The organism is Pseudomonas sp. SED1 (assembly GCF_034044025.1).
Taxonomy (GTDB): Bacteria; Pseudomonadota; Gammaproteobacteria; order Pseudomonadales; family Pseudomonadaceae; genus Aquipseudomonas.
In genome coordinates, this window is the sequence record NZ_JAXCIS010000102.1 from 1 (window position 1) to 115,333 (window position 115,333).

Annotated in this window: 92 protein-coding genes, 2 tRNA genes, 1 other RNA gene and 2 pseudogenes; 40 read left to right on the plus strand and 57 right to left on the minus strand. The window is 59.1% G+C overall.

All coding sequences use genetic code 11. The features are described 5' to 3' along the window. Positions 1-326: 326 nt before the first annotated feature. From msrQ to mrcB, 9 genes are all read right to left on the minus strand, one after another. Positions 327-947: a protein-methionine-sulfoxide reductase heme-binding subunit MsrQ gene (gene msrQ / locus SNL23_RS13250; protein ID WP_076013726.1), complete on the minus strand. Its 621-nt coding sequence runs from the start codon at positions 945-947 to the stop codon at positions 327-329. Then, positions 947-1,960, minus strand: a complete 1,014-nt coding sequence (gene msrP, locus SNL23_RS13255; RefSeq protein ID WP_167665383.1) for a protein-methionine-sulfoxide reductase catalytic subunit MsrP — start codon at positions 1,958-1,960, stop codon at positions 947-949. Before msrP ends, msrQ begins: the two co-directional genes overlap by 1 nt. Before the next feature lie 63 nt (positions 1,961-2,023). Continuing rightward, entirely contained in the window at positions 2,024-2,881 is an 858-nt protein-coding gene (gene pssA, locus SNL23_RS13260; protein ID WP_003212123.1) for a CDP-diacylglycerol--serine O-phosphatidyltransferase, read from the minus strand. 144 nt (positions 2,882-3,025) lie between these two features. Beyond that, a complete protein-coding gene (ilvC, locus tag SNL23_RS13265; RefSeq protein WP_007948647.1) occupies positions 3,026-4,042 on the minus strand; it encodes a ketol-acid reductoisomerase in 1,017 nt (338 codons plus the stop codon). Positions 4,043-4,088: 46 nt separating this feature from the next. Further along, a complete protein-coding gene (gene ilvN / locus SNL23_RS13270; RefSeq protein WP_003176102.1) occupies positions 4,089-4,580 on the minus strand; it encodes an acetolactate synthase small subunit in 492 nt (163 codons plus the stop codon). Positions 4,581-4,582: 2 nt separating this feature from the next. Beyond that, complete coding sequence (locus SNL23_RS13275; RefSeq protein WP_003212127.1) at positions 4,583-6,307, minus strand: acetolactate synthase 3 large subunit; 1,725 nt, start codon at positions 6,305-6,307, stop codon at positions 4,583-4,585. Between the two features lie 431 nt (positions 6,308-6,738). Then, the gene (locus tag SNL23_RS13280) at positions 6,739-7,068 is read right to left on the minus strand and encodes a YqcC family protein (RefSeq protein ID WP_318302440.1); all 330 of its coding nucleotides are present in this window, start codon (positions 7,066-7,068) and stop codon (positions 6,739-6,741) included. Then, positions 7,068-7,802, minus strand: a complete 735-nt coding sequence (locus tag SNL23_RS13285; RefSeq protein ID WP_167665382.1) for a tetratricopeptide repeat protein — start codon at positions 7,800-7,802, stop codon at positions 7,068-7,070. The genes SNL23_RS13280 and SNL23_RS13285 overlap by 1 nt, the downstream gene beginning before the upstream one ends. A gap of 16 nt (positions 7,803-7,818) precedes the next feature. Continuing rightward, a complete protein-coding gene (gene mrcB, locus SNL23_RS13290) occupies positions 7,819-10,143 on the minus strand; it encodes a penicillin-binding protein 1B (RefSeq protein WP_076013729.1) in 2,325 nt (774 codons plus the stop codon). 118 nt (positions 10,144-10,261) lie between these two features. On the opposite strand from mrcB, the gene SNL23_RS13295 reads away from it, so the two are divergent. From SNL23_RS13295 to SNL23_RS13305, 3 genes are all read left to right on the plus strand, one after another. Next, positions 10,262-11,818, plus strand: coding sequence for a bifunctional aminoglycoside phosphotransferase/ATP-binding protein (locus SNL23_RS13295; RefSeq protein ID WP_318302441.1), 1,557 nt, complete (start codon positions 10,262-10,264; stop codon positions 11,816-11,818). 94 nt (positions 11,819-11,912) lie between these two features. After that, positions 11,913-12,257, plus strand: coding sequence for a pentapeptide repeat-containing protein (locus SNL23_RS13300; RefSeq protein WP_076013731.1), 345 nt, complete (start codon positions 11,913-11,915; stop codon positions 12,255-12,257). 200 nt (positions 12,258-12,457) lie between these two features. Next, positions 12,458-12,730, plus strand: coding sequence for a TfoX/Sxy family protein (locus tag SNL23_RS13305; protein WP_010174414.1), 273 nt, complete (start codon positions 12,458-12,460; stop codon positions 12,728-12,730). Between the two features lie 248 nt (positions 12,731-12,978). On the opposite strand, the gene SNL23_RS13310 is transcribed toward SNL23_RS13305, so the two are convergent. From SNL23_RS13310 to SNL23_RS13320, 3 genes are read right to left on the minus strand one after another with little or no spacing between them, the layout of a single operon-like run. Beyond that, positions 12,979-13,746, minus strand: coding sequence for a heme ABC transporter ATP-binding protein (locus SNL23_RS13310; protein WP_318302442.1), 768 nt, complete (start codon positions 13,744-13,746; stop codon positions 12,979-12,981). Further along, the gene (locus SNL23_RS13315) at positions 13,746-14,783 is read right to left on the minus strand and encodes a FecCD family ABC transporter permease (protein ID WP_318302443.1); all 1,038 of its coding nucleotides are present in this window, start codon (positions 14,781-14,783) and stop codon (positions 13,746-13,748) included. Before SNL23_RS13315 ends, SNL23_RS13310 begins: the two co-directional genes overlap by 1 nt. Continuing rightward, complete coding sequence (locus tag SNL23_RS13320) at positions 14,780-15,658, minus strand: heme/hemin ABC transporter substrate-binding protein (RefSeq protein WP_318302444.1); 879 nt, start codon at positions 15,656-15,658, stop codon at positions 14,780-14,782. Before SNL23_RS13320 ends, SNL23_RS13315 begins: the two co-directional genes overlap by 4 nt. Positions 15,659-15,864: 206 nt before the next feature. Here SNL23_RS13320 and SNL23_RS13325 point away from each other — a divergent pair, with 206 nt between their 5' ends. After that, complete coding sequence (locus SNL23_RS13325) at positions 15,865-16,182, plus strand: Rieske (2Fe-2S) protein (protein ID WP_318302445.1); 318 nt, start codon at positions 15,865-15,867, stop codon at positions 16,180-16,182. On the opposite strand, the gene sfsA is transcribed toward SNL23_RS13325, so the two are convergent. Together sfsA and SNL23_RS13335 are read right to left on the minus strand one after the other, a co-directional pair. Continuing rightward, positions 16,179-16,892 carry a DNA/RNA nuclease SfsA gene (gene sfsA / locus SNL23_RS13330; RefSeq protein ID WP_318302446.1) on the minus strand — a complete coding sequence of 238 codons (714 nt, stop codon included), beginning with the start codon at positions 16,890-16,892 and terminating at the stop codon, positions 16,179-16,181. The two genes, SNL23_RS13325 and sfsA, sit on opposite strands and share 4 nt — an antisense overlap. Then, positions 16,892-18,064, minus strand: a complete 1,173-nt coding sequence (locus SNL23_RS13335) for a pyridoxal phosphate-dependent aminotransferase (RefSeq protein ID WP_318302447.1) — start codon at positions 18,062-18,064, stop codon at positions 16,892-16,894. The genes sfsA and SNL23_RS13335 overlap by 1 nt, the downstream gene beginning before the upstream one ends. Positions 18,065-18,385: 321 nt before the next feature. Between SNL23_RS13335 and dksA the strand changes: the two genes are divergently transcribed. The 14 genes from dksA (at position 18,386) to SNL23_RS13405 (ending at position 37,966) form a co-directional block, all read left to right on the plus strand. Continuing rightward, a complete protein-coding gene (dksA, locus tag SNL23_RS13340; RefSeq protein WP_010174401.1) occupies positions 18,386-18,820 on the plus strand; it encodes an RNA polymerase-binding protein DksA in 435 nt (144 codons plus the stop codon). Between the two features lie 84 nt (positions 18,821-18,904). Further along, positions 18,905-19,792 carry a tRNA glutamyl-Q(34) synthetase GluQRS gene (gene gluQRS, locus SNL23_RS13345; protein WP_167665374.1) on the plus strand — a complete coding sequence of 296 codons (888 nt, stop codon included), beginning with the start codon at positions 18,905-18,907 and terminating at the stop codon, positions 19,790-19,792. Positions 19,793-19,876: 84 nt separating this feature from the next. Further along, complete coding sequence (locus SNL23_RS13350) at positions 19,877-20,053, plus strand: hypothetical protein (protein WP_003176118.1); 177 nt, start codon at positions 19,877-19,879, stop codon at positions 20,051-20,053. Beyond that, positions 20,037-22,991 (plus strand): sensor histidine kinase, encoded by a 2,955-nt coding sequence (locus SNL23_RS13355; RefSeq protein ID WP_318302448.1) that lies wholly within the window; start codon positions 20,037-20,039, stop codon positions 22,989-22,991. Before SNL23_RS13350 ends, SNL23_RS13355 begins: the two co-directional genes overlap by 17 nt. A gap of 22 nt (positions 22,992-23,013) precedes the next feature. Further along, positions 23,014-24,450 carry a sigma-54-dependent transcriptional regulator gene (locus SNL23_RS13360; protein WP_063033203.1) on the plus strand — a complete coding sequence of 479 codons (1,437 nt, stop codon included), beginning with the start codon at positions 23,014-23,016 and terminating at the stop codon, positions 24,448-24,450. Between the two features lie 711 nt (positions 24,451-25,161). Continuing rightward, on the plus strand, positions 25,162-26,568 hold the full coding sequence (locus tag SNL23_RS13365) for a polynucleotide adenylyltransferase PcnB (protein WP_076013740.1): 1,407 nt from the start codon (positions 25,162-25,164) through the stop codon (positions 26,566-26,568). 4 nt (positions 26,569-26,572) lie between these two features. Further along, positions 26,573-27,061 carry a 2-amino-4-hydroxy-6-hydroxymethyldihydropteridine diphosphokinase gene (folK, locus tag SNL23_RS13370; RefSeq protein WP_076013741.1) on the plus strand — a complete coding sequence of 163 codons (489 nt, stop codon included), beginning with the start codon at positions 26,573-26,575 and terminating at the stop codon, positions 27,059-27,061. 339 nt (positions 27,062-27,400) lie between these two features. Then, on the plus strand, positions 27,401-28,201 hold the full coding sequence (panB, locus tag SNL23_RS13375; protein WP_318302449.1) for a 3-methyl-2-oxobutanoate hydroxymethyltransferase: 801 nt from the start codon (positions 27,401-27,403) through the stop codon (positions 28,199-28,201). Further along, the gene (gene panC, locus SNL23_RS13380) at positions 28,198-29,049 is read left to right on the plus strand and encodes a pantoate--beta-alanine ligase (RefSeq protein ID WP_318302450.1); all 852 of its coding nucleotides are present in this window, start codon (positions 28,198-28,200) and stop codon (positions 29,047-29,049) included. Before panB ends, panC begins: the two co-directional genes overlap by 4 nt. Before the next feature lie 225 nt (positions 29,050-29,274). Beyond that, complete coding sequence (pgi, locus tag SNL23_RS13385; RefSeq protein ID WP_076013744.1) at positions 29,275-30,939, plus strand: glucose-6-phosphate isomerase; 1,665 nt, start codon at positions 29,275-29,277, stop codon at positions 30,937-30,939. A gap of 105 nt (positions 30,940-31,044) precedes the next feature. Continuing rightward, positions 31,045-32,982, plus strand: coding sequence for an acetate--CoA ligase (gene acs, locus SNL23_RS13390; RefSeq protein ID WP_318302451.1), 1,938 nt, complete (start codon positions 31,045-31,047; stop codon positions 32,980-32,982). Between the two features lie 6 nt (positions 32,983-32,988). Continuing rightward, the gene (locus SNL23_RS13395) at positions 32,989-33,864 is read left to right on the plus strand and encodes an oxygenase MpaB family protein (protein ID WP_318302452.1); all 876 of its coding nucleotides are present in this window, start codon (positions 32,989-32,991) and stop codon (positions 33,862-33,864) included. 43 nt (positions 33,865-33,907) lie between these two features. Next, on the plus strand, positions 33,908-34,924 hold the full coding sequence (locus SNL23_RS13400) for a class I SAM-dependent rRNA methyltransferase (protein WP_318302453.1): 1,017 nt from the start codon (positions 33,908-33,910) through the stop codon (positions 34,922-34,924). A 108-nt stretch (positions 34,925-35,032) separates the two neighbouring features. Beyond that, on the plus strand, positions 35,033-37,966 hold the full coding sequence (locus SNL23_RS13405; RefSeq protein WP_318302454.1) for a DUF748 domain-containing protein: 2,934 nt from the start codon (positions 35,033-35,035) through the stop codon (positions 37,964-37,966). A gap of 331 nt (positions 37,967-38,297) precedes the next feature. Here the strand turns inward: SNL23_RS13405 and SNL23_RS13410 are convergent, their stop codons facing one another. The 16 genes from SNL23_RS13410 to rlmE all read right to left on the minus strand — a co-directional run bounded on the left by SNL23_RS13410 (position 38,298) and on the right by rlmE (position 54,523). Further along, the gene (locus SNL23_RS13410) at positions 38,298-38,918 is read right to left on the minus strand and encodes a BON domain-containing protein (protein WP_003212178.1); all 621 of its coding nucleotides are present in this window, start codon (positions 38,916-38,918) and stop codon (positions 38,298-38,300) included. Positions 38,919-39,212: 294 nt separating this feature from the next. Further along, positions 39,213-41,318: a polyribonucleotide nucleotidyltransferase gene (pnp, locus tag SNL23_RS13415; protein WP_076013749.1), complete on the minus strand. Its 2,106-nt coding sequence runs from the start codon at positions 41,316-41,318 to the stop codon at positions 39,213-39,215. Positions 41,319-41,512: 194 nt separating this feature from the next. Further along, positions 41,513-41,782: a 30S ribosomal protein S15 gene (gene rpsO / locus SNL23_RS13420; RefSeq protein WP_003176135.1), complete on the minus strand. Its 270-nt coding sequence runs from the start codon at positions 41,780-41,782 to the stop codon at positions 41,513-41,515. Between the two features lie 115 nt (positions 41,783-41,897). Continuing rightward, complete coding sequence (gene truB / locus SNL23_RS13425; protein ID WP_003212182.1) at positions 41,898-42,815, minus strand: tRNA pseudouridine(55) synthase TruB; 918 nt, start codon at positions 42,813-42,815, stop codon at positions 41,898-41,900. A gap of 3 nt (positions 42,816-42,818) precedes the next feature. Next, positions 42,819-43,220: a 30S ribosome-binding factor RbfA gene (rbfA, locus tag SNL23_RS13430; RefSeq protein ID WP_017478568.1), complete on the minus strand. Its 402-nt coding sequence runs from the start codon at positions 43,218-43,220 to the stop codon at positions 42,819-42,821. 159 nt (positions 43,221-43,379) lie between these two features. Continuing rightward, on the minus strand, positions 43,380-45,902 hold the full coding sequence (gene infB / locus SNL23_RS13435; RefSeq protein ID WP_318302455.1) for a translation initiation factor IF-2: 2,523 nt from the start codon (positions 45,900-45,902) through the stop codon (positions 43,380-43,382). Positions 45,903-45,929: 27 nt separating this feature from the next. Continuing rightward, entirely contained in the window at positions 45,930-47,411 is a 1,482-nt protein-coding gene (nusA, locus tag SNL23_RS13440) for a transcription termination factor NusA (protein ID WP_003212187.1), read from the minus strand. A 47-nt stretch (positions 47,412-47,458) separates the two neighbouring features. Further along, complete coding sequence (gene rimP / locus SNL23_RS13445; RefSeq protein ID WP_159442625.1) at positions 47,459-47,917, minus strand: ribosome maturation factor RimP; 459 nt, start codon at positions 47,915-47,917, stop codon at positions 47,459-47,461. A 140-nt stretch (positions 47,918-48,057) separates the two neighbouring features. Next, positions 48,058-48,134: transfer RNA gene (locus SNL23_RS13450), tRNA-Met, on the minus strand. 96 nt (positions 48,135-48,230) lie between these two features. Further along, a tRNA-Leu gene (locus SNL23_RS13455) sits at positions 48,231-48,316 on the minus strand. A 21-nt stretch (positions 48,317-48,337) separates the two neighbouring features. Further along, entirely contained in the window at positions 48,338-48,721 is a 384-nt protein-coding gene (gene secG, locus SNL23_RS13460) for a preprotein translocase subunit SecG (protein WP_026078118.1), read from the minus strand. Between the two features lie 4 nt (positions 48,722-48,725). Next, on the minus strand, positions 48,726-49,481 hold the full coding sequence (gene tpiA / locus SNL23_RS13465) for a triose-phosphate isomerase (RefSeq protein WP_063033212.1): 756 nt from the start codon (positions 49,479-49,481) through the stop codon (positions 48,726-48,728). 66 nt (positions 49,482-49,547) lie between these two features. Continuing rightward, the gene (gene glmM, locus SNL23_RS13470; RefSeq protein WP_003212196.1) at positions 49,548-50,885 is read right to left on the minus strand and encodes a phosphoglucosamine mutase; all 1,338 of its coding nucleotides are present in this window, start codon (positions 50,883-50,885) and stop codon (positions 49,548-49,550) included. A 16-nt stretch (positions 50,886-50,901) separates the two neighbouring features. Then, positions 50,902-51,753 (minus strand): dihydropteroate synthase, encoded by an 852-nt coding sequence (folP, locus tag SNL23_RS13475; RefSeq protein ID WP_010174322.1) that lies wholly within the window; start codon positions 51,751-51,753, stop codon positions 50,902-50,904. Positions 51,754-51,761: 8 nt separating this feature from the next. Further along, on the minus strand, positions 51,762-53,672 hold the full coding sequence (gene ftsH, locus SNL23_RS13480) for an ATP-dependent zinc metalloprotease FtsH (RefSeq protein WP_076013754.1): 1,911 nt from the start codon (positions 53,670-53,672) through the stop codon (positions 51,762-51,764). Positions 53,673-53,872: 200 nt separating this feature from the next. Further along, a complete protein-coding gene (gene rlmE, locus SNL23_RS13485; protein ID WP_003212203.1) occupies positions 53,873-54,523 on the minus strand; it encodes a 23S rRNA (uridine(2552)-2'-O)-methyltransferase RlmE in 651 nt (216 codons plus the stop codon). 105 nt (positions 54,524-54,628) lie between these two features. Here rlmE and yhbY point away from each other — a divergent pair, with 105 nt between their 5' ends. Continuing rightward, positions 54,629-54,937, plus strand: a complete 309-nt coding sequence (gene yhbY, locus SNL23_RS13490) for a ribosome assembly RNA-binding protein YhbY (RefSeq protein WP_076013755.1) — start codon at positions 54,629-54,631, stop codon at positions 54,935-54,937. 8 nt (positions 54,938-54,945) lie between these two features. On the opposite strand, the gene SNL23_RS13495 is transcribed toward yhbY, so the two are convergent. The 8 genes from SNL23_RS13495 to grpE form a co-directional block, all read right to left on the minus strand. Further along, positions 54,946-55,350 carry an MFS transporter gene (locus SNL23_RS13495; protein ID WP_076013756.1) on the minus strand — a complete coding sequence of 135 codons (405 nt, stop codon included), beginning with the start codon at positions 55,348-55,350 and terminating at the stop codon, positions 54,946-54,948. A 28-nt stretch (positions 55,351-55,378) separates the two neighbouring features. Continuing rightward, positions 55,379-55,855, minus strand: coding sequence for a transcription elongation factor GreA (gene greA / locus SNL23_RS13500; protein WP_076013757.1), 477 nt, complete (start codon positions 55,853-55,855; stop codon positions 55,379-55,381). Further along, positions 55,852-59,073 carry a carbamoyl-phosphate synthase large subunit gene (carB, locus tag SNL23_RS13505; RefSeq protein WP_318302456.1) on the minus strand — a complete coding sequence of 1,074 codons (3,222 nt, stop codon included), beginning with the start codon at positions 59,071-59,073 and terminating at the stop codon, positions 55,852-55,854. The genes greA and carB overlap by 4 nt, the downstream gene beginning before the upstream one ends. Positions 59,074-59,178: 105 nt before the next feature. Then, entirely contained in the window at positions 59,179-60,315 is a 1,137-nt protein-coding gene (carA, locus tag SNL23_RS13510; RefSeq protein WP_076013759.1) for a glutamine-hydrolyzing carbamoyl-phosphate synthase small subunit, read from the minus strand. A 259-nt stretch (positions 60,316-60,574) separates the two neighbouring features. Next, a complete protein-coding gene (dapB, locus tag SNL23_RS13515) occupies positions 60,575-61,381 on the minus strand; it encodes a 4-hydroxy-tetrahydrodipicolinate reductase (protein WP_076013760.1) in 807 nt (268 codons plus the stop codon). A 10-nt stretch (positions 61,382-61,391) separates the two neighbouring features. Beyond that, positions 61,392-62,516 (minus strand): molecular chaperone DnaJ, encoded by a 1,125-nt coding sequence (gene dnaJ, locus SNL23_RS13520; protein ID WP_063033218.1) that lies wholly within the window; start codon positions 62,514-62,516, stop codon positions 61,392-61,394. Between the two features lie 316 nt (positions 62,517-62,832). Beyond that, a complete protein-coding gene (gene dnaK / locus SNL23_RS13525; RefSeq protein ID WP_063033219.1) occupies positions 62,833-64,749 on the minus strand; it encodes a molecular chaperone DnaK in 1,917 nt (638 codons plus the stop codon). A gap of 102 nt (positions 64,750-64,851) precedes the next feature. After that, complete coding sequence (gene grpE / locus SNL23_RS13530) at positions 64,852-65,412, minus strand: nucleotide exchange factor GrpE (protein WP_003212224.1); 561 nt, start codon at positions 65,410-65,412, stop codon at positions 64,852-64,854. A gap of 253 nt (positions 65,413-65,665) precedes the next feature. On the opposite strand from grpE, the gene recN reads away from it, so the two are divergent. Continuing rightward, positions 65,666-67,339, plus strand: coding sequence for a DNA repair protein RecN (gene recN, locus SNL23_RS13535; protein WP_017478557.1), 1,674 nt, complete (start codon positions 65,666-65,668; stop codon positions 67,337-67,339). Positions 67,340-67,435: 96 nt separating this feature from the next. On the opposite strand, the gene fur is transcribed toward recN, so the two are convergent. Then, a complete protein-coding gene (fur, locus tag SNL23_RS13540) occupies positions 67,436-67,840 on the minus strand; it encodes a ferric iron uptake transcriptional regulator (RefSeq protein WP_003212228.1) in 405 nt (134 codons plus the stop codon). A gap of 98 nt (positions 67,841-67,938) precedes the next feature. On the opposite strand from fur, the gene SNL23_RS13545 reads away from it, so the two are divergent. After that, the gene (locus SNL23_RS13545) at positions 67,939-68,466 is read left to right on the plus strand and encodes an outer membrane protein assembly factor BamE (protein WP_318302457.1); all 528 of its coding nucleotides are present in this window, start codon (positions 67,939-67,941) and stop codon (positions 68,464-68,466) included. Positions 68,467-68,528: 62 nt separating this feature from the next. On the opposite strand, the gene SNL23_RS13550 is transcribed toward SNL23_RS13545, so the two are convergent. Next, on the minus strand, positions 68,529-68,843 hold the full coding sequence (locus tag SNL23_RS13550; RefSeq protein ID WP_318302458.1) for an RnfH family protein: 315 nt from the start codon (positions 68,841-68,843) through the stop codon (positions 68,529-68,531). After that, on the minus strand, positions 68,836-69,270 hold the full coding sequence (locus tag SNL23_RS13555; RefSeq protein WP_076013763.1) for a type II toxin-antitoxin system RatA family toxin: 435 nt from the start codon (positions 69,268-69,270) through the stop codon (positions 68,836-68,838). The genes SNL23_RS13550 and SNL23_RS13555 overlap by 8 nt, the downstream gene beginning before the upstream one ends. 167 nt (positions 69,271-69,437) lie before the next feature. Here SNL23_RS13555 and smpB point away from each other — a divergent pair, with 167 nt between their 5' ends. Then, positions 69,438-69,920 carry an SsrA-binding protein SmpB gene (gene smpB / locus SNL23_RS13560; protein WP_076013764.1) on the plus strand — a complete coding sequence of 161 codons (483 nt, stop codon included), beginning with the start codon at positions 69,438-69,440 and terminating at the stop codon, positions 69,918-69,920. A gap of 55 nt (positions 69,921-69,975) precedes the next feature. Here the strand turns inward: smpB and SNL23_RS13565 are convergent, their stop codons facing one another. Continuing rightward, positions 69,976-70,743 (minus strand): FCD domain-containing protein, encoded by a 768-nt coding sequence (locus SNL23_RS13565; protein WP_063033222.1) that lies wholly within the window; start codon positions 70,741-70,743, stop codon positions 69,976-69,978. A 261-nt stretch (positions 70,744-71,004) separates the two neighbouring features. On the opposite strand from SNL23_RS13565, the gene SNL23_RS13570 reads away from it, so the two are divergent. From SNL23_RS13570 to SNL23_RS13590, 5 genes are all read left to right on the plus strand, one after another. Then, a complete protein-coding gene (locus SNL23_RS13570) occupies positions 71,005-72,699 on the plus strand; it encodes a lactate permease LctP family transporter (protein ID WP_318302459.1) in 1,695 nt (564 codons plus the stop codon). A 70-nt stretch (positions 72,700-72,769) separates the two neighbouring features. Next, positions 72,770-75,580, plus strand: a complete 2,811-nt coding sequence (locus SNL23_RS13575) for an FAD-binding and (Fe-S)-binding domain-containing protein (protein ID WP_076013766.1) — start codon at positions 72,770-72,772, stop codon at positions 75,578-75,580. 186 nt (positions 75,581-75,766) lie between these two features. Then, positions 75,767-76,051, plus strand: coding sequence for a hypothetical protein (locus SNL23_RS13580; protein WP_003212250.1), 285 nt, complete (start codon positions 75,767-75,769; stop codon positions 76,049-76,051). 102 nt (positions 76,052-76,153) lie between these two features. Next, positions 76,154-76,551, plus strand: a transfer-messenger RNA (tmRNA) gene (gene ssrA / locus SNL23_RS13585). Between the two features lie 185 nt (positions 76,552-76,736). Then, the gene (locus tag SNL23_RS13590; RefSeq protein WP_186765646.1) at positions 76,737-77,993 is read left to right on the plus strand and encodes an integrase domain-containing protein; all 1,257 of its coding nucleotides are present in this window, start codon (positions 76,737-76,739) and stop codon (positions 77,991-77,993) included. Between the two features lie 166 nt (positions 77,994-78,159). Here SNL23_RS13590 and SNL23_RS13595 read toward each other — a convergent pair whose 3' ends face one another. From SNL23_RS13595 to SNL23_RS13610, 4 genes are read right to left on the minus strand one after another with little or no spacing between them, the layout of a single operon-like run. Further along, entirely contained in the window at positions 78,160-78,429 is a 270-nt protein-coding gene (locus tag SNL23_RS13595; RefSeq protein ID WP_186765647.1) for a hypothetical protein, read from the minus strand. Beyond that, a complete protein-coding gene (locus tag SNL23_RS13600; protein WP_318302460.1) occupies positions 78,426-79,406 on the minus strand; it encodes an integrase domain-containing protein in 981 nt (326 codons plus the stop codon). Before SNL23_RS13600 ends, SNL23_RS13595 begins: the two co-directional genes overlap by 4 nt. Beyond that, positions 79,390-79,743 (minus strand): hypothetical protein, encoded by a 354-nt coding sequence (locus SNL23_RS13605; protein ID WP_099268129.1) that lies wholly within the window; start codon positions 79,741-79,743, stop codon positions 79,390-79,392. The genes SNL23_RS13600 and SNL23_RS13605 overlap by 17 nt, the downstream gene beginning before the upstream one ends. Beyond that, a complete protein-coding gene (locus tag SNL23_RS13610) occupies positions 79,736-81,136 on the minus strand; it encodes a YfjI family protein (RefSeq protein ID WP_318302461.1) in 1,401 nt (466 codons plus the stop codon). The genes SNL23_RS13605 and SNL23_RS13610 overlap by 8 nt, the downstream gene beginning before the upstream one ends. Positions 81,137-82,432: 1,296 nt before the next feature. On the opposite strand from SNL23_RS13610, the gene SNL23_RS13615 reads away from it, so the two are divergent. Genes SNL23_RS13615 through SNL23_RS13625 form a run of 3 tightly spaced genes read left to right on the plus strand, consistent with a single transcriptional unit; the run spans position 82,433 to position 88,915 of the window. Continuing rightward, a complete protein-coding gene (locus tag SNL23_RS13615) occupies positions 82,433-84,514 on the plus strand; it encodes a type I restriction-modification system subunit M (RefSeq protein WP_318302462.1) in 2,082 nt (693 codons plus the stop codon). Continuing rightward, complete coding sequence (locus SNL23_RS13620; RefSeq protein ID WP_213568853.1) at positions 84,511-85,692, plus strand: restriction endonuclease subunit S; 1,182 nt, start codon at positions 84,511-84,513, stop codon at positions 85,690-85,692. Before SNL23_RS13615 ends, SNL23_RS13620 begins: the two co-directional genes overlap by 4 nt. Continuing rightward, on the plus strand, positions 85,685-88,915 hold the full coding sequence (locus SNL23_RS13625) for a type I restriction endonuclease subunit R (protein ID WP_318302463.1): 3,231 nt from the start codon (positions 85,685-85,687) through the stop codon (positions 88,913-88,915). Before SNL23_RS13620 ends, SNL23_RS13625 begins: the two co-directional genes overlap by 8 nt. 221 nt (positions 88,916-89,136) lie before the next feature. Here SNL23_RS13625 and SNL23_RS13630 read toward each other — a convergent pair whose 3' ends face one another. Then, on the minus strand, positions 89,137-89,403 hold the full coding sequence (locus SNL23_RS13630) for a hypothetical protein (RefSeq protein ID WP_318302464.1): 267 nt from the start codon (positions 89,401-89,403) through the stop codon (positions 89,137-89,139). Between the two features lie 293 nt (positions 89,404-89,696). On the opposite strand from SNL23_RS13630, the gene SNL23_RS13635 reads away from it, so the two are divergent. From SNL23_RS13635 to SNL23_RS31550, 7 genes and pseudogenes are all read left to right on the plus strand, one after another. Further along, entirely contained in the window at positions 89,697-89,990 is a 294-nt protein-coding gene (locus SNL23_RS13635) for a DUF6124 family protein (RefSeq protein ID WP_318302465.1), read from the plus strand. A gap of 178 nt (positions 89,991-90,168) precedes the next feature. Next, positions 90,169-91,197: a hypothetical protein gene (locus tag SNL23_RS13640; protein ID WP_318302466.1), complete on the plus strand. Its 1,029-nt coding sequence runs from the start codon at positions 90,169-90,171 to the stop codon at positions 91,195-91,197. An 18-nt stretch (positions 91,198-91,215) separates the two neighbouring features. After that, positions 91,216-91,752, plus strand: a complete 537-nt coding sequence (locus SNL23_RS13645; protein WP_318302479.1) for a nucleotidyltransferase family protein — start codon at positions 91,216-91,218, stop codon at positions 91,750-91,752. 111 nt (positions 91,753-91,863) lie between these two features. After that, positions 91,864-93,321: an ArnT family glycosyltransferase gene (locus tag SNL23_RS13650; RefSeq protein WP_318302467.1), complete on the plus strand. Its 1,458-nt coding sequence runs from the start codon at positions 91,864-91,866 to the stop codon at positions 93,319-93,321. A 92-nt stretch (positions 93,322-93,413) separates the two neighbouring features. After that, a complete protein-coding gene (locus SNL23_RS13655) occupies positions 93,414-99,167 on the plus strand; it encodes a membrane-targeted effector domain-containing toxin (RefSeq protein ID WP_318302468.1) in 5,754 nt (1,917 codons plus the stop codon). Positions 99,168-99,384: 217 nt separating this feature from the next. Then, positions 99,385-100,416: pseudogene (locus tag SNL23_RS31545) on the plus strand (methyl-accepting chemotaxis protein); the annotation flags it as partial. A gap of 258 nt (positions 100,417-100,674) precedes the next feature. Continuing rightward, positions 100,675-101,271: pseudogene (locus SNL23_RS31550) on the plus strand (methyl-accepting chemotaxis protein); the annotation flags it as partial. Positions 101,272-101,443: 172 nt separating this feature from the next. On the opposite strand, the gene SNL23_RS13665 reads toward SNL23_RS31550, so the two are convergent. Genes SNL23_RS13665 through SNL23_RS13680 form a run of 4 tightly spaced genes read right to left on the minus strand, consistent with a single transcriptional unit; the run spans position 101,444 to position 105,582 of the window. Further along, positions 101,444-101,812: a glyoxalase superfamily protein gene (locus SNL23_RS13665; protein WP_010174227.1), complete on the minus strand. Its 369-nt coding sequence runs from the start codon at positions 101,810-101,812 to the stop codon at positions 101,444-101,446. 29 nt (positions 101,813-101,841) lie between these two features. Continuing rightward, positions 101,842-103,305 carry an N-acyl-D-amino-acid deacylase family protein gene (locus tag SNL23_RS13670; protein ID WP_318302470.1) on the minus strand — a complete coding sequence of 488 codons (1,464 nt, stop codon included), beginning with the start codon at positions 103,303-103,305 and terminating at the stop codon, positions 101,842-101,844. A gap of 1 nt (position 103,306) precedes the next feature. Continuing rightward, on the minus strand, positions 103,307-104,167 hold the full coding sequence (locus SNL23_RS13675) for a MurR/RpiR family transcriptional regulator (protein ID WP_318302471.1): 861 nt from the start codon (positions 104,165-104,167) through the stop codon (positions 103,307-103,309). 11 nt (positions 104,168-104,178) lie between these two features. After that, positions 104,179-105,582: a GntT/GntP/DsdX family permease gene (locus tag SNL23_RS13680; protein WP_318302472.1), complete on the minus strand. Its 1,404-nt coding sequence runs from the start codon at positions 105,580-105,582 to the stop codon at positions 104,179-104,181. 193 nt (positions 105,583-105,775) lie between these two features. Between SNL23_RS13680 and SNL23_RS13685 the strand changes: the two genes are divergently transcribed. Next, positions 105,776-106,168, plus strand: a complete 393-nt coding sequence (locus SNL23_RS13685; RefSeq protein WP_167665291.1) for a lysozyme inhibitor LprI family protein — start codon at positions 105,776-105,778, stop codon at positions 106,166-106,168. Positions 106,169-106,286: 118 nt separating this feature from the next. Here SNL23_RS13685 and SNL23_RS13690 read toward each other — a convergent pair whose 3' ends face one another. The 4 genes from SNL23_RS13690 to SNL23_RS13705 form a co-directional block, all read right to left on the minus strand. After that, positions 106,287-107,732 (minus strand): SulP family inorganic anion transporter, encoded by a 1,446-nt coding sequence (locus SNL23_RS13690; protein WP_318302473.1) that lies wholly within the window; start codon positions 107,730-107,732, stop codon positions 106,287-106,289. Positions 107,733-107,939: 207 nt separating this feature from the next. Continuing rightward, on the minus strand, positions 107,940-108,833 hold the full coding sequence (locus tag SNL23_RS13695; protein WP_318302474.1) for an NAD-dependent epimerase/dehydratase family protein: 894 nt from the start codon (positions 108,831-108,833) through the stop codon (positions 107,940-107,942). A 104-nt stretch (positions 108,834-108,937) separates the two neighbouring features. Beyond that, complete coding sequence (locus tag SNL23_RS13700) at positions 108,938-109,834, minus strand: LysR family transcriptional regulator (protein WP_318302475.1); 897 nt, start codon at positions 109,832-109,834, stop codon at positions 108,938-108,940. A 134-nt stretch (positions 109,835-109,968) separates the two neighbouring features. Next, positions 109,969-110,733 carry a sulfite exporter TauE/SafE family protein gene (locus SNL23_RS13705; protein ID WP_008436688.1) on the minus strand — a complete coding sequence of 255 codons (765 nt, stop codon included), beginning with the start codon at positions 110,731-110,733 and terminating at the stop codon, positions 109,969-109,971. A 192-nt stretch (positions 110,734-110,925) separates the two neighbouring features. Here SNL23_RS13705 and SNL23_RS13710 point away from each other — a divergent pair, with 192 nt between their 5' ends. Then, on the plus strand, positions 110,926-111,840 hold the full coding sequence (locus SNL23_RS13710; protein ID WP_167665287.1) for a LysR substrate-binding domain-containing protein: 915 nt from the start codon (positions 110,926-110,928) through the stop codon (positions 111,838-111,840). Positions 111,841-111,855: 15 nt separating this feature from the next. On the opposite strand, the gene SNL23_RS13715 is transcribed toward SNL23_RS13710, so the two are convergent. Together SNL23_RS13715 and kynU are read right to left on the minus strand one after the other, a co-directional pair. Continuing rightward, complete coding sequence (locus SNL23_RS13715; RefSeq protein WP_318302476.1) at positions 111,856-113,286, minus strand: amino acid permease; 1,431 nt, start codon at positions 113,284-113,286, stop codon at positions 111,856-111,858. A 164-nt stretch (positions 113,287-113,450) separates the two neighbouring features. Further along, on the minus strand, positions 113,451-114,701 hold the full coding sequence (kynU, locus tag SNL23_RS13720; protein ID WP_318302477.1) for a kynureninase: 1,251 nt from the start codon (positions 114,699-114,701) through the stop codon (positions 113,451-113,453). Positions 114,702-114,843: 142 nt separating this feature from the next. Between kynU and SNL23_RS13725 the strand changes: the two genes are divergently transcribed. Beyond that, on the plus strand, positions 114,844-115,317 hold the full coding sequence (locus SNL23_RS13725; RefSeq protein ID WP_318302478.1) for an Lrp/AsnC family transcriptional regulator: 474 nt from the start codon (positions 114,844-114,846) through the stop codon (positions 115,315-115,317). Positions 115,318-115,333: the final 16 nt, after the last annotated feature.

Here is a 115,333-nt window from a genome sequence, read left to right on the forward strand (position 1 = left end):
CTGTCAAGCGGTTTTTTTAAGAAGCTTTCAAAGTTTCCTTTGTAACTTCAACCACTTGCGCTTCCGATCTCTCGTTAGCGGGAGGCAAATTCTACAGCGTTACACGCTGCTGTCAACACCTCTTTTTCTCCGCTTTCGACCGAGAAGATCGAACCGTTAATAGGGCCAAACAACACCGCCTTACTAACTCCTTCTGGGCTTCGATGATCTGAAGCAGCTCGCTGTCGAAACCTACATAACTCTTTGTTTACCAAGGAGTTTTCCGTTTCGACTGCGCCGGAAGTGGGGCGAATTATAGACTTCCAGAATCTGCCGTCAAGGGTTAATTACGCTTTTGTTGCAGAAGATGGTTTTTTAGCAATAAGACGGGGAATCCGGCGCATTACAGGTGGTACACGCAGGACTAGAAGCAGCGCTCCTATAGATGCATAGATAGCCCACTCCTTCAGATCTGCCCGTACGATCCACAACATGTGCAGCAGTCCAAGCCCGAGAATCACGTAAACCAAGCGATGCAGCTTCTTCCAGCGCGTACCAAGCCGCCGCTGGCTGTAGCGGTTGGACGTGACTGCGAGCACCAATAAAGAAAGGAACCCCAAGGCACCGACGATAATGTAAGGCCGCTTCTGAAGCTCGACGCCCAACTGCGACCAATCAAGGCCCAGGATGAAGATGCAGTAAGCCGCAAGATGCAAAACCACATACGCAAAGCACCACAACCCCAGCTGCCGCCGCACAGCAATCCACCCCGCCCAACCACTGAGCTTCTGCAGGGGCGTCATGCCCAGAGTGACCAGCAGCAAAATTAAGGTCCCAAGCCCGAGCCGATCCATCAGCACCTTCCCCGGGTCAGGCCCCAGAGCAAAACTCCAGGCCTCGTACAACCAGAACAGCGGCCACACCGCCGCTGCTATAAAGACGCTGATGCGCCAAACCGGGTAGCGCATCAATAGTTCTTCCGCAGATCAAGGCCCGTATATAGAGAGGCGACTTCATCGGCGTAGCCGTTGAACATTTGCGTCTCACGCACATTGGGACTGAACAGCCCACTGGGCAAACGCCGCTCCCGCGCCTGAGTCCAGCGAGGGTGGTCGACGGTAGGATTCACGTTCGCATAAAACCCATACTCACTCGCCGCAATGCTTTGCCAGGTGGTTTTCGGCTGTTCGCTGACGAGACTGATGCGCACGATCGACTTCACGCTCTTGAATCCATACTTCCATGGCACCACCAACCGCAACGGGGCACCATTTTGATTTGGCAACTCCCGCCCATACATACCTACCGCCAGGATCGCCAGGGGATTCATCGCCTCATCCAGTCGCAACCCTTCTACATACGGCCAGTCGATCAAAGCGAAGTTAGACCGCTGCCCCGGCATGCTCTTGGGATCCTGCAGGGTTTCAAAGCGGATGTATTTGGCCTTGGACGTCGGCTCGACGTGCTTGAGCAATTCCGAAATAGGGAAACCTATCCACGGAATGACCATCGACCACGCCTCTACGCAGCGCAGTCGATAGATTCGCTCTTCCAACTGATACGGCTTCATGAAGTCTTCAAGCGCGTAACGCCCGGGCTTGGCGACCTCACCATCAATCACCACGCTCCACGGTTCGGTCTTCAGAGACCCGGCATTCGCCGCCGGATCGCCCTTGTCCGTACCAAACTCATAGAAGTTGTTGTAGTGGGTCGCATCCTTGAACGGAGTGATCGCCTCGTCCTTGACGGTGACCGCCTGCCATTTCGTACCCGGCAGCTTTTCGGCAAACCATCCGGGCGCCTTGCCCGGCTCAACATCCGCGTAACGCGCAGCATCATCCGCACTGGCCCAACGCGGCAGGCTGCTGGCAGCCAGGCCGGCAAGCGCACCACCGAGCAAGCTGCGACGGGAGAAATAGAGGGATTCAGGCGTGACGTCCGATTCTTGGCAATCAGACGCTTTGGGGAACTTGATTAACATGGCAACTCCGCAGCTTTGGAGGACAGATGCACCAATAGACTGCGGAGTATGGGGGAAATTACATTAAGGCAACGTTTTGCGCTGACGAAGATGCAGCAAATACTGCACCGGGCCCGACGCGGCATAGACAAGGAACGCCAACAGCAGGATTCGCGGCGGATCGCTGAAGACCACAGCGAACACCAGCACCACCGCCAGGATGGCCACAAATGGCACGCGCCCCTTGAGGTCCAGCTCCTTGAAGCTGTTGTACTTGATGTTGCTGACCATCAGCATGCCGGCCGCCGCAACCATCAAGGCCACCAGGAATGACATCTTCGAGCCCTGGATACCGTAGTCGCTGAATGCCCAGACAATACCGGCTACCACACCCGCCGCAGCCGGACTGGCCAAGCCAATGAAGTAGCGCTTGTCGGCAGTCCCTACCTGGGTATTGAACCGCGCCAGACGCAATGCTGCGCCAGCCACATAGATGAAGGCGACCATCCAGCCGACTTTGCCCATGTCACCCAGCGCCCAGGCGAATGCGAGCAACGCCGGTGCCACACCAAAGGCAACCATGTCTGACAGCGAGTCATACTCGGCGCCGAAGGCACTCTGGGTATTGGTCATGCGTGCCACGCGCCCATCCAGGCCATCAAGGACCATGGCGACGAAGATCGCAATCGCGGCGAAACCAAAATACTTGCTGGCCCCGGCAGCATCGCCGGCCGCCAATGCACTCTGGGCGCTCATGGAATTGATGATGGAGTAGAACCCCGCGAACAGGTTCGCAGTGGTGAACAGATTGGGCAGAAGATAGATGCCACGATGCCGGACTTTACGGCCTTCAGCATCGTGCCCCTCTTCGACATGTTCATCGATCGGTAGCAGGCTTTCGGCGTCAGAGGCCTGGTTTGGCTCTTCGGGACGTTCGCTCATGGACTTTACCTTGCAACGGTGTGAAAAATTTCGACAGAAACTTGCGGCGAGTGTTCGCCCGCAAACGATGCAGCTTTATACCAGAACCTGCCCCGCAAACGAAAAAACGCGGCCTAAGCCGCGTTTTCCCTTGATACGTACGACTTAGTTTTTGGCTTTGTCGACGATCTTGTTGGCACCGATCCACGGCATCATGGAGCGCAGTTGCTCGCCGATGATTTCGATACCGTGAGCGGCGTTGTTACGACGCTTGGCGGTCATCGAAGGGTAGCCGGTTGCACCTTCGCTGATGAACATTTTGGCGTATTCGCCGTCCTGAATACGTTTCAGGGCGTTGCGCATGGCCTGACGGGACTCGGCGTTGATCACTTCCGGGCCAGTCACGTACTCGCCGTATTCGGCGTTGTTGGAGATCGAGTAGTTCATGTTGGCGATACCGCCTTCGTACATGAGGTCAACGATCAGCTTCAGTTCGTGCAGGCATTCGAAGTAGGCCATTTCTGGCGCGTAGCCAGCTTCAACCAGGGTTTCGAAACCGGCTTTAACCAGTTCAACGGTACCGCCGCACAGAACGGCTTGCTCGCCGAACAGGTCGGTTTCAGTCTCGTCCTTGAAGGTGGTTTCGATGATGCCGGTACGACCGCCACCAACGCCAGCGGCGTAGGACAGTGCAACGTTTTTGGCGTTGCCCGAGGCGTCCTGGTAGATCGCGATCAGGTCAGGGATGCCGCCGCCTTTGACGAACTCGGAACGCACGGTGTGGCCCGGTGCTTTCGGCGCGATCATGATCACGTCGAGGTCAGCGCGCGGCACAACCTGGTTGTAGTGGATCGCGAAGCCGTGGGAGAAGGCCAGGGTGGCGCCCTTCTTGATGTTCGGCTCGATTTCGTTCTTGTACAGCGCGGACTGGAACTCGTCCGGGGTCAGGATCATGACCAGGTCGGCAGCAGCAACAGCAGAAGCAACGTCAGTTACTTTCAGGCCGTGAGCTTCAGCCTTGGCAACAGTGGCCGAGCCTTTGCGCAGACCGACAGTCACGTCAACGCCGGAATCTTTCAGGTTGCACGCTTGAGCGTGGCCCTGGGAACCGTAGCCGATGATGGCGACTTTTTTGCCCTGGATGATCGACAGGTCACAATCTTTTTCGTAATAAACTTTCATGAGGTTCCTCTATATATCCAGGCCGTTAGGCCATTCACTAATTGGGTTAGATGCTGAGTACTTTGTCGCCACGAGCAATCCCGGTGACGCCACTGCGTACAGTTTCCAGAATCGAGGCCGTCCCGATCGACTGGATGAAGCTGTCCAGCTTGTCGCTTGTACCGGTCAATTGAACGGTATAAACGCTGGCGCTCACATCGACGATCTGCCCGCGATAAATATCGGTAGTGCGCTTGATCTCGGCGCGCTGGGCGCCCGTTGCCTTGACCTTGACCAGCATCAGTTCACGCTCGATGTGGGCACTTTCCGACAAGTCGACCAGCTTGACCACTTCGATCAGCTTGTTGAGGTTTTTGGTGATCTGCTCGATCACCTCATCATGGCCAACGGTGGTCAACGTCAGACGCGACAAAGTCGGGTCTTCGGTCGGCGCCACGGTCAGGCTTTCGATGTTGTAGTTGCGTTGCGAAAACAGTCCGACCACACGTGACAGAGCGCCCGGTTCGTTCTCCAGAAGCAGGGAGATAATGTGCCGCATGATTAGGTACGCTCCGTCTTGTTCAGCCACATATCGCGCATGGAGCCGTCTTTGATCTGCATCGGATAGACGTGCTCGCTGGTGTCGACCTGAATATCGAGGAACACCAGGCGGTCTTTCATGGCGAACGCCTCTTCCATCATCGGCTTCAAATCCTTCAGATCGGTGATGCGCATGCCGACATGGCCATAGGCTTCAACCAATTTGACGAAGTCCGGCAGAGACTCCATATAGGAATGGGAGTGACGGCTGCCGTAGCTCATGTCCTGCCACTGGCGAACCATGCCCAGTACACCGTTGTTCAGGCAGACGATCTTCACCGGCAAACCATATTGCAGGCAGGTCGACAGTTCCTGGATGTTCATCTGGATACTGCCTTCGCCGGTGACGCAAGCAACGTCGGTATCCGGGAAGCTCAGCTTCACACCCATGGCCGCAGGGAAACCAAAGCCCATCGTGCCCAGGCCACCGGAGTTGATCCAGCGGTTAGGCTTGTCGAACTTGTAGTACTGCGCCGCGAACATCTGGTGCTGGCCCACGTCGGAGGTCACAAAGGCATCGCCCTTGGTCACTTCGCACAGGGTTTCGATCACGGTCTGCGGCTTGATGACGCTGCCATCGCCCTTGTCGTAAGGGAACAGGCCGCGGTCACCGCGCCACTCGTCGATCTGCTTCCACCAACTGGCGACGGAATCCTTGTTCGGGGCTTCGCCGATTTCCTTGAGCGCAGCAACCATTTCGGTCAGCACGCTTTCCACAGGACCGACGATAGGCACGTCGGCCTTGATGGTCTTGGAGATCGATGCCGGGTCGATATCGATGTGGATGATCTTTGCATTCGGGCAAAACTTGCTCGCGCCGTTGATCACCCGGTCATCGAACCGCGCACCGACGGCGAGGATCACGTCAGCATGGTGCATGGCCAGGTTGGCGGTGTAGCTGCCGTGCATGCCGAGCATACCGACGAACTGACGGTCCGAACCCGGGAATGCGCCGAGGCCCATCAAGGTGTTGGTGACTGGCAGGTTAAGCATCTTGGCCAGTTCGGTCAGCGGTGCAGAACCGCCGCCCAGAATCACGCCACCACCCGAGTAGAGCACCGGGCGCTTGGCCGCCAACAGCATTTCTGCCGCCTTGCGGATTTGCCCCGAGTGCCCGCGAACAGCCGGGCTGTAGGAACGCAGCTTGGCTTTCTTCGGGAAGATGTATTCGAATTTTTCCGCCGGGTTGGTCATGTCTTTCGGGATATCGACCACCACAGGACCCGGGCGACCGGACTGTGCGAGGTAGAAGGCCTTCTTCATGACTTCCGGGATTTCCGAGGCATGCTTGATCATGAAGCTGTGTTTCACGATCGGCCGGGAGATACCGATCATGTCGGTTTCCTGGAATGCATCGGTACCGACCATGGTGCTCGCCACCTGGCCAGAAATGATCACCATCGGGATGGAGTCCATATAAGCCGTCGCGATGCCGGTAATGGCATTGGTCGCGCCAGGGCCGGAAGTCACCAGCACGACACCGGCTTTACCGGTGGCACGGGCGTAACCGTCAGCCATATGGGTAGCAGCTTGTTCGTGGCGAACCAGGATGTGGGTAACAGCCGGTTCCTTGAACAGTGCGTCGTAGACATGCAGCAGAGCACCGCCTGGGTACCCGTAGATATAGTCGACGCCTTCGTCACGCAAAAAGCGGACGAGCATCTCACCGCCAGATAAAAGCTCCACGTTGTTCACCTCTAAAACGCCAGAATACCGTCCGTTAAAAACCGACGGGTCTTAATAGGTTTACTTCTCAGCAGAGCATGAGCGACGGTGGTCGCCGACTACGTCAGCACTGACTGAGCAAGTATTGGGAGCGTCCCAAGTGTTGCGGGATTTTCCCACCCAGCGCGAGGTAACGCGTTGCGGGTGTAACAGGTCGGCGCGGGTGTGCGCCTCATGATCTGCTGAGTGGGTCTGCTTCTGGCAGTCCCTCTACAGCGGACTTTGGATTCTTCTGTTTCAGCCTCTCCAAGTCAAGCAATAATTGCGCTTTTTTCCAACTAAGCGCATGAGAACGTAGAAGAAAGCGGCTTGAGGAGGGATAAAACTCGCCTGAATGGCGCAAAGCGGTAGAAATATGCGCAAGACTGCCGGAAAAACCGGCAGCCAGGCAATTAACGAGCGTCGACGATCAGTTGATCGAACTTTTTCAGCGCAGTCCGTAGGCCAAGGCTCTCGAGCGGACGATCGGCGTAAACCATCTCGGCCATTTCCAGAATCCCCGACGCATTGGGCAATGGCAGGTCCTGCTCAAGGATCTGCTTCATCCGTGTCAGGAAAATCCATTGCAGCCACTGGTGGAAGTCCAGGGTGTCGACGGAAAAGGGTTCAACACTGCTCAAGGCTTCAGCACTGGGGGACACTTCGTCCCACCAGTCCTGCAAGCGCAGTTCGCGCTCGATCAACAACAACTGTTCGGCAATCGCCGGAAAGCGTGCATCCATCAGAGGCTTACCTTGGCTTTTTGCCGAGCCTGGGCAGCGCCGGCGGCATCGCCCTGCTTCTCACGGGCATCACCGATCAAGCCCCACAGGCTGGCCTGCAGATCAGGACGGCCATTGGCCAGGGTCAGGCCACGGCGGGCAAATTGTTCTGCTTGCGGGGCATCGCCTTGGGCCATACGAACCTGAGCCAGGCGGTAAAGCACTTGTGGCTCGCGAGGCGCTACGCGCTGGGCGCGTTCGAGGCTCGACGATGCGCCGTTCAAGTCGCCACCAGACTGCTGCTGTTGGGCAGTAGTCAGCAACGCCAGCACCGGGCCGTCCAGCTGCTCATCGGCCGACAAGCCACCGGCGCTGCTGGCGGACGGAATCCCGCTTGGCGTCGACGGCATGTTGTAGGTGCCCTGGTTGATTGGCGCCGTTTGAATCGGCGCAGAGTCAGCCGGGCCCGAGGTGCTCGGGCCTGGAGTCCACGGCTGAGTACTGATCGGTGCCGAGGTGGCTGCGCCAGCGCCCGGGATCATCACCACTACGCCCGAATCCTGAGGCACGGCTTGCGCCTTAGCCTGGGCTGGGCGGTTGGTGACGGTTTGACGGAAGCCGCCATTGGCCGAGATCCGGTCGTTGTTGGACACCGTTGTACTGGAATCCACCACCGGGATAGAACCCCGCTCCACGCTGGCGCAACCACCGAGCAATGCCAAAACTGTAATAGCTGGAATCAACAACTTGTTCACATGAAACCCTCTTTGCTTAATTCATCCAGCCCTTGACCCAATCCATCACCGATTCAGCGCTCGCGGGTGCACTGGCACCGCACGCTGCACCGGGTGGCGGTTCGCTGCCGCGAATATACGGCATCTGCACCGCGCCCGGACAGTTGGCATCGGAACCCTGTCCGGTATGCGGATCGATCCAGGCCTGAACGATATTGTCCGGCTGCGGCATGTTCAGCGGCAGTGGATCGGCCTTCTTCATGAAACTGGTCCACACCTGCAACGCGCCGGTGGCACCGGTAAACGGCGTCTTGCCGTTGTCGTCGCGCCCCAGCCAGACCACCGCCAGCAGGTCCTGGCTGAAACCTGCGAACCAGCTGTCCCGCGAATCGTTACTGGTACCGCTCTTGCCGGCCAGCGTCAGGTTGGCTGGCAACACGCTGTAGGCCGAGCGCCCCGTACCTTCACGCATAACGCGCTGCATGGCGTTCTGGATCAGGTAGATCGAGGCCGGGTCAAAGCGCTGCTGAATCTGGAACGGATAACGCTTGAGCGGTTCGCCTTCAGCCGTCAACACACTACGGATCCCGCGCATCGGTGTATTGAAACCACCGTTGGCCAGGGTCTGGTACATGGTCGCCACTTCCATCGGGCTCATCGCACCCGCACCCAACAGCATCGACGGGAACGCCGGGAACTCGCGAGTGATGCCCAGCCGACCGAGTGTCTTGAGAACATTCGGCACGCCCAGCTCAAGGCCAAGACGGGAGGTCGAGATGTTGTAGGAATGCGCCAAACCCTGGTACAGGAAAATCGTACCGTGGGAACGACGATCAAAGTTATGCGGCGTCCACATCTGGCCATCGGCTCCTTTGACCGACAACGGGTCATCGGACAGCCAACTGGTCAGCGTGTACTTACTCGGTTTTTCCAACGCAGTCAGATATACCGCCGGTTTGACCAGCGAGCCGATCGGCCGCACCGCGTCCAGCGCCCGGTTGAAGCCGGCAAAGCTGGCCTGGCGACTGCCGATCATGGCCTGGACCTCACCGGTTTCCGGGTTGGTTACCACCATCGCGGCCTCGACGTCGTCGGAGCCTTTACGGCCTGCCAGGCGTTTGAAGGTGTCATTGACCGAAGCTTCAGCCTTCATTTGCAGGATCGGGTCGAAACTGGTGAAGATCCGCAGGCCTTCTTCGGTCAAGTCTTCGTCACGGTAGTCTTCACGCAACTGGCGTTTGACCAGGTCGATGAAGCCTGGGAATGAGCTGTCGGCAAGCTTGCCGCGGGTGGTCACACCCAGTGGCATTTTCTTCGCGGCAGCGACTTGTTCAGGAGTGGCGACGCCTTGCTGCTCAAGCACATCAAGTACCAGGTTGCGCCGTTCGAGCGCGCGCTCCGGGTTGCGACGCGGGTTGTAGTAGGACGGCCCCTTGACCATGCCCACCAGCAGCGCCACTTGATGCAGTTTCAACTCGGACAACGGCTGGCCGAAGAAGAACTGGCTGGCCAGACCGAAACCGTGCACCGCACGCTGGCCGTCCTGGCCGACGAACACTTCATTGAGGTACGCCTCAAGAATTTCCTGCTTGCTGTAATGCAGCTCCAGCAGCATCGCCATCATGGCTTCGGTCAGTTTACGGGTCAGGCTGCGTTCGTTGGTCAGGTAGAAGTTCTTGACCAATTGTTGCGTCAGCGTACTGCCGCCCTGGGTCATCTTGCCACCGGAGGTATTGACCCAAACGGCGCGAGCGATGGACTTGGGTGACACGCCCCAGTGGCTGTAGAAATCCCGGTCTTCTACGGCAATCAGGGTATCCAGCAGGTAAGGCGGCACCTGATCGATCTTGATCAGGATGCGGTCTTCCAGGTTTTTCGGATAAATCCCACCGATCATTAAGGGTTCCAGGCGCACCACCGGCAGCTTCGAACCGTTGAGCGAGGACAGTTCGGCTACATAGTCGCCAGAGAAACGCACGCGCACCGGCTGGGGTTTTTCCAGGCCTTCATAGAACTGGAAGCCGCGGGTGTTCAAGTCGACGGTGTTACCGGAGACGGCAGCGGCACCGGGGCCATTGCTCACGGGTTCGCGGCGATAGCCCAAGGCATCGAGTTCGGTAAGGAAGTCATCCTTGCTCAGCTTCTGGCCGGTGAACAGTTCCAGCGGGCGCGCGTATACCTTGGCCGGAATGGTCCAGCGCTTGCCGGAGAACTTCTCCTGGACCACAGCATCGAGGTAAACCGCGAAGCCGGCGATCACTACAAGCCCTACCAGGCCGAGCTTAAGCGCCCAGCCCAGCCAAGGGCGCAGGCCGCGGGAAGGAGGTTTTTTACGGGAACGGGGAGATCGGGTACGAGTCATGGCGGCGGATTATACGCACTTTATTGATGACCAACATGAGCCGGACAGCGGTTTGCATGACCGTCTGTAGCCGCCATAATGCCCGCCATGAATTTTCCCAGACTCTGAAGGATCGCCCGTGAGCCAGTCCCTGATTGCTGCCCTGCAAAACCCGGCCCTGTTTCCCCACCCGGTGGATCAGTTCCAAGTCATCGAGACCCATATTTCCTGGGTCCTGCTCACGGGTGACTACGCCTACAAGATGAAGAAGCCGGTGAATTTCGGCTTTCTCGATTTCACCACCCTGGAAGCCCGCGGCCACTTCTGCAATGAAGAGCTGCGCCTCAACCAGCGCCTGACCGATGATTTGTATCTTGAAGTGTTGCCAATCACCGGCAGCGCCGAAGCACCACAATTGGATGGCGACGGCCCGGTGATCGACTATGTGCTGAAAATGCGCCAGTTTCCGCAGAGCCAGCTGCTCAGCACCTTGCAAGCCAACGGTGAACTGACCCACGCGCACATCGACGAAATGGCCAGGCAGATCGCGCACTTTCACCTGAACGCCCCGAAAGTCCCGGCCACCCACTCCGCCGGCACCCCGCACGACGTCATGGCGCCGGTGCTGCAGAACTTCGAGCAGATCCGCCCGTTCCTCAGCGACAAGGCCGATCTGGCGCAACTGGACGCCTTGCAGGCCTGGGCCGAAAGCAGCTTCGAGCGTCTCAAGCCCCTGTTCGAACAACGCAAGCTCAACGGCTTTACCCGCGAATGCCACGGTGATATCCACCTGGGCAACGCCACGATGATTGATGGCCACGTGGTGATCTTCGACTGCATCGAGTTCAACGAGCCATTCCGCTTCACCGACGTGTATGCCGACACCGGCTTCCTGGCGATGGACCTGGAAGACCGTGGCCTCAAGAGCCTGGCGCGACGCTTCATCAGCCAGTACCTGGAGCTGACCGGCGATTATCAAGGCCTGGAGGTGCTGAACTTCTATAAAGCCTACCGCGCCTTGGTACGCGCCAAGGTCGCGCTGTTCAGCATGCCTTCCGAGGCGGACGCGGTGCAGCGTGCTACCACCCTGCGCCAATACCGCAACTACGCCAACCTGGCGGAAAGCTACAGCACCATCCCATCGCGCTTCCTGGCCATCACCCACGGCGTATCGGCCGTTGGCAAAAGCCATGTATCCATGCGCCTCGTAGAAGCATTGGGAGCGATTCGCCTGCGTTCAGACGTAGAGCGCAAGCGCCTGTTCGGTGAGCAGAAGGTCGAGAACACGCCACAGGCCGGGATCTACGCCGCAGACGCCAGCGCCGCCACCTATGCGCGCTTGAACGAGGTCGCCGACACCGTAATGCGCGCCGGTTTCCCGGTGGTACTGGACGCGACCTTCCTCAAGCGTGAACAACGCGACGCTGCAGCCAAGATCGCCGAGGCCACCGGCGCACCGTTCCTGATCCTCGACTGCAATGCGCCACAGGCTGTTATCGCCGCTTGGCTGGCACAGCGTCAGGCGGACAAAAATGATCCGTCCGACGCCACCCTGACCATCATCGAAGAGCAGCAGGCCACCCGCGACCCACTCAGCGCTGAAGAGCTACTGCTGAGCAAACGCGTGGAAACCAATGAAAGCGGTACCCTGGACGCATTGGTGGCCCATATCCGCCAGCGCCTGCCGGGCCTGTAAGAAATATTTCTTGGTCGTGTAGCCTTCCGGGGCTCACGGCCGAGTAATAGTGGCACTATAATGGCGTCATAATTCCAACACGGGAGTCGCCATTGTGAGCCATCCGAAGCTACTTGATACCCCGCTGTACGCGCTTCTGCATAAAGATGACATCCGCGGCTTCAACCAGGAGCGTCCGAAAGACGGCCCGATCGATATGCGCGGCGGGGACTTTCGCGGCCTGGACCTGCGCGACCTGAATGCCGAGGGCGTAGATTTCACCGACGCTTATTTCCGCTCCGCCGACTTGCGCGGCCTGGATTTACGCGACTGCCCACTGGAAGGCGCGAGCCTGGCGCATGCCCAGATTTCCGGCACTTATTTCCCCCCTGAGCTGAGCGCTGACGAGATCCTGATGTCCGTCAATTTCGGCACGCGCTTGCGCTACCGTACACGGTAAAACCGCTGTATCGCCTCCCGGCTACGCCCAAGGCGTACCGGGAGCTTCACCCTTTCCTACGCCAAAATCCCCGCCTGCCTTAGAAGCTTTAGGTCGTTGCCGACCAAAGAACTACGCTTTTCCTACTGAGCGCTACACTCCTTTCAGGCTTGCCTGGTCACGATACCCACCGAACCATTCGGCCGTCGCAAGGAGGCTTGATGAATGATGAGCTGCAACACCTGAAAAACCTTGGCAAGACGTCGGCGCAATGGCTGCATGCGGTGGGCATCCACAGTGCGTCCGACTTACGCCGTCTGGGGGCAGTAGACGCGTACCGTGCCGTACGCACCCGTGGCTTCAGGGCATCCAAGGTATTGCTGTACGCCATTGAAGGCGCGCTGATGGATGTGCACTGGAATGACATTCCCGTTGAACGCAAGGAGGCTTTAAACCGTCAGCTGGACGCTCTTTCGGCACGCCAAAAGAATTGAGACGGCAACTTGCCCCCACGTTTCAGGGGGTTCCAAACGAATGTTTGAGGAAATTCGAAAAGGTCGCAAAAACAAATGTTGACTCTTAAATGAGAATCGTTATGATTATCACAACTGGTCGCGAGATCAGCCGATAACTGAAAGACCATTGGTTCGGACTCTCAGATTATCTCCTCATCAGGCTAATCACGGTTATTTGACCCGGCTCTTGCCGGGTCTTTTTTTGCCTATGAAAAACTGCGGCGATTTCAGCGTGCAATGATCAACGGATGGCCGCGCTCCGGATGCGGCTGCACCAACACATCCAACCCGAATACCGCCTTCAGCGGCTCAGGCCGCAGCACCTGCACAGGTGTATCCAACGCATGGGGCCACCCATCCTCCAGCAACAGGATGCGATCACAGTAGCGCGCCGCCAGATTCAGGTCGTGAAGAATCACCAGTACCGCAGCACCACGGTCGGCAAAGGTGCGGATCGCCTGCAAGGTCGTGTGCTGGTGCAGCGGATCAAGCATCGACGTCGGCTCATCCAGCAACAAGGTCTGCCCCGCCTCACCTGGCCAGAGCTGCGCCAGCACTCGTGCGAGGTGCACACGCTGCCGCTCGCCACCCGACAACGCCAGGTAGCTGCGCCCGCTCAAGTGGCCGACGTCGGCAGCCTGTAAGGCGGCGTTGATGATTTCATCGTCACGCACCCGGCCGGTCTGATGGGGCAAGCGCCCCATGCCCACAACCTCTTCGACGCGAAAGGCAAAGTCCAGGGTCGAGGTCTGCGGCAACACCGCCAAGCGCTGGGCACGCTGCGCTCCGCCCCAGTCCTTCAACTCGCGCTGGTCCAGCCACACACGGCCCTGGTCGGGCTGCAACTCGCCGCATAACGCACCGAGTAATGTACTTTTTCCCGCACCGTTGGGGCCCAACACGCCAAGCACTTCACCTGGCAGCAGGTCCAGGGTGACGTCCGCCAACACGGTTTTGCGCCCACGGCGGATCTGCAGGTCTTCTACTCGCAGCATCAGGCGCGCCCTCGTAACAACAGGTAGAGAAAAAACGGCGCACCGATAAACGCGGTAACAATGCCGATAGGTAATTCCGCCGGCGCCAAGGCCAGGCGCGCCACCAGATCGGCAAACAACAGCAAACTCGCCCCCGCCAACACCGAGGCTGGCAGCAGCACCCGATGATCGGGTCCCGCCAGCAGGCGCACCAGATGCGGCACCACCAACCCGACAAAGCCGATCATCCCCGCCGCCGCCACAGCGGCGCCCACGCCCAGTGCGGTGCAGAACACCAGCTCGCGCTTGAGGCCTTCAACATTAATGCCCAAGTGGCTGGCTTCCGACTCACCCAGCAGGAGTGCATTCAGCGCCTTGGCCCGGCGCGGCAGCCAAAGGGCGACGCCAGCGCTCACCAACAACAGCGGCCATAACCGCGAGTAGCTGGCGCCATTCAGGCTGCCCAGGTTCCAGAACGTCAGGGTGCGCAAGGTGGCGTCATCTGCCAGGTAGGTGAACAGGCCCACCGCGGAACTGGCGAGCGCCGTCAGGGCGATACCCGCCAGCAACATGGTCGCGACATTGGTTTGTCCGTTGCGCCGCCCCAGGCGATAGACCAGCGCCGTCACCCCCAAACCACCGAGGAAGGCACACAACGACAGCAGATACGGCCCGAGGGCATCCGGCAAACCGCCAAAAAACGAACCACCGACAATCGCAATCGCCGCGCCCAACGCCGCACCGCTGGAAACCCCGACCAGCCCGGGATCGGCCAAGGGATTACGAAACAACCCCTGCATTGCAACGCCGGAAAGTGCCAGAACCCCGCCCACGGCCAAGCCGAGTAACGTACGCGGCAGACGAATCTGCCCGAGGATCAACTCCGCCTGCTCCAGGCCGTGCGCGTCGATGGGCACACCCAACAAGCGCAACGCCGCCCGGAGTGTGTCCATCAACGGCAAGCTGACCGGCCCCAGGGCCAATGACAGCCAGATCGCCAATACACACAGCAGACTCAAGCCGATAAACAGGGCGCGCGGTTTAACCAGAGTGGTCATGGGGCGGTTTTAGCCTGGGACGGATAGAACCCGGCGGACAACTTCACCAGGCTTTGCGGCAAGCGCGGCCCAAGCCCGCCCACCAGCAGCGTCGGGTCCAATTCGTAGACGCGACCGTTTTTGGCCGCTGGCGTCGAAGCCAGGATCGGGTTCTCCTTGAACAGCGCGGCGCGGGCCGCATCGCCCGTAAGGGCACGATCGGCAAACACCAGCACTTCAGGATTGAGACCCGCCAGGGACTCCACGGAAAACGGTTTGTATCCATTGTGGGTCGCCAAGTTATGGCCGCCGGCCTGCTGCAACATCCAGTCAGCCGCCGTGTCTTTACCCGCAATCAGCGGTTTGCCGCCGGCATGCCCCAGCAGCAACAACACTCCAGGTGCTTTTTGCGTGGTCTGGACCTTGGTCACCCAGTTCTTTTGTTGATCCAGTTGTTGCTGATAGTCGCTGAACAGCTCCGCAGCCTTCGCTTCGTTGCCCAGCAACTTGCCCAAATGCTGAAGGTTACCCTGCAGCGTCGGCAGATCCGGCTCGGCCGAAAACAGCTCCACTTTCACACCAGCATTGCGGATTTGCGCCAATACCGGCGGCGGGCCCATTTCCTCGGTGCCGACCAGGATTTGCGGGCGCAGGCTCAGAATGCCCTCTGCCGACAACTGACGCTGGTATCCAATACTCGGTAACGCCTTGAGGGATTCTGGATGCTGGCTGGTGGTATCCACACCCACCAGCTTTGACTCACCGCCCAGGGCCGTTACCCATTCCGACAACGCACCACCGGCGCTGACCCAACGTTGTGGCAGTTCAGAGGCCTGGGCCCCAGCGTTGACCAGCAGTCCGACAACGAGCGCGATAGCACTGGCACTCAGGCGCATAAAAGGGTTTCCTTCCAAGGGGTGAGCCCGCTGAAACACTCGCAATGTGACAGATCAAGGCTGCCCGACATCGTACAGAGCGCCCAGTCAGCTAACGGGCGAAGCCGGCATTTGATAATTGTTTGCATTTGCACGTCAAGCGCCGGGCTCTTCGGCCAAATCAGGATAGCCTTGCAGCCCGCAAACGGCGGCACTTAAGGACCGATATGAAGTTTCTCTGCGCCTCCAGCGAACTCGCACCCAACGCCAGCCGCGGTTTCGATATCGACGGCCGCAAGCTGTTTGCCGTGCGCCGCGAAGGCATTGCCTACTTCTATATCAACCGTTGCCCACATCGCGGGGTGCCGCTGGAATGGCAGCTGCACCAGTTTTTGGACCAGAGCGCGAGCCTGATCCAGTGCGCCACCCACGGCGCGCTGTTCCTGATCGAGAGCGGTGAGTGCGTCGCCGGGCCTTGCGCCGGCCAGAGCCTGACAGCCCTGCCCGGCCGTGAGGACGAACAGGGCCTATGGGTGCAACTCTAATCGCCGAGCAATACTTCCAGGCGACGGTCGACACAGATTTCCTCTGACGTCACCCGCACGCCATAGGCCAGCACCTCGACGCCCGCCGCCTTGGCCTCACGCAATGCAGCCGCATAAGCGGCATCAATTTCTTCGGCAGGACGCACCGCATCAATCCCCGAGAGGTTGACGCAATACAACTGCACCGCCCGCACACCCTCACGCGCCAGATGCGCCAGTTCCCGCAAATGCTTGGCCCCGCGCTGGGTGACGGCATCGGGAAACGCCGCTGTCGAAGTCTCGTCAAACCCGAGAGTGACACTTTTGACTTCGACATACGCTGGGCCCGTTGGGTAATCCAGACGGAAATCGATCCGGCTGTTTTCCTGGCCGTAGGCTACTTCGCGCTTCAGCGCGGTAAAGCCGTTGAGCTCGGTGATAACCCCGGCCCGCAGCGCCTCTTCCACCAACTGATTGGCCCGCGCGGTATTCACACACGCCAGGCGCCCCTGCGGGGTTTCGCTGATTTCCCAAGTGCCGGGCAGCTTGCGCTTGGGGTCATTGGAGCGGCTGAACCAGACTTGGCCACCTTCCACCATGCAGTTGAACATCGAGCCGGTGTTCGGGCAGTGAATGGTCAGGAGCTCGCCGGTAACGGTTTCGATATCAGCGAGAAAACGCTTGTAGCGGCGGATCAGCCGGCCTTCTTCGAGGGGAGGATCAAAGCGCATCAGCCTTGCCAACTCCGCAAGCCACGGGCAATCCGTTCAACGGCTTCCTGTAGGCGATCAAGGTTTTGCGTGTAGGCAAAACGCACATGGTGACCGGCTTGATAGCGACCGAAATCCAGGCCCGGGGTGAAGGCTACATGCTCGGTTTCAAGGAAGTGCCGGCAGAAAGCGAAGGCATCACCGCCGAATGCGCTGATATCGGCATACAAGTAGAACGCGCCTTCCGGTTCAACGGCGATGCCGAAGCCGAGCTCCCGCAGGGCTGGCAGCAGGAGGTCGCGCCGACGACCAAACTCGGCCCGGCGGTCTTCAAGAATGTTCAAGGTTTCCGGGGTAAAGCAAGCCAGGGCCGCATGCTGGGCCATGCTCGGTGCGCTGATGTAGAGATTCTGCGCCAACTTCTCCAACTCACCCACGGCCGCCGGCGGCGCCACCAGCCAGCCCAGCCGCCAGCCGGTCATTCCGAAATACTTCGAAAAACTATTTAGAACGAAGGCTTCATCGTCGACTTCCAGCACGCTGGCGGCATCGGTGCCGTAGGTCAGGCCATGATAGATCTCATCCACCACCAAATGCCCATTGCGCGCCTTGATGGCGTTCGACAGTCCGGCCAACTCTTCGCGCGTCAGGATGGTGCCGGTAGGGTTGGCAGGCGAAGCGACCAGCGCGCCCACACTGTCTTGATCCCAATGGCGTGCCACCAGGTCGGCGGTCAGTTGATAACGCACGTCGGGGCCGACCGGGACCAATTGCGCCGCGCCTTCCACCAGGCGCAGGAAGTGGCGGTTGCACGGGTAACCGGGGTCTGCCAGCAGCCAGTGCTTGCCGGGATCCACCAGCAAACTGCTCGCCAGCAGCAGGGCACCTGAGCCACCCGGGGTGATCAAAATTCGCTCAGGGTCAATATCCAGCCCGTAGCGCTGCTGGTAGAAACCGCTGATAGCCTCACGCAACTCCGGCAGCCCGCGGGCCGCCGTATAGCGGGTCTTGCCATTGGCCAGCGCCGCCTGCCCGGCCTTGATGATGGGCTCGGCGGTGGTGAAGTCCGGCTCGCCGATTTCCAGGTGAATCACGTCGTGACCGGCGGCCTGCAATTCATTGGCCCGCGCCAGCAACGCCATGACATGGAAAGGTTCGATAGCGCGACTGCGCGCACTGTAGGGCTGAGCCATTAGCCTTCCTTAACTGTGAGGACAAACCCTGATTCTACCCAACCCGCCGCGCAAAACCTGCTCTATTGCCCGAAGCCATGTAGCACGCACGGCGAGCAACTACCTGTAAAACAGCTAAAATCAACATTCGAGACCGTACAAGCCCGCCCTGCTGGGGCCTGCGGCGGTTTTCAACCCTCAAGAGAAGGTGCCTCGACAACCGGGAGTGGCGCACCCTGAATCTATCTGGTAAGTTCGCCCGCTTGCAGCCGCAGGGCCGGCAGGTGTCGGTGATGTTGCAATCCTGCGCAATGGATTAGAAGAGTGAGAGGCGGTCCATTCATGCCCACCCAAGCAAAGCAACAGAGCATCAGCGGCTTCCAACCCTACGTCGAATCGAAGGGTGAGGAATACATGGGCAAGCCCATGCGCGAACACTTCTCCAAGATCCTGAAACAGTGGAAACAGGACTTGATGCAAGAGGTTGACCGTACCGTTGACCATATGAAGGACGAAGCGGCCAACTTCCCGGACCCGGCAGACCGTGCCAGCCAGGAAGAAGAGTTCGCCCTTGAACTGCGCGCCCGTGATCGCGAGCGCAAGCTGATCAAGAAAATCGACAAAACCCTGCAACTCATCGAAGACGAAGAGTATGGCTGGTGCGAGTCCTGCGGCGTCGAGATTGGTATTCGCCGCCTGGAAGCGCGTCCTACCGCCGACTTGTGCGTGGACTGCAAGACCTTGGCTGAAATCAAGGAAAAACAGGTCGGCAAGTAATCACCGCCGAGCTGTACAAATGGGGCGTGCGAACGCTCCATTTTTGTTTCTGGCGTTTGCTGGTTTTCCAGTAATATCCGGCCCATGACAGCCTCCTCCTATATCGGGCGTTTCGCCCCCACGCCCAGCGGACACCTGCACTTCGGCTCCCTGGTCGCTGCCCTCGCCTCCTACCTCGACGCCCGCGCCAATCAAGGCCGCTGGCTGATGCGCATGGAAGACCTCGATCCGCCACGGGAAGAACCCGGCGCCCAGGCCGCAATCCTCAATGCCCTTGAAAGCTACGGCTTCGAATGGGACGGGGAATTGGTCCGACAAAGCGAGCGGCACGATGCGTACGCCGAAGTGCTCAACCGCCTGTTCAACCACGGCCTGGCCTATGCCTGCACCTGTTCGCGCAAGCAACTGGAACCCTACAACGGGATTTATCCCGGCCTGTGCCGCAATGCCGGGCATGACCAGCAAGATGCCGCCATACGTCTGCGGGTGCCGGAGCTGGAGTACCACTTTACCGACCGTGTACAAGGCGAATTCCGACAGCATCTGGGTCGCGACGTAGGCGATTTCATCATCCGCCGTCGCGACGGCCTGTATGCCTACCAACTGGCGGTGGTCCTCGATGACGCCTGGCAAGGTGTGACCGACATCGTGCGTGGCGCCGACCTGCTCGACTCCACGCCGCGCCAGCTGTATCTGCAAGAACTGCTGGGCCTGCGCCAACCGCGCTACCTGCATGTGCCCCTGATCATCCAGCCGGACGGTAACAAGCTGGGCAAATCCTATCGTTCACCGCCCTTGGCCACCGACCAGGCCACGCCTTTGCTGTTAAGAGCACTGCGTGCCCTGGGCCAGCCAGCGGGCGACGAACTGAACCACGCCAGCCCACGGGAACTGCTGGATTGGGGCATTGCGCACTGGGACGCCACGCAGATCCCGCGCACACTCACACTGGCCGAAGCGCAATTGCGCTGAAGGCGCTTGCAGCTTGCGAGCCATCCGTTACCATCGCTCATACAAAAAATCGTTATATTTCCGCAATTTCAATCAAGGGCCAACATGTACATCTATCGATTGGTCCTGCTGTTGGTCGTCGGGATCTACCTGTTTTCTCCCGCCATCATGGATTGGTGGATAGACGCCACAGGCGCCTGGTACCGGCCCTATCTGCTTTGGCTGATTCTGATCGTCGTGACTTTCATCCTGCAGAGCCAAAAAGATGCCGATGAGCTTTAGCCTGACCGAGATGCTGCTGATCAGCGCCGCCTACCTGGCCGCGCTGTTCGGGGTAGCCTGGATCAGTGAGCGTGGAATGATTCCGCGGGCGATCATTCGCCATCCGTTGACCTACACCTTGTCCCTGGGCGTGTACGCCAGCGCCTGGGCGTTTTACGGCACGGTGGGCCTGGCCTATCAGTATGGATACGGCTTTCTTTCGAGTTATCTCGGGGTGTCCGGGGCGTTCTTGCTGGCGCCGGTGCTGTTGTATCCGATCCTGAAAATCACCCGCACCTATCAGCTGTCGTCACTCGCCGACCTGTTTGCGTTCCGCTTTCGCAGCACCTGGGCCGGTGCGCTGACCACGATCTTCATGCTGATCGGCGTGCTGCCGTTGCTGGCGTTGCAGATCCAGGCGGTGGCCGACTCCATCAGCATCCTCACCCGCGAGCCGGTGCAGCACCGCGTTGCATTGAGCTTCTGTGCACTGATCACCCTGTTCACAATTTTCTTCGGCTCACGGCATATCGCTACCCGTGAGAAGCATGAAGGCCTGGTGTTCGCGATCGCATTTGAGTCGGTGATCAAGCTGATCGCCATTGGCGGCGTTGGCCTGTATGCGCTCTACGGTGTATTCGACGGCCCGCAACAGCTGGAACTGTGGCTGCTGCAAAACCAGACCGCCCTGGCCGCGCTGCACACGCCGTTGCAGGAAGGCCCATGGCGCACACTGCTGCTGGTGTTCTTCGCCTCGGCCATCGTGATGCCGCACATGTACCACATGACCTTCACCGAAAACCTCAACCCGCGTTCACTGGTCAGCGCCAGCTGGGGCTTACCGCTGTTCCTGCTGCTGATGAGCCTGGCGGTGCCGCTGATTCTCTGGGCGGGCCTGAAGCTTGGCGCCACCACCAATCCGGAATACTTCACGCTGGGCATCGGCATTGCCGCCAACAGCAAATCACTGGCCCTGCTGGCCTATGTCGGCGGATTATCGGCCTCCAGCGGCCTGATCATCGTCAGTACCCTGGCCCTGTCGGGGATGGCGCTCAATCACCTGGTACTGCCGCTCTACCAGCCGCCAGCCGAAGGCAATATCTACCGCTGGCTGAAATGGACCCGCCGCGCCCTGATCGTCGCAATCATCATGGCTGGCTATGGCTTCTACCTGATGCTGGGTGCCGAGCAGGACCTGGCCAACCTGGGCATCGTCGCCTTCGTCGCCACTTTGCAGTTCCTGCCGGGCGTGTTGTCGGTGCTGTACTGGCCGACCGCTAACCGCCGTGGGTTTATCGCCGGGCTGCTGGCCGGGATCCTGGTGTGGACCGTAACCATGCTGCTGCCCTTGGTGGGCAATCTGCAGGGTTTCTACATCCCGCTGCTGAACATGATCTACGTGCTGGATGACACCAGTTGGCACATGGCGGCGATTGCTTCGCTGGCGGCCAACGTGCTGATGTTCACGCTGATCTCGCTGTTCACCAACGCCAGCCCGGAAGAAACCAGCGCCGCCGAAGCCTGCGCCGTGGACAACGTACGCCGCCCGCAACGCCGCGAACTGCACGCTGCCTCGCCCCAGGAGTTCGCCACGCAACTGGCCAAGCCGCTGGGCGCCAAGGCTGCGCAAAAGGAAGTCGAGCAGGCCCTGCGCGACCTTTACCTGCCATTCGACGAACGCCGGCCTTACGCCTTGCGTCGCCTGCGTGACCGTATCGAGGCCAACCTTTCCGGCTTGATGGGCCCGAGTGTGTCCCAGGACATGGTTGAGACCTTCCTGCCCTACAAGGCCGGCGGCGAAAACTACGTGACCGAAGACATCCACTTCATCGAGAGCCGGCTGGAGGATTACCACTCGCGCCTCACCGGCCTGGCCGCCGAACTCGACGCGCTGCGCCGCTATCACCGCCAGACACTGCAGGAGTTGCCGATGGGCGTCTGCTCCCTGGCCAAGGATCAAGAGATCCTGATGTGGAACAAGGCCATGGAAGAACTCACCGGGATCGCCGCCCAGCGCGTGGTGGGTTCGCGCCTGAACACCATTGGCGACCCATGGAAAGAACTGCTCCAGGGCTTCATCAACCTGCCCGACGAACACTTGCACAAACAACACCTGGCGCTGGACGGCCAGACCCGCTGGCTCAACCTGCACAAGGCCGCCATCGACGAGCCTCTGGCACCCGGTAACAGCGGCCTGGTGCTGCTGGTGGAAGACCTGACCGACACCCAGATGCTCGAAGACAAACTGGTGCACTCCGAGCGCCTGGCCAGCATCGGGCGTTTGGCGGCGGGTGTGGCTCATGAAATCGGCAATCCGATCACCGGTATCGCCTGCCTGGCGCAAAACCTGCGGGAAGAGCGCGAGGAAGACGGCGAAATCATCGAACTCAGCGGGCAGATTCTCGAGCAGACCAAGCGTGTCTCGCGCATCGTGCAGTCGCTGATGAGCTTTGCCCACGCGGGTGCCCATCAGAATCACGACGAAGCGGTGTGCCTGGCCGAAGTCGCCCAGGATGCCATTGGGCTGCTGGCCTTGAACCGGCGCAATTTCGAAGTACAGTTCTTTAACCTGTGCGACCCGGAACATTGGGTCGACGGTGACTCACAACGCCTGGCCCAAGTGCTGATCAACCTGCTGTCCAACGCCCGCGACGCGTCGCCGGCCGGCAGCGCGGTACGGGTCAAGAGCGAGGCTTTCGAGCACACGGTCGACCTGATCGTAGAGGACGAGGGCAGCGGCATTCCACAGAACATCATGGATCGATTGTTCGAACCCTTCTTCACCACCAAGGATCCGGGTGAAGGTACCGGTCTGGGCCTTGCACTGGTCTATTCCATCGTTGAAGAGCATTATGGACAAATCACCATCGACAGCCCGGCTGACACCGAAAGCCAACGCGGCACCCGTATTCGGGTGACCTTGCCGCGTCATGTCGAAGCGACGTCCGCTGTGAACTGAGACCGTCGAGAGAGTTGAATCAATGCCGCACATTTTGATCGTCGAAGACGAAACCATTATCCGCTCTGCCTTGCGTCGCCTGCTTGAACGTAATCAGTACCAGGTCAGCGAAGCCGGCTCGGTGCAGGAAGCCCAAGAGCGTTTCAGCATTCCCACGTTCGACCTGATCGTCAGTGACCTACGTTTGCCGGGCGCCCCTGGCACCGAGTTGATCAAACTCGGCCAAGGCACTCCGGTGCTGATCATGACCAGCTACGCCAGCCTGCGCTCGGCAGTGGACTCGATGAAGATGGGCGCGGTGGACTACATCGCCAAGCCTTTCGACCACGACGAAATGCTCCAGGCAGTGGCGCGCATCCTGCGTGACCGTCAATCCGCCAGCAGCACACCGGCTGAACGCCCGGCAGCGGGCAAGGCCGTCAACGGCGCTGAAAAGCCCGGGGTGGATAACAGCAATGGCGAAATCGGCATTATCGGCTCTTGCCCACCGATGCAGGACCTGTACAGCAAGATCCGCAAAGTGGCGCCAACAGACTCCAATGTGTTGATCCAGGGCGAATCCGGCACCGGTAAAGAACTGGTGGCCCGCGCCCTGCACAACCTGTCCAAGCGCGCCAAGGCACCGATGATTTCGGTGAACTGCGCGGCGATCCCCGAATCTTTGATCGAATCCGAATTGTTCGGCCATGAGAAAGGTGCCTTTACCGGCGCCAGCGCTGGCCGTGCAGGTCTGGTTGAGGCCGCCGATGGCGGCACGCTGTTCCTCGACGAGATTGGCGAACTACCACTGGAAGCTCAGGCACGTTTGCTACGGGTGCTCCAGGAAGGCGAAATCCGCCGCGTCGGCTCGGTACAGTCGCAGAAAGTCGATGTACGGCTGATCGCGGCCACGCACCGAGACCTGAAAAGCCTGGCCAAGATCGGCCAGTTCCGTGAAGACCTTTATTACCGCCTGCACGTGATCGCGCTCAAACTGCCGGCCCTGCGTGAGCGCGGTGCCGACGTCAACGAAATCGCCACGGCCTTCCTGGCTCGCCAGAGTGCGCGGATCAACCGTACCGACCTGAAGTTTGCTGCCGATGCCGAGCAGGCAATCCGTCACTATTCCTGGCCGGGTAACGTGCGGGAGCTGGAGAACGCGGTAGAACGCGCGGTGATTCTGTCGGAGAGCCCGGAGATTTCCGCCGAGTTGCTGGGGATCGATATCGAGCTCAGCGACCTGGATGACGACGACTTCATCGGCCTGCCGCCGCAGCAGGGTGGCAGTAACAACAGCCACGAGCCGACGGAAGATTTGTCACTGGAGGATTACTTCCAGCACTTCGTCCTCGAGCATCAGGACCATATGACCGAGACCGAACTGGCGCGCAAACTGGGCGTCAGCCGTAAATGCCTGTGGGAACGGCGCCAGCGCCTGGGTATCCCACGGCGCAAAACCGGGGTTGCCAGCGAAAGCTGAGTGGGGGCGCCCCCACAGGTAACACCCTCAGATGTGAAAAAACTGTTACCGCTGATTTTTCACGTAACAAAAGCCGGGGCTTACGGTAACGAAGCCCCGGCTTTTTTTCGCCCTCAAAAACCCGAAAGCGCTCCGAACCCCTTATTTTGCTGGACCTCGCAAAAGTTGGCACGCACCCTGCTATATGCTTAGTACAAAAACAATAACAAGCAAATGTACAAGACAATAAAAATAAGACGAATCGACTCACGCATAACAAAAACAACACGGCGGAGGCGCAGCTAACTGATTCTTTTGGAGAGGCGTTGCATTTGGGGCTTGCCCCGCAACCAGGCCGAGAACAACAAAAACTGCCCTAAGGCAGAGCCTGAACTGGTTGGATCGTAGATCAGCAACACAGCGACCAAAGCAATCCGTTTGCTCTTGGCTCCCGATTGGGAGTGTCATGAAGGTGAAGCTTCATGGCGAGGGCGATCAACAAAAACAAGAAGCCCGAAACCAATAATAAAAATAGAGCACGCAACTACTTCTGGGGGAGCTTCGGCTCCCCTTGTAGTTTCCGCGATTTGGCACCTGCCACCCTTCTTTTAAGCTTCTGGCTCAAGCCTTGCAGCTAGTTCCTACACCATCCCCTGACTAAATGCTAGAATCCCCGCCCATCATGCGGTCATTCTTCGTTATGGCCGAACATTCCTTCAAACAGTGCATCCCATGCTGAAGAAGTTGTTCCAGTCATTCCGTTCTCCCTTGCGTCGTACGCAACACATCCGCAGCACGCCTGAAGTGCTTAATGCCAACCAGCATTCGTTGCAGCGTGCCCAGTTCAGCCGTTATGCGGTGAACATCGTCGAACGCCTGCAGAACGCCGGCTACCAGGCTTACCTGGTTGGCGGTTGCGTGCGCGACATGTTGCTCAACATCACTCCCAAGGATTTCGACGTCGCCACCAGTGCCACGCCGGAACAAGTGCGTGCCGAATTCCGCAATGCGCGGATCATTGGGCGGCGCTTCAAGTTGGTGCATATCCACTTTGGTCGCGAGATCATCGAGGTCGCGACCTTCCGCGCCAACCACCCGCAAAACGATGAAGAAGAAGACACTAACCAGTCTTCCCGCAATGAAAGCGGGCGCATCCTGCGGGACAACGTCTACGGCACCCTGGAAGAAGACGCGCAACGCCGCGACTTCACCATCAATGCCTTGTATTACGACCCCGTCAGCGAGCGCATCCTCGATTACGCCAACGGCGTGCACGACATTCGCAACAACCTGCTGCGCCTGATCGGCGACCCGACGCAACGCTACCAGGAAGACCCGGTGCGGATGCTGCGGGCCGTACGTTTCGCGGCCAAGCTGAACTTCGGCATCGAGAAGCACACGGCCGCGCCGATTCGCGACCTGGCGCCGATGTTGCGGGAAATCCCCTCGGCCAGGCTGTTCGAAGAGGTGCTCAAGCTGTTCCTCTCCGGCTATGCCGCCGACACGTTCGAAATGCTCGTAGACCTGCAGCTGTTCGACCCATTGTTCCCGGCCAGCGCCGAGGCACTGGAGTACAACCCGACCTACACCCACACGCTGATCAGCGAAGCCTTGATCAACACCGACCTGCGCATCAAGCAGAACAAACCGGTCACTCCGGCGTTCCTGTTTGCCGCCCTGTTGTGGCCTGCGCTGCCGAAGCGCGTGATGCGCTTGCAGGATCGCGGCATGCCTGCAATTCCGGCCATGCAGGAAGCGGCTCATGAGCTGATCGCCGAACAATGCCAACGCATCGCCATCCCGAAACGCTTCACCATGCCGATCCGCGAGATCTGGGACATGCAGGAGCGCCTGCCACGGCGCAGCGGTAAACGTGCCGACCTGTTGCTGGACAACCCGCGCTTCCGTGCCGGCTACGACTTCCTGCTGTTGCGTGAAAGCGCCGGCGAGCAGACCGACGGCCTGGGTGAATGGTGGACCGACTACCAGGACGCCAACGACAGCCAGCGCCGCGAGATGATCAAAGAACTCAGCAGCAAAGGCGAAGCCACCGGCGATGGCCCGAAAAAACGTCGCCGCAGCAGTGGCAGCAAGCGCAAACGCAGCGCTGGCGACGCCTCGAGCGTGTCTGGCGAGTAAGCCCGTGGAACGTATCTACATCGGCATGGGCAGCAACCTGGCGGCCCCTGAACAACAATTGCGCTATGCCATCGCGGCCTTGGCGCAATTGCCGAGCACTACGCTGGCGGGCGTCTCCGCCTTCTATCAAAGTGATTCCCTGCTCCCGGGCCAGCCGCGCTACACCAATGCGGTCGCGGCCCTGGACAGCGCGCTTGCGCCTCTGGAAATGCTTGATGCCCTGCAAGCCATCGAGAATGACCAGGGCCGCGAGCGCCTCGAGCGCTGGGGCCCGCGCACCCTGGACCTGGATATCCTGATCTTTGGCGACCGGCTTATCGACGAGCCGCGCCTGAAGGTGCCGCACTATCAAATGCATCTGCGTGCATTCGTGCTTTACCCATTGGCAGAACTGGCCCCCGCCAGCCTGCAACTCGCCGATGGCCGCCTGCTCAGCGACCTGTTGGACGCCTGCCCGTTTGCCGGCCTGGAACGCCTGCCTTCACACCTGTAGGAGCGAGCTTGCTCGCGAAAAACCTGAGAACACCGCTGGGTGTCAGGCTTCCCGCATCATCGTTAACGACCCTCGCGAGCAAGCTCGCTCCTACGCATCATTTACTGCTGAATCGCATCAGTAACAGCGGTAACACCCCTCGCGTAACAATGCGGTAACACATCCAATTGACTTCCAGAGTCCTCCTCACGACTATAGGCGTCCCGCTGCCGCCTACCCGGCGCTAAAGGGCGCAATCCAGGCCTTATAAGCACTGATCCTTAAGAAAGTGCGCCTGTATAAACGAAGACTCACGCGCGTTACTCGCTGTTTCCAAGCGCCTGAATGAGGACCCTTTTCATGCCAAACGTTACCCTGAGCACCTTGCAGAGCCTCAAACTCAAAGGTGAAAAGATCACCATGCTGACCTGCTACGACGCCACTTTTGCCCAGGCCAGCTGCCAGGCAGGAGTTGAAGTGTTGTTGGTGGGGGACTCCCTGGGTATGGTTCTACAAGGGCATGACAGCACCCTGCCGGTCACCAACGACGAAATCGCTTACCACACAGCCTGCGTCAAACGTGGCAACGAGGGCGCCTTCATCGTCGCCGACCTGCCCTTCATGGCAGACGCCACCATCGAACAGACCCTGACCAACAGCGCTCAACTGATGCGTGCCGGTGCACACATGGTCAAGGTTGAAGGTGCCGCGTGGCTTGCGGAGTCGATTCGCCTGCTGGCTGAACGTGGTGTGCCGGTTTGCGCGCACATGGGCCTCACGCCCCAGTCGGTGAATATCCTCGGCGGCTACAAGGTGCAAGGCCGCGGCGAAGCCCAGGCGCGTCAGATGCGGGCCGATGCCATCGCCCTGGAGCAGGCCGGTGCGTGCATGATTTTGCTGGAGTGCGTGCCAAGCGAATTGGCAGCGGAAATCACCCAGGCCGTCAAAATCCCGGTGATTGGTATCGGCGCAGGTTCCGGCACCGACGGCCAGGTATTGGTGCTGCACGACATGCTGGGCCTGTCCCTGACCGGTCGCGTACCCAAGTTCGTGAAGAACTTCATGGCTGGCCAGGACAGCATTCAATCGGCCCTCGCCGCCTACGTCAGCGAAGTCAAAGCCGTTACCTTCCCAGCCGCTGAACACGGATTCTCTGCATGAACACCGTCAAGACCGTGCGCGAACTGCGCGCCGCCGTCGCCCATGCCCGCAGCGCGGGCAAACGCATCGGCTTCGTGCCCACCATGGGCAACCTGCACAGCGGCCATGCCACGCTGGTGACCAAGGCTGCGCAACAAGCGGACTTCGTGGTCGCGAGCATTTTCGTCAACCCGCTGCAATTCGGCGCCGGCGAAGACCTGGACAAGTACCCGCGCACCTTGGCCGCCGACCAGGAGAAACTCCTGCAAGCCGGTTGCAACCTGCTGTTCGCCCCGACCGTCGACGAGATGTACCCCGACGGCATGGCCGGCCAGACGCGCGTCAGCGTGCCACAACTGTCCGAAGGCCTGTGCGGCGCCAGCCGTCCCGGGCATTTTGAAGGTGTGGCCACGGTGGTCAGCAAGCTGTTCAACATGGTCCAGCCAGACCTGGCGATCTTTGGCCAGAAGGACTACCAGCAACTGGCAGTCATTCGCGCCATGGTCCATGACCTGAACATGCCGATCCAGATTATCGGCGAGCCGACCGTTCGCGCCGACGATGGCCTCGCGCTGTCGTCGCGCAACGGTTACCTCACCGAAGAGCAGCGCGAGATCGCACCGGTGCTGTACCGCAGCCTCAGCCAGATGGCTGCCGCCATTGAAGCGGGCGACCGCGATTTCGCCAAACTGCGCGCGGCACAGGTCCAGCAGATTGAAGCCGCGGGCTTTCGCATGGATTACCTGGAGGTCCGCCAGGGCCTGCACCTGCGTCCGGCCACCGCTGAAGACAAGGATCTGGTGATCCTGGTCGCCGCCTACCTGGGCGCCACCCGGCTGATCGACAACCTGCATTTGCAGCTGAACTGACCCCGCGGCACACCCCTCCTGTTGCACTGCCTGATCGGCCGGTATAAAAAAGTACCGGCCACAGCGCAGACAAAGCCAAGACAGATCGACACGCTAGGTTTAATGTATTCGCCCTACGCTATTCGTTGGCGTCGACCGGAGCCTGTCATCTTCACAAAGACAGCACATTCCCGGCTTTGAAGTGTCCTACAAGCAGTCCCAGCAATAAAAAGGAAACCCGCAGCGATGGCGTACTACCGCACCCCTCATGACGTTACCGCTCTGCCCGCCTGGCAAGCGCTCAATCAACATCGCCAAGCCATGCAGGATTTCAGCATGCGCGAAGCCTTTAATGCCGATCCCCAGCGCTTTACCCAGTTCACCTTGAGCAGCTGCGGACTTTTCCTCGATTACTCGAAAAACCTGATCACCAGCGAAACCCGCGACCTGCTGGTAGGCCTGGCCAAGGAAGTCGACCTTCAGGGCGCGATCAAGTCGCTGTTCAACGGCGAGCCGGTCAACTCTTCCGAAGGTCGCCCGGCGCTGCACACCGCGCTGCGTCGCCCGGTCGGCGACAAGCTGTCGGTCAACGGCGTGAACATCATGCCGGACGTGCACAAGGTGCTGAACCAGATCACTGACCTGGTCGGCCGCATCCACGACGGCCTGTGGCGTGGCTACACCGAAAAGCCGATCACCGACGTGGTGAACATCGGCATCGGTGGCTCGTTCCTCGGTCCGGAGCTGGTGTCTGAAGCGCTGTTGTCCTACGCCCACAAAGGCGTGCGCTGCCATTACCTGGCGAACATCGACGGCAGCGAGTTCCACGAGCTGACCATGAAGCTGCGCGCCGAGACCACGCTGTTCATCGTCTCGTCGAAATCCTTCAACACCCTCGAAACCCTGAAAAACGCCCAGGCCGCACGTGCCTGGTACCTGGCCCAGGGTGGCTCGGAAGCCGAGCTGTATCGCCACTTCATCGCCGTTTCGAGCAACAACGCCGCCGCCGTGGCCTTCGGTATTCGCGAAGAAAACATCTTCCCGATGTGGGACTGGGTTGGCGGTCGTTACTCGTTGTGGTCGGCCATCGGCCTGCCGATCGCGCTGGCCATCGGCATGTCCAACTTCAAGGAACTGCTGTCCGGTGCCTACACCATGGACCAGCACTTCCAAACCGCGCCGTTCGAAGCGAACATGCCCGTACTACTGGGCCTGTTGGGCGTGTGGTACGGCAACTTCTGGGGCGCGCAGAGCCACGCGATCCTGCCGTACGACCACTACCTGCGTAACATCACCAAGCACTTGCAACAGCTGGATATGGAATCCAACGGCAAGAGCGTGCGCCAGGACGGTACGCCGGTTTCCACCGACACCGGCCCGGTTATCTGGGGCGGCGTAGGCTGCAACGGTCAGCATGCTTACCACCAGTTGCTGCACCAAGGCACCCAGCTGATCCCGGCCGACTTCATCGTGCCGATCGTCAGCTTCAACCCGGTCTCCGACCACCATCAGTGGCTGTACGCCAACTGCCTGTCCCAGAGCCAGGCACTGATGCTCGGCAAAACCCGTAGCGAAGCCGAAGCCGAGCTGCGCGACAAAGGGATGGACGAGGCCGAAGTGCAGAAGCTGGCACCGCACAAGGTGATCCCGGGCAACCGTCCGAGCAACACCATTGTGGTTGAACGCATCAGCCCTCGCCGCCTCGGCGCGCTGGTGGCCATGTATGAACACAAAGTGTTCGTGCAGAGCGTCATCTGGGGCATCAACGCCTTCGACCAATGGGGCGTGGAGTTGGGCAAGGAGCTGGGCAAAGGCGTCTACAACCGCCTGACCGGCACTGAAGAGCAGCCGGCGGACGATGCGTCCACCCAAGGGTTGATCAACTACTTCCGCGGTCGTCACCGCGGTTGATGTAATGCCTGCAAGGCCAACGTCCGTTTGGACGTTGGCCTTGAACCCGCCTGCCACAGGGTGCATCTTTATTGCTTGTCGCAAAAACAAGAATAAGGATCCCTCATGTTCGATATCAGCACGTTCCCCACCGCCGATGCCGTCCGCCGGGCTGCGCAACTCAGTCAAGAGGACTACCAGCGCCTCTACCGCCAATCCGTCGAACAACCCGATACCTTTTGGGCCGAGCAAGCCAAGCGCTTTCTCGACTGGTCCACGCCTTGGCAAACCGTTCAGAAATCCGACATCAAGACCGGCGCCGCCCAATGGTTTGCCGGCGGCCAACTGAACGTCAGCTACAACTGCATCGACCGCCACCTGGCGCAACGTGCCGACCAGCCGGCCTTCATCTGGGAAGGCGATGATCCTGCAAAGTCTTCCAAAATCACCTACCGCCAACTCCACCAAAACGTCAGCCGCCTGGCCAACGTGCTGAAAAGCCGTGGCGTAAAGAAAGGCGACCGGGTGTGTATCTACATGCCGATGATTCCCGAGGCGGCCTACGCGATGCTCGCCTGTACGCGGATCGGCGCGGTGCATTCGGTGGTGTTTGGTGGTTTCTCGCCGGACGCCCTGCGCGACCGTATTCTCGACGCCGACTGCCGCACGGTGATCACCGCCGATGAAGGCGTGCGCGGTGGCAAGCCTGTGGCGCTGAAACAGAATGTCGACAAGGCCCTGGCCAGTTGCCCGGACGTCAGCACAGTGCTGGTGGTGCAGCGCACCGGCGCGGCGGTCAATTGGACCGAAGGCCGCGACCTCAAGTATCAACAGGCCCTGGATGTGGCCAGCGACGACTGCCCGCCCGAGCCGATGGAGGCGGAAGACCCGCTGTTTATCCTCTATACCTCCGGCAGCACCGGCAAACCCAAAGGTGTGCTCCACACCACCGGCGGCTACCTGTTGCAGGCTGCGATGACGTTCAAGTACGTCCTCGACTACCGCGACGGCGAAGTATTCTGGTGCACCGCTGATGTCGGCTGGGTCACCGGCCACAGTTATATCGTCTACGGGCCGCTGGCCAATGGCGCCACATCGCTGATGTTCGAGGGCGTGCCTAGCTATCCGGACAGCTCGCGCTTCTGGCAGGTGATCGACAAACACAAGGTCAACATCTTCTACACCGCGCCTACCGCCTTGCGCGCACTGATGCGTGAAGGCCACGGCCCACTGGAAAATACCTCCCGAGCCAGCCTGCGCCTGCTGGGCAGTGTCGGCGAACCGATCAACCCGGAGGCCTGGGACTGGTACTTCAACGCGGTCGGCGAACAACGCTGCCCGATTGTCGACACCTGGTGGCAGACCGAAACCGGCGGCATCATGCTCAGCCCGCTGGTCAGCGCCCAGCGCATCAAACCCGGCTGCGCTACCCAGCCGATGTTTGGCGTAGTGCCGGTGCTGCTTGATGAGCAAGGCAAGGAAATCAGCGGCGCAGGCAGTGGCGTGCTGGCAATCAAATCCAGCTGGCCGGGGCAGATTCGCAGCGTGTACGGCGACCCGCAGCGGATGATCGACACCTATTTCAAACCCTACCCCGGCTACTACTTCACCGGCGACGGGGCCCGGCGGGACGAGGACGGCGATTACTGGATCACCGGGCGTATCGATGATGTGATCAACGTGTCCGGGCATCGTATCGGCACCGCCGAGGTGGAAAGCGCCCTGGTGCTGCATGATCAGGTCGCCGAAGCCGCCGTGGTGGGTTATCCCCACGACGTCAAAGGCCAGGGCATCTATGCCTTCGTCACGCCCATGAATGGCGTCGAGCCCGACGACGCGCTGAAAAAGCACCTGCTGGACCTGGTGAGCAAGGAAATCGGCAGCTTCGCCAAGCCCGAACTGATTCAATGGGCACCGGCCTTGCCGAAAACCCGCTCAGGCAAGATCATGCGGCGGATTTTGCGCAAGATTGCCTGCAACGAACTGGACAGCCTGGGAGATACCTCCACCCTGGCCGACCCGAGCGTGGTGGATGGCCTGATCGACAAACGCCTCAACCGATAGGAACCCATGGAATTCATTCGCAGCCGCATCGAAAACCAGCTGATGAGCCTGACCGGCTTGTCGCTCGGCCAACTCGACCTGGAAAACCCCAAGGGCGATCCAGGTCTCTTTGGCCCGAACTCGGTGAGCTGGAAGGTCCATGGCGACTTCAGCAGCATGTTGATTGGTGGCATCAGCGCGCTGATGTTGCAGGCGTTGCACCCGCTGGCCCTGGCCGGCGTGTGGGGCCATTCGAACTTTCGGCAAGACATGCTGGGACGGCTACGTCGTACCTCGCAATTTATTTCCGGGACCACGTTTGGTTCGCGCCGCGACGCCGAATGGCTGATCGAGAAAGTGCGCACCATTCACCTGCAAGTGGTGGGGCATGCGCCTGATGGTCGACCGTATGCGGCCAGCGATCCGGAATTGCTGACGTGGGTGCATGTGGCGGAGGTCAGTAACTTTCTGGCGGCCCACCTGCGGTATTGCAACCCGGAACTATCCCCCAGGGATCAAGACCGGTACTACAGCGAAATCGCCCTGGTAGCTGAGCAACTGGGTGCGCGCCATGTGCCGCGCTCACGTCAGGAAATTTCCGACTACCTTGAGCGCATTCGCCCGCAACTGCTGTGTGACGACCGCAGCCACGAAGTGCTGCGTCTGCTGCTGAACGCGCCGTCCCCCAGCACCTTGGCCAAGCCGTTTGGCTCGCTGATGATGCAGGCCGGCATCGACCTGCTGCCGGACTGGGCCAGCGACATGCTCGGGCAGAAGCAAAGCTCGCTGCAACGCCAGATGATTCGCGCCGGGGTCAAGCGCAGCGCGCCAATGCTACGCTGGGCCATGCGCAACGGTTCGGTGCAACGGGCCCACAGGCGAATGGGCCTGCTGGAGCCATAACTGTTAAACTCCCGCGCCCCCATTACTCTGCAAGGCGCGCAACATGTCTTCCTTGAATCAGGCGCTGCGCGCCGCCCTCGATCATCGCCAAGACCTGCTCGCTGAGCTGCATGCCCAAGGCACCGATTGCTATCGCCTGTTCCACGGCAGCCAGGAAGGCGCCGGCGGCCTGACGATCGACCGCTACGGCCCGCAACTGCTGGTGCAAAGCTTTCACCAGTCGCTGGAAAGCGACGACCTGCTGCAACTGCACCAGGCGATCAACCAGTACCTGGGGCTGGAACTGCTGCTGGTCTACAACGACCGCTCCCGGGGCAACTCGCGCATCGACCGTGAAGACACGGTGTACCGCGCAGAACCTGCGGCCCTGGAAGACTTGATCGGCCACGAATGGGACCTCAACTACCGCGTGCGCGGCCGCCATGCAGGGCAAGACCCGCTGCTGTTCCTCGACCTGCGCAACACCCGCGGCTGGGTCAAGGCACACAGCGCCGGTAAAAGCGTGCTGAACCTGTTTGCCTACACCTGTGGCGTAGGCCTGAGCGCGGCTGCCGGTGGCGCCCGTGAGGTGTGCAACCTGGACTTTGCCGAAGGCAATCTCGCGGTCGGTCGCGAAAACGGCCAGCTCAATCCGCAATTGCCGACGATGGAATTCGTGCAGTCCGACTACTTCCCGGCAATCCGCCAACTGGCCGGCCTGCCCATCAGCCAGCGTCGCGGCCAGAAACTGCCGAGTTATCCACGCCTGGAGCAACGCCAATACGACCTGGTACTGCTCGACCCTCCGGCCTGGGCCAAGAGCGCCTTCGGCACCGTCGACCTGCTGCGCGACTATCAGAGCCTGCTCAAGCCGGCACTGCTGGCCACCGCCGACAACGGCGTGCTGATCTGCTGCAACAACCTGGCAAAAGTCAGCATGGACGACTGGCGCGACCAGGTCCTGCGCTGCGCCGAAAAGGCCGGGCGCCCGGTACGTGACTGGCAGATCATGAACCCAGGCGCGGACTTCCCGTCGCAAGACCAGCAGCCCCCGCTGAAGACGCTGATCTTGCAGCTGTAAGATCTGTCCCAAAAGAGCCTGGCCGCAGGAATAAAGGACCGTTGCTTCGGAACCGTAAACCCGTGCCATACTCCAAGGCACTCTTGATTGACATAGATGGCGTCACATATGCCCAAAGGATTGATTCGCGCCGCTGGCGCCTTGCTGACCGCCCTTGCTCTGTACAGTTTGCTGGGCTTCCTTATTCTCCCCGGCATCGCCCTTCGCGTAGCCAACCAACAGTTGGCCAATTACGCCACCGTGCCAGCGCGCATCGAGCGTATCGAGCTCAACCCGTTCAGCCTCGAATTGACCGTGTGGGGCCTGAATATCGGTGAGCCTGGCAAGGAGCAAGTGGGCTTTGAACGCCTCTATGCCAACCTGCAGATCGACAGCCTATGGACCCGCGCCCTGCACCTGGCTGACGTACAGCTCGACAAGCCCAAGACCGAGTTGTTGTTCGAAAAGTCCGGCCAACTCAACCTGGCGCAACTGTTCAAATTGCCAGCCAGCGAGCCTACGCCCACCGATCCCAACGCCAAGCCGTTCCCTCTACGCATCGATAACATCAAGCTGGCAGCCGGCTATGTGCACTTCCAGGATCTGCGCCCCAGCGAACCGATCGAGTTTCTCTACGACAAGCTGGATTTCGAGCTGAAAAACCTCAGCACGCTGCCCGAAGACAACGCTGATATGACGCTGGTTGCGGCCGGCCCTGAAGGCGGGCAGATCGATTGGACCGGTAACTTCAGCCTCATCCCGATTGCCTCCGAGGGCAAACTCAAGGTTACCGACGGCAAGATGAAAGTCTGGTGGCCCTATGTACGTGACGCGTTACCGCTGGTTCTGGAAGACGGCATCCTCAATTTCAGCACCGACTACAAGCTGAGCCTGGCCAAGGAAACCGAGCTGAACCTGACCAACGTCGCCCTGAGTGTCGCGCCGTTTGCGATCAAAGCCCCGGATGGCCGGCCACTTGCCCGCCTTGAGAAGCTGGAAGTCAGCGACACCACTGTCGACCTGGCCAAGCAGCAGGTAATTGTCGGCAAGATCCGCAGCAACAAGCTCGAAACCTGGGCAGCCCTTGAAGCAGACGGCCAACTGGATTGGCAGAAACTGTTTGCCAGCCAACCGAGCAAGCCGGCACCCGCCGCCGAGCCTGCCACCGCACCCGCCACCGCCGACTCGCCAAAGCCCGCACCGGCAGCGCCGAGCAAACCATGGCAAGTGCTGCTCAAGGACGTGCAACTGCGCAACTATCAAGTGCACCTGGCGGACCGTTCCGCCAAGCCGGCAGTCGCTCTGGAAGTGGGGCCGCTGAACCTTGACCTGCAGGATTTCGACAGCCTCAACCAAAGCCCGTTTACCCTCAAGCTGGATACCGGCGTAGGCAAACAGGGCAAGCTCCAGGCGACCGGCCAGGTCAACCTGAACCCGGTCAGCGCCAAGCTGAAAGTGGATACCAAGGACATCGACCTGCGCGTCGCCCAGTCCTACATCAGCCCGTTTATCCGCCTGGAACTGCGTAGCGGCATGCTCGGCAGCAACCTCGACGTGAACCTGAAAAGCACCGAGCCTTTGGCGTTCCAGGTGACTGGCCGGGCACAGGTCGATCAGTTGCACACCCTGGACACCCTAAAGACCCGCGACTTCCTGAAGTGGCAGCGCCTGGTGCTGGAAGGCGTGAATTATCAACATGGCGACAGCCTGTCGATCGACAAGGTCAACCTGCTGCAGCCCTATGCGCGCTTCATGATCAACGATGACCGCACCACCAACATCGATGACCTGCTGATTCCACAGCCGGCCGACAGCGGCACCAAGTCCGCGGCCAAACCTGCGGCCGGCAAAGAAAAGCCCCTGGGCATTCATATTGGTCAAATTGCGATCAACGACGGCTCGGCCAACTTCGCCGACTTCAGCCTGACCCCGAACTTCGCCACGGCGATTCAACAGCTCAACGGCCAGATCGGCACCATCGACAGTCGCCAGGCCAAGCCAGCGAGCGTTGACATCAAGGGCAAGGTCGACCGTTATGCGCCGGTGACCATCAAGGGCAATGTGAACCCGTTTGACCCAATGGCTGCGCTGGACATCGCCACCAGCTTCAAACGTGTCGAACTGACCAACCTGACGCCCTACTCGGGCAAGTTCGCCGGGTTCCGTATTCGCAAGGGCCGGCTCAACCTTGACCTGCATTACGTCATCACCAAAGGCCAGTTGAAGGCCGAGAACAAGGTGGTGGTCGAGCAGCTGCAACTGGGTGAGAGGGTCGACAGTGCTGATGCCGTGGACCTGCCGATACGCCTGGCGATTGCTCTGCTCAAGGATTCCGACGGCAAGATCTCCATTGAACTGCCGGTGACCGGCGACTTGAACAACCCGCAATTCAGCGTGATGCCGATTGTCTGGCAGACCCTGCGTAACCTGGTGGTACGCGCGGCCACAGCGCCCTTCAAGTTCATTGGCGGGTTGGTTAGCGGTGGTGGTGCACAAGACCTAGGCAACGTGTCGTTCGTCGCAGGTTCCAGCGAGCTGAGCAAGGATTCCCAGTCGGCACTGGACAGCCTGGCCAAGGCCCTTAAGGAGCGCCCGGCCCTGCGCCTGGAGATCGAAGGCACCGCCGCTGCCAGCAGTGACGGTCCGCTGTTGGCCGCACAGCGGCTGGAACGCGAATACCAGTACAACTACTACAAGATCCTCCAGCGCCGTGGCGATAAGGTCCCGGCCCAGGCGTCACTGCTTGAAGTCCCGGAAAAGGAAAAGGCGCCGCTGCTGGAAGGCATCTACCGTACCCGCCTGAAACAACAGCCACCGGCCGAGTGGAAAGACCTGAGCAGTGACGAGCGCACCGCCAAGCTGCGGGACGGTGTGATCAAGTTCTGGAGTGGCAGCGACGTGTTGCTGCGCCAACTGGGCCAGGACCGCGCCAGCGCGATCAAGGACTACCTGGTGGACAAAGGCCAGCTGGAAGATGATCGGGTTTACTTTATCGACGCCAATCTTGGACAGGCGGAGAAAGATGGTCGGGTGGTGACACCGATGCATCTGGATGCCGAATAACCCGGCGCCCGCTGAGCACCTGTGGCGAGGGGGCTTGTCCCCCGTTGGGCTGCGCAGCGGCCCCTATCAGGGCGTCGCGGTCATTCAGGCAGGTCACCGTCGTCATACCAAGGGGCCGCTACGCGGCCCAACGGGGGACAAGCCCCCTCGCCACAAGAGCCTCGCTAACCTCCCCACTTTTCTACCCACAATAGAACAGGCCCCGGCACAAGTGCCGGGGCCTGTAATGACCACATCCGTGTGGTCGGTCGCATGAACCTGTGAGGTGCATTGAGCGGATATCTAACTCGCTCGTGGCCGCCTCCGCCTAGCTCAGGCGATTCGTTAAGCGTTACTCTGCTTTCAGGCCGTCGGCCGATACAGCTTTAACGCCTTTGATTTTCTTGGTGATGTTCACCGCGGTGGTTTTCTGCGCTTCAGTGACCGCTACGGTCGAAGACAGGGAAACTACACCTTTGTTGGTTTCGACTTTGATGTCGGTGCCAGGAATGCCTTTCTCGGTTACCAGGTCAGCTTTCACTTTGGTGGTGATCCAAGTGTCCGAGGTGGACTCTTTGGCGCCAGCAGCTGCGCTTTTGGTTTTGTCGACGTTATCAGCCTTGGTAGCGCCGCCAGCCATCAGGCCGTCAGCCGAAACTGCGGTTACGCCTTTGATTTTTTTGGTGATTGCTACAGCAGTGGCTTTCTGCGCGTCGGAGATAGCGACTGTCGAGGACAGGGAAACCACACCTTTGTTGGTTTCGACCTTAATGTCCGACCCAGGAATACCTTTCTCGGTCAGCAGGTCAGCTTTGACTTTGGTGGTGATCCAGGTATCCGAAGTGGACTCTTTAGCCTTGGTGACTTCACCGGCCGCCAACGTCATTGGGGCTTGGGAAGTCTGAGCAAAGGCTACGTTAGCACCCATGGCCAGGGTCAGAGCGGTAGCAGTAGCGAGAGCGAACTTCTTCATACGAGTAACTCCTGTTTTATTAAAAGTCTGCAGTACGTAAACCTTGATGCTGCAGCGTTAACAGGGATATTGCAGGCAGTGTGCCAACTCCAGACGAGCCATTAAATCCTTATAAAACAACATGTTATGAAAACATGCTATTTTCGAAATCGTGCAACTTGCATGAAGACGACCGTGCCTGCATGCAAGTTGCGGCTTTTGAGATTGGCTAAACGCCTGATTTCGCGACACTTTCCCGCCGGCATAAAAAAGGACTCCGAAGAGTCCTTTTTTCAGCTTACAGCGATGGGGTGATTAAACGCCCGAGGCCTTGGCTGCTGCTACGTCCTTGATGGACAGCTTGATACGGCCGCGGTTGTCCACGTCCAGTACCAGCACTTCCACTTCCTGGCCTTCTTTCAGGATGTCGGTCACTTTCTCAACGCGAGCATCGCTCAGCATGGAGATGTGAACCAGACCGTCCTTGCCAGGCAGGATGTTGACGAATGCGCCGAAGTCGACGATGCGCTCAACCTTACCGACGTAGATCTTGCCGATCTCGGCTTCAGCGGTAATACCCAGGACGCGCTGACGTGCAGCTTCAGCCGCTTCCTTGGTTTCGCCGAAGATCTTGATCGAGCCGTCGTCTTCGATGTCGATCGAAGCCTTGGTCTCTTCACAGATCGCACGAATGGTCGCGCCGCCTTTACCGATAACATCACGGATTTTGTCGGTGTCGATTTTCATCGCGATCATGGTCGGAGCATTTTCCGACAGTTCGGTACGGGACTGACCAATGATCTGGTTCATCTGACCGAGGATGTTCAGGCGCGCTTCCAGGGCTTGGCCCAGAGCGATTTCCATGATTTCTTCGGTGATGCCCTTGATCTTGATGTCCATCTGCAGCGCGGTAACACCTTTGGCGGTACCGGCTACTTTGAAGTCCATGTCGCCGAGGTGGTCTTCGTCACCCAGGATGTCGGTCAGGATGGCGAACTTCTCGCCTTCTTTAACCAGACCCATGGCGATACCGGCAACAGGTGCCTTCATCGGTACGCCAGCGTCCATCAGAGCCAGGGAAGCACCGCAGACCGAAGCCATGGAGCTGGAACCGTTGGACTCGGTGATTTCCGACACAACACGAATGGTGTACGGGAACACGTCAGCGGCAGGCAGCATCGCAGCAATCGAACGACGGGCCAGACGGCCGTGACCGATTTCACGACGACCAGCGCCACCCATGCGGCCACACTCACCTACCGAGAACGGAGGGAAGTTGTAGTGCAGCATGAACGGGTCTTTTTTCTCGCCTTCCAGGGTGTCCAGCAGCTGTGCGTCACGGGCAGTACCCAGCGTCGCGACTACCAGAGCCTGGGTTTCACCACGGGTGAACAGGGCCGAACCGTGGGTTTTTGGCAGAACGCCGACTTCGATGTTCAGCGGACGTACGGTGCGAGTGTCACGGCCGTCGATACGTGGCTTGCCGTTAACGATGTTTTCGCGAACGGTGCGGTATTCGATTTCGCCGAAGGCTGCTTTGACTTCGCTGGAAGAAGGCTGGCCTTCTTCACCGGACAGCTTGGCAACAACCTGGTCCTTCAACTCACCCAGGCGAGCGTAACGGTCGGCCTTGATGGTGATGGTGTAGGCGTCGGAGATAGCGGTGCCGAACTCGGAGCGGATAGCGCCCAGCAGTGCGGTGGCTTCTGGCTGAGGAGCCCAGGTCCAGGTTGGCTTGGCAGCTTCAGCGGCCAGTTCTTTAACCGCGTTGATCACGACCTGGAACTCGTCGTGAGCAAACAGTACTGCGCCCAGCATCTGGTCTTCGGTCAGCTCTTTGGCTTCCGATTCAACCATCAGAACGGCTTCCGAAGTACCGGCAACGACCATGTCCAGGCTCGAAGCTTTCTGTTGTTCGTAAGTCGGGTTCAGCAGGTAGCCGGTGCTTTCGTGGAACGCAACACGGGCAGCGCCGATCGGGCCATCGAAAGGAATGCCGGAGATGGCCAGGGCAGCCGAGGTACCGATCATCGCAGCGACGTCCGGATCGGTCTTCTTGCTGGTGGAAACGACGGTGCAGACAACCTGCACTTCGTTCATGAAGCCTTCAGGGAACAGCGGACGGATCGGACGGTCGATCAGTCGGGAAGTCAGGGTTTCTTTCTCGGAAGGACGGCCTTCGCGCTTGAAGAAACCACCAGGGATCTTACCGGCAGCGTAAGTCTTTTCCTGGTAGTGAACGGAAAGAGGGAAGAAGCCTTTGCTTGGGTCAGCGGTCTTGGCGCCTACAACGGTCACCAATACGGTGACGTCGTCGTCAACGGTAACCAGCACTGCGCCGGAGGCTTGACGGGCGATACGGCCTGTCTCGAGGGTAACGGTCGACTGACCGAACTGGAATTTTTTGATAACCGGGTTCACGGTGTCCTACCTTCTTTGTGGCTCTTGGGGAACTTGTCTTCTTGCGAAATTCTTGGGCAATGTCGGGAATCGGCCCAACGCCTGTCCAGGGTAAAACGTGTATCCAGATAAAACTTGAGGCTGGAAGCCTGCCATGGGCCAGCGGGAAACCCACTGACACACGACAGCCAACCAACCTCTAGCGCAATCGCTTATTAGCGACGCAGACCCAGGCGACCGATCAGAGCCTGATAACGACCCAGATCCTTGCCTTTCAGGTAGTCCAGCAGCTTACGACGCTGGTTTACCATCCGGATCAGACCACGACGGGAGTGGTGATCTTTACCGTTGGCCTTGAAGTGACCTTGCAGCTTGTTGATGTTGTGGGTCAGCAGTGCAACTTGCACTTCTGGCGAACCAGTGTCACCAACAGCTTGCTGGTAGTCAGCTACGATTTGAGCTTTTTCTTGAACGTCGAGAGCCATGAGGCAATCCTTTTTTCAGGAAACCACCCAAAGGGCGGTTTCAACAGGCCAGGGACAAATCCCTGTATCTAAAAATGAGTAGTGACCGTGCCTGTTAACAGCCACCCTCGTTCGGTCATTCTGACCGAATCAGTCGACGCGGCGCGATGCGCCCGTCTTCGCTCACTTCACCGATACCGATAAAGCGACCGTTGTGATCTTGTACCCGCACCATGCCGAACTTCGGGGCATCCGGTGCACGTACTGGCTGGCCGTTAAGCCAGTAGAACGCGCTGTGCTCCGAGAAGTGCAGCAATGGCCAATCCAGCAAACCGCTGTCCGATGGCATCAGGAAGCGATCAACCGCTTCGTTGCCGCCTTCGGCATGTACCGCTTCCAGCTCTTCCAGCGTGACCGTCTGGGCCAGGGTGAAAGGGCCTGCCTGGGTGCGTCGCAGTTCTGCAACGTATGCGCCACAGCCTAGTTGCTCACCGATATCTTCCACAAGGGTACGGATATAGGTGCCTTTGCTGCAGTCCACCGCCAACCGGGCAGTGTCGCCTTCAGCGGCGAGCAATTCCAAGCGCGCAATAGTAACAGAACGCGGTTCGCGCTCCACCACTTCACCTGCACGTGCCAGCTTGTAAAGCGGCTGGCCATCACGCTTGAGAGCCGAGTACATCGGCGGTATCTGACTGATTTGCCCACGAAAAGCAGGTAAGGCAGCCTCGATATCAGCACGACCAACGGTCACTTCGCGAACCTGCAAAACATCACCTTCGGCGTCTGCCGTGGTGGTGGTCTTGCCCAGTTGCATCAGGGTTTCATAACCCTTGTCGGAATCGAGCAGGTATTGCGAAAACTTGGTGGCCTCGCCAAAGCACAACGGCAACACGCCGGTGGCCAAAGGGTCGAGGCTGCCGGTGTGCCCTGCCTTCTCGGCATTGAGCAGCCAGCGGACCTTCTGCAACGCCGCATTGGAGGTAAAGCCAATGGGCTTGTCGAGCAGAATGATGCCGCTGACGTTACGACGGATACGTTTGACCTGAGCCACCGATTACTCCTTGGCGTCTTCAGGCGTGGCGGATACCGGGTGCTGATTGTCTTCAGCCACGGCCCGCTCGATCAGTGCCGACAGGTGCGCGCCACGCACGACGCTTTCGTCGTAGTGGAAGTGCAACTGAGGGACGCTGCGCAGCTTCATCTCACGGGCCAACTGCATGCGCAGGAAGCCTGCGGCAGAGTTGAGCACCTTGATGCTTTGCGCGATTTCTTCGCTGCTGTCCTGGCCCATCACGGTGATGAAGATCTTGGCGTGACCAACGTCACGGCTGACTTCAACGGCGGTGATGGTGACCAGGCCAACACGTGGGTCTTTTACTTCACGACGGATCAGCTGTGCCAGCTCACGCTGCATCTGATCGCCGATACGTTGGGTACGGCTGTATTCTTTTGCCATGTCTTGTTACCTGTTACTGCCACACGGTGAAACCCGTGGGGTCTGAAAGCGGCAAACGCCCGGCCTGACAAAAGCCAGACCGGGCGTTGCGTTTAGAGTCCGAACACGGCGCCAGGCATTTGCATGCCAGGGCGCCGCGTGGCCCTTGAAGTGCGCGAGTTAGAGGCTGCGAGCAACCTGAACCTTCTCGTAGACTTCGATCTTGTCACCCGCTTTGACGTCGTTGTAGCTCTTGACGCCGATACCGCATTCCATGCCGGCACGTACTTCGGAAGCGTCATCCTTGAAGCGGCGCAGGGATTCCAGCTCGCCTTCGAAGATAACGATGTCTTCACGCAGCACACGGATTGGACGGTTACGGTGCACAACACCTTCGATAACCATGCAACCGGCGATCGCGCCGAATTTCGGCGAGCGGAACACGTCACGCACCTCGGCCACACCCAGGATGTTCTCCCGGACGTCGCTGCCAAGCATGCCGGTGAGGGCTTTCTTGACGTCTTCGATAATGTCGTAGATGACGTTGTAGTAACGCATGTCCAGGCCTTCCTGCTCGACGATCTTCCGTGCGCCAGCATCGGCACGCACGTTGAAGCCGAACAGTACAGCGTTGGAAGCCAGTGCCAGGTTGGCGTCGGATTCGGTGATACCACCGACACCGCCACCGACAACACGCACTTGCACTTCGTCGTTACCCAGGCCATTCAAGGCGCCGTTCAACGCTTCGAGGGAACCACGAACGTCAGATTTGAGGACGATGTTAAGCGTCTTCTTCTCTGCCTGGCCCATGTTCTCGAAGATGTTTTCCAGCTTGCCGGCGTGAGCACGGGCCAGCTTGACTTCGCGGAACTTGCCTTGACGGAACAGAGCCACTTCACGGGCTTTCTTCTCGTCCGACAGCACGCTCATCTCGTCGCCAGCGTCCGGGGTACCGTCCAGGCCGAGGATCTCGACAGGGATGGAAGGACCGGCTTCCTTGATTGGCTTGCCGTTCTCGTCGAGCATGGCACGTACACGGCCGTAGTTCGAACCGACCAGGACCATGTCGCCTTGGCGCAGGGTACCGTCTTGAACCAGAACGGTTGCAACCGGGCCACGACCTTTGTCGAGACGCGATTCAACCACAACACCACGACCCGGGGCCGATGGAGTTGCTTTCAGTTCGAGAACTTCGGCTTGCAGCAGAACAGCTTCGAGCAGTTCGTCTACACCGGTACCGACTTTCGCCGAAACCGAAACGAATGGCGTATCACCGCCCCACTCTTCAGAAGTCACGCCGTGAACCGACAGCTCGCTACGGATGCGATCGAGATCGGCGCCCGGCTTGTCGATTTTGTTCACTGCAACAACCAGTGGAACACCAGCGGCCTTGGCGTGCTGGACAGCTTCAATGGTCTGCGGCATTACGCCGTCGTCCGCTGCAACTACCAGGATCACGATGTCAGTCGCCTTGGCACCACGGGCACGCATTGCGGTAAACGCGGCGTGACCAGGGGTGTCGAGGAAGGTGACCATGCCGCGTTCGGTTTCAACGTGGTATGCACCGATGTGCTGGGTGATGCCGCCGGCTTCGCCTGCAGCTACCTTGGCACGACGGATATAGTCGAGCAGCGAAGTCTTACCATGGTCAACGTGGCCCATTACGGTCACGACTGGCGCACGGGAGAAGGTCTCGCCTTCAAACTTCAGGGACTCGGCCAGGGAATCTTCCAGGGCGGTGTCGCTGACCAGGGTCACTTTGTGGCCCAGCTCTTCAGCAACCAGTTGGGCAGTTTCCTGATCCAGTACCTGGTTGATGGTCGCTGGGGTACCCAGTTTGAACATGAACTTGATGATTTCAGCAGCCTTGACCGACATCTGATTGGCGAGGTCGCCAACAGTGATGGTCTCGCCGATCTGCACATCACGCACGACAGGGCCGGTTGGGCTCTGGAAACCGTGGGCGTTGCGTTTTTTCAGCTTGGCCTTGCCGCGACCACCGCGACGGAAGCTGTCGCTTTCTTCGTCGGTAGTACGTGGAGCAACGCGTGGCGCTGGCGCCTTCTCTTTGACCGAAGCACGATGTGGAGCGTTTTTGCGCTCACCATCGCCACTGCCACGACGATTGTTATCGTCGGCACGTGGTTTGTCCGGACGACGAGGTTCTTCGCGTTTGCGAGCGTCGGCTGCAGGAACAGGCGCGGCGGCAACCGGAGCGGCCTCACGAACAGCTTCTACAGGCGCGCTAGGCGCGGCAACTGCGTCAGTGTTAGCAGGTTGCGCAGCAGCAGGCTGGCGACGCGCTTCTTCTTCGGCGCGACGCTTGGCTTCTTCTTCAGCCTTCTGACGAGCAGCATTTTCTACTGCGCGACGTTCTTCCAGGTCGCGTTTGCGCTCGGCTTCGATTTCTTCCGGGCTGCGCTGTACGAAGACTTTCTTCTTGCGTACTTCAACGCTGATGCTCTTGCTACCAGCAACACGCAGGGTGCTGGTGGTTTTGCGCTGCAATGTAATCTTGCGCGGTTCTTCCACTTTCGCCTTGTGGCTGCTCTTCAAGTGAGTCAGCAAAGACTGCTTCTCACTATCGCTCACACCTTCGTCGGCGGCGGTGTGCGGCAGACCTGCCTCACGCATCTGCTGCAACAGGCGCTCTACCGGTGTTTTGACCTCATCGGCCAGTTGTTTCACCGTGACTTGCGTCATGCACTTCTCTCCTCAGGCCGCGCCTAATTACTCGAACCAATGGGCTCGGGCGGCCATGATCAACTTGCCGGCACGATCATCGTCAATGCCGTCGATGTCGAGCAGGTCGTCAATAGACTGCTCGGCCAGGTCTTCGCGGGTAATTACGCCGCGCACCGCCAGTTCCATCGCCAAATCCTTGTCCATACCCTCAAGCGAGAGCAGGTCTTCGGCCGGATGGGCGTCTGCCAGCTTTTCCTCAGTAGCGATGGCTTTAGTCAACAAACGATCCTTGGCCCGAGCGCGAAGCTCGTTGACGGTGTCTTCGTCAAAGCCGTCGATGTTGAGCATTTCTTCCAACGGTACGTAGGCAATCTCTTCCAGGCTGGTAAAGCCTTCATCTACCAGCACCTGTGCCAGGTCTTCGTCGACTTCCAGCTCGTCGATGAAGTTGCGCAGGATGTCACCGGTTTCTGCTTGCTGCTTAGCCTGGATGTCCGATTCGGTCATCACGTTCAGGGTCCAGCCGGTCAACTGGCTGGCCAAACGTACGTTCTGACCACCGCGACCGATGGCCTGAGCCAGATTGTCTGCGCCAACGGCGATGTCCATTGCATGGGCATCCTCGTCAACGATAATTGCCGCCACTTCAGCTGGCGACATTGCGTTGATCACAAACTGCGCCGGGTTATCGTCCCACAGGACGATGTCCACACGCTCACCGCCCAATTCGCCCGACACTGCCTGGACGCGCGAACCGCGCATACCAATGCAAGCACCTTGCGGGTCGATGCGTTTGTCCTTGGAGCGGACCGCGATCTTGGCGCGCGAACCCGGATCGCGGGACGCAGCCATGACTTCGATCAGGCCTTCGGCAATTTCCGGCACTTCGATGCGGAACAACTCGATCAGCATTTCCGGCGCGGTACGCGACAGGATCAACTGAGGGCCGCGGTTCTCGGTGCGGATTTCCTTGAGCAGCGCACGCAAACGCACGCCAACCCGGAAAGTTTCGCGAGAAATGATGTCTTCGCGGGCCAGCAACGCTTCAGCGTTGTTACCCAGGTCGACGATCACGTTGTCGCGGGTGACTTTTTTCACGGTGCCGGAGATGATTTCACCCAGGCGCTCGCGATAAGCGTCAACGACTTGAGCGCGCTCGGCTTCGCGGACCTTCTGCACGATGACTTGCTTGGCAGTCTGTGCAGCGATGCGGCCGAACTCGATGGACTCGATCTTTTCTTCGACGACATCACCGACCTGGGCACCCGGATGCGTTTCAGCAACCTTGCTCGGCCAGGTTTCGATGGCCGGATCATCAAGATCGGCTTCTTCGACGACCGTCCAGCGACGGAAAGTCTCGTAGGCACCGGTGTGGCGGTTAATTTCCACACGCAGATCAACTTCGTCTTCAAAACGCTTTTTGGTAGCAGTGGCCAGGGCCAGCTCCAGCGCTTCAAAAATCACGTTTGCCGGTACGCCCTTTTCATTGGATACCGACTCAACAACCAGCAGTACTTCTTTGCTCATCGTACGCCTCGCCTTTCGCAAGCCATTGGATCCGCGGGATCCGCGTCTCAGTCAAAACTGGGAATAATGTTGGCCTTGTCGATCATATCGATCGGCAACAGGAACTCATGGTCTTCTACCTGCACCACGACGTCCTGCTCTTCTACACCGCGCAGAAGGCCCTGAAAGTTGCGTCGTCCTTCAAAGGGAGAACGCAGCTTGATCTTCACTTGTTCACCGGCAAATTTTGCAAACTGATCAATAGTGAACAGTGGGCGTTCCATGCCAGGCGAGGAAACTTCGAGGGTGTATTCAACGGAGATCGGATCTTCAACATCCAGGACACCGCTGATCTGACGGCTGACAATGGCACAATCGTCCACCAGCACGCCGCCCTCTTTATCGATATAAACGCGCAACATTGAGTGGCGACCTTGAGCCGAAAACTCAATACCCCAGCATTCATAGCCTAGGGCCACGATCACCGGGGCCAACAAGGCCTGCAACTCTTCTAGCTTGCTCGACACCTGAACCCCCTCGTGCATGTATGTGCATGCTGTGCAAAATAAAAAAATGGGCGAAACGCCCATCCTTGAAACGCCGTCGAACAGCGGCGTTGAAAGTGTCCAGCTAACAAAAAGCCCCTTAAAAGGGGCTCCGCTAAAACTGGTTGCGGGGGCCGGATTTGAACCGACGACCTTCGGGTTATGAGCCCGACGAGCTACCAGACTGCTCCACCCCGCGACAAAGCTGGGGCGGAAGTATACGACCGATCCCTTACAGGGTCAATGTAACCTTCCACCTACAAGAAAGCCCGCAACAGCGGGCTCTCCTGATAATTGGTACCGAGAAGGGGACTCGAACCCCTACACCCTATGGGCACAACCACCTCAAGGTTGCGTGTCTACCAATTCCACCACCTCGGCAATACAGCGTTTACAACCTTCTTACTTCTGCTCTTGAGCTGGAGGTACGTCAGTCGCTGGAGTAGCCGACTTTTGCTCTTGAAGCACCGGGACATCATCAGAAGCCGGTTTTGCTTTTGGTACTTCCAACACTGCTGGGTTTGGGAGACCTACTTGAGTCAGCACATGAGCCTTCTCTTTAGCAAAGTAACCTAACCCCAAGCTGGTTATGAAGAAACCGGCGGCAAGTATAGCAGTAAACTTACTAAGAAAGGTAGAGGAACCTTGGCTTCCGAACACAGTATTTGAAGCACCTGCCCCGAAAGACGCACCAGCGTCCGCACCTTTACCCTGCTGCAGCAAAACCAGAGCAACTACGCCCAGTGCACCCAGCAGATGAAAAACAACGATGACTGTTTCCAGCATTTTTTCAGTTTCCCGCGGCGCGACAAATCGCACCGAACTCATCTGCATTCAGGGAAGCTCCACCAATGAGCCCCCCATCGATATCCGGCATGCCGAACAGTTCGACCGCATTGGCCGCCTTCACGCTGCCGCCGTATAGAAGCCGCACACCTCGTGCGACCTCAGAATTCTCTGCCGCCAACTGCGCGCGGATGGCTGCGTGCACATCCTGCGCCTGTTGCGGCGAAGCAGTCAGCCCGGTGCCAATGGCCCAGACCGGCTCGTAAGCGATTACTGCATTTGCAAAGGCACCGACTCCCAGCTCCTCGATGATGCTGCCCAGCTGACGCCCGACAACTTCAAGAGTTTTACCGGACTCACGCTGCTCAAGGGTCTCCCCTATGCACAACACCGGAATCAAGCCACAAGCCTGTGCCGCTGCGAACTTGCGATTGAGTGTCCCATCACGCTCGCCCATGATCTGGCGGCGCTCGGAGTGCCCAACAAGCACCAGGGAGCAACCCGCATCAACCAGCTGACTCGGTGCAATCTCACCGGTCAACGCACCTTGCATGGATTCCACCGCAGAGTTCTGCGCGCCGACCTGAATCGACTTACCTTTCAAGCCATCAATCACTTGATTGATATACAAGCAAGGCGGGAATACCGCGACATCAACACCGCTAGGCAAGGCCAAGTGACGAAGGCCGTTGATCAGCTCAGCGACACTGGCGCGGGTACCGTGCATCTTCCAGTTACCAGCTACCATAGTGCGACGCATGCTGTACCTCGTCGGTCAAAGTGGGCGCAGATGTTACCCAACCACATCATCACTGGCAAGCCGAATTCAGGCGCAAACTTCAGTTACCAGTTTTGCCAGCTCTTCGGCATAGCCGCGAACCTGTGTTTCGTCCTCGCCTTCGACCATGACACGCACCAAAGGCTCGGTACCCGACTTGCGCAACAAGACCCGACCACGACCCGCCATCGCAGCAGTGACGCGCTCACTGGCCTCTTTCACGGCCGGATGCTCGATAGGGTTGTCACCGCCCGCAAAGCGCACGTTGAGCAGTACTTGAGGGCACTTGCGCAGTGCCTGGCGCGCCTGGGCCAGGCTTTCTTCGCGACGACGCAGCGCCAGCAGCACCTGCAGCGCGGCGATGATCGCATCTCCGGTAGTCGTGTGCTGGAAGCAGACGATATGACCAGAGTTTTCGCCACCCACTTGCCAATTACGCTCCAGCAGATCAGCAATCACGTAGCGGTCACCGACATTGGCGCGCACAAACGGAATACCCAGATCTGCCAGGGCCAGCTCCAGCCCTAGATTGCTCATCAAGGTGCCGACGACACCGCCTTGCAGCTTGTTACGCTCGTGCAAGTCGCGGGCAATGATGAACAACAGGTCGTCGCCATCAACAATTGCGCCCGTATGGTCGACCATCAAGACCCGGTCACCATCACCATCGAACGCGATGCCCAGGTCAGCATGTTCAGCCAGTACAGCCGCCTGCAACTGCCCCATATGAGTCGAGCCGCAGTTGTCGTTGATGTTCAAGCCATTCGGCTGGGCCGACAGCACAGTAACGTCTGCGCCAAGCTCCTTGAACACACTCGGAGCCACTTTGTAGGTCGCGCCGTGAGCACAGTCGATGACGACTTTCAGTCCGGCAAAATTGGTACTGCTTGGTACGCTGCTTTTGCAGAATTCGATGTAACGACCAGAAGCGTCGTTAATTCGTGAAACCTTGCCCAGCTTGCTCGATTCAACGACGGTCATCGGCGCATCCAGCAACTCTTCGATCATGTGCTCGATCTCGTCCGGCAGCTTGGTGCCCTGGCCCGAGAAGAACTTGATACCGTTGTCATCGTGAGGATTGTGCGAAGCACTGATCACAATACCGGCTTCAGCGTGGAAGGTACGCGTCAGGTAAGCGATCGCCGGCGTAGGCATCGGCCCCAGCAGCATCACATCAGCGCCGGCAGCAGACAGACCTGCCTCCAGCGCGGACTCAAACATGTAACCCGAGATACGCGTGTCTTTGCCCACCAGGATGCGGCAGGCACCCATGCTGCGGAACGCCATCCCGGCAGCCCAGCCCAGCTTGAGCATGAAATCGGGAGTAATCGGAAATTCGCCGACCCGACCGCGAATGCCATCCGTGCCAAAATACTTTTTAGTCATAAGTGCTCCATCATTCTTATTCGGCTGATTCAACCGCTGCGATCATTCGCACCACATCTACCGTCTCGGCCACGTCATGGACGCGCAAGATACGTGCACCCTTGACCACGGCAAGTGCCGCAAGTGCCAGGCCGCCATGCAGCCGCTCACCCACCGGACGATTCAACGCCAGACCTATCATGCTCTTGCGCGAAACGCCGACCAACAAAGGGCGACCAAGGGCATGCAGGGATTCCATATGCTTGAACAGACTTAAATTGTGCTGCAAGGTTTTGGCAAAGCCAAACCCCGGATCGAGGATTATCCGCTCAGGGGCAATCCCCACGGCTGCACATTGAGCCATGCGCTCGGCAAGGAAGCCTTTCACCTCACCGACCAGGTTGTCGTAATGCGGGTCATCCTGCATCGTCCCCGGCTCACCGAGCATATGCATCAGGCAAACTGGCAGGCCCGTGGCGGCAGCGGCATCCAAGGCACCGTCTCGCTGCAAGGAACGCACATCGTTGATCAACCCGGCGCCCAGCCGCGCAGTTTCGCGCATGACGGCCGGCGTCGAGGTGTCGACAGAGATGATCACATCCAGCTCTCGGTGGATGCGCTCGACAATAGGTGCAACCCGCTCCAGCTCTTCCAGAGGAGAAACTGCACGCGCCCCGGGACGGGTCGATTCGCCACCGACATCAATCAGGGTCGCCCCTGCAGCCACCATAGCTTCCGCATGTCGCAGCGCAGCATCAAGCTGACTGAAGCGGCCGCCGTCGGAAAAGGAATCAGGGGTTACATTAAGAATGCCCATAACGTGTGTATGGGCCAAATCAAGAACCCGGCTGCCGCAAGGCAACCGGGTCGAGGACAACGCAGAAGTCATTTCAAACCTTAATGGTCAGCAGCCGGGCCGCCGATCGGGGCTTCAGGACGCTCGTTCTGTACTACTGGCGGAGTGCCCGAAGTACCCGAACCACCTTCCCAATCGCGAGGCTCGCGAGGCGTACGACCGGCCATGATGTCGTCGATCTGCTCGGCATCAATGGTCTCGTACTTCATCAGGGCGTCAGCCATGGCGTCGAGCTTGTCACGATTATCGGAGAGGATCTGCTTGGCCGTGCCGTAGCACTGGTCAATGATGCTGCGCACTTCGGAATCGATCAGCTTGGCTGTCTCGCCGGAGAAGCTGGCAGCTTGACCGCCACCACCGCGACCCAGGAACACTTCACCTTCTTCCTCGGCATACATCAAAGGACCGAGTTTTTCCGACAGGCCCCACTTGGTCACCATGTTCCGTGCAATCTGGCTGGCACGCATGATGTCGTTGGAGGCGCCGGTGGTAACACCGTCAAAGCCCAAGGTCATCTCTTCCGCGATCCGGCCGCCATACAGCGAACAGATCTGGCTGATCAAGGCACGCTTGGAGAGGCTGTAGCGATCCTCTTCCGGCAGGAACATGGTAACGCCCAGCGCCCGGCCACGAGGAATGATCGACACCTTGTAGACCGGATCATGCTCGGGCACAACGCGACCAACAATGGCGTGACCGGCTTCGTGATAAGCAGTGTTCTGCTTCTCTTTCTCGGACATGACCATGGATTTGCGCTCGGCGCCCATCATGATCTTGTCTTTCGCCAGTTCGAACTCTTTCATTTCGACGATGCGCTTGCCGGTACGCGCGGCAAACAGCGACGCCTCGTTCACCAGGTTGGCAAGGTCAGCACCGGAGAAGCCTGGAGTACCACGGGCAATCACGGCCGGAGCCACGTCGTCGCCCATTGGCACTTTGCGCATGTGCACTTTCAGAATCTGCTCACGACCGCGGATGTCCGGCAGACCAACCACAACCTGACGGTCGAAACGGCCCGGACGCAACAGCGCAGGGTCGAGTACGTCTGGACGGTTGGTCGCAGCAATCACGATGATGCCGTCGTTCATTTCGAAGCCGTCCATCTCAACCAGCAACTGGTTAAGAGTTTGCTCACGCTCATCATGACCGCCACCCATGCCGGCGCCACGATGGCGACCAACGGCGTCGATTTCATCGATGAAGATGATGCATGGCGCGTGCTTCTTGGCCTGTTCGAACATATCGCGAACACGGCTGGCACCGACACCGACGAACATTTCGACGAAGTCGGAACCGGAAATGGTGAAGAAAGGTACTTTGGCTTCGCCCGCAATGGCCTTGGCCAACAGGGTTTTACCGGTACCTGGCGGGCCAACCATCAGCACGCCGCGAGGAATACGACCACCCAGGCGCTGGAACTTGCCCGGATCCCGCAGGAATTCAACCAACTCGCCCACTTCTTCCTTGGCTTCGTCGCAACCAGCAACGTCAGCCAGGGTGGTTTTCACCTGATCTTCGGAAAGCAGGCGCGCCTTGCTCTTGCCGAAGCTCATAGGCCCGCCCTTGCCTCCCGCACCACCTTGCATCTGGCGCATGAAGAACATGAATACGGCGATGATCACCAGGATCGGGAAACTGGCCACCAGGAGCTGGGTCCAGATGCTTTGCTGTTCAGGCTGTTTGCCTTCAACGACCACGTGGTTATCCACCAGATCGCCGATCAGGCCATTGTCCTGGATTGCCGGACGGATGGTCTTGAAGCTGTCGCCATCGTTGCGCTTGCCGGTAATCACGTAGCCGTCAACTGCTACGCGCTCGACCTTGCCATCCTTAACTTGCTGGATGAAGTCGGAATAGTTGAGGGTCTGCGGCTCGTTAGGGCTGGAGAAGTTGTTCATCACCGTCACGAGGACAGCCGCGATGATCAACCACAGGATCAGATTCTTTGCCATATCGTTCAATTAACTACCCTCTGAAGCAAGCTCCGCTACTGGCGCGTGCTTCGCATGATATTCACCGACCTAACTTACTACATTACCTACAACTCTGGCAGGCGCCGTCTGTAACCCTTTGTGAAACTTTGACTACACAATATTCGTAAAGCTTCGTGACGAAAGCGATATAAAAAAACCTATCGCCTCCGTCAAATTTCTCAAAAACGCTCTTCACTCGCAGCGCCTTCAATGCCACGGAAGCCGCGACCCAGCAAATACTGCTCACGGGACCTGTCCCGGGAAGAGTCAGGTTTACGTGTCTGTACCTTGTCGAACAGCTTGCGGATGTTCTTGTGATACTCGTCGAAGCCTTCACCCTGGAAGACCTTGACCAGAAAATCACCACCCGGACGTAGTACCCGTCCCGCCAGATCCAGTGCCAATTCGCAGAGGAACATGGCTCGCGGCATATCAACAGCTGGTAATCCACTCATATTGGGGGCCATATCGGAAATCACAAGGTCTACCTGCGAATTACCGACGGCTTCCAGTATCTGTGCCAGCACTTCATCCTGGGTAAAATCGCCGTGAACAAAGGTCACGTCCGGGATGCTGTCCATTTCCAGGATATCTGAAGCGATCAAGCGACCTTGCCCACCAATCAGACGACTGGTCACCTGGGACCAGCCACCCGGGGCGGCGCCCAGGTCGATAACGCTCATGCCAGGGCGGATCAACTTGTCCTTTTCCTGAATCTCCAGCAGCTTATAGCTGGCCCGGGAGCGGTAGCCATCCTTTTGCGCCATTTTGACGTAAGGGTCGTTGAAATGCTCTTGCAGCCACTTAAGGCTAGTTTTGGAACGGGCCACGGGCCACCTCGAAAATAAAACGGGTCGTGATTAACTGGGCGGTCCCGGACTCGCTCGGGTAAACTGGCCGCCGCTTTTTACAAGATCAGACGCAGGGGTCAGATTATGCCGCTCACTCAAGAGCAGAAGAAACAGTACAAATCCATTGGCCACCATCTGAAACCAGTTTTGACTGTGGCTGACAACGGTTTGACTGAAGGTGTGTTAGCCGAACTTGAACGCGCATTGGGCGATCACGAACTGATCAAAATCAAGGTCAGCATCCTTGATCGCGAGGCGCGCCTGGCAGCCATTGCAGAACTGTGCAAGGCTGGCAAAGCGGACCTGGTTCAGGTCATCGGCAAGATGGCGCTGCTGTATCGCAAGAACTTCAGCGTCAACAAGCAGCTGTCGAACGTACACCGCTTCAAGTGAAACAAGGGTCACGGGCGTGCTTCGCGCGCCCTGCCACTCCATCCTGGCGCCGGCTGTACAACCAGCACCAACCCGGAAAACCCTAGCACAAGATAGCTGAACAGCTGCCAGCGCAACGCTTCCGGCAGAAAGATGCGCACTACGCAAAACATTGCGCACGCATACAGCGCCATCAACAGCAGTTGCCCGCGTATATCCCGCCACAAACTCTCCAAGCCTTCGGCCTTGATCAGCACCAGCGCCTGAAGCGTCACGCACGCCGCTGCAAACCCCACCAGCAACGCACTCAGTAATCCGCCGACCTCATCGATCAGCAACGGTGCCAGGCCTATCAGGCCCAGCACCGGCAGAACACCAATGTGTAACAGCCATAGGCCGCCGACCCAAAGCATCTGGGCAAACTGCCAAAGCATGGCGCCCGCATGAAGCGGGCGCCGTCTTTCAGATGTGACGAACTTCGACAATCTCGTACTCGATCACGCCACCAGGCGTCTTGACGGCCACCACATCCCCCTCTTCCTTGGCAATCAAGGCGCGGGCGAGCGGCGAACCGACGGAGATCTTGCCGAGTTTAAAGTCGGCCTCATCTTCACCCACGATGTGGTAAACCACGCTTTCGTCAGTCTCGACGTTGGCGATTTCCACGGTGGTGCCGAAAATCACCTTGCCGGTCTTCGGAATGGTCGTGACGTCGATGATCACCGCATTCTGCATACGGCCTTCAATGTCACGGATACGCGCCTCGACCATACCTTGCTGCTCGCGGGCAGCATGGTATTCAGCGTTTTCCTTCAGGTCACCCAGCTCACGGGCCGTACCGATATCCTGGCTCAGCTTCGGACGGACGACCTTGGTCAGGTGAGCGTGCTCTTCTTCCAGGGCTTTTGCGCCCTGGACGGTCATTGGGTATTTGATCATGCCTTCAATCCTGCGTGTAGATCCTGCAAGCGACGCACGGTTTTTTCAGGACCGAACTTGAGCGCTTCGCAGATAGCTTCGCCAGCAGCAATGGTAGTGGTGCAGTAGATCTTGTGCTGCAAGGCGTTACGACGAATGGAGTAGGAGTCCGCGATCGACTGGCGACCTTCGGTGGTGTTGATGATCAGGGTAACTTCGTCATTCTTGATCATGTCGACCACGTGTGGACGGCCTTCCGTCACCTTGTTCACGCGACGTACTTTCAGTCCGGCAGCCTCGATCAGCTTGGCGGTCCCGGCAGTAGCCACGACTTCGAAGCCCAAGTTGATCAGATCACGGGCCACGCCCGCAACCAGTGGCTTGTCATCATCGCGCACGCTGATGAACGCAGTACCGCCGGTCGGCAGCACTTCGCTGGCGCCCATCTGGGCTTTGGCGAACGCTTCACCGAAGGTATCGCCCACGCCCATCACTTCACCGGTGGACTTCATCTCTGGGCCCAGGATCGGGTCCACACCAGGGAATTTGGCGAATGGGAACACCGCCTCTTTCACGCTGTAGAAGTTCGGAATGATTTCCTTGGTGAAGCCGATTTCCTTCAAGGTCTTACCGGCCATCACACGGGCTGCAATCATCGCCAGGGACACACCGATGCACTTGGAAACAAATGGCACGGTACGCGAAGCGCGCGGGTTGACTTCGATGACGTAGATGTCTTCGCCTTGCAGCGCCAACTGTACGTTCATCAAGCCAACCACACCCAGTTCCAGGGCCATTTTCTTGACCTGTTCACGCATTTCGTCCTGGATGTGCGCAGGCAGCGAGTACGGCGGCAGCGAGCAAGCGGAGTCACCGGAGTGAACGCCAGCCTGTTCGATGTGCTGCATGATCGCGCCGATCACCACGTCGGTGCCGTCGCAGACCGCATCCACGTCCATCTCGATGGCGCAGTTGAGGAAGTGGTCCAGCAGCACCGGGCTGTCGTTGGACACTTTCACCGCATCACGCAGGTAACGCTTGAGTTCGTCTTCTTCGTAGACGATTTCCATCGCCCGGCCGCCCAGTACGTAGGACGGACGCACCACCAGCGGGTAACCGATCTTGCTGGCTGCGCGGATCGCTTCGTCTTCGCTGCGCACAGTGGCGTTTGGCGGCTGACGCAGGTTCAGGCGCTCAACCATCTGCTGGAAGCGCTCACGGTCTTCGGCACGGTCGATAGCGTCAGGGCTGGTACCGATGATCGGTACGCCAGCAGCTTCAAGTGCGCGGGCCAGTTTCAATGGGGTTTGGCCGCCGTACTGGACGATCACGCCTTTTGGCTTCTCGACGCGGCAGATTTCCAGTACGTCTTCCAGCGTTACCGGCTCGAAGTACAGACGGTCGGAAGTGTCGTAGTCGGTGGAAACAGTTTCCGGGTTGCAGTTGACCATGATGGTCTCGTACCCGTCTTCGCGCAGGGCGAGAGCGGCGTGTACGCAGCAATAATCGAACTCGATGCCTTGGCCGATACGGTTTGGACCGCCACCCAGGATCATGATTTTGTCGCGGCCCGACGGCGCGGCTTCGCACTCTTCCTCGTAGGTGGAGTACATATACGCCGTGTCGGTTGCGAACTCGGCCGCACAGGTATCAACGCGCTTGTAGACCGGGAAGATATCCAGCTTGTGGCGATGCGTGCGCAGGTTCTTCTCGGTCACGCCCAGCAGCTTGGCCAGACGCATGTCGGAGAAGCCTTTGCGCTTGAGGCAGAACATCAGGTCGCGGTCGATAGAAGACAGACCGAGGGTCTTGACCTTCTCTTCTTCCTTGATCAGATCTTCGATCTGTACCAGGAACCACGGGTCGATCATGTTCATGCCGAAGATGTCTTCGACGGTCATGCCGGCGCGGAAAGCATCGGCCACGTACCAGATACGCTCGGCACCCGGCACGGTCAGCTCGCGCTTGAGCACGCTCATGCTTTCCGGATTGCTCAGGTCGAGCTTTTCATCCAGACCGCAAACGCCCACTTCCAGGCCGCGCAGGGCTTTCTGCAGGGACTCCTGGAAGGTCCGGCCGATGGCCATGACTTCACCGACCGACTTCATCTGAGTGGTCAGGCGGGCGTCGGCTTTCGGGAATTTCTCGAAAGCGAAGCGTGGCAGCTTGGTGACGACGTAGTCGATCGACGGCTCGAAGGATGCCGGCGTCGCGCCGCCAGTGATTTCGTTCTGCAGTTCGTCCAATGTGTAACCGATCGCCAACTTGGCAGCGATGCGCGCAATCGGGAAGCCGGTAGCTTTCGATGCCAGCGCCGAAGAACGCGATACACGCGGGTTCATCTCGATCACAACCATGCGGCCAGTGTCCGGGCAGATGCCGAACTGGACGTTGGAGCCACCGGTTTCCACGCCAATCTCACGCAGTACCGCCAAAGAGGCGTTACGCATGATCTGGTATTCCTTGTCCGTCAGGGTCTGTGCCGGCGCAACGGTGATCGAGTCACCGGTGTGCACGCCCATTGGGTCAAAGTTTTCGATCGAGCAAACGATGATGCAGTTGTCCTTCTTATCGCGGACAACCTCCATCTCATATTCTTTCCAGCCGATCAGGGATTCGTCGATCAGCAGCTCTTTGGTCGGAGACAAGTCCAGGCCACGGGCGCAGATTTCTTCGAACTCTTCACGGTTGTAGGCGATACCGCCACCGGTGCCGCCCATGGTGAAGGACGGCCGGATGATGCACGGGAAGCCAAGCTTCTCGAGGACCGCATTGGCCTCTTCCATGCTGTGGGCGATACCGGAACGCGGGCAATCAAGGCCGATGGACTTCATGGCCTTGTCGAAACGCGAACGGTCTTCAGCCTTGTCGATGGTGTCGGCATTGGCGCCGATCATCTCTACGCCGAACTTCTCCAGGACGCCTTCGCGCTCAAGGTCCAGTGCGCAGTTCAGAGCGGTCTGGCCACCCATGGTTGGCAGCAGCGCGTCCGGACGCTCTTTTTCGATGATCTTGGCAACGGTCTGCCACTTGATCGGCTCGATGTAGGTGGCGTCGGCCATGTCCGGGTCGGTCATGATGGTGGCCGGGTTGGAGTTCACCAGGATGACGCGATAACCCTCTTCGCGCAGGGCTTTACAGGCCTGGGCGCCGGAGTAGTCGAATTCGCAGGCCTGGCCGATCACGATCGGGCCAGCGCCGAGAATCAGGATGCTTTTTATGTCTGTACGTTTTGGCATGGGTTTGTCACTCAAATCCGCAGGTCAGTCGGCAAGCCGTCTTGAACAATCTTTGAAGAGCCCGAGGGGGCCGCCGGTTTCCCGGGCCACCCTCAGGCCGCTCACTTAGCGTCGCTTGGCCATCTCATTGATGAAACGGTCGAACAGCGGTGCTACGTCGTTCGGGCCCGGGCTTGCTTCAGGGTGGCCCTGGAAGCTGAACGCGCTCTTGTCGGTGCGCTCGATGCCTTGCAGGGAACCGTCGAACAGCGACTTGTGAATCGCCCGGACGTTGCCCGGCAGCGTCGCTTCGTCCACGGCAAAACCGTGGTTCTGGCTGGTGATCATCACAACGCCAGTGTCCAGATCCTGCACCGGGTGGTTGGCACCGTGGTGGCCGTGGCCCATTTTCAGGGTCTTGGCGCCGGAGGCCAGGGCCAGCAGCTGGTGGCCGAGGCAGATGCCGAATACCGGAATCTCGGTTTCCAGCACTTCCTTGATGGCCTTGATGGCGTAGTCGCAAGGCTCCGGGTCACCCGGGCCGTTGGACAGGAACACGCCGTCCGGCTGCAAAGCCAGTACGTCGCTGGCCGGGGCTTGCGCCGGTACCACGGTCACGCGGCAACCGCGCTCGACCAGCATGCGCAGGATGTTGTGCTTGATACCGTAGTCGTAGGCCACAACGTGGTACGGCAGCTCGGAAGCTTCGATGGTCGCGTGGCTGTCGGTCTTCAAGTCCCAGACAGTGGAGCGCCACTCGTACTTTTCCTTGGTGCTGACGACTTTCGCCAGATCCATGCCTTTCAGGCCAGGGAAACCTTGGGCCGCTGCAATCGCTGCTTCTTCGGAGATGTTGTCACCAGCCATGATGCAGCCGTTCTGCGAACCTTTTTCACGCAGGATGCGTGTCAGGCGACGCGTATCGATACCGGCGATCGCCACAACGTTGTTGGCTTTCAGGTAATCGGACAGGGACATCGTGTTACGCCAGTTGCTCGCAACCAGTGGCAGGTCACGAATGACCAGGCCAGCCGACCAGACACGATCAGACTCGGCGTCTTCCGGTGTAGTACCGGTGTTGCCGATGTGCGGATAGGTCAGGGTAACGATCTGTTGGGCGTAGGAAGGATCGGTAAGGATTTCCTGATAGCCTGTCATGGCGGTGTTGAACACCACCTCTCCAACGGTCTGACCGTCGGCTCCAATGGCTTCGCCGCGAAAAATGCTGCCATCAGCAAGGGCGAGTATGGCTGGCTTAGTCAAGAAGACCTCCCGTAAATAAAGCCTGAAAGGGCGATCGCAGGTTGTAAAAAAGCGGAGTGACGTATGGACACGTCACCCCGCTTCTTCACCGAATTATTCTGCGCGCTTTTAGTGGACACACTAAAGCTGTAGCTTACAGAAAAAGGCTTTTTTGGTCCACCGCTAATGAGCCTTAAAGGCAGGGGAATGCGACAGGACGTCGCTTAGCGGGTAAAAACGGGGCCTTAGAATAATCCTGAGGCCCCGTTTTAGCTACTTCTTAATGCAGGTCCAGCACGTCACGCATGTCGTACAAGGCCGGCGTACGACCCTCCAGCCACAGCGCCGCACGTACGGCACCCTTGGCGAACGTCATGCGGCTCGACGCCTTATGGGTGATCTCAAGACGCTCACCCTCGGTTGCAAACAGCACCGTATGGTCACCCACCACGTCACCACCGCGCACAGTGGCAAAACCAATGGTGTCGTGAGCACGAGCACCGGTGTGACCCTCGCGGCCATACACCGCCACTTTCGACAGGTCACGCCCAAGGGCATCGGCAATCGCCTCGCCCATGCGCAGCGCCGTCCCGGATGGCGCATCGATCTTGTGCCGGTGATGAGTCTCGATGATCTCGATGTCTGCCTCATCCCCCATCACGCGCGCCGCCATGTCGAGCAGCTTCAGCGACAGATTGACGCCGACGCTGAAGTTGGCCGCGAACACGATAGGAATATCCTTGCCCGCCTCCACCAGCAGCTGCTTTTGCTCGGCGCTCAGACCGGTCGTGCCGATCACCATGGCTTTGCCCGCCTTGCGGCAGAACGCCAGGTTTTTCAGCATCACTTCCGGCAGGGTGAAATCAATCAGCACGTCGAACTCGTCAGCGACATGTTCCAGATTACCGGACAACGAAACGCCAATCCGCCCCAGGGATGCCAGCTCACCAGCGTCGGCACCAATCAAGGTACTGCCGGGACGCACAATCGCCGCCGTCAGCCCGGAGGCCGGCGAGCGCGCCTGTACGGCCTCGACCAGGGTTTTGCCCATGCGCCCGGCAGCGCCCATCACCGCGATACGTCGCATACTCACTTCCTTACAGGTCGCCGAAGAAGCGCTTCACGCCTTCGAACCAACCAGTGGTCTTTGGCGAATGAGTGTCATCGCCGGCCAGGGAGCTGCGGAATTCCTCCAACAGCTCACGCTGACGACGACCCAGGTTCACCGGCGTCTCTACCGCCACACGACACATCAAGTCGCCAGCACCGCCACCGCGCACCGGCGCAACGCCTTTGCCACGGATACGGAACTGCTTGCCGGTCTGCGTGCCCTCAGGGATCTTCAGCTTGACCCGACCGTCCAGCGTCGGAATCTCAAGCTCGCCACCCAAGGCTGCATCGACAAAGCTGATCGGCACTTCACAGAACAGATGCTTGCCGTCACGCTGGAAGATCGAGTGCTCGCGCACATTGATCACCACGTACAGGTCGCCCGTCGGGCCGCCCTGAGTGCCCGCTTCGCCTTCACCCGACAGACGAATGCGGTCACCGGTATCAACACCCGCCGGCACTTTCACCGAGAGGGTTTTGTACTCTTCGACACGCCCTTCGCCGTGGCACGAATCGCACGGGTCGGAAATGATCTTGCCCTGGCCATGGCAGCGCGGGCAGGTTTGCTGCACCGAGAAGAAGCCTTGCTGCATGCGTACCTGGCCGATGCCACCGCATGTCGGGCAAGTGATCGGCGAGGAGCCTTTCTTGGCACCCGAACCGTCGCACGGCTTGCAGTTGACCAGCGTCGGAACGCGGATATTAACGCTGGTGCCACGCACCGCCTCTTCCAGGTTCAGCTCCAGGGTGTAGCGCAGGTCGCTGCCACGCTGGGCACCGCCACGCTGGCCACCGCGGCCGCCGCCAAAGAAGTCGCTGAACACGTCGCCGAAAATATCGGAGAAGTTCTGGCCACCGAAACCGGCACCGCCGCCACCCATGCTTGGGTCAACGCCGGCATGGCCGTACTGATCGTAAGCGGCACGCTTGTTTGGATCACACAGGCATTCGTAGGCCTCGTTGGCCTCTTTGAACAGCTCTTCGGATTCTTTGTTATCCGGATTACGGTCCGGGTGGTGCTTCATCGCCAGGCGACGATAAGCCTTTTTCAGGTCCGCCTCGCTGGAGCCGCGCTCCACACCCAACACTTCGTAATAGTCACGCTTTGCCATAAGTCTTTGCACTCTTAAGGACGTCCGGCAAAACCCTCCTGAGCCTTGCCAAACTCGTTGAGCCCCAATACAGGCCCGGACCCAACTCACGTCAATTCAACGATCCTGGTCGTTACTGCTTTCAGCCGGCAACCGGCCAAAAACGCGGTGACTGTCGTCCGGAAAGCAGGAGCATTCCCGATCACACCGCCAGCATCCGAGCGTTGTCGCATGCTGTAAAAATTCGCGTACCCCAGACACGCCAACGCGGGAGCAAGCTCCCGCGCGGCGACATCCTACCAGTCACCGCTTGTGAGCGGTCAACCGGGCGACCAAGTTACTTCTGGTCTTTGACTTCTTCGAACTCGGCATCGACAACATCGTCGTGCTTGGCTTCAGGTTCTGCCTGGTGTGCAGCACCGTCAGCCGGCTGGCCTTGTTCGGCGTACATTTTCTGAGCCACTGGCGCAGAGACTTTCGACAGTTCTTCAACCTTGGCTTCGATAGCGGCCTTGTCGTCGCCTTTAACGGCGGCTTCCAGGGCTACTACGGCTGCTTCGATTGCAGTTTTCTCTTCGGCAGTCACTTTGTCGCCAGCGTCAGCGATCATTTTGCGCGTCGAGTGAACCAGTGCATCACCCTGGTTACGGGCAGCGGCTAGCTCTTCAAACTTGCGGTCTTCGTCAGCGTTGGCTTCAGCATCACGGATCATCTGCTGAATTTCTTCCTCGGACAGACCCGAGTTAGCCTTGATCACGATCGACTGAGTCTTGCCGGTGGCCTTGTCTTTGGCGCCTACGTGCAGGATGCCGTTGGCGTCGATGTCGAAGGTCACTTCGATTTGTGGCACGCCACGTGGTGCTGGTGGAATCTCGGCCAGGTCGAACTTGCCCAAGGACTTGTTCTGACCGGCTTGCTTACGCTCACCTTGCAGCACGTGAATGGTCACGGCGCCCTGATTGTCGTCGGCAGTCGAGAACACTTGCGATTTCTTGGTAGGAATCGTGGTGTTTTTCTCGATCAGCGCGGTCATCACGCCACCCATGGTTTCGATACCCAGGGTCAGCGGGCTGACGTCCAGCAGCAGAACGTCTTTCACGTCACCGGCCAATACCGCGCCCTGGATGGCAGCACCCATGGCAACCGCTTCGTCCGGGTTCACGTCTTTACGCGCTTCTTTACCGAAGAATTCGGTAACCAGCTTCTGAACCAGTGGCATACGGGTCTGACCGCCGACCAGGATCACGTCGTTGATCGCGCCAACGTCGATACCCGAGTCTTTCAACGCAATGCGGCAAGGCTCGATGGTGCGTTGAACCAGGTCTTCTACCAGCGACTCCAGCTTGGCGCGGGAGATTTTCACGTTCAAGTGCTTAGGACCGGTGGCGTCTGCAGTGATGTACGGCAGGTTCACGTCGGTCGAATTGCTCGAAGACAGTTCGATCTTGGCCTTCTCAGCGGCTTCTTTCAGGCGCTGCATGGCCAGCGGGTCACCCTTGAGGTTCATGCCGCTTTCTTTCTTGAATTCGTCGACGAGGTAGTCGATCAGACGAATGTCAAAGTCTTCACCACCCAGGAACGTGTCACCGTTGGTGGCCAACACTTCGAACTGGTGCTCGCCATCGACTTCAGCGATTTCGATCACGGAAACGTCGAAGGTACCGCCACCCAGGTCATAAACGATCACGGTGTGATCGCCCTTGGCCTTGTCCATACCGTAAGCCAGAGCGGCTGCGGTTGGTTCGTTGATGATACGTTTTACGTCCAGGCCAGCAATACGGCCGGCGTCTTTGGTCGCCTGGCGCTGGCTGTCGTTGAAGTAGGCCGGAACGGTGATCACCGCTTCAGTCACTGCTTCACCGAGGTAGTCTTCGGCGGTTTTCTTCATCTTTTTCAAGATTTCAGCCGAAATTTGTGGCGGCGACATTTTCTGGCCGTTCACTTCAACCCAGGCGTCACCGTTGTCAGCCTTGGCGATTTTGTACGGGACCATCTTGATGTCTTTCTGTACGACTTCTTCGTCGAACTTACGACCGATCAGACGCTTCACCGCATACAGGGTGTTATGCGGATTGGTCACAGCTTGACGCTTGGCGGACTGGCCCACCAGGATTTCGCCGTCGTTGGCATAAGCCACGATGGACGGGGTAGTACGTGCGCCTTCGGCGTTTTCAATAACTTTGGATACGCCGTTTTCCAGCACGGAGACGCAGGAGTTGGTAGTCCCCAGGTCGATACCGATAATTTTGCCCATGATTTACTCTCCCGAAACTTAGATTTTTTTGCCGCAGCAGTGGTGGCTAACTGCGGCAGTACTTAAACGCTTGACTTATAGATGGGGCCGTTACGACTTATTTCAAGCCTGCTCATCAATCGAAGGTGCAACAGGTGCAGGAGCCTTGCTCACTACAACCATCGCCGGGCGCAGCAAGCGACCGTTGAGCTGGTAACCCTTCTGGAACACCTTCAACACGCTGTTCGGCTCAAGATCGGCGTTTTCCTGCATCGCCATCGCTTGATGATGCTCGGCATTGAACGGCTCACCGCCTTGCGGATCGATGGCTTCCAACTGATAACGCTTCAGGGTGTCCTGGAACATTTTCAGGGTCAGTTCGATCCCTTCGCGCATTGGGCGGATGTTTTCGTCGTCCGGGTTGGACAGCTCAAGGCCACGCTCCAGGCTGTCGATGATCGGCAACAGATCACCGGCAAATTTTTCCAGGGCGAATTTGTGAGCCTTTTCTACATCCTGCTCGGCGCGGCGGCGGACGTTCTGCAGATCAGCGGCAACACGCAACGATTGATCCTGTGCGCCGGCCAATTGCTCTTCGAGCACTTGCACACGAGCTGCCAGGTCTTCACCTGCTGCCTGGTTGGCGTCTGGATTTTGCGTATCCTGCGTCTGTTCGTCAGCCATAGATTTCTCCTTTCAAAATCATGCGCGAACTCGACTCGCGCTTCTGTTCCGGTATATGGGGCCACAATTTTCAGGTTCAAGGGTTGAGGCGTTACCAAAAGTCTTTCACTTGCCCAGGATCAATTCTTCCTGGTCATTCCCTGATGCACTTAAAAAGCCAGCCATTCAAGCAAATCGGACTAAGCATCAGGATTGTCACCCTCAAACAAAACACTGTATAAATAACCAGACCTAAAGCCTGGGAGCGGCCGTCATGCTGGTGCACCTGTCCGTACATAACTACGCCATTGTTGAACATCTGGATCTTGAACTGGATCGCGGGATGAGCGTAATCACAGGCGAAACCGGCGCCGGTAAGTCGATCATGCTCGACGCCCTGGGCCTGACCCTGGGTGATCGCGCCGACAGCGGCGTGGTTCGCCCGGGCGCCGACAAGGCCGACATCCTCGCCACCTTTGACCTGGCCGACATCCCGGAAGCCGAGGCCTGGCTTGCCGAGCGCGACCTTAATAATGAAGGCCCGTGCATCCTGCGCCGGGTGATCACTGCCGAAGGACGCTCCCGCGGTTATATAAATGGCACACCCTGCCCGCTCGGCGACTTGAAAGCCCTGGGCGAGTTGCTGATCGATATCCACAGCCAGCATGAACACCAATCCCTGCTGAAAACCGACACCCATCGCCGACTCCTCGACGAGTACGCCGGCGCCACGGACCTTGCACGCCAGGTGCAATTGGCTGCTCAGCGCTGGCGCCAAACCCGCCAGGAACTGGAGCGCCTCTCCAACTCCGGCGATGAGCAGCGCGCCCGCCACCAACTGCTCAGCTATCAACTGGAAGAGCTGGAAAGCCTGGGGCTCGGCGAGACGGAACTGGAGCAACTGGAGCAGGAACACAAAAACCTGACCAACGCCGAAACCCTGCTGGGCATTTGCCGGCAAGTGGTGGAACAGTGCAGCGAAAGTGATTCCGGCAATGTGCTCAACGCCCTGACGGCGAGCCTCAATCGCCTGTCCAGCGTGAACAATGCCTCCGGCTCGCTGAATGAAGCCACCACGTTGCTGACCAGCGCGCAAATTCAGGTAGAAGAAGCCGTCGGCGAGCTGAACCGCTTTCTCGATCACTTCGATGCCGACCCGGCTCGCCTGCAGGATATAGAAGAGCGCCTGGACACCATCTACACCCTGGCGCGCAAACACCGGATCCAGCCGACCGAAGTCGCGACCATGCAGCAAAAGCTGCTGGATGAAATTGAAACCCTGAATGCCAATGACGAATCCATTGAGCGACTGGGCGAAGAATTGGCGTCCTTTGCTCGCCACTACCAGGAAAAAGCCCGAGAGCTGAGCGACCTGCGTCATCAGGCTGCCACGGGCCTGGCCAGTGCCGTAGAACAGGAAATCCAACGCTTGGGCATGCCCGGCGGGCGCTTCACCATCGAACTGCACACCAACACCAGCAACGAACTGCTGCCTAACGGGCTTGAGCAGGTAGAGCTGCTGGTCAGTGCGAACCCAGGCCAACCACTCAAGGCATTGGCCAAAGTGGCATCCGGCGGCGAACTGTCGCGGATCAGCCTGGCGATCCAGGTGATCACGGCCCAGACCTCACGCGTGCCAACGCTGGTATTCGATGAAGTGGACGTCGGGATCGGCGGCCCGACTGCCGAGATTGTTGGTCAACTGTTGCGCCGACTGGGCGATCGCGGCCAGGTACTGACCGTCACTCACTTGCCACAAGTGGCTGCTCAAGGGCACCAGCACCTATTCGTGCACAAGGTGCGCGGCAGTGATGCCACCCATACCGCCGTGTCCAAGCTGAACAAGACCGAACGGGTGGAAGAAGTCGCGCGGATGCTCGGAGGCATTGACCTGACCAAAGAATCCTTGGCTCACGCGAAGAAAATGGTGGTCACCGCGAAGGTCTAAGGCTCAGCTCACTGATCCTTTTCTTTCTATAGAAAGCACGAAGGCGACCCTAGGGTCGCCTTCGATCGTTTCGCAGAGTGAATCTGCGTAGCTTTCTTACTTTTTCTTACGTATGTAGAGAACCAGATTGTGGTCCACCAAATCGAATCCATGCTGCTCAGCAATCATGTGCTGGAGCTTCTCGATTTCCGGACTGGTGAACTCGATAACCTCATTGGTATCCAGGTCAACCATGTGGTCGTGATGACCGCCGTCAGCCAATTCGAACACTGCATGACCGCCGTCGAAATTATGACGAACCACCAGTCCTGCTGCTTCAAACTGGGTCAGTACACGGTAAACCGTGGCCAGGCCGACGTCCTCGTTAGACTCCATCAGCGCCTTGTATACATCCTCGGCACTCATGTGGCGCTGCTCAGCAGAATCGAGCATTTGTAGAATCTTGACTCGTGGCAGAGTCACTTTAAGACCGGCTTTGCGTAGTTCGCTATTTTCAACCATGGTTAGCTTTCTCGCGGATGCTGCTTCGCAGCTTCTCTTAATACGGGTATGATCGGCGTTTACGTTGTCCCAGCCAAGATAGTGGAAGTCGCCCACCGATGCAAAACACCAAGCTCTTGCTAACCAGTTTCACCTTTGTGGGACTGCTCGCACTCGCCGGTTGTTCATTCCCCGGGGTTTACAAAATCGACATCCAGCAGGGCAATGTCGTCACGCAGGACATGATAGACCAGTTACGCCCGGGAATGACCCGACGGCAAGTACGGTTTATCATGGGCAATCCCCTGCTGACCGACACATTCCATGCCGATCGCTGGGATTACCTCTACAGCATCCAACCTGGTGGCGGTGAACGCCAGCAGGAGCGGGTCAGTGTCATCTTCAATGGCAATGATCAGCTCACCAGCCTGTCGGGGGACTTCAAACCGGGCGTAAGCCGCGATGAAGCCTTGCTGGGCAAGGACAGCGGCACCACCGCTCCTGCGCCTGCGCAGAACGAGGAGAAGCCTAAGTCCGAGGTACCGGCCAAGCCTGGCTCCTTGCTGGACGAGATCCAGAAAGGCGTCGACGGCGTGCAAACCGTTCCGGTGCCAACTCCAGAACCTCTGGACGCCAGCCCGCAGTAAGTTTGTAACGTTCGATCAAAAGCCCGGCATGCCGGGCTTTTTGTTGCCTGCCGTTTCGCAAGCTATGAATTCTGCTGTTTTGCCTTGGCAGCCTTGGCCGCACGCAAGCGACGTATCTCCATCGGATCTGCCAGCAATGGCCGATAGATCTCGATTCGGTCTCCAGCCTGCACACAACGAACATCCGCGTCCGCAACCACCTTGCCGAAAATCCCCAAAGGGCAACTCTCCAGATTCAGCTCCGGGAATTGCGCGGCCATTCCAGAACCCTGCACCGCCGCCCTGAGGCTTGAACCCGGCGCTACTGCCATGCTCATCAACACCTGGCGATCCACCGCGGCGTACACCACCTCGACTTCAACCAATGGCTCAGCCATGCATTTGCTTGGCGCGTTGGCAGAACGCGTCCACCAGGGTATTGGCCGCTTGATTGAACAACGGGCCCAAGGTGGCACGCACGATAGGGCCGGCATAATCGAACGACAGGTCCAGGCTGATCTTGCAGGCCTTTTCATTCAAAGCCTTGAACACCCACACGCCATGCAGCTGAGTGAACGGGCCTTCCTCGAGATTCATCTCGATGGACTGCCCGGGCACCAGCGTGTTGCGCGTGACAAAGTGCTGGCTCAAGCCGCCCTTAGCGACACCCACGCTGGCGAGCATATGCTCATCACTGCTCTCCAATACCTCAGCAGTTGAACACCAAGGCAGGAACTCCGGGTAACGCGCCACGTCGTTGACCAGGTCATAGAGCGCCTGTGCCGGATAAGGCAGCAGGGCCGAACGTTGAATATGCGTCGTCATGTGAGCGTTATTTCCACAGCTGAGCGGCAAACATCGCGAAAGGACAACAGGATTCGCGAAAGAAAAAATCAAAAAACAGCCTACATTGTCCGGGATTCATTCAACACGCTCAAGCACGCAGGTTGACCGTAGCCGACGCGCTCGCAACTCCCTATAATGCCGCCCCTATGGCTAAACAAAAGAAACACCCAACAGGGACCATCGCGCAAAATAAAAAGGCGCGACACGATTACTTCATCGAACATCGGTTCGAGGCTGGTCTGGTCCTGGCCGGCTGGGAAGTAAAAAGTCTGCGTGCCAGCAAGCTGCAACTGGTCGACAGTTATGTGCTGCTCAAAGACGGTGAGGCATGGCTGCTCGGCAGTCATATCACGCCGCTGATGACAGCCAGCACCCACGTGATTGCCGATCCGGTGCGCACGCGCAAGCTGCTGCTCAATGCTCGCGAGCTGGAAAAACTCCAAGCTGCGGTGCAGCAAAAAGGCTACGCCTGCATCTGCCTGTCGTGGTACTGGAGCAAGCACCTGGTCAAGTGCGAGATCGCATTGGGCAAGGGCAAGAAGGAATACGACAAGCGTGACACCGAGCGCGAACGCGATTCCAACCGGGAATTGCAGCGTGCCGTGCGTAACAAGGGCAAGGAAGACTGATTTTCCTGTGACTTGATGTGGCTGAGGGAGCCCGCTCCCTCAGCTACCTCAATCGCTATATCCCCTTGCGCCGTTCCGCCCGCGCCATGCGCTGAACCTCCTGCCGCACTTCTTCCAGCACTTCCTGCACATACAGCAGGTGGCGTGTTGAAACCTCTCGCGCCTGCTCGGCACGCCCTTCGATAATCGCCAGGTACAGATCACGGTGCTGATTGATCAGCATGTCCCGTGTTTCGGTACGCTGCTGATACATGCCACCAATGTTGGTCACCACGTTACGCTTGAGCAGATCGAACAGGCCGCGAATGGTATGCAGCAATACCGCGTTATGGCTGGCCTCGGCGATGGCCAGGTGAAACCTCGCATCCGCCGCTCCCTCTTCCGCCCGGCTCACTTCGTCTGACCGCGTATAGCAATCCTGCAATTCTTCGAAAGCCGCCGTCAGCCGCTCGCGGTCCACCTCAGTGGCGCGCAACGCTGCGTAGTACGCGCAGGAAGCTTCCAGGGTCTGACGGAACTCCAAAAGGTCGCGCTGAGCCTCGGGATTATTTTCCAGCAGATGCAGCAGCGGATCACTGAAGGTTGAACCCAGCGACTCCACCACATAATTGCCACCACCCTGACGACTGATCAGCAAACCTTTGGCCGCCAGCTTCTGGATCGCCTCGCGCAACGACGGTCGCGACACCCCGAACTGCTCGGCCAGTGCGCGCTCGGCCGGCAAGCGCTCGCCCGACTTCAGCGTGCCCTCAAGGATCATGCCCTCAAGCTGCTCGACGATATCGTCAGACAAACGGCGCTGACGCACCTGATCAAACCCCATAACTCACTCTCCACCATCCCGACCACTCGCCGGGGCCCCTATTCTGGCCTATCGCCGCGCATCCGGCACCTATCAGAACGCTCTCGTTTCATCCGATCAGTACCCGTTTAGGCCGACCTACGACCAAAGATTCACAAGCGGCAAATTGACACATCCCCCTGAAGGCTTTTAACCTAGCCAACAGCGATTGTAAATTGGTAATACCAATTATCCAAATCGCTAAAGCAGTGCCTGACCAACAACAATTAGGGGCCACCCCATATGCAAACCTGGCAACAGCTCTACAGCCCGCTCGGCAGCCTCGGCCTGTCCGCACTGGCCGCCGTCATTCCCATCGTATTTTTCTTCCTGGCCCTGGCGGTGTTCCGCCTCAAAGGCCACGTTGCGGGCAGCATCACCTTGGCACTGTCGATCCTGGTGGCGATCTTTGCCTTCCAGATGCCGGTCGATATGGCGCTCGCCGCCGCCGGTTACGGCTTTGCCTACGGCCTGTGGCCCATCGCCTGGATCATCGTCGCCGCTGTATTCCTCTACAAACTGACGGTCAAAAGCGGCCAGTTCGAAATCATCCGCAGCTCCGTGCTGTCGATTACCGACGACCAGCGCCTGCAAGTGCTGCTGATCGGCTTCTGCTTCGGCGCCTTCCTGGAAGGTGCGGCCGGCTTTGGTGCACCGGTGGCGATTACCGCCGCATTGCTGGTAGGCCTGGGCTTCAACCCGCTGTACGCCGCCGGCCTGTGCCTGATTGCCAACACTGCACCCGTTGCCTTCGGTGCACTGGGGATTCCGATCATCGTGGCGGGCCAGGTGACGGGCATCGACGCGTTCAAGATCGGCGCCATGGCCGGCCGCCAATTGCCGCTGTTGTCGTTGTTCGTGCCGTTCTGGCTGGTGTTCATGATGGACGGCCTGCGCGGCGTCAAGGAAACCTGGCCTGCCGCGCTAGTTGCGGGCCTGAGCTTCGCCGTTACCCAGTTCTTCACCTCGAACTACATCGGGCCTGAACTGCCGGACATCACCTCGGCCCTGGCCAGCCTGATTTCCCTGACCCTGTTCCTGAAAGTCTGGCAGCCCAAGCGAAGTGCCGGCGCGCAAATCGCTGGCGCAACGTCCGGCACCGCCATCACCGCCAGCGCCGGTGGTTTTGGCCTGCCCCGCAATACTGTGGCTTCGCCTTACAGCCTGGGGGAAACTTTCAAAGCCTGGTCGCCGTTCCTGATCCTGACCGTACTGGTTACCATCTGGACCCTGAAGCCCTTCAAGGCGATGTTCGCCGCTGGCGGCGCGATGTACAGCTCGGTGTTCAACTTTGCGATTCCGCACCTGGATCAACTGGTGATCAAGGTTGCGCCGATCGTTGCCATGCCGACGGCCATCCCTGCGGTGTTCAAGCTTGATCCGATTTCCGCGACCGGCACGGCGATTTTCTTCTCCGCCCTGGTGTCGATGCTGGTGCTCAAGATCAATTTCAAAACTGGTCTGACCACCTTAAAAGAAACCTTTTATGAGCTGCGCTGGCCGATTCTCTCCATCGGCATGGTGCTGGCCTTTGCCTTCGTCACCAACTACTCGGGCATGTCATCGACCATGGCCCTGGTGCTGGCAGGTACCGGCGCAGCCTTCCCATTCTTCTCGCCATTCCTTGGCTGGCTCGGCGTGTTTCTGACAGGCTCCGACACCTCGTCCAACGCGCTGTTCAGCTCGCTGCAAGCCACCACCGCGCACCAGATCGGCGTCAACGACGTCTTGCTGGTAGCGGCCAACACCAGCGGCGGCGTGACCGGCAAGATGATCTCGCCGCAGTCGATCGCCGTGGCATGCGCAGCAACTGGCCTGGTAGGCAAGGAGTCCGACCTGTTCCGCTTTACCCTCAAGCACAGCCTGTTCTTCGCGACGATTGTCGGGCTGATCACCTTGGCCCAGGCCTACTGGTTCACCGGTATGCTGGTGCACTAAGACCTGCACGTAATAGGGTAAGAACCGACGCCGGACAGCGATTCCGGCGTCAGCTATTTCTGGAGGACCGATGAGCCTGCCTGCTGCTTTTCTGAGCGACGCCGCACAACTGATCCCGCAAGATCGTCGCTTCGACGATCCACTTTCCACCCTCGCCTTCGGCACCGACGCCAGTTTTTACCGACTGATCCCACAACTGGTGATCCGTGTTGAATCGGAAGATGAAGTGGTGGCCCTGCTGCAACTGGCCCAGCGCGACCGTGTGCCGGTGACCTTTCGTGCAGCGGGCACCAGCCTTTCGGGTCAGGCCATCAGCGACTCGGTACTGATCGTACTGGGGGACAACTGGAACGGGCGCGAAATTCGCGGCCAGGGCACACAAATCCGCTTGCAGCCCGGTGTGATCGGGGCGCAGGCCAACGCTTGGCTGGCACCATTCGGGCGCAAGATCGGTCCGGATCCGGCGTCGATCAATGCCTGCAAGATTGGCGGCATCGTCGCCAACAATGCCAGCGGCATGTGCTGCGGCACCGCGCAGAATACTTATCACACCCTGGCAGGCATTCGCTTGGTGCTGGCCGACGGCAGCCGCCTGGACACGGAAGATCCGGCCAGTGTTGCGGCCTTTCGCCAACATCACGGCAAACTGCTTGAGCGCCTGGCGACACTGGGCCGCGAAACGCGGGCCAATGCCGAATTGGCTGCAAAAATCCGCCACAAATACCGCCTGAAAAATACCACCGGGTTGTCACTCAACGCCCTCGTGGATTTCGACGAGCCACTGGATATCCTCAGCCATCTGCTGGTGGGTTCCGAAGGTACCTTGGGCTTTATCAGCGCAGTGACCTACGACACGGTGATCGATCACCCGAACAAAGCCTCGGCCCTGATCGTATTCCCCGATGTGGAAACCTGCTGCAACGCGGTCACCGCCCTCAAAACCCAACCTGTTTCAGCCGTTGAGCTGCTGGATCGACGCAGCATGCGCTCGGTGCAGGACAAACCCGGCATGCCGGCTTTCGTACAGCAGCTATCGGAAAATGCCTGCGCGCTGCTGATCGAGTCCCGCGCGGCTTCGCCCTCGCTGCTGCATAAGCAACTGGCGCTGATCATGGCCTCCCTGGCCAGCTTCCCGGTGGAGAAACAGGTCGACTTCACCGAAGACCCGGTTGAAAACGCCCGCCTGTGGGCAATCCGCAAAGACACCTTCCCCGCCGTCGGCGCCGTGCGTAAAACCGGCACCACCGTGATCATCGAAGACGTGACCTTCCCGGTGGAACAACTGGCCATTGGCGTTAATCGCCTGATCGATCTGTTCGACAAACATCACTACGACGAAGCGATACTTTTCGGACACGCCCTGGAAGGCAATCTGCACTTTGTGTTCACTCAAGGCTTCAACAGCGCGGAGGAAGTCGCACGCTACCAGGCGTTCATGGACGACGTCGCCCAGTTGGTGGCAGTGGAGTTTGGCGGCTCGCTGAAGGCCGAGCACGGTACTGGTCGCAACATGGCACCCTTCGTCGAATTGGAATGGGGCAGCGATGCCTACCAACTGATGTGGCAACTCAAGCGCCTGCTCGACCCCAACGGCATTCTCAACCCGGATGTGGTGCTCAGCGAAGACCCGCAAATCCACCTCAAGCACCTCAAGCCACTGCCCGCCGCCGACGAGCTTGTGGATAAGTGCATCGAGTGCGGCTTCTGCGAGCCGGTTTGCCCATCAAAGGGACTGACCCTGAGCCCGCGCCAGCGCATTGTGATCTGGCGCGATATCCAGGCCCGAAAACGTGCCGGCATCGACACCACCGAACTGGAAGCGGCCTATCAATACCAAGGCATCGACACCTGCGCGGCCACCGGGCTTTGCGCCCAACGCTGCCCGGTAGGCATCAATACCGGCGACCTGGTGAAAAAGCTGCGCGGCCGCGACGCCGACCGCACGAAAACAGCCGAATGGCTGTCGACGCATTTCGCCACGGCACTGCAAGGTGCGCGCCTCACCCTGCACGTAGCCAACGGCGCGCGCATGCTGCTGGGCGCGCCGCGACTGGCGAAGCTCTCAGCCACGGTAACCCGCCTGTCCAAGGGGCAAATCCCCCAGTGGACCAACGCCATGCCGCAACCGGAAAAGGCCATTCGCTTCAGCCCCGCCGTGAGCGATGAGCGACCACGGGTGGTGTACCTCGCTGCCTGCGTATCACGTGCGATGGGGCCGGCAGCCGGCGACCACGAGCAGATGTCGCTGTACGACAAAACCCGCGGCCTGCTGGAAAAAGCCGGTTACCAGGTAGTCTTTCCCGACAATCAGGACAACCTCTGCTGCGGCCAGCCTTTCGCATCCAAAGGCTACGCCGAACAAGCCGAACACAAACGCCAGGAACTGATCGGCGCCCTGCTCCACGCCAGCCGTGGCGGCCTCGACCCGATCTACTGCGACACCAGCCCGTGCACCCTGCGCCTGGTCCAGGACCTGGCCGAAACCCGTCTCGACCTCTACGACCCCGTGCGTTTTATCCGCACTCACCTGATGGACCGCCTCGACTTCACTCCCCAGGAAGCCCCGATCGCCGTGCATGTCACCTGCAGCACCCAGCACCTGGGAGAAAGCCAGGCGCTGATCGACTTGGCCAGGCAGTGCAGCAAAAACGTGGTGATCCCCGAAGGCATTCATTGCTGTGGGTTTGCCGGCGACAAAGGCTTCACCACGCCGGAGCTGAACGCGCACTCACTGCGCAGCCTGAAGGACGCCGTGCAGTACTGCAGCGAGGGCATCTCCACCAGCCGTACGTGTGAGATAGGCCTGACGCAACACGGTGGAATTGATTACCACGGCTTGGTGTACCTGGTGGACCGAGTGACCCAGGCGCGGGCCCATTAGAACCGCACTCTTAGGGTGCAAAACCTAATGATTTCGGGGTTTTTCGACTAATCCAGCGACAAAACAGAACCCCTGCGCGCCGGCGTAGTCATCTGCATAGGCCTCGACAAACGAGGCTCATCAGTGACCTCGCTGGCTGCACGGAAAACCGGCAGCATCGAGCCCTATTTGCACGAGGAGATACCCATGAAGCGTTCCGCTCTTGCTGGTTTGTTCATTACCGCTGCGATGCTGGCGTCCCCCGCGTTTGCCGCCGGAACAAAAGACGATCTGTGCCAAATCAACCTGGACAAAATCAACAACGGGAAAGCGTTGCTCGCCACCGACACCAGCGGCAAATCTGGCGAAATCGACACCGCCGTTTCCCAAGCCAAGGCAGCCCATGCGGCAGGCGATGACAAAAAATGCATCGAGATCACCTCCAAGGCGCTGCAAAGCCTGCAAGACACGGACAAAGGCGGCAATCAGTAACCCGCTGACTGCTCAGGCCAACCTTCGGGTTGGCCTTCTGTGAGCGATTGGCGTACACTGCACAGGCTTGTCACTCACTAAGAAACAACGAGTTACAAGCACGGGGCCGTTTAGGATTCGACGCCGGTCGCGAAACTTTAGGTGCATGCCGAGTTGGTAACAGAACTCGTAAATCCACTGTTGCAACTTCTTATAGTTGCCAATGACGAAACCTACGGCCAGGAATTCTCTCTCGCTGCGTAAGCAGCTTTAGATCCTGAGCTTCTGGTACCTTCGGGTCCAGCAATCACCAGGGGATGTCTGTAAACCCAAAGTGATTGTCATATAGAACAGAATCGCCGTGCAGTACGTTGTGGACGAATCGGCTAAAACTTACACAACTCGCCCAAAGCACCCTGCCCTTCGGGTCGCTGAGGGTTAACTTAATAGATACGGCTAAGCATGTAGTACCGACAGCGGAGTACTGGCGGACGGGGGTTCAAATCCCCCCGGCTCCACCACTTCAACATCTAAAGACGTCCACGGACGTCTTTTTTTGTGCCTGGAATCCAGCAAATACGGGGGTTTCAGCGCTTGTGGGAGCTTTGGAGAGTTTCTGAGCTCCAGCCGCTTTGGTATCCCAGGTGGTATCCCGAACTGCCAAATGCTATTTTCAGGATACCAAAACGGTGCTGGAGGTAGCCCCATGCCTACTAACGCAACCCGCCTCTCAGATCGCCAGCTCAAGGCGGTCAAGGCAACTGGTAAAGATTTCGTCCTCAGCGACGGCGATGGCTTACAGCTTAGAGTCCGCGCGAGCGGCTCAATGATCTGGAATTTCAATTACCGCGAGCCCCTGACCAGACGCCGTATCAATATGGCGCTTGGTCCCTACCCCGACCTTTCGCTAGCCAACGCCCGGAAGAAAGCCGCAGAGGCGCGTGAGCTGCTCGCTTTGGGCACTGATCCCAAAACCCAGCGTGATGAGGTAAGGCAAGCCAAACTTGCTGAGACTGAACACACTTTCGAGAAGGTGGCCACCGCTTGGTTCGAGCTGAAGAAAGACTCCGTAACCAAAGCCTACGCCGAAGACATTTGGAGATCGCTGACGCTTCATGTATTCCCAAGCATGAAAACAACGCCGCTCTCTCAAATCACTGCTCCGATGGTTATCAAGATCCTTCGTCCAATCGAGGCTAAAGGGAGCCTCGAAACCGTGAAACGATTGAGCCAACGACTCAACGAGATCATGACCTACGGGGTCAATTCCGGGCTGATATTCGCGAACCCCCTCAATGGAATTCGGGCGGTGTTCAAGAAACCCAAGAAAGAGAACATGGCTGCGCTACCACCTGAGGAGCTTCCCGAGCTCATGATGGAAATCGCGAACGCCAGCATCAAGCGCACCACCCGCTGCCTGATCGAATGGCAACTGCATACGATGACCCGCCCTTCCGAAGCAGCCACCACACGATGGGCAGATATCGACTTCGACAAGCGCATTTGGACCATTCCGCCAGAGCGCATGAAAAAGCGCCGGCCGCACACAATCCCTCTTACCGATCAGGCACTTTCGTTACTGGAGACGCTCAAGCAACTCAGCGGTAACCGAGAGTACGTGTTCCCCTCAGATAGAAATCCCCGCACCCATGCCAATAGCCAGACCGCCAACATGGCGCTGAAACGCATGGGCTTTCAGGACCGTCTAGTCAGCCACGGTTTGCGCTCGATGGCGAGCACCATCCTGAATGAGCATGGCTGGGATCCGGAACTGATCGAGGTCGCGCTGGCACATGTCGACAAGGACGAAGTTCGTAGCGCCTACAACCGGGCGGACTACATCGAACGCCGACGGCCGATGATGGCTTGGTGGAGTGAACATATCCAGAAGGCGGCCACCGGCAGCCTGTCGGCATCGGCTATCAATCAAACCAGAGATCGCAACGTCGTACCGATTCGCTGAACATCCAAAAGGTACGCACCACCGGCTACGATCCGTGTGGTGGAATAGGGCGAAAGGAGTGACGACAGTTGCCAGATCTCTGGTATGCCTACGTTTTTTCAGCCAAGCCCCAGAGTATGGGAAGGCTCCGCATTCCCATACTCTGGGGCTCACGCTTAAAGGTCTATCAGGCAACCACGATTTTTGCCTTTCTACGGCGGATCAACCCTGCTGTTAACTCGTAGTAGTAGATGGTAGCTGGAGCTGAGCATCGCAAATAGTGCTCCAGAAACCATCTCACGTGCTTTTCTCTCCAGGACCAGGGAGTGGCGCAACCCCAGCGTTCACGAATCACCTCGTGCATCCTTTCTGCTTGCCTGATGTGCCGCTGCTGCGTGGCATGTGCACCTTTGAGCACGGGGCGCAGGAACAACGCTATGTCGAACTCGGCCGTCATCGCCAGCCTCCGATGTAGGCACTCACCACATCGATGCGGTTATGTCCCAACTCGTAGCTGATCTGCTTACGGGCTTGCTGATCGAGTGCTCGATCCTCCTGATGAACACGACCACCATTAACGGGTGCAGGAAAACCGATTAGGTGCTCATAGCGCTCACAGGCGTAAGCCGCCCGCAGCTCATGAAAACCTTTCAATCCATACTCATGCAGGATGTCCCGTGCCGGTCGCACAACTGCCCGCATAAAGTCTTTGTAGCTTTCGTCGGGCGCCAACAAATTCCGGCTGCCATTGGGTGAGGTCGCGCTGGCCCAATCCAGGGCATCGCGAACTTGATCCGTTACCGCAATCCAGCGCGGTGCCGAGGCCCCTGATCGACCACCTTTGGTGCCATCCTGGATGTTGATCTTGCCCAGTTGCCGACCCTCACGTTGCAGTCGGGGCAGATCGGCCAGGATCGCTTCGCGCAAGCGCATACCAGTCTCACGGGCGAGGAGCACAATGGCACTCACCCTCGATTGCTGACGATCTGACAGAGCCCGCGCGATCAACTCGACCTGCGCACGGTCTTGGCCTTGCGGGGGCTCACCGCGCACGCTTGAACGCTGTAGGCCTAACGCCTTACTCGGACTCGGGATTTTGACGTACTGATCACCGCGCAGCGCGGCCAGCGTGCGGTTGACGCTGGACAGGCGGTTCTGCGCGGTGGCGATGCCGACGTTGCCCTGATCGACCTGCTCCCGCACATAAGTGGCGTACCACATGAGGATGTCACGGTCGATCAGTCGCGCGTCATTCAGCCTCGGTCCTTCCTCGGAACGACACCAATTCACGAAAGCCTGCCACCGATCGCTATGGGCTTTGACGGTAGCAAAATGGCCGTCGCCAAATAGATCCTTCAGTGCTTGCGGTCCGGCATAGCTGAGCTGGCGACCAAAGCCAAAATTACGCCCCGCTCGCTTACCGACCCGAGCCATTTTTCTGTTCCTGATCGACTGCCGCGAGATCATGCAAAAGGGCTCGCCAGTGCGCACTTACAATCGCGAACTGAGCCCAATCAGTCGGGCGAAAACACAGCGTGTTGTCGGTGACGTAAAGATGCGCACCCTCCTCTTTCAACCATTGAATAATGGCTGTCGTAGAGGCGATAGCTTTATGGGTGGTGGCGACACTGGCGACAGCGGCGACAACCCTCGTCCTGCTTGGTTTTGAGCGTGGCGACAAAGTGGCGACAGTAGCGGCGACAAATCGCGCTTTGGGCTCCTTTTGACGCTGTGCCAGATGGTTGCGCAGCGCTTCATCAAGATTAAACATGGCGCACCTCGAAGGTGTGGCCATCGGTGATCAACCACTGATGATCAATCAACTCGACCAGGAGCTTGGCGGCATGACGACTGCTCTTGCGGGCAAAGCGGGGACCGTTGCGATTCAATTCACGAATACTGAAACGCTTCCAATCTTTGACCTGTAGCCATCGCAGCAGCCGGTCTGCCTCCTCTTTTACTCGACACACTGGCTCCTGCTCAGTCAGGCGCTGGATCTCGGTGAGGTAGTAGCCGACTAAAGCGGAGGCCCGTTGGATATGGTCGACCTCCACGACGCTGCTCTCCTCCACAGCTGCAAGAATGCCGGCGACGCGCAGCAGGTTATCGGCGGCCTTTGATCCGCTGGGCCGTACGCGGGCCAGCTCGCCAAACTCCCCCAGCTGAGCTTCGATAGCATCATGCAGATCAATCCAGCGACGGCGGGCCAACGGACTAAGGGTCAGCGGTAATAGCTGCAGGGCACCGTCAGCAGAAAGAGACCAAGGTTGATGAAATAGGCCCGAAAGGCGGCGGTGATATCGCTTTAGGAAGGCGTCTTTGGACAAGTCGACAGCCTGGTAGCTACGTTGCCCGGCTAGACTGGTGGGCCAGGTTATCAAGCAGCGCCCTAGAATGCCTTGCCCCTGCAGCAACGGGTCACTGAGTAACTGCATGGCCAAATACGGTTGCAGCATCAGGTGCAGGCTCAGGCGTCGGTCATAGGCTCGTAGGCTTTCGCCTGCCATAGAGCGAGCACGATCAATCGGGCTACCGTCCCAGAGTGACGACAAGGTCGTGACCGCTTTCAAACGGTTGTCCCTACTCATGGTGCTGCTGCCAAGGAATTGTCCGCCCTCATCACAGAACAGCCCCATGCTCGGCAAGTCATGGCAGAGCCCCTTGACCAGGGCCTCGATCGTCGGGTCCGTGGTGATCAGCCTAGGGGCCGAAGGCTCCGCCTCAAGCGGTACGCTGTTTGTGGGGGAGGGATCAGCAGGCTTGATACGCTGCGCCTGCCGTTGTGCGGCACGGTACAAGGCGAGTTGTTCGCGGTAGCGCTTCCACTGTTCACGCTCCCATTGCCGTGCAGGCAGCAATGCACATCGGTCTGTCGCCGTTTTGCGATCACCGGACGCAGCCACCGTGATCAGGTACAGCGACAGCGGATAACTGCGTCCGTCGAGCTGTAAGCCCGCATGGCCTTGAGTGGCCAGCGCCGAGGCAGCCAACACCGATTGCGCAGCAAGCGCCTGCGGCACGCCGATGACTTCGGCCATGCGCTCTACCGCAGGCCCAAGAATCCCACCCAGTGCCTGCACTGGATAAGGCTGGGCCACGGGATTCGACTCAATCAGCGGTCGAGGCGGTCGTGGTAGTTCAAGCTTCGGATCTAACTGCTGCATGGGCCCTCTCCTCGTCTATTGCTGGTTGTCCTCACGTAGTCCCGCCACGGCTGTTGAGTGTTATCAGGGATCAAGGCCCCTGCGGCCTGTGAGGTGTTCACTGACGCGGAACGAACGGCTCCTTACGACCGGGAGCGAGGGCATAGCCCCATGAATCTGGCCTCCTTAGACGCATCAGAAAATGCGGGCGGGTGGAGGCTGCGCCGACTGACGAGTTCGGCACCTGGAGATCCTGGGTGGGAGAAGGCAACAACATCGACACCTGGCGCATGCCTGACTGTCAGTCAGGTGCGGCCCTTCCATGGCTGCGGCACCGGTGCCTGCGTCGTTGCGGATGGCGGCAAATCGGGTTTGTCACGCCGGTTGTCACGAGGAGAGCTGCGGCAATACCCTGTACGACGTGGCTTGCAGCAGTGGTGCGAGCGTCCGTCTCTTTCCAGAAGAAAGAGACGGACGCAGTCTGGCGCAGCGAGGTGCGTCGAGAGGTGAGGTTGCTGCAGCGCAGCGAGGAGGGTCCATCGTCTGCCGCAGTGGACAGATAAGTCAAGTAGGCATCCATCACTCTTGGGGAGTGACCGTGCGAGCCGCCGGACGCTAATCGCACTTCGGGAGAACCACCACATAAGTGGCGTAGCCTTGAAGGTTTTGGCTACCTGGGCAGGTGCTGTCAACGACAGCGATCCGTGCGCCAATTTTTATACCCACTCCAAAAGGCGGTCAAGCGTCGTGGCCAAAGCTTGCAAAAAGTGGCGACTGTCGCCGCTTTTGTCGCCACGCTCCAGGCCACGGCTCGCATTGGTTGTCGCCGGTGTCGCCGGTGTCGCCACACCTCCATATATCGCCCCAAGAGAAGATCCGTTATGACACTGGAGCGGCACCTCGCTAGATAGAGATCGCGGGCAATTTACCGACGCGTCAACGACGGCGTGGCGCCGATTGATATGTAAAATGGGGTGATGAAATTGAGGTGGCTTTGAAAAATGCTAGTGAACCCTCCGATCGGCGCGATCAAAGATCGCTGGATCGTAGGGTTTAGCGGGAAAAGCAAATCTCAAACGTCAGATAGAGCCTCACGGGAACAGACTGAACGAACTGTCCGAGTAGCGTTGTTCTGCGGTCAGGTTCGAGGTGTCTAATCCGTATGTCCGCAGTAACCAGCGCGTCTGACCTCCGTATTTCTGCGTTAGCTCGTGATTGAATAATGCAATAGTGCGTTTTGGCTGGCACACGCTCGCGGAACTTGGAATACTCCTGTCCATAGTGCGTAGCCCACCTTGAATCTCTAAAGCAGAACCCATGACCAAAGAGCAGTTACAGAAACTCGAAGCCGATCTCTGGCGCGCCGCCGACAATCTGCGCGCCAACTCCGACCTCAAGGCCAGCGAATACTCCACCCCGGTACTGGGACTGATCTTCCTAAAGTTCGCGGACAACAAGTTCAAGCAGCATGAGAAGGCGATCCACCGCGACTTCCTCGCCTACAAAGACACGCGCCTAGAGAAATCCCTTGCCGATATCGCCATCGAGAAGTGCGGCTTCTACCTTCCCGACCACGCCCGCTACGACTACCTGCTCAACCTAGAAGACAGCAAGGACATCGCCAAGGCCATCAATGAGGCAATGAAAGCCATCGAGGAGTACAAGCCCGAGCTACAGGGCGTGCTGCCTCAGGATGAATATTTCCGCCTCACCCGCTCGGCGCAGAACAAGGGCATCCCCAAGGAACTGCTACGTACCTTCAACGACATTCCACAGAATGCCACTGGCGATATCTTTGGCCAGATATACGAATACTTTCTCGCAGAGTTCGCCCTCTCTGAAGGCCAGGGTGGCGGCGAGTTTTTCACCCCGCGCTCGGTGGTCAAACTAATGGTGGAAATCATCGAACCTCACGGCGGCAAGGTCTACGACCCGGCTTGCGGCTCGGCGGGTATGTTTGTGCAGTCTGCGCAATTTATCGCGCAACACCGTGCTGATGCGCGTCACGGTGATGACAGCAATATTTACGTATACGGCCAAGAAAAGACGCTGGAAACCGTCAAGCTGGCCAAGATGAACCTGGCGGTCAATGGCCTCCGGGGCACCATCATACAGGCCAACAGCTACTACGAAGACCCGCACAGCAGCTTCGGCCAGTTCGATTATGTAATGGCCAATCCACCATTCAACGTCGACGACGTATCTCTGGCCACGGTTGAAAACGATCGTCGCTTCAACACCTACGGCATCCCACGCAATAAATCCAAAGCAAAGAAGGGCGAAGAAGGCAAGGAAACTGTACCCAACGGCAACTACCTGTGGATCAACCTGTTCGCAACGTCACTCAAGCCAAAGGGCCGTGCCGCGCTGGTGATGGCTAACTCGGCTTCCGATGCCCGCCACTCCGAGGCGGAAATTCGTCAAGCGCTGGTCGAAAACAACCTGATCTACGGCATGCTTAGCCTGCCTTCGAACCTTTTCTACACCGTCACCCTGCCGGCCACGCTGTGGTTCTTCGACAAGGCAAAGCAGGACCGGCGCATACTGTTTATCGACGCGCGCAATATCTTCACCCATCTGACCCGCTCTCTGCGTGAGCTGAATGACGAGCAAGTGCAGAACATCGCCATCATAAGCAAATTACACCGAGGTCAGCGTGATGAGTTCGTGCACCTGGTAGACGGCTACTTCGCAGCCGGCGTGGCACGCTTAGTGGAAAACCAGCCGCATATTCAGCCATTGTCCGACCAACTATTGGATCTGCTGCAGGAAGCCGAAGGCCGTGCAGCGGTGCAAGCCCTGCGCGAACAATGGGTCGAACTGAAACCACTACAGGATGCCTATGCCACCTACCAGACCAAGCACCTGCGCGATGCCGAGGTGCATGGTAAAAACCAGGCCCAGCATGCCCTACGCGAAACTTTCGACCCCTTCTTTGCTGGCTTGCATGCCAACCTCAGGCGATTGGACAAGGCCGTGCGTCAGCACGAGAAACGCCTGACCGAAGCCGCCAAAGCAGAAGGCAAGCGCGGCAGTACAGACCGCGAAACGAAAGCGCTGAAAACCGCTCTGGAAAAACTTCATGGCGAAGTACAAGGCGCGGAAACCTATTTCCAACATATCCACTGGCTACAGGAGCGCTTCCCCGCCGCTCAATACGAAGACGTGACAGGCCTGTGCAAACTGGCCACCCCGGAAGAAGTGAAAGAGCAGGACTACTCACTCAACCCCGGTCGCTATGTTGGCGTAGTGATTGAGGAAGACGGCAAGACCGAGGAAGAATTTATCGACGGCCTGCTGGCAATGAACGATGAGCTGAATCGTCTCAATGGCGAGGCCCGCGATTTGGAGGCCGTGATCGCCCATAACATCCGCCAGCTGAGTGGCGAGTCCGTATGAGTCAGTTCGTTGAGAAAAAGCTGGGCGATTTGCTGACTTTCCAGCGTGGCTTTGACATCACTAAAAGTGAACAGCAGGAAGGAAATATTCCGATAGTTTCTTCTTCGGGCATCTCCAGCTTTCACAACCACTCTAAAGCGAATGCGCCTGGCGTAGTGATTGGCCGCAAAGGCTCTTTAGGGACTGTGCACTACCTCAATACTAACTACTGGCCTCACGACACGACGCTTTGGGTAAAAGACTTCAAAGGTAATGAGCCAAGATTCATCTATTATTTTTTGCAGACCTTGCATCTTGAGAATTTTGATGTCGGATCGTCCAACCCCACGCTAAACCGGAATCACCTCCACAAAATAAGAGTGCTTTTCCCAGAGGAACAACAGAAAAAAATTGCTGCCGTTCTCTCAACCTACGATGACTTGATCGAAAACAATCGCCGCCGTATCGCGCTCTTGGAACAGATGGCCGAGGAGCTTTACCGCGAATGGTTTGTGCGATTCCGTTTTCCGGGGTATCAGCAGGCAAAGAGTGAGAAGGGGTTGCCTGTGGATTGGAAGCGGACGGGGCTCGGCTCTCTCGGAACATACCTCAATGGCTATGCATTCAAACCGTCCGACCTGTCTCTAGCCGGTATTCCGGTCATTAAAATCAAGGAAATAAACGGCGGGGTTACGGCTGAAACTCCACGAAACAGTGGTGAATCCGTTGCCAAGAGATACCACTTCGATGATGGGTCTATTATTTTTTCGTGGTCAGCGACCTTGGCCGTAAAGGTGTGGGACCAAGGACCAGGGCTCTTGAACCAGCATTTGTTCAAAGTTGCACCCGCCGAAGGAATTCCCACCAGTTTTTTATATTTCTCAATCAAGTTCTGCCTGCCCATTTTTGATTCGCTAACCACGGGTTCAACGATGAAGCACATCAAGCGCAAAGAGCTTGATGCAGTCAAAATTGGTTTGCCAGGCAATGCCATTCTCGAAGAGTTCGATAGATCGGCCTCCAAGCTTCTACAAAAAAAACTAAAACTCTCAAAGGCAAACCAACTCTTAGTCGAAGTCAGGAATCAACTTTTGACCCGTCTGATCTCCGGCAAGCTCCCTATTGACCAACTGGATATCCAATTTCCCCCCAGCATGCGCGAGGCCGCCGCGGCCCGACAGGAAGTAGCCCATGCCTAATCTGTTTTCCGAGGATGATATCGAGCGCACCCTGCTGGCGCGGCTGCAAGAGCAATACGGTTATGAAGTGCTCAACTGCATGACCGCGCAGTCAGCCGACTTGCAGGACGGTTCCGGCCGCCGCGACAAGCGCGAGGTAATACTCGGCGATAGATTGCAGACAGCCGCCCGGCGGCTAAACCCAGGGATACCCGATGCAGTGCTGGAACAGGCCTTGGCGAAATTTGCCGAGCGCCGCCAGGCCATGACCCTGGTGGCCGCCAACCGCGAATTGGACGCTCTGCTGCGCGACGGCATCGCCGTGCGTTACCAGCAGGACGGCCAGTGGCAGCAGGAGCAGCTACGGCTGATCGACTTCGCCGAGGCGAGTAATAACGACTTTCTTGCCGTAACCCAGCTGTGGATCAAGGGCGTCAACGACAAGTATTTCCGCCCGGATGTGCTGCTCTGCGTAAATGGCATTCCGCTGGTATTTATCGAGCTGAAAAACTCCAATATCCCGCTGCGCAATGCCTACGACGACAACCTGGTACGTTATCGCCAGAGCATTCCGCAGTTGTTCCTCACCAACGCGTTCTGCGTACTCAGCAATGCCCTGGAAACACGCGTTGGCAGCCTAACCGCCGAATGGGAGCATTTTTTCAGTTGGTTGCGGGTGGACGATGAGAAGGAAAAGCTCGACCGCGCGCAAATCAAGGAGCAGGGCACCAGCATCGAGCGGGTGATCGACGGCCTTTTCGCCCCCGAACGGCTGCTGGACTACTTAGAAAACTACGTGCTGTTCCACAAGCAGACGCAGAAGATCATCGCCCAGAACCATCAATTTATCGGCGTCAACCGTGCCTTCATGCGCTTCCAGCAGCGCAAGACGCTGCGCGGCAAACTCGGCGTGTTCTGGCACACCCAGGGCTCGGGCAAGAGCTTTTCGATGATCTTCTATGCCCGCAAGATTCTGCGCAAACTGCCGGGGCACTTCACCTTTTTGGTGGTCACCGACCGTGACGACCTCGATGGGCAGATCTTCCGCAACTTTCTCAACACCGACACGGTGCAGCGCCACGAAGCCGCCCGGCCGAAAAACAGCGAAGAGCTGCGTGCATTTCTCGGCCAGACCAAGCGCCTAGTCTTCACCCTGATCCAAAAATTCCGCTACGACAAAGGCAAGGCCTACCCGCTGCTATCGGCGCGTGACGATATCGTGGTGATCGTCGACGAAGCACACCGTACCCAGTACAAGACCCTGGCGGAAAACATGCGCGCCGGTCTGCCCCAAGCCAACTTCGTCGCCTTTACCGGCACCCCGTTGCTGGGTCGCGAGCGCAAGACCAACCAGTGGTTTGGCGATTACGTGTCCGAATACAACTTCCAGCAGTCAATGGACGACGGCGCCACCGTGCCGCTGTTCTACCAGAAACGCGTGCCCGAAGTGCTGATTCAGAACGACGACCTCAGCGAGGAGTTCTATCAGATTCTCGAAGAGGAAAACCTCGACGAGGCACAGCAGGAAAAGCTCGAACGCCAGTTCGCCCAGGAAATACAGGTGATCAAGCGTGACGACCGCATGGAGACAATCGCCCGCGACATAGTCTACCACTTCCCGCGCCGGGGTTACTTGGGCAAGGGCATCGTCATCGCCGTGGACAAGTTCACGGCGGTAAAGCTGTACGACAAGGTGCAGCGGCTGTGGAAGGAAGAACTGAAGGCTCTGCGCAAGAGGATCAAAGAAACCCCCAACGAGGTGGAAAAGGCTCGGCTGAAAAAAATCGTCATCTATATGCATGCTGTGCAGATGGCTGTCGTAATCAGTGAGGAAGCAGGCGAGGAGGAGAAGTTCAAGCTGCAGGGCCTGGAAGCCGTCCGCCATCGCCAGCGTATCAATGCGCTGGATGAGCACGGCCATGATATCGAGCACAACTTCAAAGACCCCGAACATTCGCTGCAACTGGTATTCGTCTGTGCCATGTGGCTGACCGGCTTCGATGCGCCCACCGTTTCGACCCTGTACCTTGATAAGCCGATGAAGGGGCACACCCTGATGCAGACCATCGCCCGCGCCAATAGGGTAACCTCGCACCAGATAAATGGCATCCCCAAACGCAACGGGGAAATCGTCGATTATTACAACGTCTTCCGCAATATGAAGCAGGCGTTAAAGGACTATGCTCAAGGCGAAGAAGGTACCGACGAACCGCCTGTGCAAGATAAAAGTGTATTGCGTGGGCTACTGGACGATGCGATTGCCGAAGGCCTAGGTTACTGCCGCGAGCGTGGGATCATCTTGGAAGAAGTGTTGGGTCGTAAGGAGATCTTCAAGAACCTCGGTCGTTTCAACGAGTTCGCCGACATCCTGCTCGGCAACGAGGAGTGGAGGAAGACCTTCAACGTGTACCAGAACACCATCGTCGCCCTATACGAGGCGTGCAAGCCGGAAATCCTAGGTAACCAATTAGTACGCGTGGTGGCAGCCTTCGATTACCTGCGCGGAGTGATCGACAGCCTGGTCGAACAGGTAGATATCAACCGGGTAACACGGCGCATCGACGAACTGCTGGACGAGAGCGTGGTGGTGGATAATGCCGAAGCCTTTCATCAACAAGAACCACAGGGCGTTTACCAGATTGTGCGCAAGGGCCGCACCTGGGACCTGAGCAAGATCGACTTTGACAAGCTGCGGGAAGAGTTCAAACAGACTGTGTACAAGAACATCGAAATAGCAGATCTGCGTGGCTTTTTGGAGCAAAAGATCGCGCAGATGCTAGCTGTGAATAAAACTCGCAGCGACTTTGCTCAGCGCCTACAGGAAATCATTGATCGTTACAACGCTGGCGGTTCGGCCACCGAGGATTACCACGAAGAGCTGCTGCGTTATCTGGAAGCGCTAAGCGTCGAAGACGACCGACATATTCGCGAAGGGCTGAGTGAGGATGAACTGGAACTGTTCGACCTACTGAAGAAGGACAGCATGACCCAAGATGAAACCCAGAAGGTTAAGCTGGCTGCCAAGTCGCTCCTGCAACGCTTGCTAGACGGCCAGCCTAAGGTATTGGTGCAAGATTGGTTCAAGGATGGCCAGACCCAGCGCATCGTCCGTACAGTCGTTGAGCAAGTGCTCGATAACAACCTGCCAGACAGCTACAACCGGGCGATCTTCAAGGAAAAGTGCAACAACGTATTCGAGCTGATACTCGATTATGCGAGTCAAGGCAGGAAGTGGGCGGCATAAAATTTTGCACTTTAGATAGACAGCTATACACCTTGTCTTGCTGTAAAGGGGTGGCTGGCTATCTAAGCTCCTAAACTCGTCAGCGTTGTTCGCTATGGCTTGTAAAGCGTTCTTCTTTGGGCACTGGAAACAAGGGAAAGACCCTATCGCCGAACGTCAACTTTTTACCGTTTTATGCCTCTCGTCATCGGCAGATATGCGCCGTTAACTGCCTACCATGGTTAAGAAGTATGCTGGTCAACTCCGATGCATTCAGTGGTCAGATCGAAATGCAAACGGGCGACCAATTTCGCACGGTATTCCAGTTGGTATTCCAGCCAAAAACAAAAAACAATATTAACCTTATAAGTCAACAGCCTACTTAACAGATTCAAATTACCCCGGCCCACCAAATACAAAGCACCACCAAAACCCGCCTCGTGCGGGTTTTGCTGTTTCTGTGCTCCTGGAAACACACCGCCGAATAGCCCTTCGGATTTTTCCCGCAAGACATCGCGCCCTTGGTGAACTGGTGCTCATCAATCGACACGACTAGCCTTGAAACGTCGCTGCAAAATCAGCGACCGGGTTTAGCAGCTCGGTTAATATCAAGGCATGCAATGCCACCATCCGTTCAAGCGAAGCACCTTGCGTCCGCTTGTCCGCGTTATGGCGGCTGTGCGTGGGGCACTTTCGAGTGCGCTGGGTTCCTTGATTCCTGGTCTGCTAACCCGCGTACGGTCGCCACCCTTTTCGTTTAGCAGCGATGTCTGGCGACTCCACCAATCAAGGAGTTGCACTCATGAAAAAGAACAGTCCCAATCCTCCGAGCCCGGACCAATCCTGCACGGATATCTTCTGCATCGCTCAAGGCATCGACCCCGAAACCCTGCTCGTACAGGCCTGCGAAACCCTCGCCTCGCTAAACGCGCTCACTACTGACCTGGCTTTCGAGCTTGATGGCGCCTTTCGCCATAAACTTTTGGCCACCCAGCAATTAAGCGTTTTGGGTGAGTTGCTGGTAACGCGCGCACTGGACATTCTTGTGCCAACGGCAGACTCGAAACTGCAGGGAAGGACGGCGTCCAAGTATTAAAAATAGCGACCCAGCAGGAAATCGCCAAAAAGTAACCAAAGGGTGAGCGGGCTATTTTCTTCGAAAATTAATCCGTCACCTTTTTCTATTGGGGATGGTTGTGATACTTCTCCATCCCGTACCCAGCACAGCTCCACCCGAATTCGCCTCTATCAGACAACCGGAAGTCCGATACCTCATGTTCAAGCCCTGTTTATTCCTGGCCCTCGCCACGCTCTCCACGCTCGCCAACGCCGACCTCGCAGGGGTCTGGCAAGGCACGCTCGGCAAGACGCCGATCACCGCCTGTTTCAACGCCGCGCCCAACACCGGCGGCAGTTACTATTACCAGCGATTCCTGACACCGATCCAGCTCACCCAGGAAACACCCGATGCTCCCTGGGCCGAAGAAGGCAACAGCGGTGTCTGGCAATTGGAGGCGCCACAAGGCGAATCGCTCAAGGGCGTCTGGAGCAAAACCAAGGGCGGCAATCCACTGCCCCTGGCATTGCAGCGCGTGGCAACGCCGCCCGAAGGTTGTGCCAGCGATGCGTATAACGCTCCCATGGAAGCCGCGCCCCTACCGGTCAATACGCAGAAGCAATCCTTCGCCGGGCACAGCTACCAGCTAAAGACCCAAGGCGCCCAGGTGACGCTCAAGCTTGAGGGCGATAGCCCGGCGATTCAGAAGATCAACCGGCAGTTGGCGAGCCTGGCCGTCAGCGCTGAGGATCAAGCCGACTACTTCAGCGAACGACGGGAATACCTGGGACGCAACGGTGCAGCCTATACCAGCGAAATCATCGTCGAACCCACGTATTGGTCATCCCAGTGGATCACCGTCAGGTTTTACCGATGGGCCGCCGGCACGGGCGCCAGGGGTATCAGTTGGGGGCTGCATTCCTGGAACCTGCAAACCGGTGAAAGCGTCGATCCATGGACTTGGCTCGGCGGGCACCAGGAATGGTATGACGCTTACTCCGGCCATCTGAAACTGCCCGCCACATTCAGCGCATGGCTGGAGAAGCAAACCACCACCGATGAAGGTTGCCCGGCGGTCACCAGTTACTCGAGCTTCGACCTGAGCTTCGACACTCAAGGCATGAAGCTGTCGACGCCGGCCAATGGCGACGGTTGCGACAATGACCTGAGCTTCACCTGGGAGCAGTTGGAGCCTGTTTTGTCGGCCAAGGGTAAAGCCGCACTTGCCAGCCTGAAGATGCCTTGAGTGCATAACCATCACGCGATGGTGCAGATGCTGATCGGCGGCGATCCTTTGCGCTGGCGTTTGCTGGACGTCGTCCGCGCCCTCGCGCTCCCCGACTGCTGGATCGGCGCCGGCTTCGTCCGTAACGCCGTGTGGGATCACCTGCACGGGCGCCCGCTATCGGCACCGTCTGGCGACGTCGACGTGCTGTGGTTTGACGCCTCCTGTACAGACCCCAACGAAGACCGCCGCCTCGAAGCCCTGCTGCGCGCAGCAGAACCCTCCATCGACTGGTCCGTAAAAAACCAGGCCCGCATGCACCTGCGAAACGGCGATGCGCCCTATCGCGACGCCAGCGATGCCATGCGCTTCTGGCCGGAGACCGCCACCGCAGTCGCCGTCAGAAGAACCGCAGCGGACGTATGCGAAGTTTCAGCGCCACTTGGCCTGGAGGACTTGTTCAATCTGCAACTCAGACCCACACACCGCTTTGTCGAAGAGAAACACGCCATTTACCAACAACGCATCACCTCCAAAGGCTGGCTAAACCACTGGCCACTGCTGAAACAACCCTGACCCTACAAAAACCTCACATTCATTCACGAATTATTAAGAATCGCCCTCGTATACTCGCCGATCGCCCGGACTGTTCCCCCGAACAGCCCCCTGCCCCGGTAGCCAGAATCCATGACGCGTTCCGCTCCTCTGCTGCTCCTGCTCGCTGCGCTGTTGTTTTTCTTTGCCCTTGGCAATCACGAGTTGCAAGGCTCGACCGAGGCCCGTGTGGCCGGGATCGCCATGGCCATGCACCTGGATAACGATTGGGTGGTGCCGCGATTGTTCCGTGAACCCTTCCTGGAAAAACCGCCGCTGAGCCTGTGGCTCGACGCCGGGGCGATCCGGCTGTTTGGCGGCACCACTTGGGCAGTGCGCCTGGCATCGGCCTTTGCCGGGCTGTTCAGTGTGATGCTGCTGTACGGGATGCTGCGCAAGTTTGGCCGGCCCAAGACCCTGGCGTTTGTCGCGGCGCTGATGCTGGCGACCATGGCCAGTTACTGGAGCAACGTGCGCGGTGTGGGTGAAGACTCGCTGCTCTCCCTCGGGGTCACCATGGCGCTGCTGGCGTTCTATCAGGCCAACCGCCCCGAGTCGGAGCGCGACCGTTCCAACCTGGGCACCTGGTTGCTGTTCACCTTCGGGATGGTCATTGCCACGCTGAGTAAAGGTGTTCTAGGCCTGGCCATGCCGGGCGTCGTGATCTTCGTCTATCTGGCCAGCACCAGCCTGATGGATAAACGGTTCAAGCTCGGCGACTGGATCAAACCCGGGCTGTTCACGCTTCTGGCGCTGGTGCCGCTGATGATCTGGCTGGGTTTCCTGTACCAGCGCGACGGGCTGCAAGCGGTACGTGAAGTGCTGCTGACCAACAGCGTCGGGCGCTTCAGCGGTTCGTTTGTCGAAGCCGGTCACTACGAGCCGTTCTATTACTACATCGTCAAATTGCCCGAAGCCTTTTTGCCGTGGAATATCCTGGTGTACCTGGGGCTGTGGCACTTCCGTAAAAGCCTGGTGCGCAACCGCTACCGGCTGTTTTTCAGCCTATGGCTGGTGGCGCAGTTCACCCTGCTGACACTCGCCTCCAGCAAGCGCACGGTTTACTTGATGGCATTGACGCCCGCCGCGGCAGTGCTGGCCGCCGAGTATGGCGGTGTCTTGCTGGGCTGGCTGAAAAGTCGCGGGCAGGTTTCCAACATCGCCGAACACGTTTATGAGCATCGCCGTGGGCTGGTGGGCGGCTTTTTCACCGTCGTGGTTGCCTGCTACCTGATTGCCGCTTTCTGGTTCGCTCCCAAGGCCGATGTGCGTCAGTCGTTTGTGCCGGTGATCAGCCAGATCCAGGCCATGCAGGCGCAAGGCAAAGAGGTGGTGCTGTACCAGGCGAACGAACGAATCGCCGGCGCCGGAGTGTTTTACATGCAGGGTTATTTGACGATCCTGCAGACGCCGGAGGAGCTCAAGCGCTACCTCGCGGCCAAGCCCGGCAACGTGGCATTGGTGGACAATACTGACCGGCTGAACGTACCGGTGACGGTGGTCAAGGAGATGGCGATCAACCGTCAGCCGTACTATTTCGTCGAGCAGTGATGAAAGAGGTGTGGAGCACGAGTAACTAACTACCGCCATCCACACCGCAAGACTGCGCACCCTCAGGGCTCAATCAACCCTGAGGACCGGCCATGCCCGCCCAGCCCCCTGAAACAACATCGCTAGCCCCCGAACAACTGAACAACTACCTGCTGCAAATCGGTCATCGTTTGCAGGTTTTCCCCAATGGCCAAGCGCCCTCAGCGCAGTCCTCTGCCGAGTTGCTGGCGGTGCAGGTGCTGCACGCAGCGCTGGCAGAGGAAAGCCGCTGGGTCCTGCAGAACGCACAAGTGCATTACACCCTGCCCCGCGACTGGGTGATCCAGGGCGAGCCGGGCCTGTTGAACCGCACGCGCATCAGCCTGGCATTGCACAAGAAGTTGGCCTCCCTGGAAATCGAACGGCGGCCCAACGGCCATTTGCGCAAGAACTGGATACTCGACAGCCACCAGCAGATGCTGGAGGCCGAGGTCAAATTGAAGGTTGCCGATCGCCTGCTCAACCCCGGTGACCAACAGTTGGTGATGAACATCGTCAGCGGCCCCGAGCTTCGTCCGGGGATCCATCGCCTGACCTTTCGCTACCGTCAACAAACCATCGAGTTCGCCGGGGCGTTTGTCCTCACCCGCAGCCAGGCAGCGGTCACCCACCTGGAGACGGAAGACGGCGATGTGGTGCTGTTCACCCCCTCCAGAGGCCTGGAAGCCTTCACCTCGCTCAAGCATCTGGACCGCACGTTGCGAGAGCGCATGGGCCAGGCGGCCTGGCGCCAGGAGCTGTTGCAGCACCTGCCGCGCCGCCACCAGCATCTGCATACCGCCAGTATCTGGCCCCTGGTGCTGAGCCCTGTCGACAGCGTCCCGCTGAACGAACACACCTACAGCGCCCTGCAGGAAAAACAGCGCCAGGACATCGCGTTTTCCCTTGGCCTGGACGGTCATCCAGCGCCGACAGACGTCGCCCAAATGGCTCTCGAACTGGACCGGGCGCTGCGCAATTCACCGTGGCACCTGACGTCTCGCCTGGAGTTGCGCGCGCAGCAGTTGCTCGAAAAACTGCTGCTCCAATCCGCCCCCGACTGGTACCGCAGCGCCAGCGAGGCACAGCGCAGCACCCTCGCCGCGCACTTGCGCACCTATGAACATCTCAGCCTGCAAGTCCTTGCGCGGCTAGGCCCGGCGGCCTCGCCCGAGGCTATGGCGCGTGTGCAATTGCTTGAGCACCTGGATGAAGACCTGGATATCCAGGGCCTGATCCCCGAGCAGCTGCAAATCAGCACTGAGCGCACCCTGAAGTCAGGCAACTCGTACCGTCAGTACAACAACCTGGTGCAACTGGCGGTACGTGGCTTGCACCGTGGAGATGAACACGCCGACTCCGCGTTTCTCAAACACACCCAACTGACCTACGCCCAGCAGTCACTACCGCCCGAGTTCCAGGACATAACACCTGCCTACCTGGCCGACCTGCTGGCCAGGGTACAACCGAGCCTCAACTTCGCCGAAGAACAAAAGCGGGCCCATAGTTTCCCCGCGGTGCAGGAAGCCATGCAGCAAATGCTCGACAGCCGTCTGCACGCGCTGGCCTACTGTGCATCGTTGCAAAACCACATCAGTGCTGACGACTACGTACTGCTCCAGACTCTGAGTGAAGGCCCCTCACTCACACTCACCGCCTGCTGCCTGTTCCTGCACAAGGCACCGCTCAAAGACCTCTGGGTCCTGCGCCAGACCGATGCAACGGGCGCTGTAAAACGCTTGCTGCTGTGCACGCCTCACGCGCCGCGCGCCGAACAGTTCCAGGCCTTTGGCAGCGAGCGGGAATTGCAGGCGCATATCCTCGGCTGGAGCCAGGAGGTGACGTCCGCTCCAGGCTCGCGCAGCATGAAAGACTACCTGCTTGAACAAGTGGTAAGCCGGATCCGGCCCAAATACAGCGCGATGCTTTCCGCTTTGGGTTTTATCCCGGCCAACCGCGATTACTTGATGATCAGTTTCGGAGCGCCTTCGACCTATGAAGCCTGCCTGGTGGAAATGAGCACCACGACGCTGGCCATGCAGGCCGATGAATACCTGCATCAGATGCCCAATTGGCTGAGCCAGGCTTCAGCGGCTGACCGACAGAAACTCGCCGACCTCAAGGAACAGGCGCTGGGCGCTGCACAGGCCTACGGCGCAAGCCCGGGTAGCCCGCAACAGTTTCCCGACTTCGACCGTTACTTGCACAAGGCGGCAAAAACCGCACTCAACCAACTGCTGGGTAATCCGACCCCCGCGGTAGACCCAAACCTGGTGGGCGTAATCACCCCGCGCGAACGCGTCAGCTACACCACGCTGTACCGCAATGGTTATGACGCCAGCCTGGGTTTTATCAACCCTGACGCCAGCACCACCGCACAGTTCAAGGGACCGCCCGGCGTCGACCTGAGTCGACTCACCGCGCAAACGGTGAGCAACTCGGTAAGGGGCATCTGGGTCGGCGATCGTTACGTCGCCGAGGTCGAGAAAACCCTGCTGGACCCGCAACATGCCAGCTATGGCTGGCACCGTGGGATGGCCCTGGAAGTCACCCAATTGCACATGCGAGTCGCCGCGCTGGAGTGTTGCCTGCAAGGCTACCTGGCATCGGCCGACCTGGTCTGGCTGGAAAAGAGCATCGACAGTCTGGCCGACAACAGCAATGCCGTGCGCAACCTGTATCGCCTTTACCCACTCCACATCAGCGGCCAAGTGATCGATGGCTGCTACCTGTTCCACCACGCCAACAACCTGCCCTTGCTCTACACCCCCAACGCGCCCGACGGTATCGCCTTCAGGCCGCAACGGGAGTTCAACGAGCGCCTGAAAAACCTTGAGGGCATGGATACCTACTACATCAGCCGGGTTGCCAGCGTTGAACGCGCGGCGTTCGAACCCAAGTTGCAAGCATTGGTGACCGGCCTGCCAGCACAGCTCAAGGGGGTTTACTCCAAGCCCGTATTCGACGAAGTGCCCCGCACCGCACTGCCACTCAAAGACCTGCATTATCACAGCTACGACAAGCCACTGCGCCATCGTATCGATAAAGTCAAAAACACCACGTCCGGGCGCCTGCAGATGATCGTGGAACTGGTCAGCGTCATCGGCGAAATCACCATTGCCGTGCTCACCGCTCCCTTCCCGGCCCTGAGCCTGGCCTTGGGCGGCTTGCTGGTGTTCAAGGATTCAATGCTCGCGCTGCATGCCTATAGCCGCAACCAGACTGCCGTCGCACTGGGCCACTACCTGGGAGCGCTGCTCAATGCCGGCGGGGCGTTGTTGACCGACCTGCGGCCACTGTTGTTCGCGCCCACCCGGCTCATCCGCCCGCCGCTGCGCCATATCGCTCGTGCCCCCAAGGAGCAGCAGGCAATCACCCTGATCAAGCAACTGCAACCGCAATCCCCGGTACCTCAGGGCATGCAGCCCGTGCTGTTGGGCGGCGACAACCTATGGGCCTCACATACCCCGGACAGCCTGGGACGATTCCTGCTGTTTCGCTATGACACCACCAGCGGGCAGCTGCGCTCCACTGGCAAGCTGGTGAGCCAGACAGCGGATGGCCAGTGGCAACGCTCTGGTGTCATCGGTGGCATGCCAGGCCCTGAAAGGCTCGGGCAGCCCTACGAGTTGTCGGAAAAATATCGCACGAACGTAGCGGCCGTCATCGCCCCCGAAGACAGGTCGGCGCTGTTCTTGCAGATCGCCTTCCTGGATCGTGACCTTAATACCCACAGCATCTGGATCTCGCGCCGGCAACTCGACCCGGCACTCAGGCAACACCTGGACAACGTCAAGGCGCTGACGGATGACGCCGACGCTTTTTTTGCTCGTTTGCCGGCCGTGGTTCCCCGGGCCGAAACCTTGAACCCCGCGCCAGACATTGCGGTGCGCGACCTGCTCAAGCTGCTGATCGATGACGCGCACAACCTGGTGGTGGGCGAGGCACCGTTTTCCACCGTAGCTAAACAGGTGCTGATCGAAAACATGCAGTACCTGCGCGAACTCGACGTGACGGTCCTCTATATCGAACCGCTGTGGCGCGACATTCATCATCTGAAAACCCACTCACGGTTTTCCAGTGGCTTCTCCAAACGGGCCGAGGGCCAGCTCAAATCCATCGACAAGGAAAATTACCGCGACCCCGAAGGGTTGCACGGCCACTGGATGCTGGTAAAAACCGCGCAACAGCACGGGATTGAGGTCCGGTCGTTGAATGCCTCTAGCTCCTACGACCTGGAAAACACCCTGTGCCTGGTTGATTCACGCCCGGCCCCGATTCGCTCCACCCGCCTGACCAACTTTTACTCCCACACGATCATTAACGACGACCAAACCAAAAAACCGGGCGAACGCTGGATAGCATTGGTTGATCAAAAACGCATGAGCACCTATCGCGGTACGCCGGGCCTGGCCGACCTGCAAAAGAGCATTGCCCTGCGGGTCGATGATGCCTTCGAGCAACCTACCCAAGTCATTGCGGATGTGGCGGGCGGCATTCCGGGTGATGTATTGGCCAAGGCTGATCTGAAGCTGTCTTTGAGCAGCGCCGGCCGGGTCGCCGCACCCGCGCAGCGCCCAGGGCCCTGGGTGGAACGCTCGCACTCGTTACGGCCAACCCGCCCTCTTCCTGCCGAAGCGCCGCGCCACTTCAGCACCTTTGACCTGCCACAGGAACACCTGAGCCTGATCAGCGATGAAATCACCCTGCCAATGGGCACGCGTGATGCGCTCTTCGCTACTGCCTACCGGGAGACCGCCAGCAGCCGTCGAGCAGCGCAAACCACTTTCGACCAGACCCGCACAAAACTTCGGGCCCAGGCCCAGGCGTTTTTTACCGAACACACACCGCCTGCGCGGGTGGTAGTCCCCCCGGTCGAAGCCGCTCTGGATGAGGCGAGGTTTATCGACCAACTGCTGGACATTGCCGATGGCCTGGTGGTCGGCGAAGCGCACTCCAGTACGTCAAGTAAAGGCTTCCTTAGCCGGCACATGGAATACCTGAAAGGCCAGCGCGAGGTAAAAACCCTGTACATGGAGCAACTCACCACCGAGTTGCATCAGGCCGATCTGGATATCGTCCACAGCCTGGGCTTTATGCCAGATGAGCTATGGAGCTACCTCAACGCATTGGACAAAGGCCACGGCGTACCGGCCGACAACCCCTATAGCTTTGTCAGCCTGGTACAGGTGGCGATGAAACATAACGTTCGGATCCGTGCACTCGATTGTGTCGCCAGTTTGCGGGTGGACGGCATGACCGCCTCCAGAACATCAATGTTCAACTACTTCGCGACCCAGGTGATACGCGCCGACCAGCTTCAACACGGGCCACACAAGTGGGTTGCACTGGTCGGTGAGACGCATCTCAACACTCATCGTGGCGTACCGGGCATTGCCGACCTCAACAAGGGTATCAGCGTACTACTGGACGACGTGCCTCCAGGCTCGGCCACAGGTTTTTTGCGCGAACCCGCAGCAGTGCTGGCCATGACACGCGAGCAGCAATGGCCATTGGTGCGCTACGACTTCAAGAAAAACGTCGAAGTCGCCGGTGCGCCATTGCCGCAACCTGTCGTGCCCGCGTTAACGCTCAGCCTCGAACAACGCCTTCGGCGCAAAGGCGATTACCTGCTTCAGCGCACGCTGGACGACGGGTTGGAGATGGTTCATAAAAACCGCGACGGCGTCCTGGTCCACACTGCGTTGCAGCAGGACGCCAGGGGTCACTTCGTCAATCGCTGGAACCTGGATGACCGCCGCTTCATCAGCAGGGAAGCGTTGATCGACATCATCACAACCATCAAAAAAATGCGCCAAGTCCAATGACCCTCGTACCGCCCTCTGCATGAGGGCGGCGCGACCGCTCGTCGCTCACGGTCCATAAATCTTCCCCTCACGAAAAAACCGTTTCAGCTCTCGCCAGGGCTGCCGATACCTCCTGACTACCCATCGGCTGGTCGCTACTTCCAGCAACCGGATGTACCCGCAAATCTGTTCCTGGAGGAATGCGATGAATAGTTGGTTCGGCAACATCAGCGTCAACATGAAACTGGGCCTGGGCTTCGGCCTGGTACTGGTACTCACCTCGATCCTCGCGCTCACCGGCTGGACCAGCCTGGGCGGCCTGATCGACCGCAGCAACTGGATGAGCGACATCACCCAGCTCAACGCTTCGCTGACCAAACTGCGAATCGTGCGCCTGCAATACATGTTGGCCAACGGCGACGAAGCCGTGGCGCAAAACGTGCAGACCAACCTCGACGGTTTTGTCGCCCAGCAACAGAAGCTGCTGGACAGCTTCAAGAGCCCGGACAACCTCAAGCTGCTCAATGAGCAAAAAGCGATCATCACCGCCTACCAGCAGTCCTTGAACAAAATGCGCGAGGCCTACCGCAACGGTAACGCCGCGCGCCAGGTCATGGGTGACAAGGCTGACATCGCCAACGCGCAGATCAGTGCCCTGGACTCCAGCGTGCGCCAGATGCCTGAGAGCACCGAACGCTTCGCTCAGTTCGAGGCCGTGAACACCGCCAAGGAACAGTTCCAGTTGGCCCGCTACGAAGTGCGCGGCTACACCGGCAACGTCAACGCCGAGACTGAAGCCCGTGCCGCCGCGCAGATCGAGAAAGCCATCGATGGTTTGAAAGGCCTGCATGCGGTGTTCGGCGCCAGCCAACAGACCGCCCTGAGCTCACTGGAAACCGCCCTCGGCGCCTATCGCAGCGCCGTCCAGAACTACAAGGCAGCCAACGCCAACATCGTCTCGGCCCGGGCAGAAATGACTACCCAGGGCACCGACATCGTCACCATCAGCGACAAGCTGTACGACATCCAACTGCAACGCCGCGACGCCGAAAGCGCCCAGGCCCGCAGCCTGCAACTGATCAGCACATTGCTGGCATTGCTGGTGGGTATCGTGGCTGCCGTGATCATCACCCGCCAGATCACCCGCCCATTGCGCGAGACCCTCGCCGTGGTGGAGCGCATCGCTTCCGGCGACCTTAGCCACAACATCCAGGTGACCCGCCGCGACGAACTCGGCGTGTTGCAACAAGGCATCCAGCGCATGGGCACCACCCTGCGTGAATTGATCAGCGGCATCCGCGACGGCGTGACCCAGATCGCCGCTGCCGCCGAAGAGCTGTCGGCCGTGACCGAACAGACCAGCGCCGGGGTCAACAGCCAGAAGATCGAGACCGATCAAGTAGCCACCGCCATGCACGAAATGACCGCCACCGTGCAGGAAGTCGCCCGTAACGCCGAACAAGCCTCTCAGGCTGCCTCGGCCGCCGACGGCGAAGCCCGCGCCGGTGACAAGGTGGTGGCCGAAGCCATCGCCCAGATCGAACGTTTGGCAGCCGAAGTGGCGCGCTCCACCGACGCCATGACTCACCTGCAACAAGAGAGCAACAAGATCGGCAGCGTGATGGACGTGATCAAGGCCGTGGCCGAACAGACCAACCTGCTGGCACTCAACGCCGCCATCGAAGCGGCTCGTGCCGGTGAAGCCGGTCGGGGTTTTGCCGTGGTCGCCGACGAAGTCCGTGGCCTGGCCCAGCGCACCCAGAAATCCACCGAAGAAATCGAAGGCCTGGTGGCCGGTTTGCAGAACGGCACCCAGCAAGTGGCTGCCGTGATGAACAACAGCCGCAGCCTCACCGACAGCAGCGTCGAACTGACGCGCAAGGCCGGTGTATCACTGGAAAACATCACCCGTACGGTGTCGAACATCCAGTCGATGAACCAGCAGATTGCTGCCGCCGCCGAACAGCAGAGCGCCGTGGCGGAAGAGATCAGCCGCAGTATCGTGAACGTGCGGGACGTGTCGGAGCAGACGGCGGCAGCCAGCGATGAGACGGCCAAGTCGAGTGTGGAACTGGCACGTTTGGGCGGGCAGTTGCAGCAGATGGTCAGCCATTTCCGGGTGTAAACACACCTTCAACGCAAGCACCCTCAAACTGTGGCGAGGGAGCTTGCTCCCGTTGGGCCGCGAAGCGGCTCCAGCCCAAACAACCGAGACCGTTCAGGTAAACCCGGCGCCTGGTTTTGGGGCTGCTGCGCAGCCCAACGGGAGCAAGCTCCCTCGCCACATTAGAACGGGTTTAAACCGCTACTTCTTCAACAAACACCAACCGGTTCCCCGACGGGTCGCTGATGCTCATCTCGCGACTGCCCCATGGCGTGTCTTCAATCCCCGGCTTGGCATTGCGGTAATTCTTGGCCAGCAACTGTTGCTGGTACGCTTCCAGCCCTTGGGCCTGAATCCGCACCGCCGCACCCGGCGTGCAGTCGCCATGGTGCTCGGACAGGTGCAGCACGCATTCCCCCAGCGACACCTGCAGGTACAGCGGAAAGTTGTCTTCAAACCGGTGCTGCCAATCGACCTTGAACCCCAGGAAGTCGACGTAGAACTCCAGTGTCCTGGCCTCGTCGAAACTGCGCAAAATGGGGGTGACTTTTCCTAAGTGCATGGCGATTGCTCCGTGTTTGAGAGCGGCCACTATACGGCCGCAAACCCCTTACGCAAATCCCCGTTTCGCGCCAGGAACCGTCCGGGCCGCTGTCCGTTGGCCTGCCCGTCGCTGTAGCTCAGCACGCCATTGACCCACACTCCGTCAATCCCTTCCGCCGCGCGCTGCGGCTCCTTGAAGTCCGCCACATCCCGCACCCGCAACGGGTCAAACAGCACCAGGTCCGCCCAATGCCCTTCACGGATCTCACCGCGCTCGGCCAGGCCAAAGCGCGCCGCCGACAAACCGGTCATCTTGTGCACGGCGGTGTGCAGCGGGAACAAGCCAAGGTCTCGACTGAAATGCCCGAGCACCCGTGGAAACGCGCCCCACAAACGCGGATGAGGGAACGGGTCTTCCGGCAAACCATCCGAACCGATCATCGACAGTGGATGCGCCAGGATGCGCTGCACGTCGGTCTCATCCATCCCGTAATACACCGCCCCGGCGGGTTGCAGGCGGCGGGCGGCGTCCATCAGCGGCACCGCCCACTCGGCGGCGATGTCCTGCAAATCCCGCCCGCCCATTTCCGGATGCGGCGTGGACCAGGTGATGGTGATGCGAAACGCGTCGGTAACCTGCTTCAGATCCAGGGTCGATGAACTGGCCGCATAGGGATAGCAATCGCAACCCACCGGATGAGTCTTCGCCGCGTGCTCCAGCGAAGCCAATAACTGCGGACTGCGTCCCCAGTTACCGGCGCCCGCGCACTTGAGGTGAGAAATAATCACCGGCGCCTTGGCATGCCGGCCAATCTGAAACGCCTCGTCCATGGCCTCCAGCACCGGTTCGAACTCGCTGCGCAAATGGGTGGTGTACACCGCGCCGAACGCCGTGAGTTCTTCACTCAGTTGCAGCACTTCATCGGTCTCGGCGTTGAAGGCGCTGGCGTAGGCAAGCCCAGTGGATAACCCAAGGGCACCGTCCGCAAGACTCTCCTGCAACTGCACGCGCATCGCGGCGATTTCATCGGGAGTGGCGGTGCGGTGCAGCTCGTCCATATGGTTGCTGCGCAGCGCCGTGTGGCCGATCAGCGCCGCCACGTTGACCGCCGGATGGGCACTTTCCACCGCCGCGCGGTAATCGGCAAACCGCGGATAGGCGAAGGCCTCGCGCTTGCCCAGCAGGTTCATCGGGTCCGGCGGATCGGCCCGCAGGCTGACCGGCGAAGCGCTGATGCCGCAGTTGCCGACGATCACCGTGGTCACGCCCTGGCTCAGCTTTGGCAGCATCTGCGGGTGACGGATCACTACCGTGTCGTCGTGGGTGTGCACGTCGATAAACCCCGGCGCCAATACGCGCCCGGTGGCGTCGATTTCATGCTCGGCGCTGTCTCGGGACAAGTCGCCAATCTTCTCGATACGGCCCTCGTGCACGGCCACATCGGCGACATAGCCGGGGGTATTGCTGCCATCAATGATCAGCGCCTGGCGGATCAACGTGTGGTACTTCATTTCAATCTCCAAGCGGCAGGCTGTCGGGGCCGCCGCGATAATCGTCCAGGGCCAGCTTGATCCGTCGCAGGCGTTCCTGGTTGTCGTCCGGCATGGCCAAGGCCAGCTCGGTGGCGAGTACGTCGATGGCCAACAGCATTCCGTAGCGCGCCGCCGTTGGCTTGTAGATAAAACTGGTTTCCGCCGGTTGCAGCGGCAGCAGCACATCGGCCAACTGCGCCAGCGGGGAATCCGGCAGGGTGATAGCGATGATTTTGGCGCCGTAATTACGCGCCAGCGCCACCACGCCCAATACCTCCGGGGTGATGCCGGTCAGCGAGCAAACAATCAGCGCGTGTTCCGGGCCCAAGGTGGCGGCGGTCACACGCATCATCACCGGGTCGTGGCAGGCGGCGATCGAGTAGCCCAGCCGCACCAGGCGCACTTGCAACTCGTCGCTGCACAGGCTCGACGGCCCGCCCATGCCGAACGTGTGGATCATCCGCGCTTTGCCCAGCAGGCTCACGGCGTCGACAAAACTGCGCTGGTTGAAACCGGACAAATGCCGGCGCAACGTCGATTCGATATCGCTGAGAATCTGCCGGTGAAAGGCCGACTGCTCAGGCAAACCCGCCGGGTCGAGAAACCTACTGCCGACGCCGCTGGCCTGGGCCAGTTGCAGGCGCAGGTCACGCAAGTCACGACACCCGACGCTGCGGGCAAAACGCGACAAGGTGGCGGTACTGACCTCGGCCCGTTGGGACAACGCTTCCAGGCTGGCGGACGCTGCGAAACCGACGTCATCAAGCATCAACTTGGCGATACGCCCTTCGCCGGCGCTGAAGGAATCCAGACGGGCGCGGATCTGGTAGAGGATGTCCATGAGGTCTCCGGTTACAGGATGCAGGACAGACCATACGTCAGACCGAAGGCAACCACCGAAATCAGGGTCTCCAGCACGGTCCAGGTCTTGAAGGTCTGGATCACCGTCATATTGAAGTATTCCTTGATCAGCCAGAAGCCGCCGTCGTTCACGTGGGAAAAGATTACCGAGCCCGCACCGGTGGCCAGCACCAGCAACTCAGGGTGTGGATAACCCAGCCCCATGGCGACCGGCGCTACCACGCCCGAGGCGGTGGTCATGGCCACCGTGGCCGAGCCGGTAGCGATGCGCATCAACGCAGCGAACAGCCAGCCCATCACCAATGGCGACAGGTTGAAGGCATGGGCCAGGCCGAGGATTTCATTGGTGACGCCAGCGTCTACCAGAATCCGGTTCAAACCACCGCCCGCGCCCACCAGCAAGGTGATGCTGGCGGTGGGTGCCAGGCATTCGTTGGTGAATTTGAGGATCGATTCGCGGTTGAAACCCTGGGCCAGGCCCAGCGTCCAGAAGCTCACCAGGGTCGCCACCAGCAGCGCAATTACCGAGTTACCGATGAACAACAGGAACTGGTTGAAGGCGGTGCCCGGTGTGGAAATCAGGTTGGCCCAGCCGCCGATCATCATCAGCACCACCGGCAACAGGATGGTGCCCATGGTCAGGGCGAAACTCGGCAAACGGGTGCGCGGCTCGCGGTCGATGAACTGGCGCTCCAGCGGGTTTTCCGCCGGCAGGTGAATCCGTGGCACGATGAATTTGGCGTACAGCGGGCCGGCAATGATCGCCGTTGGGATACCCACCAGAATCGCATACAAAACCGTTTGCCCAACCGACGCGTTATACGCCAGCACCGCCATCATCGCCGCCGGATGCGGCGGCACCAGCGCATGCACCACCGACAAGCCGGCCACCATTGGCAGACCGACCATCAGGATCGACACGCCCACTCGCCGCGCCACGGTAAAGGCGATCGGCACCAGCAACACAAAACCGACCTCGAAGAACAGCGGCAGCCCCACCAGGAACGCGATACACACCATCGCCCAGTGCGCATTACGCTCGCCGAACCGGTTGATCAACGTGCGCGCCACCTGCTCGGCGCCGCCGGACTCGGCCATCATCTTGCCGAGCATCGTGCCCAGCGCGACCACCAGCGCAATATGCCCCAGCGTCTTGCCGACGCCGGCCTCGTAGGAACCCATGATCGTATCCGCCGGCATCCCGGCCAACAGCGCCAGGCCAATAGACACCAGGGTGATGACGATAAACGGGTTGAGCCGGTAACGCGCGATCAATACGATCAATGCAATGATGGCGATGGCGGCGTAGATCAGCAGCCAATACCCCGGTGATGCGGCCATGCGGTACTCCTCGGAAAGGGTCACGTCGAATAGGTTGTGAAACTCATAAATCATTACCGAGGTGGATTTTCAATTTTTATGAAAGTAATTTTCGCCCACAGACAAGCCCTGTCGCACAGGGATATGCCCTGGGTCAGTGGATGAAAATTCGGGGGGCGTTCTTACATGAAGATCGCCAGGGCTGGAAACTCAACTGCGCAGGCCGAGTCTTAAACTGCACACCGACTCATGACCAGGAAAACCCAGAATGAATCGTAACCACCTGCTTGTTCCTTTCGCTGCCGGAGCACTGCTGCTGGCCTTTTGCGGCACGGCTTCAGCCGACGAGAATCCGGCGCTGAAAAAATGCATGGACGGCGCCAACACCACCGCCGACATGGTCGATTGCAACGCCAAGGAAACCAAGGTGCAGGACGCACGCCTGAACACCGCCTACAAAGCCGCCATGACCGCGATGGAAGGCAACCGCAAGCAGCAGCTGCAAGACGTGCAACGCCAGTGGCTCAAGTTTCGCGATGCCAACTGCGGCTTCATCGGCTCAGCAACCGGCGGCACCATTGATCAGGTCAACGGCTCCGGCTGCGTGCTGGACATGACCCAGACCCGCGCCCAGGAACTGGAAAACCTGGTCGGACCGTGATCGTTCCCACGCTCTGCGTGGGAATGCATCCTGTGACGCTCCGCGTCACGACTTTAAGAGCGGACGCGGAGCGTCCAGGGCGGCGTTCCCACGCAGAGCGTGGGAACGATCACAACTGTCAGTCGTGCTGCACCCGCGCACGCTTGAGCAGTTTGCGGCAGCGCTCAGACAGGTGCAGCACCCGCAGATGTTTGCCGGCCTTGGTGTAGCGCTCCCGAAGGGTCATCAACGCGGCAATTGCCGAATAGTCGACAAAGCTCAAATGACGACAATCCAGCGTCACCTGGGCCGGATCGTTGGCCGGGTCGAACCGGTTCAGGAACGGCGTGGTCGAGGCGAAGAACAGCGTGCCATGCAGCCGATAGAGCTTGCTGCCGTCCGCTTCCATATGCTCGTCCGCGTATAGCTCGCGCGCTTGCTGCCAGGCGAAGTTCAGCGCCGCAATCACAATCCCGCACAGCACTGCGGTCGCCAGGTCGGTGAACACGGTAATCACCGTCACCGCCATGATCACCAGCACGTCGTTCAGTGGCACCTTGTTGATCACCCGCAACGAAGCCCAGGCAAACGTCTGCTGGGACACCACGAACATCACGCCTACCAGCGCCGCCAGCGGAATGCGCTCGATCAGCGGTGACAGAAACAGAATGAACAACAGGATCATCACCCCGGCGAACACACCGGAAAACCGCCCGCGCCCGCCGGAGCTGAGGTTGATCACGGTTTGCCCGATCATCGCGCAGCCACCCATGCCACCGAACAGGCCAGAGACCATATTCGCCGCGCCCAAGGCCACGCTTTCGCGGTCGGGGTAGCCACGGGTTTCGGTGATTTCGTCGGTTAGGTTGAGGGTCAGCAGGGTTTCCAGCAGGCCGACCATGGCCATCAGGATCGCGTAAGGCGCGATGATGTGCAGGGTTTCGAGGGTCCAGGGAATCTGCGGCAACGCGAAGGTCGGAAGGCCGCCGGCGATGTGAGCCATATCGCCCAGGGTGCGGGTCGGCAAGCCGAGCAGGTATACCGCAAGGCCCACGCCGAGGATCGCCACCAGGGCTGGCGGCACCGCGCGGGTCAGGCGCGGCAGCAGGTAGACAATGGCCATGGTTGCCGCGACCAGCCCGGTCATCACGTACAACGGCGTGCCGCTGAGCCAGGTGTCACCGCTCTTGAAATGCTCCAACTGCGCCAGGGCGATGATGATTGCCAGGCCGTTGACGAACCCGAGCATCACCGAGTGCGGCACCATGCGCACCAGCTTGCCCAGGCGCAACAGGCCGAAGGCGACCATGATCAAGCCGCCCAGCAACACCGTGGCCAGCAGGTACTGCACGCCGTGCTGCACCACCAGTGCAACGATCACCACCGCCATCGAACCGGCGGCACCGGAGACCATGCCGGGCCGGCCGCCGAACAGCGCGGTGAGGGTGCAGATGATGAACGCGCCATAGAGGCCCATCAGCGGGTTGAGGTGAGCCACCAGGGCGAAGGCGATGCACTCGGGGAGCAAGGCAAAAGACGTGGTGAGTCCGGCCAGGGCGTCGGCGCGCAGACGGGTGAGGTTCATTGAAGTACCGGGGAGTTGCGAGGGATAAGGCGGGGGATGGTACGGAAATGAGTGAAGTGGGGCTAGTATTGGATAAGACCGTTGGACCGAGTCGCCCCTTTCGCGAGCAAGCCCGCTCCCACACTTAACCGAGTTCCAACTTTGGAATTCGGTCAAATGTGGGAGCGGGCTTGCTCGCGAAGGGCTCGCCTCGGTTTCAAGCGAACATCACACCATCTCGTTGCGAATCCACTCGACTACAGAAGTGCGCTTCGGCGCCCAACCCAGCAATTCCCGCGCGTGCTTGCCACGCACCCGGCTATTGGAGCCCAAGCCATAGTTGGCCATTTCATAGCCCCACTCGGCCTCGGCATCGGCCAACGGCCAATCCTGTGGCTTGCCCAGCTTCAACGCTTCGGCAATCGCGGTGGTCATGTCGACAAACGCCGCTTCGCCACTTTCCACAAAGTAGAACGTGCCCGGCACATTCTTTTCCAGCGCCAGCAGGTACAGCGCGACCACGTCTTCGATGTGCACGTTGGACCAGATGTTCTGGCCGGTGCCCACATGGTGCACAACGCCACTTTTACGCGCCTGCTTGAGCAACCGTGGCAACTGCACGCTGTCGCGCTTAACGCCCAGGCTGTGGCCGTAGATCAGGGTGTTGCAGATCACCGCCGAGTTCACGCCGTCTTTGGCGGCAGCAAGGATCAAATTGTCGATAGCCACGCGAGCGGCCTTGTCGACGGTCGGCTCCGGCAAGTTGTCTTCAAAGTAGATGACATCGCTGGACTTACCGCCCGACGCATCGCCGACGATGCTCGAACCGCTGGTGTGCAGGAAGGTTTTGTTGGAACCGCGCAACGCGGCCAGCAAGGTTTCCACGGCGCCGCGATGGTCACTGCTGGCGGCGTTGATAACGGCGTCAGCGTTCTTCGCCTGCTCGGTCAACAGTGCGCTGTCATCCAACGTGCCGATCACCGGCATGATGCCCAGTGCAGTCATTTCTTCGGCTTGTTCGGCGCTGCGTACAAGACCGGTCACTTTATGGCCGGCCTTGACCAGGCCAGTGGCGATGGAGCCGCCGATAAAACCGGCAGCGCCGGTAATGAATACGTTCATGGAGGTGTCTCCCTGCGTGAGTAATTGATGGCGTCAGTATTGCGGACCTATCCATTCCGAATAAGTCCGTATTGCCCAATTCACTCTTGCGCAGGGGTCACGAATCAGCTGGCGTAGCTGGCCAGCTTGCCCTGGATAAAGTCCAGGAAGCACTGGATGCGCAAGGCCAATTGCGAGTTGCGGTAGTACACGGCGTTGATCGGCTGGCGATAGCCGCTGTTGAACTCCGCCAGCACCGGTATCAGGCGCCCGCTCTTGATGTCCTGGGCGGTCATGAAGTCCGACAGACAGGTGATGCCCTGCCCTTCCAGCGCCAGCTGGCGCAAGGTTTCACCGCTGGACGCGGCGACGCCCGGCTGGATCTGCCAGCGATCGCCGTGCACATGGCGCAGCGGCCAGTGGTTGAGGGTTTCGGTGTGGGTGAACCCGAGCAAGCTGTGTCCGGCCAGTTCGGCTACGGTGGTGGGCGTGCCGTGTTGTTCAAGGTAAGCCGGGCTGGCGAGGATATGCAGCGGGCTGCATCCCAGTGAGCGGGCGTGCAGGGTCGAGTCTGCGAGGGCGCCAATGCGGATGGCGATGTCGGTGCTCTGCTCCAACAGGTCGATGATCAGGTCGTTGCTGTTCAGCTCCAGCTGGATGTCCGGGTACAGGCCACGAAACTCGGCGATGTACGGCACGATCGCATGCAGCATGAACGGCGATGCCGCGTTGATCCGCAGGCGCCCCGAGGGGGTTTGCTGGCGCGACGACAGGCGCTCTTCCAGGTCGTCCATTTGCTCGAGGATCACCTTGGCCCGCTCGAAGAAATACTTGCCCTCTTCGGTCAGGTCCATGCGCCGTGTGGTGCGGTTGATCAGGGTGGTGTCGAGCTTGGCTTCCAGGCGCGACAAGGTGCGGCTGACTGCCGACGGCGTCTGCCCAACCTGTTCGGCGGCGGCGGAAATCGACCCGCATTCAATTACGCAGACGAAGATCTGTAGCTCATCGGATCGGGCTTTCAACGTGAATCCTCTTTATAGCGGCTACACGGATACTAGCCGCATTACAGACTCAGGATAACGGGGCCTGTGCTTTGGAATACGTACCGGACGGCCAAAACGCATTTGACCAAAATACACAAATCAACAGCAGATTCTTAACCACTGATCAGCAGATGCCCACCCAGCGCGGCCATCCCGATAAAAAACACCCGCTTGAACAGCACCGCGCTGATGCGCTGGCGCAGGGCCTGGCCCAGCCACATGCCGAGCAGCGCCGGCACCAATGCCAGCAACGAGGCGTTCAATTCCCCACCGCCCAGGCTGCCGCGCCAGAACAACCCGGCCGCCAGCGCCAGGGTCGACACGGTGAACGATAGCCCCAGCGCTTGCACCAGTTGATCGCGATTCAAGCCCAACGCTTGCAGATACGGCACCGCCGGGATCACGAATACTCCGGTGGCCGAGGTGATGACCCCGGTCAGCACGCCGCACAATGGCCCCAGCCAGCGCTCGGTGGCCGGGCTGACCTTGAAGGTTGGCAACAACAACCCGCTCAAGGCATACACCAGCAACGCCCCGCCCAACGCCCGCACCACCCAGTGCCCGCCGTCCATGCCCAGCCACAACGAGCCCAGCCCGGTACCGAGAAAAATCAGCAGGAGCATCGGCCACAGGCGTTTGATCAAGGCGCTCAGATGACCGCCGAACGCCAGTTGCCAGAGGTTGGTGACGGTGGACGGGATGATCAGCAAGGCCGCAGCCTGCGCCGGCAACATAGCCAGGCCGAGCATCCCCATGGCGACGGTGGGCAAGCCCAGGCCGATCACACCCTTGACCGTACCGGCCAGCAGGAAGGTGCCTATCACCAGCAATGTCAGGGCCGGGCCGAGATTTTGGTAGAACGCGAGTAAGGTATTCATGGGTCGGATTTTGCAGGTTTGGGTGATGACTGAAAATTCGCCATATACTGAGGCAGCCTCTTGTTTCGCGTGAGGCAGATGGCCTCTTCGCGAGCAAGCCCGCTCCCACATTTTGAAATGGGTTCACAGATCTAAATGTGGGAGCGGGCTTGCTCGCGAAGAGGCCCGTCCAGACACCGAGATCCCCAGCCCATGCACTTTGACCTGATCGACCTGCGCCTGTACCTGCACATCCTCGACACCGGCAACATCACCGCCGGCGCCAGCCGCAGCCATTTGTCCCTGGCCGCCGCCAGTGCGCGGATTCGGGCGATGGAGGCCTCGCTGGGCATCGCGTTCCTGGAACGCGGCCGCCGTGGCGTAACGCCAACAGCAGCAGGCAAAGCCCTGGCCCGCCACGCCCGCCTGCTGTTGCAGCAGGCCGAGCACCTGCAGCAAGACCTCGCGGAGTACGCCAACGGCGTCAAAGGCCAGGTGCGCCTGCTGTGCAACACCACGGCCCTGAGCGAATACCTGCCGGAATTGCTGGCGGACTTTCTGCGGGAACACCCCAACCTGGATATCGACCTGCAGGAACTGCCGAGCCTGCGCATCACCCACGCCTTGCGCCAGGGTGCGGCAGACCTGGGGATCATTTCCGATGCGGTGGACACCCACGGCTTGCAGACCCTGCCCTTTCGCGACGACCCGCTGGTGCTGATCATGCCCCTCGATCACCCGCTGGCAGACCGCACCGTGAGTTTTATCGACAGCTTGCAGCACGACTACGTAGGCCTGGCTGCCGACAGCGCGCTGGCGGTATACCTGGAAGAACAGGCGTTGCACGCAGGCTTTCGCTTGCAGACCCGCATCCGCGCGGACGGCTTTGATGGATTGATTCGCATGGTCGCCCGGGGCGCCGGGCTGGGGATCGTGCCGTTGGCCGCGCTGGAACGCTGGCCGTTGGAGCGGCGCTTCCAGGCCCAACCCCTGACCGAGGATTGGGCCTGTCGCAAACTGCTGTTATGCGCGCGCGGGTTCGACCAATTGCCCGGTTACGCCGCCCAACTGCTAAACGCCCTTTCCCCCTGTAGGAGCGAGCTTGCTCGCGAAGAACGTCAACGATAACGCGGGCTTTCTGATTTAACCCGGCGCTCTCGGGTTTTTCGCGAGCAAGCTCGCGCCTACAGGGTTTTGGCGACCCTTGCGGAAGAACACGTAGTACACCAGCGACAGAATCAGCAGGAACGGCACCCCGAACACCAGCGTCATCTTGAACGCGTCGGTGAAGAACGTGGTGATCATCACCGCGCCCATCAGCACCAGGCCCAGCAGCGTGCTGTAGGGAAACAGTGCCAGCTGGAACGACAGCTTCGGCCCGCCGTGACGCTTGCGGTAGCGGCGGAAAAACAAGTGGGTCAGGAAAATCATGAACCAGGTGAAGATCGCGCCAAACATCGAGATCGCCATCATCAAGGTGAACGAGCTTTCCGGGTACACCACGTTCAGCAGGGTCGCCAGGGCGATGCCCGAGCTGGACAGCAGCAAGGCGTTCAACGGGATGCCGCTCTTGCTCAAGGCACCCATGGACTTGGGCGCGAAGCCGGCGCGAGACAGGCTGAACATCATGCGGGTGGTGATGTAGAGCTGGCTGTTCATCGCCGACAAGGCCGCGATCAGGATCACAAAGTTCATCACGCCCGTGGCGCCGGGAATGCCGATGGTCTGCATCACCGTGACGAACGGGCTCTGGGCATGCCCAGCCTGGTTCCACGGCACGATGGCGAGCATCAGCGCCAGGGTCAGCAGGTAGAACACCACCAGCCGCACGATGGTCGCGCGGAAGGCTTTCTTCACCGCCTGCTCCGGGTCGGCCGCTTCACCGGCAGCCACCGCGATCATCTCCACGCTCAGGTAGCTGAAGATCGAGACGATCACCGCGATCCACATGCCGCTCAAGCCATTCGGGAAAAAGCCGCCGTGGGCGGTGTAGTTCTGCACACCGTAATCCGGATTGCCGGAGCCGAACACCACATACACCGCGAGGATGATGAAGCCGACGATGGCGCTGATCTTGATCGTGGAGAACCAGTATTCGAAGTTGCCGAAGGTCTTGACGCTGATGGCGTTGAGCACGATCAACACGCTGGAAAACGACACGATCCACACCCATTCCGGCACGTTGGCGAACCAGTACTTCATGTACATCGCCACCGCCGTGACCTCGGCGCCCACCGCCAGCACAATCGCCGCCCAGTACGCATAGCGCACCAGGAAACCGGCCAGCGGGCTGACATAAAATTCGGCATACGCGCCGAAGGAGCCCGAGGTGGAATGCGCCACGGTCATCTCTGCCAGGCAGCCCATCAGCAACAAGGTGATCAGTGCGCCGATGGCATAGCTCACCAGCACGCTGGGCCCGGCATAGCCGATGGCGTAGGCGCTGCCCATGAACAGCCCGGTGCCGATGGCGCCACCGATGGCGATCATGCTCATCTGGCCGGAAGTGAGCTGGCGCCTGAGGCCCAGTTCGCGATTGGTTATTGCGGCAAAGCCTTGGTCTGGCGTGGTCACGTGGCGTGCCCCTTTATTATTGTGATTGCACTGCTTTCTGGTTGAAACACTGTTCCCTGTGGGAGCGGGCTTGCTCGCGAAAGCGCTGTGGCAGTCAATACATCAGGGACTGATAGACCGCATTCGCGAGCAAGCCCGCTCCCACATTTTTGCTCTGCGTTTACTCAGGTGACGCTGTGGCGCACTTTGAATTGCGGCTCGTCCCAGGTTTTCTGGTCGAGAATCTCACCCAGGATTTCCACCGCATCCCAGACCTCAGCAAAGCTGGTGTACAGCGGGGTAAACCCGAAACGCATGATCATCGGCTCGCGATAATCACCAATCACGCCGCGAGCGATCAAGGCCTGGATAACCGCATAGCCTTCCGGGTGTTCGAAGCTGACGTGGCTGCCCCGTCGGGCGTGTTCACGCGGGGTGATCAGGGTCAGCTCGTGGGCGGCGCAACGGGATTCCACCAGCTCGATAAACAGGTCGGTCAGCGCCAGGGATTTAGTGCGCAGGCTGGCCATGTCGGTCTGGGCAAAAATATCCAGGCCACATTCCACCATCGCCAGCGAGGTAATCGGCTGGGTGCCACACAGGTACCGGGCGATGCCCTGGCTTGGCGCATAACGCGACTCCATGGCGAACTGGCGGGTATGCCCGAACCAGCCCGACAGCGGCTGCGTGACCACATCCACCAACGCCGGGTTGACCCACACAAACGCCTGGGAGCCGGGCCCGCCGTTGAGGTATTTGTAGGTGCAACCAATCGCATAATCGGCACCGGCCTGATGCAGGTCGATCGGCACCGCGCCCGCCGAATGCGCCAGGTCCCAGATCGTCAGCGCGCCGCACTCATGGCTCAACGCGGTCTGGGCCGGCATGTCGTACATGTAGCCGGTCTTGTAGTTGACGTGGGTGAGCATCACCACGGCCGCGTCCTGGTCGATGGCTTGGGGCAGTTCGTCCGGGCTGTTGACCAGGCGCAGGGAGTAGCCCTGTTGCAGCAGTTCTGTCAGGCCTTCAGCGATGTACAGATCGGTGGGGAAGTTGCTCGCTTCGCTGACGATCACCTTGCGGCTTGGCGCCCGTTCGCGTTGCACGGTCAGCGCGGCGCTGAGCACCTTGAACAGGTTGATGGAGGTGGTATCGGTAATCACCACTTCGCCGTCGCGGGCGCCGATCAGCGGTGCCAGGCGATTGCCCAGGCGCTGGGACAGGTCGGCCCAGCCGGCGCTGTTCCAGCTGCGAATCAGGCCATTGCCCCACTCCTCGGCGATCACCGCTTGCGCCCGCTCCAGCGCTGCCACCGGGCGCGCGCCCAGAGAGTTGCCGTCGAGGTAGATCACCCCGGCAGGCAAGGCGAATTGGTCGCGCAGTGGCGCCAGCGGATCCTGGGCATCGAGGGTCAGGCAATGGGTGCGGGTGGTCATGGTCAGTCCTGTTCTTGTAGTAACAATGAGCCAAATAATGAACGAAGCTTTAGAGAATTTTCGTGCAAAGTGGTGGGCAACAGGCTAATTAAGCTGTAGGAAATTCGAATTTAACCCCCAAACACGCGGATTTATTCTAACCATGATTCTCGACGCCACCGACCTGCGCCTTCTGCATTTCCTGCAACAGGATGGCCGTATCAGTAACCAGGAACTGGCGGAGAAAGTCGCTCTGTCGCCCTCGGCTTGCCTGCGGCGTTTGCGCCTGCTGGAGAGCGAAGGAATCATCAGCGGTTATCGGGCGGTGTTGAACGCCGAGCAGTTGGGGATTGAGCTGGAGGCCATCGTCCACCTGTCGTTGCGCCAGGATGTGGAGGATTGGCACGAGACGTTTATCAAGAAGGTGCAAGGGTGGCCGGAGGTGGCCAGTGCGTATGTAATTACGGGGGCGAGCAATTATGTGCTGCGGGTGCAGGCACGCAACCTCAAGCACTTTTCGGACTTTATTGTGAACCACCTGAACCGCACGGCGGGGGTGATGGATATTCGGTCGGAGATCGTGTTGCAGAAGATCAAGGATCGGGATGAGCTGCTCGACCTGGTTGTTCGCAAGTAGGCCAAACGATACAGAT

Bases quoted from the DNA above. Each gene is read 5' to 3' on its own strand.
- msrQ (WP_076013726.1), bottom strand. From the start codon at position 947: ATGCGCTACCCGGTTTGGCGCATCAGCGTCTTTATAGCAGCGGCGGTG.
- msrP (WP_167665383.1), bottom strand. From the start codon at position 1,960: ATGTTAATCAAGTTCCCCAAAGCGTCTGATTGCCAAGAATCGGACGTC.
- pssA (WP_003212123.1), bottom strand. From the start codon at position 2,881: ATGAGCGAACGTCCCGAAGAGCCAAACCAGGCCTCTGACGCCGAAAGC.
- ilvC (WP_007948647.1), bottom strand. From the start codon at position 4,042: ATGAAAGTTTATTACGAAAAAGATTGTGACCTGTCGATCATCCAGGGC.
- ilvN (WP_003176102.1), bottom strand. From the start codon at position 4,580: ATGCGGCACATTATCTCCCTGCTTCTGGAGAACGAACCGGGCGCTCTG.
- SNL23_RS13280 (WP_318302440.1), bottom strand. From the start codon at position 7,068: ATGGATGCACGCTTTCCGGCGATTGCCGAACAGTTGTTGTTGATCGAG.
- mrcB (WP_076013729.1), bottom strand. From the start codon at position 10,143: ATGACTCGTACCCGATCTCCCCGTTCCCGTAAAAAACCTCCTTCCCGC.
- SNL23_RS13305 (WP_010174414.1), top strand. From the start codon at position 12,458: ATGAATGATGAGCTGCAACACCTGAAAAACCTTGGCAAGACGTCGGCG.
- SNL23_RS13310 (WP_318302442.1), bottom strand. From the start codon at position 13,746: ATGCTGCGAGTAGAAGACCTGCAGATCCGCCGTGGGCGCAAAACCGTG.
- SNL23_RS13315 (WP_318302443.1), bottom strand. From the start codon at position 14,783: ATGACCACTCTGGTTAAACCGCGCGCCCTGTTTATCGGCTTGAGTCTG.
- SNL23_RS13320 (WP_318302444.1), bottom strand. From the start codon at position 15,658: ATGCGCCTGAGTGCCAGTGCTATCGCGCTCGTTGTCGGACTGCTGGTC.
- SNL23_RS13325 (WP_318302445.1), top strand. From the start codon at position 15,865: ATGAAGTTTCTCTGCGCCTCCAGCGAACTCGCACCCAACGCCAGCCGC.
- sfsA (WP_318302446.1), bottom strand. From the start codon at position 16,892: ATGCGCTTTGATCCTCCCCTCGAAGAAGGCCGGCTGATCCGCCGCTAC.
- SNL23_RS13335 (WP_318302447.1), bottom strand. From the start codon at position 18,064: ATGGCTCAGCCCTACAGTGCGCGCAGTCGCGCTATCGAACCTTTCCAT.
- dksA (WP_010174401.1), top strand. From the start codon at position 18,386: ATGCCCACCCAAGCAAAGCAACAGAGCATCAGCGGCTTCCAACCCTAC.
- gluQRS (WP_167665374.1), top strand. From the start codon at position 18,905: ATGACAGCCTCCTCCTATATCGGGCGTTTCGCCCCCACGCCCAGCGGA.
- SNL23_RS13350 (WP_003176118.1), top strand. From the start codon at position 19,877: ATGTACATCTATCGATTGGTCCTGCTGTTGGTCGTCGGGATCTACCTG.
- SNL23_RS13355 (WP_318302448.1), top strand. From the start codon at position 20,037: ATGCCGATGAGCTTTAGCCTGACCGAGATGCTGCTGATCAGCGCCGCC.
- SNL23_RS13360 (WP_063033203.1), top strand. From the start codon at position 23,014: ATGCCGCACATTTTGATCGTCGAAGACGAAACCATTATCCGCTCTGCC.
- SNL23_RS13365 (WP_076013740.1), top strand. From the start codon at position 25,162: ATGCTGAAGAAGTTGTTCCAGTCATTCCGTTCTCCCTTGCGTCGTACG.
- panB (WP_318302449.1), top strand. From the start codon at position 27,401: ATGCCAAACGTTACCCTGAGCACCTTGCAGAGCCTCAAACTCAAAGGT.
- panC (WP_318302450.1), top strand. From the start codon at position 28,198: ATGAACACCGTCAAGACCGTGCGCGAACTGCGCGCCGCCGTCGCCCAT.
- pgi (WP_076013744.1), top strand. From the start codon at position 29,275: ATGGCGTACTACCGCACCCCTCATGACGTTACCGCTCTGCCCGCCTGG.
- acs (WP_318302451.1), top strand. From the start codon at position 31,045: ATGTTCGATATCAGCACGTTCCCCACCGCCGATGCCGTCCGCCGGGCT.
- SNL23_RS13395 (WP_318302452.1), top strand. From the start codon at position 32,989: ATGGAATTCATTCGCAGCCGCATCGAAAACCAGCTGATGAGCCTGACC.
- SNL23_RS13400 (WP_318302453.1), top strand. From the start codon at position 33,908: ATGTCTTCCTTGAATCAGGCGCTGCGCGCCGCCCTCGATCATCGCCAA.
- SNL23_RS13405 (WP_318302454.1), top strand. From the start codon at position 35,033: ATGCCCAAAGGATTGATTCGCGCCGCTGGCGCCTTGCTGACCGCCCTT.
- SNL23_RS13410 (WP_003212178.1), bottom strand. From the start codon at position 38,918: ATGAAGAAGTTCGCTCTCGCTACTGCTACCGCTCTGACCCTGGCCATG.
- rpsO (WP_003176135.1), bottom strand. From the start codon at position 41,782: ATGGCTCTCGACGTTCAAGAAAAAGCTCAAATCGTAGCTGACTACCAG.
- rbfA (WP_017478568.1), bottom strand. From the start codon at position 43,220: ATGGCAAAAGAATACAGCCGTACCCAACGTATCGGCGATCAGATGCAG.
- infB (WP_318302455.1), bottom strand. From the start codon at position 45,902: ATGACGCAAGTCACGGTGAAACAACTGGCCGATGAGGTCAAAACACCG.
- nusA (WP_003212187.1), bottom strand. From the start codon at position 47,411: ATGAGCAAAGAAGTACTGCTGGTTGTTGAGTCGGTATCCAATGAAAAG.
- secG (WP_026078118.1), bottom strand. From the start codon at position 48,721: ATGCTGGAAACAGTCATCGTTGTTTTTCATCTGCTGGGTGCACTGGGC.
- tpiA (WP_063033212.1), bottom strand. From the start codon at position 49,481: ATGCGTCGCACTATGGTAGCTGGTAACTGGAAGATGCACGGTACCCGC.
- glmM (WP_003212196.1), bottom strand. From the start codon at position 50,885: ATGACTAAAAAGTATTTTGGCACGGATGGCATTCGCGGTCGGGTCGGC.
- folP (WP_010174322.1), bottom strand. From the start codon at position 51,753: ATGACTTCTGCGTTGTCCTCGACCCGGTTGCCTTGCGGCAGCCGGGTT.
- ftsH (WP_076013754.1), bottom strand. From the start codon at position 53,672: ATGGCAAAGAATCTGATCCTGTGGTTGATCATCGCGGCTGTCCTCGTG.
- yhbY (WP_076013755.1), top strand. From the start codon at position 54,629: ATGCCGCTCACTCAAGAGCAGAAGAAACAGTACAAATCCATTGGCCAC.
- SNL23_RS13495 (WP_076013756.1), bottom strand. From the start codon at position 55,350: ATGCTTTGGCAGTTTGCCCAGATGCTTTGGGTCGGCGGCCTATGGCTG.
- greA (WP_076013757.1), bottom strand. From the start codon at position 55,855: ATGATCAAATACCCAATGACCGTCCAGGGCGCAAAAGCCCTGGAAGAA.
- carB (WP_318302456.1), bottom strand. From the start codon at position 59,073: ATGCCAAAACGTACAGACATAAAAAGCATCCTGATTCTCGGCGCTGGC.
- dapB (WP_076013760.1), bottom strand. From the start codon at position 61,381: ATGCGACGTATCGCGGTGATGGGCGCTGCCGGGCGCATGGGCAAAACC.
- dnaJ (WP_063033218.1), bottom strand. From the start codon at position 62,516: ATGGCAAAGCGTGACTATTACGAAGTGTTGGGTGTGGAGCGCGGCTCC.
- dnaK (WP_063033219.1), bottom strand. From the start codon at position 64,749: ATGGGCAAAATTATCGGTATCGACCTGGGGACTACCAACTCCTGCGTC.
- grpE (WP_003212224.1), bottom strand. From the start codon at position 65,412: ATGGCTGACGAACAGACGCAGGATACGCAAAATCCAGACGCCAACCAG.
- recN (WP_017478557.1), top strand. From the start codon at position 65,666: ATGCTGGTGCACCTGTCCGTACATAACTACGCCATTGTTGAACATCTG.
- fur (WP_003212228.1), bottom strand. From the start codon at position 67,840: ATGGTTGAAAATAGCGAACTACGCAAAGCCGGTCTTAAAGTGACTCTG.
- SNL23_RS13545 (WP_318302457.1), top strand. From the start codon at position 67,939: ATGCAAAACACCAAGCTCTTGCTAACCAGTTTCACCTTTGTGGGACTG.
- SNL23_RS13550 (WP_318302458.1), bottom strand. From the start codon at position 68,843: ATGGCTGAGCCATTGGTTGAAGTCGAGGTGGTGTACGCCGCGGTGGAT.
- SNL23_RS13555 (WP_076013763.1), bottom strand. From the start codon at position 69,270: ATGACGACGCATATTCAACGTTCGGCCCTGCTGCCTTATCCGGCACAG.
- smpB (WP_076013764.1), top strand. From the start codon at position 69,438: ATGGCTAAACAAAAGAAACACCCAACAGGGACCATCGCGCAAAATAAA.
- SNL23_RS13565 (WP_063033222.1), bottom strand. From the start codon at position 70,743: ATGGGGTTTGATCAGGTGCGTCAGCGCCGTTTGTCTGACGATATCGTC.
- SNL23_RS13570 (WP_318302459.1), top strand. From the start codon at position 71,005: ATGCAAACCTGGCAACAGCTCTACAGCCCGCTCGGCAGCCTCGGCCTG.
- SNL23_RS13575 (WP_076013766.1), top strand. From the start codon at position 72,770: ATGAGCCTGCCTGCTGCTTTTCTGAGCGACGCCGCACAACTGATCCCG.
- SNL23_RS13580 (WP_003212250.1), top strand. From the start codon at position 75,767: ATGAAGCGTTCCGCTCTTGCTGGTTTGTTCATTACCGCTGCGATGCTG.
- SNL23_RS13590 (WP_186765646.1), top strand. From the start codon at position 76,737: ATGCCTACTAACGCAACCCGCCTCTCAGATCGCCAGCTCAAGGCGGTC.
- SNL23_RS13595 (WP_186765647.1), bottom strand. From the start codon at position 78,429: ATGACGGCCGAGTTCGACATAGCGTTGTTCCTGCGCCCCGTGCTCAAA.
- SNL23_RS13600 (WP_318302460.1), bottom strand. From the start codon at position 79,406: ATGGCTCGGGTCGGTAAGCGAGCGGGGCGTAATTTTGGCTTTGGTCGC.
- SNL23_RS13605 (WP_099268129.1), bottom strand. From the start codon at position 79,743: ATGTTTAATCTTGATGAAGCGCTGCGCAACCATCTGGCACAGCGTCAA.
- SNL23_RS13610 (WP_318302461.1), bottom strand. From the start codon at position 81,136: ATGCAGCAGTTAGATCCGAAGCTTGAACTACCACGACCGCCTCGACCG.
- SNL23_RS13615 (WP_318302462.1), top strand. From the start codon at position 82,433: ATGACCAAAGAGCAGTTACAGAAACTCGAAGCCGATCTCTGGCGCGCC.
- SNL23_RS13620 (WP_213568853.1), top strand. From the start codon at position 84,511: ATGAGTCAGTTCGTTGAGAAAAAGCTGGGCGATTTGCTGACTTTCCAG.
- SNL23_RS13625 (WP_318302463.1), top strand. From the start codon at position 85,685: ATGCCTAATCTGTTTTCCGAGGATGATATCGAGCGCACCCTGCTGGCG.
- SNL23_RS13635 (WP_318302465.1), top strand. From the start codon at position 89,697: ATGAAAAAGAACAGTCCCAATCCTCCGAGCCCGGACCAATCCTGCACG.
- SNL23_RS13640 (WP_318302466.1), top strand. From the start codon at position 90,169: ATGTTCAAGCCCTGTTTATTCCTGGCCCTCGCCACGCTCTCCACGCTC.
- SNL23_RS13645 (WP_318302479.1), top strand. From the start codon at position 91,216: ATGGTGCAGATGCTGATCGGCGGCGATCCTTTGCGCTGGCGTTTGCTG.
- SNL23_RS13650 (WP_318302467.1), top strand. From the start codon at position 91,864: ATGACGCGTTCCGCTCCTCTGCTGCTCCTGCTCGCTGCGCTGTTGTTT.
- SNL23_RS13655 (WP_318302468.1), top strand. From the start codon at position 93,414: ATGCCCGCCCAGCCCCCTGAAACAACATCGCTAGCCCCCGAACAACTG.
- SNL23_RS13665 (WP_010174227.1), bottom strand. From the start codon at position 101,812: ATGCACTTAGGAAAAGTCACCCCCATTTTGCGCAGTTTCGACGAGGCC.
- SNL23_RS13670 (WP_318302470.1), bottom strand. From the start codon at position 103,305: ATGAAGTACCACACGTTGATCCGCCAGGCGCTGATCATTGATGGCAGC.
- SNL23_RS13675 (WP_318302471.1), bottom strand. From the start codon at position 104,167: ATGGACATCCTCTACCAGATCCGCGCCCGTCTGGATTCCTTCAGCGCC.
- SNL23_RS13680 (WP_318302472.1), bottom strand. From the start codon at position 105,582: ATGATTTATGAGTTTCACAACCTATTCGACGTGACCCTTTCCGAGGAG.
- SNL23_RS13685 (WP_167665291.1), top strand. From the start codon at position 105,776: ATGAATCGTAACCACCTGCTTGTTCCTTTCGCTGCCGGAGCACTGCTG.
- SNL23_RS13690 (WP_318302473.1), bottom strand. From the start codon at position 107,732: ATGAACCTCACCCGTCTGCGCGCCGACGCCCTGGCCGGACTCACCACG.
- SNL23_RS13695 (WP_318302474.1), bottom strand. From the start codon at position 108,833: ATGAACGTATTCATTACCGGCGCTGCCGGTTTTATCGGCGGCTCCATC.
- SNL23_RS13705 (WP_008436688.1), bottom strand. From the start codon at position 110,733: ATGAATACCTTACTCGCGTTCTACCAAAATCTCGGCCCGGCCCTGACA.
- SNL23_RS13710 (WP_167665287.1), top strand. From the start codon at position 110,926: ATGCACTTTGACCTGATCGACCTGCGCCTGTACCTGCACATCCTCGAC.
- kynU (WP_318302477.1), bottom strand. From the start codon at position 114,701: ATGACCACCCGCACCCATTGCCTGACCCTCGATGCCCAGGATCCGCTG.
- SNL23_RS13725 (WP_318302478.1), top strand. From the start codon at position 114,844: ATGATTCTCGACGCCACCGACCTGCGCCTTCTGCATTTCCTGCAACAG.